The organism is Lelliottia sp. WB101 (genome assembly GCF_003051885.1).
GTDB lineage: Bacteria > Pseudomonadota > Gammaproteobacteria > Enterobacterales > Enterobacteriaceae > Enterobacter > Enterobacter nimipressuralis.
Genome location: NZ_CP028520.1, coordinates 2,759,265 through 2,874,607, shown reverse-complemented (window position 1 = coordinate 2,874,607; position 115,343 = coordinate 2,759,265). Strand labels below are relative to the sequence as shown.

Sequence of the window (115,343 nt, the reverse complement as noted above, 5' to 3'; positions counted from 1 at the left end):
ATCTGCGCCTGGTGGAAGACAGACGCAAACGTTTTCGTTTATACTGCGCGCAACTTTTTTAGGGGGGATATGATGACTCTTTTAGGAACTGCTTTGCGTCCATCCGCGACGCGCGTCATGCTGTTGGGTTCTGGCGAGCTGGGAAAAGAAGTGGCCATTGAGTGCCAGCGTCTCGGCATTGAAGTGATTGCCGTCGATCGTTATGCGGATGCACCGGCGATGCACGTCGCGCACCGCGCGCATGTCATCAATATGCTCGATGGCGACGCTCTTCGCGCGCTGATTGCACAGGAAAAGCCTGACTTTGTGGTCCCGGAAATCGAAGCGATTGCCACCGACACGCTTATCGCCCTTGAGCAGGAAGGTCAGCGTGTGGTGCCTTGTGCCCGCGCAGCCAAACTGACCATGAACCGCGAAGGCATTCGTCGACTGGCGGCCGAAGAGCTGGCGCTACCGACTTCCAGCTATCGTTTTGCCGATGGAAAAGCGGATTTCCTGCAAGCCGTCGAACAAATTGGCTACCCGTGCATCATTAAGCCGGTGATGAGCTCCTCCGGTAAAGGCCAGAGCTTTATCCGCGACGAAACCACGCTTGATAAGGCGTGGGACTATGCTCAACAGGGTGGCCGCGCGGGCGCCGGGCGCGTCATCGTCGAAGGCGTCGTGAAGTTTGATTTCGAAATCACCCTGCTGACAGTCAGCGCCGTTGACGGTGTCCACTTCTGTGATCCTATTGGCCATCGTCAGGAAGACGGCGATTACCGGGAATCCTGGCAGCCGCAGCAGATGAGCGCGCTGGCGCTGGAGCGCGCGCAGGAGATTGCCCGCAAAGTGGTGCTGGCGCTGGGCGGTTACGGTCTGTTTGGCGTGGAACTGTTCGTCTGCGGCGATGAGGTGATTTTCAGCGAAGTCTCTCCGCGTCCTCACGACACCGGAATGGTGACGCTGATATCCCAGGACCTCTCGGAGTTCGCCCTGCACGTTCGCGCGTTTCTGGGGCTGCCGGTGGGCGGAATTCGTCAGTATGGCCCGGCGGCCTCTGCGGTGATCTTGCCCCAGCTGACCAGCCAGAATGTCACGTTTGGTAATGTGGATGCCGCCGTCGGCGCGGGTCTGCAGCTGCGTCTGTTTGGTAAACCCGAAATCGACGGAACTCGTCGTCTGGGCGTGGCGTTAGCCACCGGCGATAGTGTGGAAACAGCGGTTGAGCGGGCGGTCAGTGCGGCGCAAGCCGTGAGTGTGAAAGCATAAAAAAAGCCGGGCAACGCGTGTTTGCCCGGCCAGTATTTTCGGTTTTGTCGGGCGGGTTCACACCCGCCTCTGCAAAAATTACTTCGCGCCTTCCACAGCTTCGCGCGCCAGCTTAGTAATGCGATCCCAGTCGCCCGCTTCCAGCGCATCGGCCGGAACCAGCCACGAACCACCGATACACAGCACGCTTTTCAGTGCCAGATAGTCACGGTAGTTCGCCGGAGAGATACCGCCAGTCGGGCAGAAACGCACCTGAGAGAAGGGACCTGCAATCGCCTGCAGAGCTTTGGTGCCGCCGTTAGCTTCAGCCGGGAAGAATTTGAACTCTTTCAGGCCGTAATCCATACCCAGCATCAGTTCAGACACGGTGCTGATACCCGGAATTAACGGAATGGTGCCTTCGGTTGCCGCTTTCAGCAGTGGCTCAGTCAGGCCTGGGCTGATTGCGAACTGTGCACCCGCTTCAGTCACTTCCGCCAGCTGCTGCGGGTTCAGCACGGTACCGGCACCGATAATCGCTTCCGGCACTTCTTTTGCGATAGCGCGGATCGCGTCTATCGCGCAGGCGGTACGCAGCGTTACTTCCAGCACACGAACTCCACCTGCAACCAGCGCTTTCGCCATTGGGACGGCGTGCTCCAGTTTGTTCACCACGATAACCGGCACTACCGGGCCAGTTGTCAGGATTGCTTCTGCACTTGTTTTCCAGTTTTTCATCAGTGTTTTTCTCTCGCCAGATCGATAATTCTTGTCGTCTTAAAACGTAATACAGGTTGCGCCCTGCTCAGCACCGGAGAGTTTCTCGCGCAGTGCACTGAACATTTCGCGCCCTGTTCCCACACGCGACGCGCTAAGGTCAGGAATATGCGGCTTACGGGCTTCCAGTTCGGCTTCATCCACCAGCAGGGTCAGCTCGCCTGTCTGGCCATTGACGCGGATGATATCGCCATCGCGTACTTTCGCCAGTAACCCACCGTCATAGGCTTCGGGGGTGACGTGAATCGCTGATGGCACTTTACCTGATGCGCCAGAGAGTCGTCCATCGGTGACCAACGCAATTTTGAAACAGCGGTCCAATAATACACCAAGTGGTGGCATAAGTTTATGTAATTCTGGCATGCCGTTCGCTTTTGGTCCCTGATGACGAACCACGACGACGCAGTCTTTGTCCAGCAGTCCAGCCTCGAACGCAGGCAGCACGTCGTGCTGGCTTTCAAAAATCACCGCTGGGGCTTCTACAATCTGGTTTTCAACAGGCACAGCGGAGGTTTTCATCACCGCGCGACCCAGGTTGCCGCTCAGCACTTTGGTGCCGCCGTGATGTGAGAATGGTTTCGCAAACGTGGCGATAACCTGTGCGTCGAGAGAACTCTGCGCGCCTTCGCGCCAGTCGAGCTGGCCGTCGTTCAGCCATGGCTCCAGGGTATAACGCTGCAGGCCAAAACCGGCTACGGTGTTGACGTCTTCATGCAGCAGACCGCCTTTCAGCAGCTCGCGGATAAGCACGGGCACACCGCCCGCCGCCTGGAAATGGTTGATATCCGCCGGGCCGTTCGGATAGAGACGCGCCATCAGCGGCACAATTTCAGACAGCTCAGAGAAATCATCCCAGTTAATCAGAATACCGGCCGCGCGTGCCATCGCCACCAGGTGCATGGTGTGGTTAGTTGAACCGCCGGTTGCCAGCAGGGCAACAATCCCGTTCACCACCACTTTTTCGTCCACCATTTTGCCAAGCGGCATCCACTCGTTGCCGTTACCGGTCAAACGCGTGACCTGACGCGCAGCGGCTTCGGTCAGCGCCTGGCGCAGCGGAGCATCTGGCTGTACGAAAGAGGAACCCGGAAGCTGCATGCCCATGAATTCCACCACCATCTGGTTGGTGTTGGCGGTGCCGTAGAAGGTACAGGTTCCCGCGGCGTGGTACGACGCGGCTTCGGCTTCCAGCAGCGCAATACGATCCACTTTTCCTTCGGCATACAGCTGGCGGATACGGACTTTTTCTTTATTTGGCAGACCGCTCGCCATTGGGCCTGACGGCACAAAAATCGCAGGCAGATGACCAAAGGAGAGCGCAGCCATCGCCAGGCCCGGGACAATTTTGTCACACACGCCGAGGTACAGGGCGCCGTCAAACATGTTATGGGACAGGCCTACGGCTGCAGACATGGCGATCACTTCGCGGCTCAGCAGAGAGAGTTCCATTCCATCCTGGCCCTGGGTTACGCCGTCGCACATGGCGGGCACGCCACCCGCCACCTGCCCGACCGCGTTAGCGCTGTGCAGCGCTTTGCGAATAATTTCCGGGTAGTGTTCGTACGGCTGGTGTGCGGAGAGCATGTCGTTGTAGGAGGTGATGATCGCAATATTGTTACGCAGCATGCTTTTCAGCGAGGCTTTATCGTCCGGCTGGCAGGCGGCGAAACCGTGGGCCAGGTTACCGCAGGCGAGCTGCGAACGATGTACCGTGTCGGTCTTCGCCTGCTGGATGCGGGCGAGGTAGGCAGAACGTGTCTCTTTTGAGCGCTCAACAATGCGTTGTGTTACGCGTAACAATACAGGATTCATAAAAGCTCCTCTAATTTATCTGTCCAGGCTCGGGAGTTAACAAGATGAATCGCTTGTATTAACAAGGCTGAAACGCTTGCAGTCCGTAGCTCGGGGGCAAAATCGCTTCAGCCAGTGTAATAAAAAAAGCTCCACGGGTGAATCCACGTGGAGCTTAAATGATTAAAAATTGTGCCACAATCTGTGTTAGATCATGTTACCGGTAAAATAACCCGTTTGGATTAGCTACTGGTTTACTCGAACTCGTTCCAGGAACGGCCGTCGCGGGTGATCATCGCCACGGACGCGACCGGTCCCCAGGTGCCTGCCTGATACGGTTTTGGCGCATCCTGATCGGCAGCCCAGGCTTCAGTAATGGAGTCGACCCACTTCCAGGCTTCTTCCACTTCGTCGCGGCGCACGAACAGCGCCTGAATCCCACGCATGGTTTCCAGCAGCAGACGCTCGTAAGCATCAGCCAGGTGCGTTTCGTTGAAGGTTTCGGAGTAGCTCAGATCCAGTTTGGTGGTTTGCAGGTTGTGTTTGTGATCCAGGCCCGGCACTTTATTCAGCACCTGAATATCCACGCCCTCGTCAGGCTGCAGACGGATAGTCAGCTTGTTCTGCGGCAGCTCCTGCCAGGACTCTTTAAACAGGTTCAGCTCCGGGTTCTTGAAATAGACCACAACTTCAGAGCATTTGGTCGGCAGACGTTTACCGGTGCGCAGATAGAACGGCACACCCGCCCAGCGCCAGTTGTCGATATCGACACGGATCGCCACGAAAGTCTCGGTGTTGCTGGACTTGTTCGCGCCCTCTTCTTCCAGATAGCCAGGGACTTTTTTGCCCTGCGCGAAACCGGAGGTGTACTGACCGCGGACAGTTTTCTCACGCACATTCGAGCGATCGATACGGCGCAGAGATTTCAGCACTTTCACTTTCTCGTCGCGAATGTTATCCGCTGAGAGGTCAGACGGCGGAGACATGGCGATCATGCAGAGAATTTGCAGCAGGTGGTTCTGGATCATGTCGCGCATCTGGCCGGCCTGGTCAAAGTAACCCCAGCGGCCTTCGATGCCCACTTCCTCGGCCACGGTAATTTCCACGTGATCGATGGTGCGGTTGTCCCAGTTGTTGGCAAACAGGGAGTTCGCAAAACGCAGCGCCAGCAGGTTCAGTACCGTCTCTTTACCGAGATAGTGGTCGATACGGTAGACCTGGCACTCTTCGAAGTATTCGCCCACCTGGTCGTTGATTTCACGAGAGGTCGCAAGCGAGGTACCCAGCGGCTTTTCCATCACTACGCGCGCCGGTTTGGCGTTGAGTTTGGCTTCGCCAAGGCCCTTACAGATGGCGCCGAAGGTGCTTGGCGGCATCGCGAAATAGTTAATGGTCACACGGTTTTTCTGGTCCAGCATCTCGCCGAGACGACCAAACGCAGAGGTGTCGTTAACATCCAGGTTGCAGAAATCAAGACGACCGCTCAGCGCATCCCACAAACTTTCATCAATTTTCTCTTTCATGAACGTTTCGAGCGCTTCACGCACCACTTTGGTGTAGCCGTCTTTATCCCAGTCAGCGCGGCCCACACCCAGAATGCGAGTGTCCGGGTGGATCTGGCCTGCTTTTTCCAGTTGATACAGGGAAGGCAGCAATTTACGGCGTGCAAGATCGCCTTTCGCGCCGAAAATGACCAGGTCACATGCCTGGGCTGTTTGCGTTACCGCCATGTCATTCTCCTCAGTTGGATATCCTGGTGCTTTTGCCAGAATATCGTTGTAATTTTATTACAATGCACTGTACTGCTTTTACGTCATTCCCGAAACCATTAGCGCTTAACGTCGCGTGCGATAACGCGATTTTTCGATGATTGCACGCTTCAGTGACAGCAATGACCACAAATTCGTTGATTCTTTGTGCCGCCGGGCCGTTGCCAAAACCCGACCGCGATCAAGTAATGAAAAAAAACAACAACATTTGCTGTTGTTCATTACCCTTCGACCCGGTCAGAGGGGTATATTCTTCCTAATTCGAATCACGATTTCATCAATTTATGAAATCGCTTCCACCCATGAGTGTCTTGTCATCATGAACATGCTGGAAAAAATCCAGTTTCAACTGGAACACCTTAGCAAATCCGAGCGTAAAGTGGCTGAAGTAATTCTCGCCTCGCCCACTCAGGCCATCCATTCCAGCATCGCCGCTCTGGCGCAGGAGTCGGGGGTCAGTGAACCTACCGTCAACCGGTTCTGTCGCAGTCTTGAGACGCGCGGTTTTCCCGATTTTAAACTGCATCTGGCCCAGAGTCTGGCAAACGGCACGCCCTATGTAAATCGTAATGTCGATGAAGATGACAGCGTAGAGGCCTATACCGGCAAAATTTTTGAATCGGCAATGGCGACGCTCGACCATGTGCGGCAATCGCTTGATAAAGCATCACTCAATCGCGCTGTCGATTTGCTCACCCAGGCGAAAAAAATCGCCTTCTTCGGGCTGGGCTCTTCCGCTGCGGTTGCCCACGATGCGATGAACAAATTTTTCCGTTTCAATGTTCCGGTCATCTACTCTGATGACATAGTGCTGCAACGCATGAGCTGTATGAATTGTAACGAAGATGACGTGGTAGTGCTGATCTCTCACACCGGTCGGACCAAAAGTCTGGTGGAACTGGCGCAGCTGGCGCGTGAAAACGATGCCATGGTGATTGCAATCACCACCGCTGGCACGCCGCTGGCGCGAGAATCAACGCTCGCTATCACGCTGGATGTGCCGGAAGATACCGACATGTATATGCCGATGGTGTCGCGGCTTGCGCAATTAACCGTCATCGACGTGCTGGCCACGGGTTTTACGCTGCGTCGTGGCGCGAAATTCAGAGATAACTTGAAGCGTGTCAAAGAAGCGCTCAAGGAATCGCGTTTTGATAAAGAATTGCTCATTAAGGGCGATGTACCCTAAATGTTGTTATAAGGTTGTTACTTTTTTCGGTATTCGGTAATTTCTACACAGCACCGAATCTATGTTCACGCAACACCAAAGTTGTTTCAGTCAACGGAGTATTACATGTCCAGAAGGCTTCGCAGAACCAAGATCGTTACCACCTTAGGTCCGGCTACTGACCGCGATAATAACCTCGAGAAAATTATCGCCGCGGGCGCCAACGTGGTACGCATGAACTTCTCTCACGGGACGCCAGAAGATCACAAATTACGTGCAGACAAGGTCCGTGAGATCGCGGCAAAACTGGGACGTCACGTGGCTATCCTCGGCGACCTGCAGGGTCCTAAGATCCGCGTCTCGACGTTTAAAGAAGGCAAAGTTTTCCTTAACATCGGTGATAAATTCCTCCTCGACGCCAACCTGGGTAAAGGCGAAGGCGATAAAGAGCGTGTGGGTATCGACTATAAAGGTCTGCCTGCTGACGTTGTAACGGGCGATATCCTGCTGCTTGATGATGGTCGCGTACAGCTGAAAGTGCTCGAAGTTCAGGGCATGAAAGTGTTCACCGAAGTGACCGTTGGCGGCCCGCTCTCCAACAATAAAGGCATCAATAAACTTGGCGGTGGCCTCTCCGCTGAAGCCCTGACCGAAAAAGACAAAGCCGACATCATCACTGCCGCGCAGATTGGCGTCGACTATCTGGCTGTCTCCTTCCCGCGCTGCGGCGAAGACCTGAACTACGCTCGCCGTCTGGCGCGTGATGCAGGCTGCGACGCGAGCATTGTCGCGAAAGTTGAGCGTGCAGAGGCCGTCTGCAGCCAGGAAGCGATGGACGATGTAATTCTCGCGTCTGATGTGGTGATGGTTGCCCGTGGCGATCTGGGCGTTGAAATCGGTGACCCGGAACTGGTCGGCATCCAGAAAGCGCTGATCCGTCGTGCACGTCAGCTGAACCGCTCCGTGATCACCGCGACTCAGATGATGGAGTCGATGATCACCAACCCAATGCCAACCCGTGCGGAAGTGATGGACGTGGCAAACGCCGTGCTGGACGGTACCGATGCGGTAATGCTCTCTGCTGAAACGGCAGCGGGCCAATATCCTGCTGAAACCGTCGCGGCGATGGCGCGCGTGTGTCTGGGCGCTGAGAAGATCCCAAGCATTAACGTCTCTAAACATCGTCTGGACATTCAGTTCGATAACGTGGAAGAAGCGATTTCCATGTCTGCCATGTATGCGGCGAACCACCTAAAAGGTGTCACCGCGATCATCACCATGACCGAATCTGGCCGCACCGCGCTGATGACATCCCGTATCAGCTCCGGCCTGCCAATCTTCGCTATGTCGCGTCATGAGCGCACTCTGAATCTGACTGCCCTGTACCGTGGCGTGACGCCGGTGTACTTCGACAGCACCAACGACGGCGTTGCTGCCGCCAACGATGCCGTCAATCTGCTGCGCGATAAAGGCTATCTGGTCTCTGGTGATATCGTGATTGTCACTCAGGGCGATGTAATGAGCACTATCGGCTCAACGAACACCACGCGTGTGATGACTGTCGAGTAACTGCATTTTCGCCATACTGTCGGGGGATTCGCTCCCGACAGTTTTTTCCTCTTCTTGCTCCGCCTGTTTTTCCCTCTTTTGATTAAAGCTAAAACCTACCCTTACGGCGACTGGTGAGAATGGAAAATCCTGAGCTACTGACGCAACAACGCGTACAGAAAGGCCCCCTCCTGCACGCGTAAAGCGAACGTTATCTGATGAGTAGCAAAAATTATCTCTTCGGGAACAACTCTTTTCGCTTATACGGCTCTTTCTCGCCGGGTTTGCGGGTTTTGAGCAGTTTCAGAATCCAGGTGTACTGCTCGGCATGCGGTCCGACGAGGATTTCGACCTCTTCGTTCATGCGGCGCGCGATAGTGTGATCGTCGGCGTCCAGCAGATCGTCCATTGGTGGACGTACTTCGATGGTCAGACGATGGGTTTTGCCATCGTAAATCGGAAACAGCGGAACCACGCGGGCGCGGCAGACTTTCATCAGGCGGCCAATCGCAGGTAGCGTTGCTTTGTAAGTCGCAAAGAAATCCACGAATTCACTGTGCTCGGCACCGTGGTCCTGATCCGGCAGGTAATAGCCCCAGTAGCCTTCGCGAACTGACTTAATAAAAGGTTTGATACCGTCGTTACGCGCATGCAGACGGCCACCAAAACGGCGGCGGACGGTGTTCCAGACGTAGTCGAAGATTTTATTGCCCTGATTATGGAACATGGCCGCCATCTTCTGGCCTTGCGACGCCATCAGCATTGCCGGAATATCCACACCCCAGCCGTGCGGCACGAGAAAAATGACTTTCTCGTTGTTGCGACGCATCTCATCGATAATCTCCAGCCCTTTCCAGTCCACGCGATTTTTGACCTTCTCTGGCCCGCGCAGCGCCAGCTCGCCCATCATCGCCATCGCCTGCGGTGCGGTGGTAAACATAGCGTCGATAATCGCTTCACGTTCCGCGTCGCTTTTTTCCGGAAAACAGTAGAACAGATTGATCTGCGCACGGCGGCGCGCACTTTTGCCGAGTCGTCCGGCAATCAGGCCAATTTTACCGAGGACAGGATCGCGAACGGATGCCGGAAGCAGCGCAAGGCCCGCAAATGCGTAGACACCCAGCCAGGCGCCCCAGTTACGCGGATGGCGAAAAGATTTCTCAAACTCGGGAATGTATTCACTGTTGTTTTTTTGGGTTTCCATGCGGGTTCCAGGGTCTGGTGAAGCAAAAAATAATCTTGAGATAGTGTAGCGAGGCAGAGTGTATCGCACAAAAGAAAAAGCCGGCGCATCTCTGCACCGGCTTTTAGATGATAAAAATCTAGTCGAAGCGCAGTTGCGGCATGACCTCTTTGACCTGGGCCAGATAATCGGTGCGATCTTTGCCGGTCAGACCTTCGGTACGCGGCAGTTTGGCCGTCAACGGGTTCACCGCCTGCTGGTTAATCCACACTTCATAGTGCAGATGCGGGCCGGTGGAGCGTCCGGTGTTGCCAGAGAGCGCAATGCGGTCGCCGCGTTTCACTTTCTGCCCCGGCTGGACCAGCAGCTTACGCAGGTGCATGTAGCGGGTGGTATAGGTGCGACCGTGACGAACGGCAACGTAGTACCCTGCCGCGCCGCTGCGTTTAGCAATCACCACTTCACCGTCACCGACAGAGAGCACTGGCGTACCCTGCGGCATCGCAAAGTCAACGCCACGGTGCGGTGCGACACGGCCAGTGACCGGGTTCAGACGACGCGGGTTAAAGTTGGATGAAACGCGGAACTGTTTCGCCGTCGGGAAGCGCAGGAACCCTTTCGCCAGGCCCGTACCGTTGCGGTCGTAGAACTTGCCGTCTTCCGCGCGGATGGCGTAGTAATCTTTGCCTTCGGAGCGCAAACGCACACCCATCAGTTGGCTTTGCTCACGCTTGCCGTCCAGCATTTCGCGGGACATCAGGATCGAGAATTCGTCGCCTTTTTTCAGTTTGCGGAAGTCCATCTGCCACTGCATGGCTTTGATCACAGAGCTGATTTCGCCGCTGGTCAATCCCGCGTCGCGCGCGCTGGCGACAAAGCTGGCGCCAACTTTGCCTTTAAGCACATTGTTAACCCAGTCGCCCTGCTGCATTTCGCTGGTCATCTTGAAACCGTTTTCGGTACGATCGTAGGTACGGGTTTCGCGACGGGAGACTTCCCAGGTCAGACGTTGCAAATCGCCATCGTTGGTAAGCGTCCAGGACAGCTGTTGACCAATCTTAAGGTTACGCAGCTCTTTGTCTGATGCGGCGAGCTGGCTGATATCGCCCATCTCAATACCGTACTGATTGAGCACGCTGCTCAGCGTATCGCCCGTGGAGACAACGTATTCGTGAATACCCGCCTCATTGGCGGTTTTGTCGTCCAGCTCATCCTGAGGAATCGCTTCGTCTTCCTGGGCGGCCTGATCGATAGGTTCACTGGCATCGGGCAGCAAGGAGCGAATTTCACTCTTTTCCAGTTCGATGGTTTTAATGATGGGGGCTGAATGTGGGTGATACACATAGGGCCGCCAGACGGCGACCGCTAAGGTAAGAACTGTAAGGGACCCCAGCATAACGCGATGGGGTCGAGGCAGATTATTAAATGCCAGGGCGACAGAGCGGGCTATCTGTTGCACGTGTTCACTTCCTCGTTAATCTCCTTTCAGGCAGCTCGAATACTGGTTCGCCAATTGGCTGAGGAACTGCGAATAACTCGCCTTGCTCAACTGAATATTGGTTCCAAGCGGGTCCAGGGTTCCCATGCGCACGGACGTTCCCCTGGCCACGGCTTCAACGACCGCTGGCCTGAACTGTGGCTCAGCAAAAACGCATGTCGCTTTTTGCTCAACCAACTGTGTTCTGATTTCATGTAAACGCTGCGCACCGGGTTGAATTTCCGGGTTGACGGTGAAGTGACCCAGCGGGGTCAGCCCGTAGTGTTTTTCATAGTAGCCATAGGCATCATGAAAAACGAAATACCCTTTACCTTTCAACGGTGCCAGCTCGTTACCTACCTGCTTATCGGTTGCGGCTAATTGTGCCTCAAAATCCTTCAGGTTGGCGTCTAGTTTGGCTCGACTTTGCGGCATAAGTTCCACTAATTTGTCATGGATTGCAACCGCTGAGAGCCGCGCTATCTCTGGCGAGAGCCAAAGATGCATGTTGTACTCGCCATGATGGTGATGGTCGTCACCTTTTTCGCTATTGGCATGGTCATGGTCACTTTCGTGCTCGTCGTCGTCAGCCCCTTTCATGAGCAGCGGTTTCACGCCTGCCAGTTCGGCAATGGTGACCTGTTTTTGCGGCGGAACTTTACTCGCGGATTTTTGCATGAACGCTTCCATCTCTGGACCGATCCAGACCACTAAGTCCGCGTTCTGTAAGCGTTTTACATCAGATGGGCGTAACGAATAGTCGTGCTCAGATGCCCCGTCAGGCAGTAAAACTTGGGTTTCTGTGACACCATCGGCGATAGCTGAGGCGATGAATCCCAGTGGTTTAAGCGAAGCGACAACGGCGGCGTTAACATCTTGTGCTGCTGAACCCCAAAGGCCAGCGGATAATGCTGCGAAAAGAAGCGTATTTTTATGTAACATAATGCAACTTATGATCGTATTGAATGCGTGGAATGTGATATTATAACATTCGTTGACTTCTGCAAGCTTAAATTGACATGACGAATTTAGTTTCTCTTGAAAATATCTCGGTATCTTTTGGTCAGCGCCGCGTCCTCTCTGACGTATCGCTGGTCCTCAAACCCGGCAAAATTTTAACGTTGCTCGGCCCAAACGGCGCGGGCAAATCGACGCTGGTTCGGGTGGTTCTCGGGCTGGTAGCACCTGATGCTGGCGTCATCAAGCGCGACGACAAGTTAAGAATCGGCTACGTCCCGCAAAAAATACATCTTGACGCCACGCTGCCCTTAACGGTAGGCCGTTTCCTGCGACTGCGTCCAGGCACGCGTAAAGACGATATCCTCCCCGCTCTAAAACGCGTTCAGGCAGGCCATCTGGTCGAAGCCCCTATGCAGAAACTTTCCGGGGGTGAAACCCAGCGCGTTCTGCTGGCACGCGCGTTGTTGAGTAAGCCACAGCTGCTGGTTCTCGATGAGCCAACTCAGGGTGTGGATGTGAACGGCCAGGTCGCCTTGTACGATCTCATCGATCAGTTGCGCCGTGAGCTGGACTGCGCCGTTCTGATGGTCTCGCATGACCTGCATCTGGTGATGGCGAAAACCGACGAAGTGCTGTGTCTGAATCACCATATCTGCTGCTCCGGCACGCCTGAAGTGGTGTCGATGCACCCGGAATTTATCTCTATGTTCGGCTCTCGTGGAGCAGAACAGCTGGGCATTTATCGCCACAACCATAATCATCGCCATGATTTACAGGGACGAATTGTCCTGCGTCGGGGAAATGGACACTCATGATTGAACTGTTATTACCCGGCTGGTTTGCCGGGGTTATGCTTGCCTGCGCCGCGGGTCCGCTGGGCTCTTTTGTCGTCTGGCGAAGAATGTCCTATTTTGGCGATACACTGGCGCACGCCTCCTTACTGGGCGTGGCCTTTGGCTTATTGCTCGACGTGAACCCGTTTTACGCAGTGATTGCCGTGACGCTGCTGCTTGCAGCTGGTCTGGTTTGGCTTGAGAAGCGCCCTCACCTCGCGGTAGATACGTTGCTCGGGATTATGGCGCATAGCGCGCTGTCGCTTGGCCTGGTGGTGGTGAGCCTGATGTCGAACATTCGCGTCGATTTAATGGCGTATCTGTTTGGCGATTTGCTGGCGGTGACGCCGGAAGACCTGATCTCTATCGCCATTGGCGTGGTGATCGTTCTCGGTATTTTGCTGTGGCAGTGGCGCAATCTGCTGGCGATGACCGTCAGCGCTGATTTGGCCTTTGTCGATGGCGTTAAACTGCAGCGCGTGAAGCTGTTGTTGATGCTGGTGACCGCGTTGACGATTGGGGTGGCGATGAAGTTTGTGGGTGCGCTGATTATCACCTCACTGCTGATTATCCCGGCCGCTACTGCACGCCGATTTGCCCGTACGCCTGAACAGATGGCGGGTGTGGCAGTAGTTGTCGGTATTATCGCCGTCACCGGCGGACTCACCTTCTCGGCGTTTTACGACACGCCTGCCGGCCCGTCGGTGGTGCTGTGTGCGGCGCTGATGTTTATCTTCAGTATGATGAAGAAACCAGCCAGCTGAACATTTCCCCGGTGGCGCGCTGCGCTTACCGGGGAAACATCAGAATCGTTCTAGGGCGAATCACGCCTGGCGCTATCCAGCACTTAACCCGGTCGCGTACTACGGCATTTCCGGTGGTGTTATCCCGAAGTGATTCCACGCTCGTACCGTCGCCATTCGCCCGCGCGGAGTGCGTTGCAAAAAGCCCTGCTGAATCAGATAGGGTTCCAGCACGTCCTCGATGGTTTCACGCTCTTCGCCAATCGCTGCGGCGAGGTTATCCAGCCCAACCGGCCCGCCAAAGAATTTATCCAGAATCGCGAGCAACAGCTTGCGGTCCATATAGTCAAACCCTTCAGCATCGACGTTAAGCATATCCAGCGCCTGCGAGGCGATATCCAGCGAAATGGTGCCATCGTGCTTCACTTCCGCAAAGTCACGCACACGGCGCAGCAGACGGTTAGCGATGCGTGGTGTACCGCGCGAACGCTTGGCCACTTCAAAGGCCCCCTCATCGCTCAATTCAAGCCCCATAAAGCGCGCGCTGCGGCCAACGATGTATTGCAGATCGGCCACCTGATAGAACTCGAGGCGCTGCACAATTCCGAAGCGATCGCGAAGGGGTGACGTGAGTGACCCGGCACGCGTAGTGGCGCCAATCAGGGTAAAGGGCGGCAGATCGATTTTAATCGAGCGCGCGGCTGGACCTTCGCCGATCATGATATCCAGCTGATAGTCTTCCATCGCCGGATAAAGCACCTCTTCCACTACCGGTGACAGACGGTGGATCTCATCGATAAACAGCACGTCGTGCGGCTCGAGGTTGGTCAGCATCGCCGCCAGATCGCCCGCTTTCTCCAGTACCGGGCCTGACGTGGTGCGCAGATTCACGCCCATTTCATTCGCCACGATATTGGCAAGCGTCGTTTTACCGAGACCAGGAGGGCCAAAAATCAGCAGATGATCGAGCGCATCCCCGCGCAGTTTCGCCGCCTGAATAAAAATTTCCATCTGTGAGCGAACCTGCGGCTGGCCGATGTATTCCTCCAGCAGTTTCGGGCGGATCGCACGATCCACCACATCCTCTGGAACATTGCTGGCTGCCGAAATCAGGCGGTCTGCTTCAATCATCCTCTACCTCACAATGCCGCGCGGAGCGCTTCACGAATCAGGGTTTCACTGCTGGCATCCGGTTTGGCGATTTTACTCACCATCCGGCTGGCTTCCTGTGGTTTATAGCCCAGCGCCACCAGCGCAGCCACCGCTTCTTGCTCTGCGTCGTCATCCGTCGGGCCGTTCGGTGACGTCAGCACCAGATCGGACGCCGGCGTAAACAGATCTCCGTGCAGCCCTTTAAAGCGGTCTTTCATTTCCACAATCAGACGTTCTGCAGTTTTTTTGCCGATGCCTGGCAGCTTGACCAGCGCAGCGGGATCTTCGCGCTCAACGGCATTCACAAACTGTTGCGCCGACATGCCGGACAGAATCGCCAGTGCAAGCTTAGGCCCCACGCCATTGGTTTTAATCAGCTCGCGGAACAGCATGCGTTCCTGCTTATTATTAAAGCCATACAGAAGCTGAGCATCTTCACGCACCACGAACTGGGTAAAGACAATCGCCTCTTTGCCGGACTCCGGAAGTTCATAGAAACAGGTCATCGGCATATGGACTTCATACCCCACGCCTCCCGCTTCCAGCAGAACTAACGGGGGTTGTTTTTCAATGATGATGCCTCTGAGTCTGCCAATCACATGATGCTCCTGCGTGAGATGCTAAATTAACTTCCGCCATCATAAAAAAAGGCTGGATGTTTATCCAGCCTGATTTGTGATTATCGTAATCGACCTCGCGCCAGATTGAGCCTCGATTCGCTCATCTGCATGGCGTTTTGGCTCACATGGCAGTGCGTTATCGCAATGGCCAGCGCATCGGCGGCATCCGCCTGTGGGTTTGCCGGGAGCTTAAGCAGGGTCCGCACCATGTGCTGTACCTGACTTTTCTCCGCGCTACCAATACCCACCACCGTCTGTTTAACCTGACGCGCGGCGTATTCGAACACCGGTAAATCCTGGTTCACCGCCGCGACAATCGCCACGCCACGTGCCTGGCCCAGTTTTAATGCCGAGTCAGCATTTTTCGCCATAAAGACCTGCTCGATAGCAAAAAAGTCGGGCTGAAACTGGGTAATGATTTCCGACACGCCTGCGTAAATTAATTTCAGACGCGACGGTAAATCATCAACTTTGGTGCGAATACAGCCGCTGCCCAGATAGGTCAACTGGCGACCCACCTGGCGGATAACGCCGTAACCGGTAATGCGTGAGCCGGGGTCTATACCGAGAATAATCGACATCACGCGTCTCCGGTTAGAGGTTCAAACGCGCTCATTAGAGCGTCGCTGCGACCTCATCAGAGATCTCACCGTTATGATAAACTTCCTGAACGTCATCGCAGTCTTCGAGCATGTCGATCAGACGTAGCAGTTTTGGTGCGGTTTCTGCATCCATGTCTGCTTTGGTCGACGGAATCATCGACACTTCAGCGTTGTCGGCTTTCAGACCGGCAGCTTCCAGCGCATCACGCACTGCGCCCATCTCTTCCCACGCGGTGTAAACGTCAATCGCACCGTCGTCGAAGGTCACAACGTCTTCAGCACCGGCTTCCAGTGCAGCTTCCATGATCGCGTCTTCGTCGCCCGCTTCGAAAGAGATCACCCCTTTCTTGCTGAACAGGTATGCCACGGAACCGTCAGTACCCAGGTTGCCACCGGTTTTGGTGAACGCATGGCGCACTTCAGCCACGGTACGGTTGCGGTTGTCGGACAGACACTCAACCATGACCGCAGTACCGCCAGGGCCGTAACCTTCATAAATGATGGTTTCCATGTTCGCGTCGTCATCGCCGCCCACGCCACGTGCGATTGCACGGTTCAGGGTGTCACGCGTCATGTTGTTTGACAGTGCTTTATCAATCGCTGCGCGCAGACGTGGGTTAGAACCCGCGTCGCCGCCGCCCAGACGGGCTGCAGTAACCAGCTCGCGAATGATTTTGGTGAAAATTTTACCGCGTTTGGCATCCTGTGCCGCTTTACGGTGTTTGGTGTTGGCCCACTTACTATGACCTGCCATAAAAATATCTCCAATAAACCGTCAATTCAGACGGCATGAATTACAAATTCTTCAATCGCCTGCCGGTTACTCCACGACTTGGTTAAGGCAGCCGCTTCGGCCGCATCAACCCAGCGGTAGGTCAAATGCTCGGTGAACTCGATCTGCCGTTCATGGGGGAGCGCAAGACAGAACCACGATTCCGTATTGCGCTCAATTCCCGGCGCATAGCGATGACGTAAATGGCTAAAAATTTCAAAATCCACCGTGCGCTGACAGTCCTTCAGGGTCAGTTGCTCCTGAGCAACATTAATGGTGACCTCTTCATTTACTTCGCGCGCGGCGGCCTGCGACGCGGTTTCTCCCTCTTCCAGACTGCCGGTAACCGACTGCCAGAAATCGGGATCGTCGCGACGCTGCAACATCAGCACCCGCTTCGTGTCTTCTGCATAAATGACAACCAGAACAGAAACGGGACGCTTATATGCCATATCAGTTTTTCTCTTCCTTTTTCACCACTTCGATACCCAGCTCAGACAGAGAGGCCGGGTTAGCAAAGCTTGGCGCTTCGGTCATCAGACACGCAGCGGCGGTGGTTTTCGGGAAGGCAATCACATCACGGATGTTATCAGTACCGGTCAGCAGCATGGTCAGACGATCCAGACCAAACGCCAGGCCCGCGTGCGGTGGAGTCCCGTACTTCAGGGCATCCAGCAGGAAGCCGAACTTCTCGCGCTGCTCTTGCTCGTTAATGCCCAGAATGCCGAATACGGTCTGCTGCATTTCGCCGCTGTGGATACGTACGGAACCGCCGCCCACTTCGTAGCCGTTAATCACCATATCGTAAGCGTTGGCCACTGCGTCTTCCGGTGCCGCATTCAGCTCGCTCGCCGTCATGTCTTTCGGTGCGGTGAACGGGTGGTGCATCGCCGTCAGGCCGCCTTCACCGTCATCTTCAAACATTGGGAAGTCGATCACCCACAGCGGAGCCCATTTGGCTTCGTCAGTCAGGTTCAGGTCTTTACCCAGTTTGAGACGCAGTGCGCCCAGCGCATCGGCCACCACTTTTTTGTTGTCTGCGCCGAAGAAGATCATGTCGCCATCCTGCGCGCCGGTGCGCTCAAGGATTGATTCTACGATCTCAGCATTCAGGAATTTCGCAACAGGGCTGGTGATGCCTTCGATGCCTTTCGCACGTTCGGTGACTTTAATATAAGCCAGGCCTTTCGCACCGTAGATTTTCACGAAATTGCCGTAGTCATCAATTTGTTTACGGCTGAGCTGTGCGCCGCCTGGAACACGCAGGGCAGCCACACGGCCTTTCGGATCGTTTGCCGGGCCAGAGAAGACCGCAAATTCAACCGCTTTCAGCAGGTCCGCGACGTCCACCAGCTCCATCGGGTTACGCAGGTCTGGTTTGTCAGAACCGTAGCGACGTTCTGCTTCTGCGAAGGTCATGATCGGGAACTCGCCCAGATCCACGCCCTTCACGTCCTGCCACAGACCACGAACCAGCGCTTCCATAATTTCGCGCACCTGAGGTGCGGTCATGAAGGAGGTCTCGACGTCGATCTGGGTAAATTCAGGCTGACGGTCAGCGCGCAGGTCTTCGTCGCGGAAGCATTTAACGATCTGATAGTAGCGATCGAAGCCAGACATCATCAGCAGCTGTTTGAAAAGCTGAGGAGACTGTGGCAGCGCGTAAAATTTGCCTTTATGTACGCGCGACGGAACCAGGTAATCGCGCGCACCTTCCGGCGTGGCTTTGGTCAGCATCGGGGTTTCGATATCGAGGAAACCGTGGTCGTCCATGAAACGACGCACCAGGCTTGTGATCTTGGCGCGGGTTTTCAGGCGCTGAGCCATTTCCGGGCGACGCAGATCCAGATAGCGATATTTCAGACGCGCTTCTTCAGTGTTGACGTGGTTGGAGTCAAGCGGCAGCGATTCTGAACGGTTGATGATAGTCAGGTCGGACGCCAGCACTTCAATGGCGCCCGTTGCCATATCGGCGTTGATATTTTTTTCGTCACGCGCACGCACGGTGCCGGTGACCTGGATGCAGAACTCATTACGCAGTTCGGAGGCCAGCTTTAACGCGTCCGCACGATCCGGATCGAAGAACACCTGCACGATGCCTTCACGGTCACGCAAATCGATGAAGATAAGGCTACCAAGATCACGACGGCGGTTGACCCAACCACACAGGGTCACCTGCTGTCCAACGTGGGACTGACGCAACTGCCCGCAATATTCTGTACGCATGAGATATCCCTTAATTTAGCCGCAGGCTAAATGTCGCCTGATTTACAGGCTACTATGTCGCAGCTTTCTGTATGTCACAACTGGATGAAAAAAGGCGGCTATTATACTGGAAATTCCGCCGTACGATAAGAGTGAAGCTTGCCAGACGCGCGATTGCTGCGCTCTTATTGCGCATTCTCACAAAAATTAACAAAATTGTCCGATCTGACCTGCCTTTATCATCGTAAGGTGTAACGGACGCTAATTTTTGACTGGAGTAACGATGTTAACACTTGATGCCACCAAAACCGCGCTTGTCGTGATCGATTTACAGGAAGGTATCCTGCCGTTCGCCGGTGGCCCGCACACCGCGGCAGATGTGGTCAGCCGCAGCGCCCGTCTTGCGGATAAATGTCGCGCCAGCGGATCGCCGGTGGTGATGGTGCGCGTTGGCTGGTCAGCCGACTTCGCCGAAGCGCTGAAACAGCCTGTGGATGCGACAGCCCCTGCCGCCGCGCTGCCTGCAAACTGGTGGACCTACCCTGAAACGCTTGGCAAACAGGATAGCGATATCGAAGTCACCAAACGCCAGTGGGGCGCATTTTACGGCACCGATCTGGAGTTGCAGCTACGCCGTCGCGGGATCGACACCATTATCCTGTGCGGTATTTCCACGAACATCGGCGTGGAATCCACCGCGCGTAACGCATGGGAACTGGGCTTTAACCTGGTCATTGCCGAAGACGCATGCAGTGCTGCTTCCGCGGATCAGCATCAAGGCAGCATGACCCATATCTTCCCGCGTATTGGTCGCGTGCGCAGCACCGACGAGATTTTACACGCGTTATGATCTATCTGGGTCTTCCCCAATGGTCGCACCCGAAATGGGTGCGCCTTGGCATTACCAGCCTTGAAGAGTATGCCCGCCATTTTAACTGCGTGGAGGGCAATACCACGCTGTACGCCCTGCCCCGTGCGGAAATCGTCGCGCGCTGGCGCGAGCAGACCACCGACGATTTCCGCTTTTGCTTTAAATTCCCGGCCACCATTTCTCACCAGGCAGCGCTGCGCCAGTGCGGGGATTTAACCGAAGAGTTTTTCGAGCGGATGTCGCTGCTGGACAACCGCATCGGTCAGTACTGGCTGCAACTCCCGGCCACCTTCGGCCCGCGCGATCTGCCTGCGCTGTGGCATTTTCTCGACGCTCTGCCGCGCGAATTCACCTACGGTGTGGAAGTCCGTCATCCGGAATTTTTCAGCAAGGGCGAGGCGGAAAAAGCCCTCAATCGTGGGCTGCATGCGCGCAGTGTGAATCGGGTGATCCTCGACAGCCGCCCTGTTCATAGCGCCGTCCCGCACAGCGAAGCCATAATCGATGCCCAGCGCAAAAAACCGAAAGTGCCGGTGCATGCGGTGGTCACGGCGAACAACCCGATGGTGCGGTTTATCGGCAGCGACAACATGCAGCAAAATCGCGAGATGTTCGCCGTGTGGCTGCAAACGTTGCCAAAGTGGGAGCAAACAACGACGCCCTATCTTTTCCTGCATACGCCGGATATCGCCCAGGCGCCTGAACTGGTCGATGTTCTTTGGCAAGCCTTGCTGGCTGCGGTTCCGTCCCTCGGCCCTGCGCCTTCTATCCCACAACAATCTTCTCTTTTCTGACATCAGCCCCTATCATAGAAGTGCCATCTGCCAAAAACAGGGAGTTTGTATGGTCAGCGCACTGTACGCGGTGTTAGGTGCATTATTACTGATTAAGTTTTCCTTTGATGTTGTGCGCCTGAGAATGCAGTACCGCGTCTCTTACGGTGACGGTGGGTTTTCAGAGTTACAAAGCGCCATCCGCATTCATGGTAATGCGGTGGAATATATCCCCATTGCACTGATCCTGCTGCTGTTGATGGAGATGGACGGCGCGGAAACCTGGATGGTTCACGTCTGCGGCTTGCTGCTGATTGCCGGACGCCTGATGCATTATTACGGTTTTCACCACCGCCTGTTCCGCTGGCGTCGTTCCGGCATGAGCGCAACCTGGTGTTCGCTTTTGCTGATGGTGCTGGCTAACCTTTGGTATATGCCGTGGGAGTTGGTTTTCTCTTTCCATTAGCGCACAATACGCCACTTTATTTTTCCCGGATTTTTACGTTATGTCTGATCGCGACACGCTTTTTTCCGCGCCTATCGCCAGTCTGGGCGACTGGACCTTTGATGAACGGGTAGCCGAAGTCTTCCCGGATATGATCCAGCGCTCTGTTCCAGGTTATTCCAATATTATCTCTATGATCGGCATGCTGGCTGAACGCTTCGTTCAACCCGGTACGCAGGTTTATGACCTGGGTTGTTCACTGGGCGCCGCGACGCTGTCCGTTCGCCGTAATGTGCATCATGAAGGCTGCAAAATCATTGCCGTCGATAACTCTCCCGCGATGGTGGAACGCTGCCGTCGTCATCTTGATGCCTATAAAGCGCCCACGCCCGTTGACGTCATTGAAGGCGATATCCGCGATATCGAGATCGAAAACGCCTCCATGGTGGTACTGAATTTTACCCTGCAGTTCCTGGTGCCCGAAGATCGCCAGTTGTTGCTGGACAAAATTTACAAGGGGCTGAATCCCGGCGGCGCGCTAGTGTTGTCGGAAAAATTCAGTTTTGAAGACGCAAAGGTCGGCGAGCTGCTGTTTAACATGCATCACGACTTTAAACGCGCTAACGGCTACAGCGAGCTGGAAATCAGTCAAAAGCGCAGCATGCTGGAAAACGTAATGCTCACCGACTCCGTCGAAGCACACAAAGCGCGCCTGCATAACGCCGGTTTTGAGCACAGCGAGCTGTGGTTCCAGTGCTTTAACTTTGGTTCCCTGGTGGCACTGAAAGGGGACAACGCATGATCGACTTCAGTAATTTTTATCAGCTTATCGCCAAAAACCATCTCTCCCACTGGCTGGAAACCCTGCCTGCACAGGTGGCCGCCTGGCAGCGTGACTCCCTGCACGGTCAGTTTAAGCAGTGGAGCAATGCCGTTGAGTTTTTGCCGGACATGACGCCCTACAAACTGGATCTGCTGCACAGCGTGACGGCTGAAAGCGTCGAGCCATTGAGCGAAGGCCAGCTGCTGCGTCTTGAAAAGCTGATGCGCAATCTGATGCCATGGCGTAAAGGACCGTTCTCCCTTTATGGTCTGAACATCAATACCGAATGGCGTTCTGACTGGAAGTGGGATCGCGTTCTGCCCCATCTGTCTGATTTGACCGGTCGCACTATTCTGGATGTGGGCTGCGGGAGTGGGTATCACCTGTGGCGCATGATTGGCGCGGGGGCACATCTGGCGGTCGGTATCGATCCGATGCAGCTGTTTCTGTGCCAGTTTGAAGCGGTGCGCAAATTGCTGGGCAACGATCAGCGCGCGCACGTTCTGCCGCTGGGCATTGAGCAACTCCCTGCCCTGAACGCGTTTGATACCGTCTTCTCGATGGGCGTGCTGTATCACCGCCGCTCGCCGCTGGAGCATCTGTGGCAGCTGAAAGATCAGCTGGTCAGCGGTGGCGAACTGGTGCTGGAGACGCTGGTAATCGAGGGTGACGAAAACGCAGTACTGGTGCCGGGCGATCGCTACGCTCAGATGCGTAACGTCTATTTCATTCCATCCGCGCTGGCGCTGAAGAACTGGCTGGCGAAGTGTGGCTTTGTCGATATCCGCATTGTGGATGTGTGCGTGACCTCCACCGAAGAGCAGCGTCGCACAGAATGGCTGACCACCGAGTCGCTGGCAGAATTCCTCGACCCGAACGACAGCAGCAAAACCATCGAAGGGTATCCCGCGCCGATGCGTGCAGTCTTGATCGCAACGAAGCCGTAATGTCCCTGGCGAAACAGGTGCACTACCTTTCCTCAAGACACAGTTCAAGGCCCGGCAGCGCCGCTGGGCTTAAAATATAAAAGTGAAAAAAAGGCCCCTGTTGAAATTGCAGGGGCCTGGTACAAGCAAGCATCATATTGGGCGACATGATGCGCGGTAAAAATCGTTGCTACACGTGAAACTGGTCAATCATGGATTTCATTACCGCAACCGACTCTCCATCTACGCTGTAGCGGGAGTACTCATCCGCTTCGGCATCTGTCGACATTGACAATCCTGTATTGCGATATCGCATAGGCGAAGGCGTCCACTTGCCTGCTGAGCTGTGAAGCTCTTCTACCCCTGCGTTTAAAAACGTTTTCAGATTGCTGGCTCTAACACCAGCACCTGCCATTATTATTGGAACACCGGAATGCCCTTTTAGTTCCATAATTAATTGCAGTCCTTTTTCCGCCGTTGATTGCTGGCCGGATGTCAGGATACGTGCAACGCCTAATTCTGCTAGATTTTCAAAAGCTTGAATGGGGTCTTTGCACATATCAAACGCGCGATGGAAAGTCACCGCCATCCCTTTTGCTGCCGCCATAATCTGTCGCATACGCGGCATATCGACATTTGCGTCTTCATCAAGCAAACCGATCACCAGACCTGGGAAACCCAGCTCGCGAACCCGGACGACGTCTTCCAGCATGGCGTCAAACTCACCCGCCGAATAACAAAAATCACCGCCGCGTGGGCGAATGATGGGGTGAACGGGGATCGTCACCGCCTCGCGAACGGACTTCAGCACACCGTATGACGGGGTTAATCCGCCCTCTTTCGGTGCCGCGCACAGTTCAACGCGATCAGCTCCGTTTTGTTGCGCAGTCACAGCACATTCCATGCTGTAACAACAGATCTCCAGTAGCGCCACACTTCCTCCTAAAATTCACGGTAATAGACCATCATGCCACGCCGCCAGAGGGCGGACTTAGCGTGAGTTCACACTCTTTTGCGGCTTACTCTTCGCTGGCGACAATTTGCTCGATCGTCCAGGGATGGAATTTCACCGTCACTTTGCCGTCGGTGACCGCCAGCGTCGGATTTGGCAGACGCTCGCGCTCCCCTTTAGGTGAGCTGGTTTTCACGAAAATTCCCGGCTGGCTCAGGCCATCGTCAGACAGCAGCGCCAGTGCGCGCGCATTCAGGGTTTCCGGATCGCCCGGCAGCACGATTTCGATGTGCTCCCAGCCCTCAATCGGATAACGTTTTTCGCCCGGCCAGGGTAATTCGACCACGCTGAACTGCCAGTGCGCCACGCAGACCGGCTGATGGAGTTTAAACAGACAAATGGGACGCCCGTTGATCACGTTTTCTGACAGCAGCTCACCGCACTGCTCAAATCCACGACGCCAGCGCTCCGCCGTCGCATTCTGATGGCAGCGCAGGGAAATGTGATCGGCGTCGAGCGGTGCAATATCCAGCCCCAGACGGGTGGCAAGTTCTGTGAACGCCTGGGTGAAACGCGGTAAATCTGCGGAAATATCATGCAGTTCATCATTGGAGTGCCAGTTCGTCATCAGCGGTTCTCTTTTCCTGTCGCAAAGCCGCTAATTTACTCTGTTGGATGCCTGCAACCAACCGCAGATTTCACGATTTTCCTGCTGCATGCTTATGCACTATTTCATCGCCTGTTTTCTGAGCGCTCTTCAGCCTGCGCAATGCTGACGCCAGAGGGCATTTGCAGTATACTCCGGCCCTAAATTCTCAAACTGGTGCGGGTTGCAACTCCCCCGCAGCAAAAAAGTAAGGTATCCAGGTGAATATTCAGGCTCTTCTCTCCGAAAAAGTCAGTCAGGCACTGATTGCCGCAGGTGCGCCTGCGGATTGCGAACCGCAGGTTCGTCAGTCAGCAAAAGTACAGTTTGGCGACTATCAGGCTAATGGCGTGATGGCAGTGGCTAAAAAACTGGGCATGCCGCCGCGACAACTCGCTGAGCTGGTACTGACTCATCTGGACCTCAACGGCATTGCCAACAAGGTTGAGATTGCAGGTCCAGGCTTTATCAACATTTTCCTCGATCCGGCCTTCCTCGCGGGTCACATTGACGCGGCGCTGAAATCTGACCGTCTGGGTGTGACTCAGCCGCAAGCGCAAACCATCGTTGTCGATTACTCTGCGCCAAACGTGGCAAAAGAGATGCACGTCGGTCACCTGCGCTCCACCATCATCGGCGATGCCGCTGTGCGCACCCTGGAGTTCCTGGGCCATAAAGTGATTCGCGCGAACCACGTTGGCGACTGGGGTACCCAGTTCGGAATGCTGATTGCCTATCTTGAAAAGCAGCAGCAGGAAAATGCGGGCGAAATGGCGCTGGCGGATCTGGAAGGTTTCTACCGTGAAGCCAAAAAACATTACGACGAAGATGAAGCCTTCGCCGAGCGCGCACGTAGCTATGTGGTGAAACTGCAGGGCGGCGACGCCTACTTCCGCGAAATGTGGCGCAAGCTGGTGGACATTACTATGTCCCAGAACCAGATCACCTATGACCGTCTGAACGTCACCCTGACCCGCGACGACGTGATGGGCGAAAGCCTTTATAACCCCATGCTGCCAGGCATCGTGGCCGATCTGAAAGCCAAAAATCTGGCGGTCGAGAGCGAAGGCGCAACGGTTGTGTTCCTTGATGAGTATAAAAACAAGGAAGGCGAACCGATGGGCGTGATCATCCAGAAAAAGGATGGCGGCTATCTCTACACCACGACGGATATCGCCTGTGCGAAATACCGTTACGAAACGCTGCATGCGGATCGCGTGCTGTACTACATCGATTCCCGTCAGCACCAGCACCTGATGCAGGCGTGGACCATCGTGCGTAAAGCCGGTTACGTGCCGGATTCGGTTCCGCTGGAACACCACATGTTCGGCATGATGCTGGGTAAAGACGGCAAGCCGTTCAAAACCCGCGCCGGGGGTACCGTTAAACTCTCCGATCTGCTGGATGAAGCGCTGGAACGCGCGCGCCGCCTGGTCGCCGAGAAGAACCCGGATATGCCAGCCGACGAGCTGGAAAAACTGGCGACTGCCGTCGGTATCGGCGCGGTGAAATACGCGGATCTGTCCAAAAACCGTACCACCGATTACATCTTCGACTGGGACAATATGCTGGCCTTCGAAGGCAACACAGCGCCATACATGCAGTATGCTTACACCCGCGTGCTGTCTGTGTTCCGTAAAGCCGACATTGATGAAAGCGCGCTGGCAAATGCTACCGTGGTGATCAATGAAGACCGCGAAGCGCAGCTGGCTGCCCGTCTGCTGCAGTTTGAAGAGACACTGGCGGTGGTTGCCCGTGAAGGCACGCCGCACGTCATGTGTGCGTATCTGTACGATCTGGCGGGCCTGTTCTCTGGCTTCTACGAGCACTGTCCTATCCTCTCCGCCGAAAGCGAAGCGATCCGCAACAGCCGTCTGAAACTGGCGCAACTGACCGCGAAGACGCTGAAGCTGGGGCTGGATACCCTCGGGATCGAAACCGTAGAGCGTATGTAATACAGAAACAAAAAACCCGGCAATTGCCGGGTTTTTTATTATCAGAAATATTTACGCAAATACTCCGTCAGACACAAAATCGCCATCGCCTGACCGTACGGCATCGAGGTCAGCGGGATCTGGCGATAAAACTCCAGATCGCTGCCCATCCCCGTGCCAAACGACGTTTGCAGCAACTCCCCTTCCGGCGAAATATTGTTCACAATTCCCCGAATCGCTTTCTCCGCCACTTCAGCGTATTCCGCGCCAACGTAACGCTTGCGCACCGCTTTCAGGATCCCGTAGGCAAAACCTGCCGTGGCGGATGCTTCCAGATACGACTCGGGATCGTCGAGCAGCGTATGCCACAGGCCGCTCTCATCCTGACATTTTGCCAGCGCGGCGATTTGCGCATTCAGAACCTGCACCAGATAACGGCGCACCGCGTTGTTCTCCGGCAAATCCACCAGCTCAAGGAAGTCAGGGATGACAATCGTCAGCCAGCTGTTTCCGCGCGCCCAGCGGGCTTTGGCAAAATTGTGCTGCCCGTCGTAGTTCCAGCCGTGGAACCACAGCCCGGTTTCGCGATCCATCAGGTTCTGAACGTGCAGCAGGAACTGATACACCGCCTCTTCCACATACTCCGGGCGATTGAGCAATTTGCCTATTTTCGCCAGCGGCAGGACGGTCATCATCAGCGTGTCGTCCCACATTTGCTGATGATTCTCTTCCGCCAGGGTGATGTGCTGCATGCCGCCGTGCGCCGTGCGCGGCATGTCGTTCATCGCCCACTCTGCCCAGCTCTCGAGCCATGGCAAATAGGTGGCGTTTTGCGTCTCCTCAAAGCGGTACGCCAGAGTCAGGAACGGGGCCATCGTATTGACGTTTTTGGTGGTCGCGCCTTCGGCAAAGCGGTCGGCAAACCAGCCGTCGATGATGTCACGCATGTGGCTGTCACCGGTCTGGCAGTAATACTGCCAGATGCCGTATAAGCCCACGCCGTGCGTCCACTCCCATCCCGCCCAGCCTTTGGTGTCGATCACGCGCCCGTCGTCCAGCCGCAGCAAAAATTCGCCGGTTTTATCGTGGATGTTCACCAGATTGTGCGTCACCTTTTCAATCAGTGATTTCAGTTCATCCCTGGCAATAAAATGCTCAGGCTGACGCAGTAACGGGCTATGTTTGACAGGCCAAACCTTCATAATCTTAACCTCTGTGATATGTCGAATTCAGTACCGCGCGATCCTTCAAGGAAGGTGCCGCCGGTTTATTGCGATTCAGATAACCAATGTTGTTGTTGCCCCACAAGGATTCGTACGGCATCCCGGCCAGCAGCTCAACGGTGGCGCGGGCCTGCGGGGTCGCCGTTTCCGGCATCGCGTGTCCGGACTCGCGCATTTTGGCGGTCTCTTCACGCAGGGTGCTGTGAGTTTCCAGGTTCAGTTTAAAGCGCAGGGAGACCAGGAAACCGCAGGCCAGCACCAGAATGGTGCCCACACTCAGGATCATCAGAATGGTATGGCTCACTTCCGCTGGCTGGGTTTTCTGGCCGCTGACAAAGCCGGACATCTGCATCACAATCCCCACCAGCATGATGGCTCCGGCCTGCGAGGCTTTACGCGTCAGGGTCATAATCCCGGCGAAAATCCCTTCGCGGCGCTGGCCGGTGATCACTTCATCCACGTCAGCAATATAGGTGTAGATATTCCACGGAACGTAGTTGATGCCCCCGCGACCCAAACCTGCCACAGCAGAGATCAGCAGCAACAGCGAATAGACGTCGCTCAGTCCGGCGTAATAGAGCACCGCGTAAGAGATAGAAGCCAGACCAAACAGCACGACCACCATGCGGTACGATGGGGCCGGTCCAAAGCGGATGCAGAGCGGGATCATGGCGATTACAGCGATGAACTGGAAGATGGCCATGGTGCCCAGCAAGTTCGACGCCATCGATGCTTCCTGCATCAGCACAAATACCACGTAATAGGTGAACACTGCGTTGAAGACGTCCTGCGCGATATAGCCGCCCAGATACATCCCCAGATGCTGGCGGAAAATTTTCACTCGCAGCGTTGAGCTTAACTCGACAAACAGACGGTTCAGGCTCTGGCTCAGATTGAGTTTTTTCTTCTCTTCTTCTGCGCGCAGTGCCGCTTCAGACCACTCTTCACGCGGGCGCTCCCAGGTAAAGATCCAGACGAAAGTCAGCATCATTGCGCACAGCACGGAGAAGACCAGGCTCGCGTAGAAGAAGGAGATCGCGTTGTCTTTACCGAAGTGAGTCAGCAGGATACCCGGCAGGAAAGAGGCCAGAATCGCCGACATCTGCGCCATAGAGATACGCGCGCCGGAGAATTTCGTTTTCTGTTTGAAATCGTCCGTCATTTCCGGGACTAAGGTTTCGTAAGGCACCAGAATCATGGTGTACACGATATCGAAGATCAGATAGGTGACCAGGTAATACCAGAAGCCCATATCCCCTACCCACATCATCGAGTAGCTGAAAACGCAGGGAATACCGAGCAGGATAAAGAACTTACGGCGGCCAAAGCGTTTGCCGAGCCAGGTGGTACCAAAGTTATCGGTCAGGAAGCCCATTAACGGGCTGACCACCGCGTCCAGCACCCTGGCGGCCGCAAAAATAAAAGTCGCCTCAATCGGCGAGAGCCCACAGAACGTCGTATAAAAATATAACAGCCAGGCCGCCGTCAGCGCGGTTGTGCCTGCCCCAAGAAAATCGCCTGACCCGTAGGCGAGGTAATTTGCGAGTCCAATTTTACGTGTTTTCATTGCCGTCAACCCTTTGAATGTTGGGAGACTCCCTGTATGCAAACCTCGTCCGGGAGTTTTTACACGGCTACAGTAAAAGTATCGTTCTATTGATACCTTTCTGTTTCTGCCACTGCCTGAGAGCGAATGGCAATAATGCAAAGAGATTCCGTACGCGTGTCACTGATTTATAAAACAGCGTTTCTCTTGCATCAAAAGGCGGGGTCATTTTTTGGGAGCCAGCCGTCAGTTTCTACTGACGGCTGGTGAAAAGGCAGGCAATTAGCGGTAATTCACAATCACTTCGTTACTTTGAACTTTAAGTGCGGGGATCAGACGTCCTCCGCCCGGGACTTCCCAGACAAAACGCAGCGGCTCAACGGCAGGCACCCCATTGAAGGCGTGCGTGGTGCCACTTTCACCGTCCAGTTCAGTGCAGCGCGTCTGCGAGCACAGGCGTACGCGCAGGCCCGCAGGCGTCGGGCCAATCAGCTGATAACGCCAGACCACCAGCGTCATCAGCCCGGAGGCCGGTTCTGAGGCGGAAAGCGGTCGCGAGGAGGCCGATACCCCGCGATTGCTCAGGGTGATACCAATACTGCTCGCCTGCCAGGTACCTTCCCCGGCGGCCTGAGCCAGCATCGGGAACAGTAAAATCCACAGCCAGTAACGCATTATTTGCCTCCGATGGTCGCCGTCATACGAATATGACGGTTATCCGATAGTTCCAGATTCGACAGTACCACCAGATGCGTCAGACTGCGTCGCAGGAAGCGAGAGAGCAGCGGACGCAGCGCGTGATTCACCAGCAGAACCGGCGGAGCGCCAAGCATCTCCTGACGCGCCAGTGCCTCTTGCGTTTGCGCCAGCAGACGATCTGCCAGACCCGGCTCCAGGCCGCCACCGCCCTGCAACGCCTGCAGCAGCAGACGCTCAAGCGGCGTGTCGAGACCAATCACCTGCACTTCGCCGGAACCAGGGAACCACAGCTGGGTGATGGCACGGCCCAGCGCCACACGCACCACGGCGGTGAGTTCGTGCGGATCGCTCTGCAGCGGCGCATGTTCCGCAAGAGTTTCCAGAATGGTGCGCATATCGCGGATCGGCACTTTTTCGTCGAGCAGATTTTGCAGCACTTTGTGCAGCGTGGTTAACGTCACCACGCCCGGCACCAGATCTTCTGTCAGCTTCGGCATCTCCTGGGTGACGCGGTCGAGCAACTGCTGCGCTTCCTGACGGCCAAACAGCTCCGCCGAGAACTGCCCAATCAGGTGGTTCAGGTGTGTCGCCACGACGGTACTGGCTTCCACCACCGTATAGCCCTGGATCTGCGCCTGCTCTTTCAGCGCACTTTCAATCCAGATTGCCGCCAGGCCAAAGGCCGGATCGATGGTCTGTTCGCCCGGCAGCGTACCCGCCGCTGTGCCTGGGTTAATCGCCAGCCAGCGCCCCGGATAGGCATCGCCGCTACCAATCTCCACGCCTTTCATTAAGATGCGATAGCGCGCAGGCGGCAGATCCATATTGTCGCGGATGTGCACCACCGGCGGCAGGAAGCCCATATCCTGGGCGAATTTTTTACGGATACTGCGGATACGGCCCAGCAGCTCGCCGTCCTGCTGGAAATCAACCATCGGGATCAGGCGATAGCCCACTTCCATCCCGAGGGAATCTTCCAGCTGGACGTCGTTCCAGGTGGCTTCCACCGACTGGTTATTTTCCGGCATTTTGACCGGTACCGGTTCAGCTGCCGGTTTGGTGTCGCGTCCACGCAGCCACCAGGCAAGCCCCAGCAGAGCCGCGGTAAACAGCAGGAAAACAAAGTTAGGCATGCCCGGGACAAGGCCCAGCAGGCCCAGTACCGCCGCAGAGAGCATCAGCACATTCGGGTTAGTGAACAGCTGGCTGACCATCTGCTGACCGACGTCTTCGTCGGTGCTTACACGGGTCACGATCACACCCGCCGCGGTTGAGATCACCAGCGCCGGGATCTGCGCCACCAGACCGTCACCGATCGTCAGCAGCGTATAGCTTTCCGCCGCATGGCCCATATCCATGCCATGCTGGAGTACACCCACCAGCAGACCGCCGACGATGTTAATCACCATAATCAGGATCCCGGCGATGGCATCCCCGCGCACGAATTTACTCGCACCGTCCATCGAACCGTAGAAGTCCGCTTCCTGAGTAACATCGGAACGGCGCTTTTTCGCTTCATCTTCGCCAATCAGCCCGGCGTTGAGATCGGCGTCAATCGCCATCTGTTTGCCCGGCATCCCGTCGAGAACAAAACGGGCGCCGACTTCAGCGATACGGCCCGCACCTTTGGTGATAACCATGAAGTTAATGATAACGAGGATAACGAACACCACGATACCGATAGCAAAGTTGCCGCCGACGAGGAAGTGACCAAAGGCCTCAACCACTTTACCCGCCGCTGCACCGCCCGTATGCCCTTCCATCAGAATGATACGCGTTGACGCCACGTTCAGCGCCAGGCGCAGCAAGGTGGTGAACAGCAGAATGGTCGGGAACGCCGCAAACTCAAGGGTACGCTGGGTGAACATCGCCACCAGCAGCACCATAATCGAGAGTGCAATGTTGAATGTGAAAAGCAGGTCGAGGATAAATGCTGGCAACGGCAGCACCATCATCGACAAAATTAGCAGGATGAGAATCGGCCCGGCAAGGATCTGCCATTGCGTCGATTTCATGTTGCTGGGCAGGCGCAACATTGCCACCAGATTAGCCATCAGTGTCCTTCTCGTTCATAAAATCCAGTGCCTCAGGCACCGGCAGATTTTCAGGTTTCACAGGTCGTTGACCGCCTGCCAAACGCCAGCGTTTCAGCTGCCAGACCCAGGCCAGCACTTCCGCCACAGCGGCGTAGAGCTGACCAGGAATTTGCTGTCCAATTTCAGCATGACGATACAGAGCACGCGCCAGCGGCGGGGCTTCCAGGACCGGCACGCGGTGTTCAGCGCCAATTTCACGGATGCGCAGGGCGATAAGTCCCGCCCCTTTCGCCACCACTTTTGGCGCACTCATTTTGTTTTCGTCGTACTTCAGCGCCACGGAGTAGTGGGTCGGGTTAGTGACGATCACGTCCGCTTTCGGAACATCTTCCATCATGCGACGACGCGCAGCCGCGCGCTGCATCTGACGAATACGCCCCTTCACATGCGGGTCGCCTTCCATCTGTTTGTATTCGTCACGAAGATCCTGCCGCGACATACGTAATTTTTTGATATGGCTGTAAATCTGGAAGAAGACGTCAAATCCCACCATCGGAATAATGCTGAGCACCACCAGCACCGCGCACAGCCCGACCAGATTCATGGCGTTGCTCATGGCCGTCAAAGGGGATTCGCTGATCAGGCGCATCATATCGGGCCAGTGGTGCCAGAGGTAAAACCCGGCGGTGCTCCCCATCAGAACGGATTTCAGAATTGCTTTGAGCAGCTCCGCCCCCGTCTGCGCCGAGAACATTTTGGCTATGCCGGGGAACGGATTGAGTTTGGAAAATTTGGGCTGCAGGGACTTCGTGCTGAACACCAGGCCGCCCAGCATAACGGGCGAGACCAGGGCCACAATCACCACTCCGGTAATCAACGGCAACAGCGCGATCATCGCGTCTTTAATCAGCAGAATGATTTGGCTGAGGATCAGGTTGGGATCATTCACCATACTGTGGTCGAAACGCAGCCCGGCCGAGAGCATCCCCGCCAGTCTGCGGGCAAACGACTCCCCACCCATCCAGATAATGCATACACCTACGATTAAAATCAGCAGGGATGTCAGCTCTCGGGATCGGGGGATTTGCCCTTCCTCACGCGCTTTGTCTAGTCGGTGGGGTGTGGGGGCTTCTGTTTTGTCGTCGCTGTCTTCTGCCACAGTGCGCGCTCTCTGCCCATTTCGTCACGCGTATCATGCCAGAGCACATCCAACTCAATGGACGGAAAAGCCTGTATAACTTGCCGTTTTTAGCCTGTTTAACGGCCAAAACTCACGAAGCTTAAAAATTTTGTGTCTAATTTTAGACTTTTCAGCGCACGGTTAATGTGGTTTATAAAATGAAATAAACGTCTTTCGTGTTGTTTAAACCCGTCTTGCAAACGCTTTACATCGATTAACCACAAAACACTCATAACACCAAAATAACAATAAATATCAACACGTTTATAATGGTTATCATGCTTAACATTATTAATTTTAGAATTATTTAAAAACACAAATTTATGAATACTTTACAGTCAAGTCCGAATAAATTACCCTATATAATATCAATTAAGCCATACTTCCGTCCGAAGCAAATACCTTTTATACTGGCCTGTGAAATAACGTTATTTATTAAGTTCACTTTCACCAGTAATCTCAACATGGAATTTATTGTTAAGGACGTTCTGATTATGAACCTCAGGTACCCTATTATTTTTGGCGCATTGATGGCGCTGACTTCAGTAAGTACATTCGCTGCAGAAATGAATGCAGGAAAGATTCATTTCACAGGGGAAATTATTGAGCCAAGTTGTATCATTGACGGCGATGATGGTACAGACAGTACCGTTCCCCTGGGCACCTATACCACGACTTTATTTACAGAACCCGGTGTTGAGTCAACATTAACTCCCTTCAATATCACACTGAAAGATTGCCCGTTGAAAAGTGATGGTCTTCCGTCTATTCAACTGACATTTAGCGGTGCCACATCCCTCACAGGAAAAAAAGACCTACTAGATGTCAGCAAAATAACGACAGCGGGGGCAACAGCCGCTACAGGTGTAGGTATCGCTGTGAGCCTTGATGGCGCGGATACCGACCTTATAACAATGGACGGAGCGGAAGATCAGGTGTATATCGAACTTCCTACCAAAACCACTGACACAATAACAGCCAGTTTTAATGCACGTTATATATCGTTTGCTAAACCGGTCACTGCCGGCCCTGCCGATGCGGATATGACGGTTAATATTATTTATCGTTAATCGCCCGGCCCGCCCATTCCTGACATCAATACTTCCGCAAAGAAGTATATTCTCGAATGGGCGTTTATAAGAAACCCCTTATCCACCACATACTTCTGAGCCATTATTTTTAGACCAGGACAAATATTACGCATGCGTATTTATCCGCTAATTCTATTACTGACACCTGTTATATTCTCTTCATTCAGCCATGCGGCAGGCATCCAGGTTGGGCGTACGAGGATCGTCTACGAAGCAGGAAAAAAAGAAATTTCACTCCCCCTGACAAATAGAGAAACTGAACTTCCCTGGTTGATTCAATCCTGGACCGATACGGGAAACGGTAAAACCCGCGGGCCTTTTATCGTCACGCCGCCGTTATTTCGTCTTGAACCCCAGAGAGAACAAAGTCTGAGGATCGCCTGGAACGGCACTGCATTACCCGAGAACATAGAATCGTTGTTTTATATGAACGTTCGTACCATTCCTGCCACCGCGGCGGAGGATGACGATAAGAACGTGTTACGCCTGATCTACAAAACGCGTATCAAGCTATTTTGGCGTCCAAAAGGGCTGAAAGGCGACCCTGATGAAACCTGCAAAAACCTGCGTTTTTCCCGTCACGGCAAGCAGCTGACGGTGACCAACGAGGGGGCTTTTCACATCACCTTTGACAACCTGAAACTGGGAAACGCAACGCTTGAGAAAGCCGATATGGTCACGCCTCAGTCGAGCGTAGCGATCCCCGTGCCTGAGAGTGCAGTAGGCAGCCAGGTCAGTTGGCGATGCATCACCGATTACGGCAACGCTTCCGCCAAATACATTGCGACCCTGGGTCAGGGATAGGAACCGCCATGGCCAAAGGACTCGCTTCTATTTCCAGGCGGCGTGCCTGGCGCATAAATGCGCTCGTACGTTGCCTTGGCGGCGTGGCGTTGATGCTTTCATCCGCCGCACATACCCGAGAGTACCATTTTTCACCTTCCGCCCTGGAAGGCGATCAGCTGCCGCAGCAGGATATCGACCTGTCACTCTTTTCACACTCGAACACCCAACTGCCCGGCATTTACCCTTCCCGCATTCTGCTCAACGATCTGCGTGTGGGCGACGCCAGTATTACTTATCTTGGCGGCAAAAGGGGTGAACTGGTGGCGCAACTGACCCCTGATATGCTGCGAAAATGGGGCGTCGATATTGATAAGTTTCCGGCGCTGACGGTTGTGGATGCGTCGTCTGCGCTTCCTAAGCCTTTAGGAGATTACATTCCGCAGGCCTCGGCGACGTTCGACTTTTCCGCCATGACGCTGCATCTGAGCATTCCGCAGGCCGCCATTGCGGCTAATGGCAGAGACTACATCGCCCCTTCCCGCTGGGATGATGGCGTGCCGGTGGCGTTCACGGATTACGCGTTTTCCGGCTCGCAAAATCAGGACAGCGACAAAAACACGGCCAGCAACCAGTACCTCAATATGCGCAGCGGCGCGAACCTGGGCGGCTGGCGCGTGCGCAACTATTCCACCTGGAGCAAAACCGACGACGACAACAGCTGGGACACGGTTAACACCTTCGTGCAGCACGATCTGGATGCTCTGAAAGCACAGTTTACGGGCGGCGAAAGCAGCACCCAGGGCGAGGTATTTGACAGTCTGCAGTATCGCGGCGTTAACGTCGCGTCGGATGAAGAGATGCTGCCCTACAGCCAGCGCGGCTTCGCCCCGGTTATCCGCGGTATCGCCAGCTCCAATGCCGAAGTGTCGGTGCGCCAGAACGGTTATCTGATCTATCAGCAGAATGTCGCCCCCGGCGCGTTTGAAATCAACGACCTCTACTCCACAACCAACAGCGGCGATCTTGATGTCACCGTCAAAGAGGCCGATGGCACCGAGCATCACTTCACCCTGCCCTACTCCAGCATTGCCGTCATGCAGCGACCTGGACATCTAAAATATGAATTCACCGCCGCACGCTATCGCGCCGACAGCGGGAGCGATCAGAATGAACCGCTGTTTGTGCAGGGAAGCGCGATCTATGGTGTGAACAACAGCATGACGCTGTTTGGCGGTGTTACGGCGTCAGAGGACTATCAGGCGGTCAATACCGGTGTAGGGATTGCGCTGGGAGGTTTCGGTACGGTGTCGGCGGATGTGACGACGGCGAAAACCCAGCTCGATAATCATACCGAGCGTTCCGGGCAGTCATACCGCCTGCTCTACTCAGGCAAAATTGATACCACCGACACCAACTTCACCCTCGCCAGTTATCGCTACTCAACCAGCGGCTACTACAGCTTTGCCGACGCCAACCTGAAATACGATCAGCATGAAAACGATCTGCTCTTCCAGTACAACAAACGTAACCGCATTCAGGCCAGCATCAGCCAGAATATTGCTGGCGTCAGTTTTTATCTCAATGGTTATCAGCAGGACTACTGGCAGACGTCCCAGAAAGAGCGCAGCCTCTCAGCGGGTCTCAATACCGTGGTGGATAGTATCAGCATTCACCTGGCCTATACCTACAGCATAACTGAGGAAGACGAGAGCGATCAGATGGTCTCCCTTGGCTTTAGCGTCCCGCTGAGCAAATGGCTGCCGCGCGCCTGGAGCAGCTACAATCTGAGCAACAGCAAGCACGGATACACGCGTCAAAACATCGGGCTGAACGGGACGCTGCTGGATGATGAACGTCTGAACTATTCGCTGCAGCAAAGTCATTCCAACCATGACGGCGATGACACCAGCAGCCTGTACGGCAGCTATCGCTCGCAGTACGCCAATCTGAACGCCGGCTATTACACCTCATCCGATAAATCGCAGCAGTTGAGCTACGGTATGAGCGGTGCGGTGGTCGCCCACCCTCATGGAATTACCCTGGCTCAGCCGCTGGGTAGCCAGTTTGCCATCGTCAATGCCAACCATGCTTCTGGCGTGCGTTTCCAGAACCAGCGCGGTATTCAGACTGACTGGCAGGGAAATGCCGTGATCCCGTCACTCACCCCTTATCAGGAAAACAGCATCCGCGTCGATACCACCAGCCTGCCGGAGGATGTCGACACCAGCGAAACCGCCGTCACGGTCATTCCCTCGCGCAACGCTGCCGTAACAGCAAGCTTTGATGCCCATGTCGGCTATCGCGCGCTGATTACCCTCACGCGCCCCAATGGCAGCACAGTGCCTTTTGCCGCCATCGCCACCGCCGTGTCACCGGTTATCAGCGGCATTGTCGATGATACGGGCACCGTTTATCTCGCCGGGGTCTCGGACACCGTTCAGTTGAATGTGAAATGGGGTGAGGGTGCGGATCAGCAATGCACGGCCAGCGTCCCGATTAGCACGGCAGGAGCCACGTCCAACCCGGCGAGTATCCGCTCCGTCAGCGCGCTTTGTAAGCAGGAAGAAAAACATGTTAATTAATGCCAAATCCCTCTGGGTACTGCTGTGCCTGTTCGCCCCTGTCACCACGCAGGCTGCGACCATTTTGCGGGACTGTTTTGTCCCTCAGGATTATCACGTTGCTTATGACGGCGATCTCAACGCCAGCGACAATAAAGCGGGTCTGGATGTGGATATTCCCGACCACCTGGTCGGGGAAAGTACGGTCATGGAAGCCAACTGTGATTGCCCAAAAAACATGAGTGATTCGACGACGATTTATGAATTAACTCTGGCAGGCAGTCCGCTTTCGCAGGGCACGAGTGGCTATGGTGCTCTCACTGACAAACTGGATATTGACGTAAAGGGGTATGCCGATGCGATCAATTCTCCCGACGGTTCCGGCCTGGCTGGGCTTAATATTAACGAGTACCCCACGCCTCAGAGCTCGATGTCAAAAATAATAGAAAATATCAAAACTACAGAAGGCAACGCCAGCGTCTGCAGCGAGAGCACGCGTCCAGAGGATTCCGCTCCGGTTAAACGCCAGTTCCGCTGGAACGTTATCGGCGTGATATTTCACGTCAAAAAGCCGATTCTTGGCAAAGAGATCATCCCCCCTACCGCTGTGGTGCAAAACTATGCCTGTCTCTATTTTGGCTCCGGGGGATGTGATGCCAGCAGTGCCCAGCAGGTGTCCACTATCTGGCTCAGTGGCTCACTCTCCGCCCCCCTCAGTTGCACCATCAATGAAGGCAGCACCATTGAGGTGGAGCTGGGCAATATTGTCAGTAAGCAGTTTCGGGCAAAAGGTCAGCCGCCGATGAACTATGCGTTGAAAAATGTAGATATCACCTATCACTGCGACGATAACGCCGTTGGCAACGACGATCGCATCAGAATGACCCTCAGCGCCGATCAGGGGGTGCTCGACAGTAGCGATCCGCTGATCGCGAAAATGCTCAACCGCGATGACGTCGGCGTCAGGGTCTTCACGGACGACAACAAAGACGTCCAGCTCGACGGCAGCTACGCGTTTCCGGTGACGATGGATGAGCAGGGTAATGGGTCAGTGAAGATCAAAGCCGCACCGGTAAGCACCACTAATGCCACGCCGGCACCCGGTAAATTTGAAGGGAACGTTACGGTAAAAATGGATCTGCGCTGAGTGATTCTCAGGCTGCCGCTGCAGCCTGAGAAAAACCGTCGCGATTAGAAGCCGAGACTGTCCAGCAGATCGTCCACCTGATCCTGGCTTGCGACAACGCCCGCCTTGGAAGTGTCGAGCTGCGGGCCATTGAGCAGACTTTCATTCTCACGTTTCGGACGCGCAGCAGGCTCTGGCATGTTTTCCAGCAGAACCATCAGCAGCTGACGTTCGATTTCCTGAATCACATCCATCATGCGCTTGATAACCTGACCTGTCAGGTCCTGGAAATCCTGCGCCATCATGATGTCCAGCAGCTGCGCGTTGGTGAAGCTGGTGTGTCCAGGGACATCACCCAGATACTGGCGTGTATCCGTGACCAGCTCGCGGGCATCGGCCAGTTCGATTGGATTCTCGAACCACTCATCCCAGCGTTTGCTCAGGGCTTTTGCGCCCTTTTCCATCTCATCCTGATGCGGTTGAGAGGCTTCCACGCTGTTCAGGGCGCGCTCTGCTGCCTGTGCGGTCATCTGCACAACGTAGTCCAGACGATCGCGCGCATCGGGAATCGCTTCCGCCGCTTCGGCAATCGCCTGGTCGAGTCCCAGCTCACGCAGGCTGTCGCGCAGCATACGCGTCAGGCTGCCGATGCGGGCAATAATCTCGTTGGCTGAATGCTCTTCAACCGGTTTCATAGCAGGTTGCATCATCACCAGCACCTCACATGCCGAGTTTCTCGAAGATCTTGCCGAGCTTCTCTTCCAGAGTCGCCGCCGTAAATGGTTTCACCACATAACCGCTTGCGCCCGCCTGTGCTGCCGCAATAATGTTCTCTTTCTTCGCTTCTGCAGTCACCATCAGAACCGGAAGAGAGGACATATTGCCATCAGCGCGAATTGTTTTGAGCAGCTCCAGACCATCCATGTTAGGCATGTTCCAGTCAGAGATAACAAAACCAAAGCCACCGGCCTGCAGTTTGTTCAGGGCATCAACGCCATCTTCTGCTTCTTCAACGTTATTAAAACCCAGCTCTTTCAGCAGGTTGCGTACGATACGACGCATGGTGGAAAAGTCATCCACAACCAGAAATCTGAGCTCTTTGTCCGCCATAAAAAACTACTCCTCATTAAATACGTATTGCCTGTCCGGCACTGATTTTCGCCAGCATTTGCTGGCTAACCTGGCTAAGATCGACCACTTCGCTCACGCCACCCATATTGATGGCCTCGCGCGGCATGCCGAACACCACACAACTTGCTTCATTCTGCGCAATCGTCCAGGCGCCAGCCTGGTGCATTGCGAGCATTCCGGCGGCCCCGTCGTTACCCATCCCCGTCAGGATCACCCCAACGGCGTTGCGCCCCGCGTGTTTCGCCACCGAATGAAACAGCACATCCACTGACGGACGGTGCCGGTTAACCGGCGGACCGTCATGAATTTTGATTTGATAGTTCGCGCCACTGCGCGCCAGCTCCATATGCTTATCACCTGGCGCGATATAGGCATGCCCCGGCAGGACGCGTTCGCCGTCCTCTGCCTCTTTCACGCTAATCTGACACAGCTTGTTCAGACGTTCGGCGAATGAGCGGGTAAAGCCCGGCGGCATATGCTGAGTAATAAGAATACCTGGGCTTGAGAGCGGCAATGGCTGGAGTACATGGCGAATTGCCTCTGTTCCTCCCGTTGAGGCCCCAATCACCAGCAGTTTTTCCGAACTGAGCAGCGGCCCGGCTTTGAGCGTGGCAGGCACGCCTGCGGGTTTATGCGCCGCCAGCTTCGCCCGTGACGCGGTGCGGATCTTCTCGGCGATCATCTCACTGTAAGCGAGCATCCCCTCGCGAATGCCCAGCTGCGGTTTGGTGACAAAATCCACCGCCCCCAGCTCCAGCGCACGCAGGGTAATCTCTGACCCTTTACCGGTCAGCGAGGAGACCATCACCACTGGCATAGGGCGCAGGCGCATTAATTTCTCAAGGAAATCAATACCGTCCATGCGCGGCATCTCCACGTCCAGCGTCAGCACATCGGGGTTAAATTTTTTGATTAAATCCCGCGCGACCAGGGGATCCGGGGCTGTCGCCACCATTTCCATGTCGCTATGACTATTGATAATTTCAGTCATGATCTGGCGCATCAACGCGGAATCATCGACAGACAACACCCTGATCTTACTCATGCTTTTTCCTTACTCAGCGCATAAACCGTCTGCCCGCGCAGCACAAATTCGCGGGCCAGGTTGCTGAAGTTCTCCGAATGCCCGGCAAACAGTAAGCCGTCAGGCTTAAGCAGCGGAGCAAAACGGCGCAGAATCTCCTGCTGCGTCGTTTTATCAAAATAAATCATCACGTTACGGCAAAAAATCGCATCAAAAGGACCCGGCACGTTGTACTGCTTATCGAGCAGATTCACCGGAGCAAATTCCACGCAATTTGCCAGCTCCTGGCGCACGCGCACCAACCCTTCGTGCGGGCCTGTCCCGCGCATGAAGTACCGCTGTAGCTGTTGAGGCGACAGGGTTTTCAGTTCGTCCTGCCGATAGACGCCGTTGCGTGCTTTCTCCAGCACTTCGGTGTCGATGTCGCTGGCGTAGACCTTCCAGCGACCGGGCGCCATGCCCAGCGTATCGGCAAGGGTAATCGCCAGCGAATACGGCTCCTCCCCGGTCGATGCCGCTGCGCTCCAGACGCGGTATTCCCCGCTACGACGGCGGGCATGTTCCGCCAGCACCGGGAAGTGGTGACCTTCACGGAAAAACGCTGTCAGGTTAGTGGTCAGGGAGTTGATAAACGCCTGCCACTCTGCGCTGTTGGGATTGGCTTCCAGCATGCCCAGATATCGGCCAAAATCATCCAGCTCCAGCGTGCGTAAGCGCCGGACTAACCGGTTGTAGACCATGTCTCGCTTATGATCGGCAAGCACAATCCCCGCACGCTGGTAAATCAACTGACATATCCGACGAAAATGCGCGTCGGACAGCGCGAGGCGCTGGGTCATTTGCTGCAATAATGACGATTGCCCCGAGGGGTTTGGTGAGGTCATAGCGCCTTCTTAATTCACTTTCAGGATACAACTGGCACGGCCTGCGACCGCCCGACTTCTGCTACTGTTTCGACTTGCTCTTTCACGTTAAAAACTGCCACCAGGCTGGTCAAATGATCGGCCTGACTGGCGAGCTGGTCAGTAGCGGCAGCCGCTTCTTCAACAAGAGAAGCGTTCTGTTGCGTTACCTGATCCATCTGCGTGACAGCCTGAGCAACCTGCTCAATGCCGCGACGCTGTTCGTCTGAGGCGGAAGCAATTTCGCCCATAATGTCGTTCACACGCGTTACGGAAGTGACAATCTCCGTCATGGTGTGAGCGGCGGTATCAACCAGCTCCGATCCCTGCTGTACGCGGGAAACGGACTCTTCAATCAACACCTTAATCTCTTTCGCGGCGTTGGCGCTGCGGCTGGCGAGATTACGCACCTCACCCGCCACGACGGCAAATCCACGCCCCTGCTCACCGGCCCGTGCCGCTTCGACCGCGGCGTTCAGCGCCAGAATGTTCGTCTGGAACGCGATACCGTCAATCACGCTGATAATGTCGCCAATTTTCTGCGAACTGGTGGCGATTTGCTGCATCGTGGTGGCGACGTTAGAGGCCTGATCGCCCCCCTTTTTCGCCGTCAGCGCAGCCTGTTTTGCCAGGTCCGACGCCTGACGGGCGTTGTCGGCGTTCTGGCTGACGGTCGCCGTTAACTGTTCCATGCTGGCCGCCGTTTGCGCCAGAGAGGCCGCCTGCTGTTCGGTGCGCGACGACAAATCATTGTTCCCGGCCGCGATTTCAGAAATCCCGGTGTGCATGGCATAACTGCCCTGACGCACATCGGTCACCGTTTCACGCAGCGAGCCTTGCATCGCTTTCAGGCTGGCAAAAATGGCGGAAATTTCGTTTTTTCCGAACACCGCCACCGGACGCGCCAGGTTGCCTTTAGCGATACTGTCAAAGTGGCTGCTAATGATTGCCAGCGGCAATACGATCATCTTGCGCGACCAGAGCAACGCCCCGCCGGTCAACAGGGCCGCCAGAATCACCATGGTGGCGAAAACCACGCCCGACATGTGGTAGCTGGCCCGGCTGTCGCTGCTCGCCTCTTCGACGAACAGATTGTTATCCTGCTGCCAGGCGTTAAAACCTTTATCAAACGCGGCCTGCGACTCTTGCACCGGCGCGGTTAGAAAGTCTGACAGCTGGTTGTTCTCAAGCCAGGTCGCCTGATGATCCAGATCGCTGTGCCACTGGGCATAGCCCTTCTGCATTTCGGCTTTCAGCGCTTTCCCTTTATCGCTGACCGCTTCCTGCGCGCTGAAGGCTTTAAACTGCGCGTCGGCCTGCTTGAGGCTGTCCCGCGCGGTAGACATCAGCGCTTTGATATCGTCTGGCGGGTAGCTCAATGCCGTTAATGTGCCCGCTTTGTTCAGCGCAGTGCTGGCCTGCAGAAGCACTGCGCGCGTTTGTGCAAGCGTGGAACGCTGCTGATTACTCGTCTCAACTTCCTGTAAGTTCTGATAGCCATCGCGAAAAGCCCAGAAAGACAATCCATTACTGCCAACCTGCAACACACCGCAAAGGATCAGAATCAAAAACAGTGTGGTCGAGATACGAATACGATTTAACATCCACGCTCCCATCAAGCGGCCAGCAGCCGCGGTTAACTATCAGTCAAAATGTTTCCCAGTTTTCTTCTTTTCCGGCTGCCGACGCACGAGCGTGTTTCACCCTTGCGGCAGGCGCGGTCCCGGCAGGTGCTGCCCTGGACGCCACCGTATTTTGAGGTGTAGAGGTAAGGCGAAACGCCGAGACGGCCATCTTCAGACGGCTCGCCTGGTCTTCCAGCGCAGCGGCCGCCGCAGCGGACTCCTGCACCAGCGCGGCGTTTTGTTGTGTCACACGATCCATTTCCGAGACCGCCAGCGCCACCTGGTCAATCCCACGGCTTTGTTCATCGGATGCCGAAGCGATCTCCGCCATGATGTCAGTGACGCGCGTAACTGCGTTGACGATGTCGGTCATGGTTTCCCCGGCGCTCTCTACCAGCACCGAGCCGGTATCGACGCGCGCCACGGAATCTTCAATCAGGGATTTAATCTCTTTTGCCGCGTTGGCACTGCGGCTCGCCAGGTTGCGCACTTCACCGGCCACCACCGCAAATCCGCGCCCCTGCTCGCCCGCTCGTGCGGCTTCGACAGCGGCGTTGAGGGCCAGGATATTTGTCTGGAAGGCAATTCCGTCGATCACGCTGATAATATCGGCGATTTTTTTCGAGCTACCGGCAATTTCGTGCATGGTTTTCACCACACCATCGACCACCTTGCCGCCGCGCTGGGCAGTTTCGGAGGCGCTTTCAGCCAGATGTGCCGCCTGACGGGCGTTATCGGCGTTTTGCTTCACGGTAGCGGTCAGCTCTTCCATGCTGGCGGCGGTCTCTTCAAGCGCAGAGGCCTGCTCTTCGGTACGCGAGGAGAGATCGTTGTTACCCATGGCGATTTCGCTGGTACCGGTGTAAATCGCGTCCGAACCCTGACGGACATTCGTCACCGTATCGGTCAGAGAGCGCTGCATGTGATCCACGCTGCTCGCCAGCTCGGTGATTTCGTTACGACCGGAGATCACCAGCGTTTTTGTCAGATCGCCGCTGGCAATCTCACGAATGTGACCAATCACCCGGCCCAGCGGATTCAGCAGAATCGCGCGAATGCCGTACCAGACACCCACCAGCACGATCACCAGCGCCAGCGCGAGGATCGCCATTTGCCATTTGGCAAAGCGGTAGTCGTCCTTACTTTCGTTAAAGGCGGTGTGATACTGCTCGCTGCTGGCCGAGGCGTATTCCCCCAGCGCTTTACCGAGGGCATTTTGCATCCCCTGCGTCGGCTGGGCGAAATAGGCGTCCATGTTTCCGCTCTCAAGGAACTGGATAAGCTCCGTCAGCCCGGCCGCATAGGCGGTGTATTTTTCGTCAATGTTCTCGCTCACCTCTACCATCGAAGGCAGCGGCGTAATCTTTTTGAAGGCGTCGTAATGTTTTGCGGCGTCAGCCAGGGTGGCGCGGGCGTTTTTCAACAGATCCGTTTTCGCGCTGCTTTGCTGGTTGTTCGGATCCATCATCATGCGCGCAGAAGAACGGCTCAGGTTGATGCGCGTTTGCAGCATCAAATCCCAGGTCGACGTCAGTTCACTTTGCTGGAGGCGTAAGTCGTTCGAAACAGCAAAGCTCTGCTGATTATTTTTTAAGGATGAGAAAAACAGCCCACCGGAAATAAGCTGAAGAAGTGCGAAAATGACCAGCACCATCATCAGCATTGTGACAACGCGGATACGGTTCAACATACAACACCTTCTCTAAGATTTATTAACGGTGTTATCGGCAAAGGCTGAGGGAACTTTACATTTGCGAAAGGGAAAAGCGTCAATTCAGAATGCGACGTCGACGATCAACGTGTCGTTATAGGTTCCGGCGGGGGGCGTAGTCTGGCTGGTCAGCACTTTGGCGGTGTAGTTATAGGTACGCAAAAGCCCGTCAGCGCTCAGCAGCGATGAGGTGGCGCTGGTCCAGCGCTCGGTGCCGCTGCCTCCCCAGCGGTTGGTGGTCGCCTCTTTATAGATGTCGTAGCTCATGTAGTTGCTGCCGCTCACCATCCGGCGCACGCCGTTGAGGGCGTTCGCCCCATTGTTGATGCCGATGGTATAGACGCTGCCCTTGGTGCAGGTGACAGCAATGGCCTGCGAGACGGTGGGGAAATTTTGCACCAGCGGCGCGCTGTTAAAGTTGACGTTGGGCGTGGTCATCGCACTACAGTTATTGGTGACGTTCATGTTCAGCGTAATGCTGGTCGTCGCCGTACCGGTTTGTGGCGTGAGGCATAAACCCACGGCCCCCACGGAGCAGACGTTGTAGTTGATGCTAAAGGTCAGCACCACCTGATAAGGCCCCGCCGTCACGTTTTGCCCCGCCACCGTGCGAAAATAGAGCGGAATATTGTACTGCTTGGCACCCAGCAGATTTAACAGCGTACTGCCACTCCAGGTGTAGGCTTTGGCGATCTGCACTTCGCTACTGCCGGAACAGCCCGACAGCCCGCACAGCCGCGTGGGGATGACGTCGGTGATGGCCGCATTGTCCGTGCGTTTCATTGTCGCGCGGCTATTGGCCGAGACGGTCGCCGCCGTGTAGTTCAGGGTGACCGAGTCATTGGTGAGTAAATTCAGGATCGCATCGCAGCTCACCACCAGCGTGCCGGTGGTTTCAACTTCGCCCGTTCCGCTGAGGGCAAACGAAGTCACGCTGCCAAACGAGGCGTTGACGGTGCTGACGGTACAGGCCGCCCAGCTGCCGCCCGAGAGCATCAGGAACACCAGGGCGATCAGCAGACGTTTCACGGGGCCTCCCGGCAGGTCAGCGGCCCGAAAGTTTGCAGTTTATGCTCCGGATTGGCGCCCACCGTCAGCGTGGCGTAGCAACGTTTCCCCTCCGGCAAAATCACTTCCAGCGGGTTCACATCGGTCAGATTTTCCAGCCAGGCGATACCGTCATAGCCGACCACCGCCGTGCTGCGCGAAGCGCGCCGCACCTGGCTGCCAACGGGAATCGCCAGCCCCTGCGGATCGTGCAAAATCACGCTCGCCACCCGCTCCTGCTCCATCGGGAAATCCACCAGAAAACCGCTATGACGGCGAATCGCCACCCGGCGCTCCGTCTCCTTAAGCCGCGTATCGGCGGGCAGATTCAGGGTATTGATGCTGTAACTCGCCGGGTAGTAGGCCGAGACGCCGCTCACCAGCAAGTAGCCATTGCGGTTGGTTTTACCGACCGGCTGGTTTTCATAATTGACCGGTACGTCCGGGTGACCATCGGTGCTGATCACCACAAAGGCATCGTTGATTTTGTTGGCCGCAAACAGCTCGTTGTCCATCAGCACGATGGACCCCATCGCCTCGCCCCACCAGGTCATCATGTCCTGTTCGCCGTAACCGCCGCCCTGCACTTCGATATTGTTGTTGCGCCAGCCCAGCGTCCCTTGCTGGTAGTTGCGTGATTTTGACTGATTAGCCCACGCCATGTTCCAGCTCAGCCCGCCGTCGGACGGCATCGAGTGGTTGTAGTTTATGCGCTGGGTGCTGCCGGAATCCGGCGTGTTTTCTAGGGTAACGGCGGCGCTGTCGCGTTCGCCAATCGGAATTTGCAGGGACATTGCCACCGTCCAGTCGCCGCGCTGTTGATCGCGGCTGGCGGCGAGATAGATACTGCTGCTTCCCCACAGGTTGCGGCTCCATGACAGATTCAGCAGCTCAGTTTTTTGGCTATCAAAACTCTCGACGCCAATCCACGCCGCGCCGATATTGCCGTACTCCCCGAGATTAAAGGTCAGGGAATATTGATCCGTGTTGCGACTGAGGCTGGCGATCGGCTGGTCGTGTTCATCATAGATCGTGGGCTGATCGTAGAGCGCAAGGTTGCCGTAGCCGCGATCGCGTCGGGAGTGCTGCGTCGCCAGACTGAACGCGCTGGTACTGTACTGATAGCCCCAGTTAATCTGCCCGCCATCGTCTCCGCGCATCCGGCTGTGGGTATACGAGGAGTTCACCACTCCGTAGCGCCCCAGTTTCACCACGGTTCCCGCGCCGCCCAGCGCCAGCTCCTCGGCGGCCTCGCCATGCCCTTCCAGCGTCAGCCAGTCGGTTAAGCCATAACGATAGGAGCCGCTGCCCGCCGCCGGGCCGTAGTCGAAATTATCAATACCGTAGTTGCGGCGCAGGCTGCCAAGAGTCACCGCCCCGTCGCTCAGCCCCTGTTTGAGCAGATCGCTGGTGACATAAAACGGCATCGTGGTGCTGACCTGACGCCCGAGCGCATCGGTGGTGATCAACACGGCGTCCCCTGCGCCATTGATGTAGGGCAGATTGGTGAGGGTGAACGGGCCAGGCTGGAGCTGCGTGGAGCCGGAACGGTAGCCGTTGATAAACAGATCCACGGAGGTCGGTACCGCCGCTTCACCGGAAAACTCCGGCAGCGGCCAGGTGACGAGATCCGGGCGCAGGGAGAAGTCGCGTCCGTAGCTGATCCCGCCCATGCGCACGCTGCTGCTCCAGCTCAGGGCATCGCTGATCACATCTCCGACCGTCCAGGTCGTGGCGTCGTCTTCGTTGGTGATCATCACCGTGGTGTCGTAACGTACATACCCTTCCTGCTGGCCCGTGTCACCGGCAAAACTTTTGCGGGTATACCCCGTTGAGGAGAGCGAGCCGTTTTCATTGAAATAGCGGAACTCATGCCAGAGTGACGCCTGGCCGCCAATATGCTCCGTGTGGTTGGTGTAGAGATCGTAATTGAGCAGCGCCCCTTTGCCGTACTGCGGTTTGCTTTGGGTCGGCTGCCCGCTAAAGGGGGTAACGCGGGCCGATATCCAGTCGCGGGGAACATTAAGCAGCAGGCGCTGGGCGGCGCTGTCATATTCAACGCGCACCTTTGAGAGACGGGAGAGATCGACCTCACCGTTGGGCACCTGCTCCGGCGGCAAACCCGCGCGCAGCAGATCCGCACTGGAGATAAAAAAGGTCCCGTTGCGCTGCGTGACGGGGACCACCAGTCCAGTGTCATAGTGGTTGATCACCACCGAGAGCTGAAACACTGCTTCGCTATTTATCGCCTGCGCATCTGGCGGGGGCGGTAAACTGTCATCGCCAGATTCGGCCCAGGCGCTGGTCGAGACACAAAGCAGGATAATCATCGCCGGTTTCAGTGGACGGGCGCCGACTGCCATTGCGTATTCCCGGCATTAATTTGCGCACTCATCTGGCTTGCCTGATGCACGCCCGCCGGAAGCGGCCAGCTGCGGGTGCTGTCCGGGAGAACATAGCCGAGCAGACCGTCAGCGATGGTGCGTTTATCCAGCACCACCTGGCTTAAACGGACGTGAACGTCCCCCTGATTACGCACCTGCAGCGCGGGTTTTCCTCCTTCCTGAATAATCTTCCAGCTCAGATTTTGCGTATCGGCCAGCGCGTGATGCGCCCCCTCTTTTATTGTTGGGATGCCTTGTCCGTAAACGAACAGCGGAATGGAGTAGCGCATCTGGATTTTCAGGCCAATTTCAGGCTGAGATTTGTCAGCAGGCTGGGGAATTTCATCGACGATTATGCGGTAGGCTTGTTCAACGCCCATCGGAACGTTGCCCTGTTTGATCAGGCGTATCAGCTGCTTGCCGTCTTTGCCAATGGTCACAATCGGCGGGCTGGCAACCACATCCTGCTGAGCGGTGTAGCGCTCAAATCCGTTCTCCTGTTTCCAGCGCATAATTCGCACCTGCATGGTGGTGGCGCTGTTCCCCTGATTCTGGATCCACAGCTCGGTGGCTTTGGTGTCGGCCGAAAGCCAGGGGTCAATCGGCCAGAGCAGAATGGTCGCCGCCGCATTGGCCCGTCCCGACATCATGGCCAGCATCGCCCACATCCCCAGTACGCCGTAGCGAATCATTGGTGCCTTCATTGCCCTTCTCCCTGTTTCACCATGACAACGTCACGGTGAGTTGATCTGAATAGGTTCCGGCAGGGCTAAACCCTGTCAAAAGCGCCACACCAAACAGCGGCAGCGCAATATTGTTGCTATTGGTATAGGTCACCGGCACCGCCTGATTGACCCCGATCTCACTGTTTGCCGCCAGCGAACTGCTGCTGTACAGCCGGTAGGCCACCATTTCCGTGCCGCTGGCGCGCTGCATTCGGCGCACGGAAGAATAATGTTGCCCGCCGTCAATACTCATACTCAGCGCGACATTCGGTGTGCAGGCGATCGACAAAGATCCGTTCGGCACAAAACTGGTGCTGACCTGCCCGGTGGCGACGCCCGATCGCGTACCGAAGTTGAGGGTACCGAGCACCCCACCGGTGCCTGTCGTCACCGAGCAGCCGGGCGTTATCGTCGCCGACACCTGAAACGACTGCGAGGTGACCGCGTGCCCCGTTCCCGCCGTCACTAACCCGGCGCAGAGAGCAAAAAAAAGGCGCAGTTTTCCCTCTGCGATTTTTCGCAGACGTGCGATGACTTCGGTCATTTCCGGCGCTTAAACTAGTAGGTCACACTAACGTTAATAGTGTCCGTATAGGTTCCCGGTACCACGGTGACGCTGTTTCCGCCCCCGGTGATGCGGCCATACAGGGTGTAACTGTCGACGCCGCCTGCGGTGGAAGCCACCGGGAGCGGTGCGTTGTTGGCAATGATGTTATTAAATCCGCTGTCGCTAAACAGGCTATAGGCCACACCCTGCGCGGTGTTGGCGGTATTCACCAGGTAACGTGCGGGCGTGCCCGGCGTACCGACGACAGTACCTGGCGCGGTGGAGTTAGTGTTTCCGGTGATCGCCACCGTATAACTGGCGGTCGTACACTGGATGGTGAAGGTATTCCCGCCGCTGGCCCCCGCAAGCTGGGTAGTCAGAGTAGAGAAGGTTGCGGGATGCGTCCCGAAGTCGAGGCTACCGAAATTAATACCGTTTTGCGTCGGAGAGCCGTTGATCAGGCAACCGTTGGTTAGCGTCAGGGTAGCGCCGATGGTTCCGCTACTGGTCACCGCTATCGCCTGATGTGCCGCTAACGCCAGCATGCCGCCCGTACAGATCAGAAGGAGTTTACTTTTCATTTACAGCCCTCCAGGAAGTGTGCCCTTCGTTTTTTCGTATTTTATTGAGAGCACTCAATCCGTTAGCAGCACTTAACCTTCCCAATGAGCACTCATTGTGAATTTAGTTTATGGATCGGGGTTCAACCACCTGCTCCGCTTCGCCTCATGCCTTTGCGGTATTGACACTTTATTTTTATATAAAACAGATAGTTATTACTTTCCGGGCAGGTTTAAAAGTGGGCATCAGGAGGATATATTCATAATACTGTGATTTAGGTCACAATATATCGGTCACATATAGATAACAAAATCAATAAAACTTAAAAAATAGTTGTATCTGTATCCGCTTTACTTCAATTTATGCGATGAATGTATTTGTGCGCTGAAATTAAAAAATTATATGACTCAGCGCATTGATGAAACTTAAGCGCATAACAGAGGGTCTTTTTTCGTGGCAAGTGCAAACAAACTCACGCTGTTCATCGTGATTTTCATGCTGGCGGGTATTCTTTCAGGGGCAGCCATTCACGAGTACGCGTCTGCCGACGCGATCGCGACCTGGGCAGACAACATCACACTCCTCACCGATATTTTCCTCCGACTGATCAAAATGGTTATCGCGCCGCTGGTGTTTAGTACGCTGACGGTGGGCATTATGAAGCTTGGCGAAACCTCCACCATTGGCCGCGTGGGCGGTAAAGCGATGGTGTGGTTTATCAGCTCCTCCGTGCTGTCGATTCTGGTCGGCTTGTTTATTGTCACTCTCGAACAGCCGGGTACGGGCCTGAACCTGGCGATCCCCGCCGGTTCTGTCGACACCGGGCTGGCAGTGAGCGGGATGTCACTGAAGGGCTTTTTGTCGCACACCATTCCGACCAGTATTGTCGGGGCGATGGCGAATAATGAAATTCTGCAAATCGTCGTTTTCTCGATGTTCTTTGGCATCGGCGGCGCGTCTCTGGGCGAGAAGTTCAATGCCCCACTCGTCGCTGCGCTGGATGTGGTGTCTCACATCATGCTGAAAGTCACGGGCTATGTGATGTACGTTGCGCCGCTGGCGATTTTCGCGGCCATCTCGTCAGTCATCGCTACTCAGGGGCTGGGGATTTTGCTCAACTACGCTTCCTTTATCGGCGGATATTATGTGGCGATTATGCTCACCTGCCTGGTGCTGCTGGCGGTGGGATACATGGTGCTGAAAAAAGAGGTTTTCCGCCTGGTCAGCATGCTGAAAGATCCAGTGCTGGTCGCGTTTACCACCAGCAGCTCCGAAGCGGCCTACCCGAAAACCCTGGAGCAGCTCACCCGCTTCGGCTGTTCCCGCAATATCGTCTCCTTCGTTCTGCCGATTGGTTACTCCTTTAACCTGGTCGGCTCGATGGTGTACTGCTCCTTTGCGTCGATGTTTATCGCGCAGGCTTACAATATTCATCTGAGTTTCGCCGAAGTCACCGTTCTGATGCTGACGCTGATGCTGGCTTCCAAGGGTATCGCAGGCGTGCCTCGTTCCGCGCTGGTGGTATTAGCCGCGACCATCCCAAGCTTCAACATTCCTGTCGCAGGGATCTTGCTGCTGATGGGGATCGACCATTTCCTCGATATGGGACGTTCAGCAATTAATGTGCTGGGCAACGGAATTGCAACGGCGATGCTGGCGCAAAACGAAGGGCTGCTGGAAGAAGAGCCGGAACTCATTGAGCAGGAAGCGTAAGAGGTAAAAAAGCCGGGTAGCGCTAACGCTCACCCGGCTTTCTCTGTTAATGCCATTCTCTGCCGGGTCTCCCCGGCATCACATCACGCCACGTGACTCGCCGCGATATCCAGCAGGGCCATCTCGTCGCTGTTCAGCAGTTTCTCGATGTTCACCAGAATCAGCATACGGTCGCCCAGCGCGCCCAGACCGGTCAGGTATTCGGTGGACAGGGTTACCGCGAATTCCGGTGCCGGGCGGATCTGGTCGGCGGTCAGCGACAGCACGTCAGAAACGCCATCGACCACGATACCCACTACGCGCTGGCCCAGGTTCAGGACGATTACCACAGTGTTGTCGTTATACTCCACGTCACCCTGGCTAAACTTCACGCGCAGATCGACGATAGGGACAATAACACCACGCAGGTTGGTCACACCTTTGATAAAGGAAGGTGTGTTGGCAATGCGAGTCACCTGATCGTAGCCGCGAATCTCCTGCACTTTAAGAATATCGATGCCGTACTCTTCATCGCCTAAAGTGAAAACCAGGAATTCCTGCCCTGATGGCTCGCCGGCCAGTTTCGTTACATTACTCATACCGGTCATGTTTATACCTTCTTAACTAATCAGGCGGCTGTGTACGCCACACGTTGTTCACGATTTAAACCCTGAAGCGCCGACACATCGACGATCAGTGCGACGCTGCCATCGCCAAGGATGGTGGCAGCTGAAATTCCTGGCACTTTGCGGTAGTTGCTTTCGAGGTTTTTCACCACCACCTGGTGCTGACCAATCAGCTGATCGACCAGCAGCGCATAGCGGCGCCCCGCGCTTTGCAGAATAACCACGATGCCCTGAGTCGCTTCGGTCTTCGCGCCGTCGACTTCAAACACTTTCCACAGTTCCACCAGCGGCAGATACTCGCCACGCACTTCCAGCACGCGCTCGCCACCGGCCAGCGGATGCAGATCTTCATCACGCGGCTGCAGGGATTCCATCACCGCATTCAGCGGAAGAATAAATACTTCGTCGGCGACCTTCACGGACATCCCGTCGAGGATCGCCAGCGTCAGTGGCAGCAAGATACGGATAGTGGTACCTGAACCTTGCTTAGACTTGATCTCAACGTGGCCGCCCATCTCCTGGATGTTACGTTTCACCACGTCCATACCCACGCCACGGCCCGACACATCAGTCACCTGCTCGGCAGTCGAGAAGCCCGGGGCGAAGATCAGCATGCCGACTTCTTCATCGGTCATGTTCTCGTTCACCTGCATGCCCTGCGAAAGAGCTTTCGCCAGAATACGCTCGCGGTTCAGGCCTGCGCCGTCATCGGTGACTTCAATGCAGATGTTGCCGCCCTGATGTTCTGCGGACAGAATCAGGTTACCGACCGGGGATTTCCCTGCCGCAATACGGTTTTCCGGGGATTCAATGCCGTGATCGAGGCTGTTACGCACCAGGTGCGTTAACGGATCGATAATGCGCTCAATCAGGCTCTTATCCAGCTCGGTTGAACTCCCCAGCTGGGTCAGTTCAATCTGTTTGTTGAGCTTGCTCGCCAGGTCGCGGACCAGACGCGGGAAGCGGCTGAAGACGTACTCCATCGGCATCATACGGATGGACATCACCGATTCCTGCAGATCGCGGGCGTTACGTTGTAACTGACCCATGCTGGTAATCAGATCGCCGTGGGTCACCGGGTCCAGTTCGTTCGAACGTTGCGCCAGCATGGACTGGGTAATCACCAGTTCGCCCACCAGGTTAATCAGCTGATCAACCTTCTCTACCGCCACGCGGATACTGGTGGATTCACTGCTGCGGGCCGCCGGTTTTTCACGTTCAGCGCGGTTCGGCGCAGCCGATTCGCCGGGAACGGCTTTCAGCACGGGCGTCGGGGCAACCACCGCTGGCACGCTCACGTCAGGCGCTGCCACCACTTCCGCGACCTCAACGGGGGCTTCTGCAGCCGCCGTTTCAGTTTCAAAGGTGATCTGGTCGGCTTCAATCACGAAGCACAGCACCGCGACGATATCATCCTGACCGATACCGCCATCGATGGTAGCTGCCAGGCTGTCCGGGCCTTTAACGATGTTGCTCAGGGTCGCCAGGTTACCCAGCTCTTCTTCCAGCAGGTTCACTTCACTCTCTTTCAGACGAGAGAGCACCACGCGCAGCTTTGCTTCGGCTGCAGGCGGGGTCGCGTCTTCTGACGCCAGTGCATCAACCACGCTTAATTTTGCCGCGCTGACCGCAGGTGCAGCGACTTCGCCCTTCGCTTCCAGAGCTAACTGGCGCAGAGCGTTGCAGATGTATTCAAAGCTTGCAGCATCTGGCTCTTGCGAGCTTTTATAGGCGTCGAGCTGTTCCTGCATAATATCTTTGGTTTCCAAAAACAGGTTAATAATGTCGGTGTTGAGCTGCATCTCACCGCGACGAGCTTCATCCAGCAGGTTCTCCATTAAATGGGTAGTTTCCTGCAAAATGGTAAAACCAAATGTTCCGGCGCCACCTTTAATGGAATGTGCCGCACGGAAAATGGCATTGAGCTGTTCTGAATCCGGTGCCTCAGGCACTAAATCCAGCAGATGCTGCTCCATGTCCGCCAACAACTCGTCGGCTTCATCAAAAAACGTCTGGTAAAAATCGCTAATATCCATGCTCACGCTATCACCTCGGATTGGCTGGTGGCGATGTTGGAACGGCAGCCGAAGGCACTGCCCCTGGCTGTTTTAAATCATCCAGTGACTCATTCTGGCTTTCGGCGTTTTCGTGCAGAATGGTCTGCTCCGCCTGCTGATTGAGCACTAAAAGACTGATACGACGGTTGATGGCATCGTCCGGGCCGCGGTCGGTCACCCGCATGGTGGCGGCCATTCCGACGACGCGCAGGACTTTGCCCTCATCAAGCCCACCCACCACCAGCTCGCGACGCGAGGCGTTGGCACGATCGGCAGAAAGCTCCCAGTTGCTGTATCCCTTTTCGCCGTTGGCATACGGGAAATCATCCGTATGGCCAGAGAGACTGATGCGGTTCGGAATACCGTTCAGCACCGGCGCAATACCGCGCAAAATATCGCGCATGTAAGGCTCAACGTCCGCGCTGCCGGTTTTGAACATTGGGCGGTTCTGGCTATCAATAATCTGGATGCGTAACCCTTCCTGCACCAGATCGATTTTCAAATGTGGACGCAGCGCGCGCAGTTTCGGGTCAGCTTCGATGAGCTGGTCGAGGTCGCCACGCAGTTTTTTCAACCGCGCCTGCTCCATGCGCTTTTTCAGCTCGTCGATATTCGGCTCTTTCTTCACTTCACCCTTTTGCTGGGTGTAATCATCACCCCCGCCAGGGATTGGGCTGTCGCTGTTCGCAATTCGCTGCCCGCCCGTAACCGCCGTCGCCAGCGGCGTTCTGAAATACTCCGCGATCTGAATCAGCTCTTTCGGGCTGGAGATGGAAATCAGCCACATCACCAGGAAAAACGCCATCATTGCGGTCATAAAGTCCGCGTAAGCGATTTTCCACGAGCCATGGGAACCGCCCCCATGGCCTTTGTGTTTGCGCTTTTTAACTATGACGATGGGATGGGACTGATTTTTCATGCGTCCTCAGTCGTCGTCTGTTGGTTAGGGTTCTTCACAGCGCGGACGTGTTCTTCAAGCTCGACAAACGATGGACGCTCGCTGGAGTACAGGGTTTTACGCCCGAATTCCACCGCGATTGGCGGTGCGTAGCCGTTCAGGTTTGACAGCAGGGTGATCTTCACGCACTGCATCATCTTGGTAGTTTCCGCACTCTTCTGGCGTAGCACGCTTGCCAGCGGCGAGATAAAACCGTAGGCGAGAAGAATACCGAGGAATGTCCCAACCATTGCGTGGGCAATCAGTGCCCCCAGCTCTGCGGCCGGACGGTCGGCGGAGGCCAGTGCGTGTACCACGCCCATCACCGCCGCGACGATACCAAATGCCGGCAGTGAATCCCCCACCAGCGCCAGGGCGTTAGCCGGCACTTCGGATTCGCTTTCGTGAGTTTCGATCTCTTCGTCCATCAGCGCTTCGATCTCGAAGGTGTTCATGTTGCCGCTGATGATGAGTCGAAGATAATCGACGATAAAATCCAGCATCATCGCGTCAGCGAGAATACGTGGATAGCTGGCGAAAATTTCGCTCTCTTTCGGGTTCTCAATATCACGTTCCAACGAGAACATGCCCTGTTGACGCGACTTTGCCATCAGACGATAGAGCAGCGCCAGCAGGTCCATATACATGCTTTTGGTGTATTTTGAACGACGAAACAGTAATGGGAGCGCTTTGAGCGTTCCTTTAATCGATTTACCGTTGTTGCCAACGATAAAAGCACCTACCCCTGCGCCGCCGATAATAATCAGTTCAGCCGGTTGATAGAGTGCTCCCAGGTGCCCGCCGGTCATCATATAACCGCCGAAAACTGTACCGATAACAACCAGGTAACCTAATAAGATAAGCACGACATCATCCTTCCGCTAGAGACCATGACAGGATGTTGAGTTCGAAGGCGTTACCGGAATGCGGGGTAAAAAAAAGCAGCGGTAATTTCTTACCGCTGCTGGAATCTTTCCCACACGTTCGGGTTAAACAGCTTGTTCGATCTGTTCATCCAGCAGTTGTGGATTAATATCGGCAGCTTCCGGGGAAAGTTTACGTCTTTTTACCGCACGGGACGGCGGCTGGCATAAACTGCAGGCGAAGCTACCTACTGGCTGATGAGCATGGGTGATAAAGTTGCCGTCGCAGCAGTTACAGCGCGACAATTGCAGCAATCCACTCTCAACGAAGCGCACCAGCGTCCATGCGCGGGTCAGCGCCAAAAGTGGCCCCTCTTCCGGCTGCGGACATTGTTCAAGGTAGAGTTTATAGGCTTTGATGACAGCATCTACGCCAGTGCACAAGCCAGTTTTCAAGAGAAACTGCCAGGCATTGCAAAACATCGATGCGTGGATGTTTTGCTCCCAGGTCATAAACCAGTCCGTTGAAAAGGGCAGCATCCCTTTCGGAGGCGGGCTACCGCGTAATTCTTTATACAGTTTGATAAGTCGACCGCGGCTCAGCTGAGTCTCGCTTTCCAGCATTTGTAAGCGAGCACCCAACGTGATCAGTTCCATTGCCAACTGAATGTCGCGAGCTTCCTGAACAATGCTTTTTTCGCTCATCATTAAGCCCTTTTCTTGCGGGCCACGTCGTCAGGCTGGCTGATTTCGGTGAGAAGGCGGGTTGAAAGCAAAATCCCGGTGTGGATCTGTTGCAGATCGTCAACGCGTGAATCCTGAGTCAGACGCGTAATGGTCTGATGACTGTCGAAGCGGAACTGACATACCAGCTGATTGGTTTCCGCCAGTTTGACCATCTGAGGGAGAGTTAATCCACCGAGCGTTGTTGCCATTTCTTCGCTGATACCCAGGCGGAACATGGCGGACGGTTTGTCCTGACTAATCAAACGCTGTGCAAGTAATAAGTATGACAAATTGATGTCATAGACGTGTTTAAGCATCTCGGATGTATGCATTTTTCCCATCCAGAATAACCAACTATAATTTTTTATGCGGTAAGACCGCACCCCGTGATGTCGCCGAGAAAACCCCGGTAAAAAAAAAGAAAAGGCGAAAATGCATAGTCGAATTAAGGTTAAACTGGATAAAACGCGCGGTTTTTAAATGGTGATCCCTGACCATTGCGTCTTATCATTACTTACAAATAACTAAGATTTTTCCTAATTCGAGGCAACTCTACTCGTCCGTTTTCCCACATACAATGCAGCCCCGCCCAAATTTTAAAAAAAATGTGATCTGCGTCACAAAAATTGAGCGATAAACAGGGATTAATCCATCAGCGCGACTTGTAAGTTGGTTGTTTTTTAGCCAAGTGAGGCTCTTTTCTATTCTGAATGGACGAATACTCATGCAGTGGCTTATCCGACCAGCTCACTCCTCGCCAGAGAGCATTATCCTTAATGATCTTTTGCTTAACATATTAAGCTATAGTCAGTAACACATCATTAATTTCATTTAAAATCATGAAGTTATAAAATTAAAAAATGTAACAAATTTCCGTTCGTGACGATAACTTGCTGGTCAAAAACGGCGGATATCTGATGACGGGTTCAATATTAAAAGGGGGATGTTTTGGTTAAGTAACACTTTTACGTTGATAAGCTCGGTTATGACACTATTCGTTTTATAAGAATAATTAATGAATAATTATGATAAGCGTCACACCAATGTCGTATTGCCCTCTTGCGAAGCGGTACGAATCGCGCTAATGGTGATGAATCCTCTGTCTCTGGACATCAAAGGAGTGAGCGATGAGTTACTCACACATTCTGGTATGCGTTGCTGTTACCCCGGAAAGCCATCAGCTGCTGGCGCGAGCGGTCTCGATCGCCCGCCCGCTCAATGCGCGGATTAGTTTGGTTACGCTGGCGGCCGAGCCGGAAATGTATAACCAGCTGGCAGCACCGATGCTGGAAGATATTCGTGGGCTGTTGCAGGAAGAGACGCAGCAGTTTTTGCAGGAGCTGGAGGATAAAGCCCAGTATCCTATCGCGCGGACCTTTATCGCCACCGGCGAACTGAGCGAACATATTCTGGATATTTGCCGCAAAGAGCAGGCCGATTTGGTGATCTGCGGTAACCATAACCACAGCTTCTTCTCACGCGCCGCCTGCTCCGCCAAAGCAATTGTCAGCTCAAGTCAGGTGGACGTGCTGCTGGTTCCCCTCGGCAACTGATGCCGCCGAGGGGGACTCGTTAAGCCAGTTTAGGGAAGGTTGCGACCTTTTTTTGCAGATTGCTCTCCCGGCTTCGGGGGGTGATCCGCTCAAGATCGCGAATAAAATGCTCCTGCCAGTGATTAATATCGTTCTCGCGAATCACTTTCATCATCTCCGCATGGCGCGAGATACGCTCAGTCAGCGGCATGGTCAGCGCCCTGTCGAGGGCATTTGCCACATCATCGCTGTCGTAGGGATTGACGATCAGCGCCGAAGTCAGCTCGTTAGCCGCCCCCGCAAACTGTGAAAGCACCAGCACGCCAGGGTCTTTCGGGTCCTGCGCGGCGACATACTCTTTTGCCACCAGGTTCATCCCGTCGCGCAGAGGCGTCACTAGCCCCACTTCCGCATAGCGGAACACTTTCATCAGAATTTTGCGCTCAAAATGCTGGTTGAGATAATAAAGCGGTGTCCAGCCCAGTTGCCCGTAACGACCGTTGATGCGCCCGGCCTCGGTTTCCAGCTGATGCCGGATATCCTGATAGGCCTGCACCTCACCACGTGAGGTCGGGGCAATCTGCGTATAACGGATTTTACCGTGATGCTGCGGGAATTTTTCCAGCAGTCTCTCATAGGCCTGGAAGCGTTCTGGCAGCCCTTTCGAGTAATCCAGACGCTCCACGGAGAAGATGTTTTTGACGTTTTTCAGCTCGCTTTTGAGCTGCGCCAGTTTCGGCGGCAGCGGGCCAGAGGCATCAGCGGCGATTTCATCAGGCTCAATACCGATAGGATAGACTTCGGTCTCGAAAGTCTTGCCCCACGCGGTATGAGACTTGCCGCTGCGGGTGGTCACGCGCGTTTTACCGGAGACGCTATCGAGAAACGCCACGCGGTCGTTTTCCGTCTGGAAGCCAAGTAGATCGTAATCGCACAGCCCTTCCAGCAGCTCTTCATGCGGGGGCAACGCGGTGAAAATCTCCGGCGTCGGGAACGGGATATGCAGGAAGAAGCCGATCCGGTTATTCACCCCACGTTTGCGCAGCTCGCTGGCGAACGGAATCAGGTGATAATCGTGGATCCATAAAATATCGTCTTCCTCGATTAACGGCAGCAGTTTATCCGCCAGCAGCGCATTGACACGGGTGTACCCTTCCCACGAATCGCGCTCGAATTTAACCAGGTCCAGACGATAGTGAAACGCTGGCCACAGCACGGCGTTAGAGAACTGCGAGTAATACTCTTCGTAGTCCTTCTCACCCAGATTAAACGATGCCCACGTGATGTTGCCCCGTGTCACCTTTTTTAGCGGCTGGTCTTCATTACCGACGTCACCGCTCCAGCCAAACCACAAACCGCCAGCTGTTTTTAAGGCACCCAAAATCCCTACCGCCAGACCACCCGCGCTGGATTTTTTATCGTCCGGTGGCGCAATTCGGTTAGAGACTACGACTAAGCGACCCATCATGTTTTCTCCTGTTGTTATGCGCTATTTTTTCTTCTTGTTGCTGGTTAGCGACTTCGGTGACCCATTGCCAGACGCTGGCGACATTCGCCAGTCGCCATTCGGCGCAGGTTTCACCCTGTCCGACTTTAATTGATACCCCTCCGGCCTGATTGACGGCGCTAAAACCGCTTTCGTCCGTCAGGTCGTCGCCGATAAACACCGGCGTTCTGCCCGCAAAAGGCGCCTCGGTCATGAAGGCCTTGATCGCCTCTCCTTTATTAATGCCCCTCGGTTTTATTTCCACCACACATTTCCCCGGCTGCAGTGCAAGCTGAGGGTGTGCCGCGACGATGGAGGTTGCCAGCGCCGTGATGGCAGCTTCGTGCTGCGGCCCCTGACGATAGTGCAGCGCAAAGGCCATCCCTTTCGCTTCCAGCTCCGTTCCCGGCAGATGCTCGAGCGCCGCGGTCAGTTGTACCGTGAGCGACTGAATCAGTGAATCGGGAAGAGAGACGATATGCGCATTGCCATGGATGTCGCGGCGCTCCGCTCCGTGCACACCGGCAAGCGGAAAGCGGTAAGGCCTGGCAAGCTGATCCAGCTCGGCCATTGAGCGCCCTGATATCAATGCCAGTGCCCCATGATTGATGCTGGAGAGCTGATGTAACACCCGGAGAATATCGGCAGGTATCACCACCTGATCGGGGTGCGGTTTGATGTCGGCGAGAGTCCCGTCGAGATCGAAAAAGAATGCGAATTCTCCGGTCAGTGCAGGCGGTACGTTTAACGAGTCTGCCACCCTTATCCTCCTTACGGTTTTCGAGATGTCAGACATTTAACATCTCAGTAGCCATGTAAGTATAGACAGTGTGACGCTGCTCGCCATTTAGCAAACCGCCTGCCAGCATTGCTGGCAGGCGACAGGGAGGTAGGACTAGACTTAAAAGTTGCGCCAGATTTTGCTCAAACGGTGCGCTTCGCTTTTTGCTTGTAACGGTCGAAGATCACTGCTGCCAGCAGGATTAGGCCACGTACGACGTACTGCGAGAAGGGGGAAATATTCAGCAGGTTCATGGCGTTCTCAACGGTGCCGAGGATAAGGATACCGGCCACCACATATGAGATTTTTCCGATGCCGCCTTTTAGCGAAACCCCACCCAATACGCAGGCAGAAATCACAATCAGCTCATAACCAATCGAGGTCATCGGCTGGCCGCTGGTCATACGCGAAGCCAGAATAATCCCCGCCGCCGCCGACACCAGACCGGAGAGCACAAAGATAATAATTTTGGTACGCACCACCGGGACACCAGCCAGGCGCGCAGCCTCTTCATTCCCGCCGATCGCCAGCGTATTGCGGCCAAAGGTGGTTCTGTTGAGCAGGAAGCCAAATATAATCAGACAGCCCACCGTCAGCCAGATAGGCGCAGGCAGACCCAGCCAGTTGGCGTAGCCGAGGGTAAAGAAGCGCTCGTCTTCAATCCCCACCGCTTTCCCGTCAGAGATAATATAGGCCAGGCCGCGCACAATTTGCATGGTGGCAAGCGTGGTGATCAGGGCGTTGATCTTCAGGCGGGCAATGACAAAACCATTCACCAGCCCGCTGAGCACACCCAGCATCAGCCCGGCAAAAACCCCTATCCACAGGCTTTCCGTCAGGTTGATCACCACCGCCGCCGTCACACCTGCACAGGCGATGACCGACGCAACGGAGAGGTCGAAATCGCCGGACGCCAGACAGAACAGCATTCCGCAGGCGACCATACCGGACATGGAGATCGCCAGCCCCAGCCCTTTCATGTTGACGAAACTGGCGAAATTCGGCACGAAGATCGCACAGCCCAGGAACAGGACGGCAAAGACCACCAGCATCCCGTATTGATCCCAGATGCGCCCCAGGCTAAAAGCCGATTTCGGTGCGCGAGAGGTAGTTACAGAGGACATCATTCACTCCTTGCTCAGGCGACAGCCTGGCTGACTTTAGGCATGGCGAGGCTCAACGCCTGTTGTTCATTCGCCTGTTCATGTAGCAATTCACCGGCGATATCCCCTTCGCGCATCACGATGATGCGGTCGGCAACGCCCAGCACTTCGGGCAGATCGCTGGAGGCGAACAACACCGCCACGCCGCGTTTTGCCAGCTCATAGATGACGTTATAGATTTCGTGCTTCGCCCCGACGTCGATGCCGCGCGTCGGTTCATCCAGCAAAATGACTTTCATCTCTTCCGACAGCCAGCGGCCCAGAATGGCCTTTTGCTGGTTCCCGCCGGAAAGATTCATGATGAGCTGTTCAGCACCGGGGGTTTTAATATTCAGGGAGCGAATATGGTAATCGGCGTTAATGTTTTCCCAGCTGTCGTTGATCAGGCATCCGGCACGAATGAATTTTCGGCGTGCCGAAATGTTAATGTTGTCGCGCACGGAGTGGACCGGAATAATCCCGTCGGCTTTACGATCTTCCGGACAGAGCATCATCCCCGCGCGGATCGCGTGAGCCGGTTTCTGGATATCCACCGGCTGGCCGTCGATATACACCTGGCCTGCGGTGATCCGCGTGCCGCCGAACAGCCCTTTCATCAGCTCGCTGCGCCCTGCCCCCACCAGCCCGAACAGACCGACGATTTCGCCGCTGCGCACCGACAGGGAGATTGGCGTACGCACGCCTGGTGCTTTGACGCTCTCCAGACGCAAACGCTCGGCAGCGTATTCTCGCGGCTGCCAGTGATAGATATCCCCCAGCTCACGTCCGACCATCGCCTGCACCAGCTGGTCATGATTGACCTGCTGCATATCGGTGAAGGTGCGCACGTAGCGGCCATCTTTAAACACGGTGATGGCGTCGCTAAGGGCAAAAATCTCTTCCATACGGTGCGAAACATACAAAATGATGCGCCCTTCTTTGCGCAGCTCGCGGATCACCCGAAACAGGTTGTCGATCTCGCGCGCCGAGAGCGAACTTGTCGGCTCATCGAAGGCGATAATTTTTGCGTTGCGCGCGAGCGCCTTGGCAATTTCCACCATCTGCCACTGGCCAATCGACAGATATTTCAGCGGCGTTTGCGGATCGATATCCAGCCCGAGATGCTGCAGCTGTAGTCCGGCTTCATAATTGAGGAGCGAGCGATTGACGATCCCGCTCTTGTGAGGCAATTGTCCCAGATAGATGTTTTCCGCCACCGTCATTTCAGGTACCAGATGTAGCTCCTGATAAATGATAGCGACGCCAGCATTCAGCGCCGCCGTGGTATCGGCAAACACCATCTCTTCGCCGCGAATCGACAGCGTGCCGGTCGTCGGGGCGTAGTTTCCGCTGAGGATTTTTAACAGCGTGGATTTCCCTGCGCCATTCTCCCCCATCAGGGCGTGGACCTGACCGGGATAGCAGTCAAAACTGATATCGGTCAGCGCGTTTACACCGGGGAACGTTTTCCCGATGCCGCGAAAAGAGAGATACGGGTCAGACTGTTGCATAACGTCTCCGTGATTCGAGTAGTGTACGTCTGGCCCCTCCGCATCGAGGGGCGCAATCACAACAAATTACTTACCGCCCAGCCCTTTTTTCGCCAGTTCCTCTTTGAAGTTGTCGCGGGTGATCAGCACCACATCCGTCACCTCGGTGAACTTCGGAGGCTCAGCGTCTTTCGTCACCCAGTTGTAGAGCATTTCACTGGATTTATAGCCATGCACATCCGGGCTTGGCAGTAGCGAGCCGTAGAAGCCGGTCGCCTGCGCTTTAGACAGCTCGCTCACCGCATCCACGCCGTTAATGCCGACACCGATGACATCCGCCGCTTTAAAGCCCTGGCCTTCCGTCGCGCGCACGCCGCCCAGCACGGTGTTGTCGTTCATGCCGACCACCAGCCAGTGTTTAACTTCAGGGTGCTGCACCAGCATGGAGTTTGCGGCGTCGAAGGCGCCTGGAATATCGTTCGATTTCGTCGGGACTTTATAGATCTGTTTTTCCGGGAACCCGGCCGCTTTCAGCGCGTCCATCGAACCGGACGTGCGGCGACGCGCGGTATCGAGTTCATCTGCGGTAATCGCCATAACGGCTGTTTCTTTCACATCCCAGCCGCGTTTTTGCATCTCTTTATAAAGTTCCTGGCCCTGACGCTCACCGATTTTGGTGGCCGCCATCATCACCAGCGGAACGGTATCCATCGGTTTGCCTTTGGCGTTGACGAACTGATCGTCAACCGCAATCACCTTCATGCCGTAACCCCGCGCTTTTGCCACAATGGCCGAACCGAGTTTCGGATCTGGCGTACAAATGACAAAACCTTTCGCGCCGCTGGCCGCCAGGCTGTCGATGGCGTTCAACGTTTTTTCACCATCGGGTACGGCAATTTTGATGACATCAAAGCCGAGATCTTTCCCGGCTTTATCCGCAAATTTCCACTCGGTCTGGAACCAGGGTTCTTCAGGCTGTTTCACCAGAAAACCGAGCTTTAAATTCTCTGCCATAGCGGATTGTGACATAACGGCAGCCAGGCCGATGGCCGCCAGCGTTTTAGTAAATTTGTGCATGGTTAACTCCAGCATTAGCATTCTTTTATGTAGGGTATAGTGTCGTGCTTTTTATTTAATCGGACGTAAAACAAGGTATTAGCGCTCACCCTTGAATAAGTGATGGTGCTGGAGATAGTTTTAGCGGGAAATTAATCATCCATAAGAGAGCGGCATCACACCGCAGAATTACAGTAATTGCGTACATATATTCAGCGATAAATGACATAAAAAAGGCGGGTATTGTCGGACAAATTGGAGGGGATTAAGCAGAATTATCCATAAGGTCAGCTAAGACGCCCCTGTAATACGGACGCCGTAGCGTCCGCGTAAGAATTTACCAGGCGTAGTAAATATGATCCGCGTGATCGCGAACCGGCGCTTCGTCTCCCAGTAAACGGGCGGCCAGGGTCAGGGCAAAATCAAACGCGTGGCCGAGGCCTTTGCCGCTGAGGAGATTCTGATCCTCTACTACCGGCGCATCGACGTATTCCCCGTCGTTGACCGTTTCCCATAAATCGCCTGAGCAGACATAGCGACGCCCTTTCAGCAGGCCGTTGCCGCCCAACACGCGCGCCGCGGCAGAGCAGATTGGGCAGATCAATTTGCCCGCGTCGTCATGTGCCTTAACAAAACGAACCACTTCCTGGCTGGCAGCCAGATTCACGCTACCCTGCGGCCCGCCCGGCAGTACCACTGCGTCGTACAGCGTATCGGCGCGCTCGGTGAGCGTGCTGTCTGCCACCATCGGGATGTTGTGATAACTCACCACCGCGCGCGACTCCGCGCAGGCCAGCGTTTCGACGTCAATGTGCATACGACGCAAGATATCAATCGTGATAATTGCTTCCGCTTCTTCAAATCCTGGTGCCAACAATACCGCCACTCTGGCCATTTTGATCCTCAAAAATGAAATAGATAAAACATCGTTTCATTTTACAAGAAGTCATCCGTCAAACCTGTGCGTGGATCACAGTTCATTCTTTTTACAAATTACGGGCATTATTCCTAATTGCATGACGGGAAATGAAAAGTGGGTCACATAACGACGGTACAGAACGGCTTTATTCTGTTGTTAATCATCCCTCCTCTAAATAAGGATATTATAATGACAACTTCAGGAATGATTCAGAAACTCAACACCCAGATGAACCTCGAGTTCAACGCCTCCAATCTCTATTTGCAGTTGAGCGACTGGTGTTCAGAGCACAGCCTCAACGGAACCGCCACCTTTCTACGCACCCAGGCGCAATGCAATATCACCCACATGATGCGGGTCTTTGACTATATGAAACAGGCCGGGGCTAACCCGATTGTCAAAGCGCGTGTGATCTCCGATGACGCCTGTTCATCGCTGGAAGAGATATTCCAGAAAACCCTCGACGAGTACGAGCAGCGCTGTACCATGCTGAAAACGCTCGCCGGAGAAGCTAAAGCGCTGAATGATGACACCACGCTCGATTTCTTGCGTGATATGAGAAAAGAACAGCAGCAGGATGGGCTATTGCTGAAAACCATTCTGGATGAGGTGCGCAGTGCGAAGCGTGCCGGGTTGTGTATGACGCAGACTGACCAGCACCTGCTTAATCTGGTGAACTGTCAGCGCCACTGATGCCCGGCTAGTTATCCACAATTGTTAAATAATAGTTACCAAGTAACTGCTTTTATTGAAATTTAACAAATCAGATCTGGCTCCCAGCCAATAACCTTACAAAGTGAAATGATTTATTTCATTTCACTTTGATTGACGAGGGAGCTTCATGATCACCATCGAGTTTATTGTCATTATCCTCTGCCTGCTGGTAGGAACGCGGTTCGGCGGGATGGGCCTTGGGCTGATAAGCGGTATCGGTCTTTTCATTTTAAGCTTTGTGTTTGGACTCCAGCCCGGTAAACCGCCGGTGGACGTCATGCTGACGATCCTTGCCGTGATCGGCTGCGCGGCGACCCTGCAGACCGCGGGTGGCCTGAATGTCATGATGCAGTTTGCCGAGCGCCTGCTGAGAAAACATCCGCAGCACATCACCCTCCTCGCTCCCTTTACCACCTGGATGCTGACGTTTCTCTGCGGGACCGGCCATGTGGTGTACACCATGTTTCCGATTATCGCCGACATCGCGCTGAAAAAAGGCATTCGCCCGGAACGCCCAATGGCCGTTGCTTCTGTTGCCTCGCAGATGGCGATTACGGCGTCCCCGGTCTCTGTTGCCGTGGTATCACTGGTGTCAATTATTGGCGCCCAGCACGGTATCGGCCAGGCGTGGGGGATCCTCGAGATTCTGGCCGTCTCCGTACCCGCTTCGCTGTTTGGGGTGATGATTGCCGCACTCTGGAGCCTGCGTCGCGGAAAGGATCTGGCTGACGACGCGGAATTCCAGGAAAAACTCAGCGACCCGAAACAGCGCGAATTTATCTATGGCAGCACCGAGACGCTGATGAACCAGCGCTTTCCGAAACAGGCGTACTGGTCGACGTGGATTTTCTTCGCCGGCATTGCTGTCGTGGTGCTGCTGGGGGCGTTGCCCGAGCTGCGCCCTGCCTTTGAAATCAAAGGCAAAATGACAGCGCTTTCCATGAATCTCGTCATCCAGATGATGATGCTGATTGCCGGTGCCGTGATGCTGATTGCCTGTAAGGTTAACGCCTCTGCCATTTCGAACGGTGCGGTGTTTAAGGCCGGGATGGTGGCGATTTTCTCGGTCTTCGGGGTTGCGTGGATGAGCGATACCTTCTTCCAGGCGCACCTCGACGAGCTGAAAATGGCGCTCGAAGGGGTAGTAAAAAGCCATCCGTGGACTTACGCCATCGTGTTGTTCCTGGTCTCCAAACTGGTAAACAGCCAGGCCGCAGCACTGACCGCCGTCGCACCGATGGGCCTGATGCTGGGCATTGAGCCAAAAATGCTGATTGCTTTCTTCCCGGCCTCCTACGGTTACTTCGTGCTGCCCACCTACCCGAGCGACCTGGCCTGTATCGGTTTCGACCGCTCCGGTACCACCCGAATTGGCAAATTCATCATCAACCACAGCTTTATTCTGCCGGGGCTTATCGGCGTCAGCTGTGCCTGTGCCGCCAGCTATCTGCTGGTGCAGACCTTCTTCTGAACGTCAAAAGGGCGACATTGCTGTCGCCCTTTCGCATAAACTTGTTTCTAAATTCAAAACATCGGTTTATTTTAGTGTGACTCACCCTGCGGTGTGAACTTGAGTTCGATAAGCGCGATGGCTTTTTGAATGGCGCGAAGCGTAACAGGGTCCGCCGCAGCAGGATGGCTGGTGAAATCGATGTTTTTCAGTTGGGTGGACATTTTTTCACGCACTTCAATCGGCGCGATAATGTCTAACACATCCAGGATTTGTTTGATGACCAACTGGCATGCGACGACGTCAGATACCAGTTCCTGATCGGCGCTCAGATTTTGAGACATAGGAAGCTCCTTACATAAAGAGCGCCATAGTAGCAAAACGATAGCCCTTTCATCTTCCCTCTCGTCGAGCGCAGGCATAAAAAAACCTGCCGAAGCAGGTTTTTTTCATCAGAACATTGCGCCTGGCGGTACGTCTTTAAACGTATTGCAGTAGTTAGCCCACATGCTTTTCAGGATTTTGCGCAGTTTCATTTGATGCTCCGGTAATGTGTTATGCAGGTGTTATTGTCTATGCGCATATAATATGACCAGCGTCACAAAAATCAATGATTATGTGACGCAAATCACGGTTACAAAATCAGCAATGCTGCGGGATTGTTACAAAAATCCATGACAAATCCGCAGCTTAGAAATCGATAAGTTCCAGTAAATTTTTATAAATTTTTTTGATATGGCAGGGTAACGATGACTGACAACATCACCGGGAAGGAGAGCCGCGGGCTGTCGCCAGCGGCACTGCTGGTTGCCGGGGCATTCTTTATGGAGTTTCTCGACGGAACCGTGATTGCCACCGCGCTTCCCGATATGGCGAAAAGCTTTGGCGTACAGGCCGTGGATTTGAATATCGGCATCAGCGCCTACCTGATTACGCTGGCAGTCTTAATCCCCGCCAGCGGCTGGATTGCCGACCGCTTTGGCGCACGCAAAGTGTTTGCCGTGGCGCTGGCGATCTTTACCCTCGCCTCCGTCTTTTGCGGGCTATCCACCACGGTGGATCAGTTTGTCGCCATGCGCGTGCTGCAGGGCATGGGCGGTGCCCTGATGGTCCCGGTCGGGCGGCTGGCGGTCTTGCGCACCACGCCTAAACATCAGTTGATCACCGCTATCGCCACCCTCACCTGGCCCGCGCTGGTGGCACCCATTATCGGGCCGCCCCTCGGCGGCTTTATTACCAGCTACGCCGACTGGCGCTGGATCTTCTTTATTAATGTGCCCCTTGGGATCGTGGCGATTATTCTGGCGCTGCGGATTATTCCCGATCTGCACGACGATGAACGTCGTCCCTTCGATACGCCGGGCTTTATCGCCACCACGATTGCGATGGTGAGCCTGGTGTATGCCATGGAGTCGATGGGGGCGCAGCATTCACAAGGCTTACTCACCCTGGGGCTTTTGGTTGTGGGGGCGGTCACGCTTATCTACGCCCTGCGCCATTTTCAGCGCGCCCAGTGGCCGATGATTCGCCTCGACGCCATGCAGGTTCCGACGTTTCGTGTAACGATGTACGGCGGCTCACTGTTTCGCGCCTCCATAAGCGCGGTTCCTTTCCTGCTCCCCCTGATGTTCCAGGTAGGCTTTGGGATGGATGCTTTTCACTCTGGTCTGCTGGTGCTGGCAGTATTTGTCGGTAACCTGACGATTAAACCTGCCACCACGCCACTGATCCGTCGCCTGGGTTTCCGAAAACTGCTGCTGATAAATGGAGCGCTAAACGTATTGTCCCTGCTGGCCTGCGCGTTTATCTCACCGCAGACGCCGATCTGGCTGATTATGTTGATCCTTTATCTGGGCGGGGTGTTCCGTTCGATTCAGTTTACGGCGGTCAGTACGCTGGCCTTTGCGGATGTGCCATCGGCACAAATGAGCTACGCCAATACGCTGTTTTCCACGGCGACGCAGCTGGCGGTCGGGCTTGGGATCACTCTCGGGGCGATTGGAATCCGGATTGGCGAGAAAATGGGCGATTTGCTGAACATGGCAAGCGTGCCGGGGATCAGCTTTCGTCTGGCCTTTGTCGCCATCGCGCTGATTTGCCTGGTGGGGATGGTGGATACTCTGCGGTTGACGAAAGATGCGGGGAGCGCGGTGTCGAACAAGGCATAAAAAAAGCCAGCATGGCTGGCTTTTTATTCAGGTAGTAGTTTAGCCTACGATACCGCGAACAAATGCTTCGATCTCTTTGTCCTGGCAGTTTTCGAAGAAGCACTGCTGGAAGCGCTGACCGGAAACGGCGGTTTTGACCAGCTCAGGATCGATTGCACGCAGGGTATCCAGATAGTTCTCTTTCACTACGGCGGCTTTCACCTGGTTCAGAATACCGGCGTTACGCACCTGTGGCTCTTTACGCTCTGGCGGATACCCTTCGCCTTTGCGGCCAGTAAACGCTTTTTCAAAGATAAAGCGCACGTTCAGCTCAGCACCCCAGCCGAAGCCTTTGGCGAATGGCAGAGAGAGCGCGTTACCGTTGTTGATCTGGGCAAACAGGAACGCATCTGCCGGGTCGATACAGTAACCGCAAATCACGCCCGGGTGGATGTTCAGCGACATCAGCGCGCCCTGGCCTGTCCCGCAACCGGTGACCACAAAGTCCACCGCCTTAGAATTTAACAGGATGCTGGCCATGATACCCAGGTGGATGTAAGTCAGATGGTGATCGTTCTCGTCACTCATCCCGACGTTGTAGACCGGGAAAACTTTCTCATCAACGACGGTTTTCAATTCGTTGAGGATAGTGGCGTTTTTGCCAGCCTGGCTGTTTTCCATCATCAGTGCAATTTTCATTCTTCATCTCCTGAATACGTTGCGGGTGTTGCCGCCAAAGATAGCGAATCCAGACAACCTTACTATCTAACAAACGCACTTTCAAATTAACTGAAAAAATGTTTTAAAAAACGAAAGCCGCTTCACATAATCAGGCAATAGAGAAGAAATGAGATGCGGTTGCTCAATGTTCAGAAATACCTGCTCTCCAATCCAGCCGTTGGCTACACTGCTTTTGAAAGACAGTAAAAAAACCTTTGGGGAACACCCGTCCTGTGAGGAGCTGCCGGCCGCCTCGCATCCCTTTTGTGGATATTTTCCTGGGCCAGCGCCATTTTTGCCCCGTGCCGCCAGCATCACTGGGGTTTTGCATAATCTTCGACAGGCTCTCCCACCAAATCATGTCGTTGAAAAGAGAGAGGGAAATTCGTCCGGCTATTCGCGGCATTGACCGTTCTGGCAGGCGGTAAAATAGCGTGTTTACATTGAATCAGAGCGAAATATGAAGAGATTATTCGTTGCCGGTTTATTTCTGCTCCTTGCGGGCTGCACGGTCACTCGTCAGGCGCAGGTGAGTAGCGCCGATGCGCCAGGCGGCGTTGTGCGACTGGATTACGGTCAGGCGATTTTCCAGAATGCCCGTTACGATGACTATGTCACCAACGGGACGGCCACGCGCGAGTGCCAGAGCATGGGCTTTGCGACCGCCTCTTTCTATGGTCAGCCGATAAAAACCTGCAGCCTGTTCAGCGGGTCAGTTTGCCTCAACCAGACCGTCACTATCCAGTACAAATGCATGGGCTATGCGGTAAATCCCGCAGCGACGCAAACCTGGTAATATTAATAGTGCTGCCAGTTTTCCACTGGCAGTCTATTTAATACGAAGCGAAACCATTCTCATTAATATATAAACAACTGCCAATGCGTTTTATTCCCATTCGTATTTTGAATAATTAATCTTTTATTTTACCTTTTGCAAATAATTAAATAACAAATTATAGTGACGCCCTGACTGACTAATAAAAAATTCCATGGAGCTGCACTATGCTGAAAACTGAAATGATCGATAAGCTCAACGAACAAATGAACCTCGAGCTTTTTTCATCCCTGCTTTATCAACAAATGAGTGCCTGGTGCAGCTACCACAGCTTTGAAGGTGCGGCCGCGTTTCTGCGTCGCCACGCCCAGGAAGAGATGACGCATATGCAGCGTCTGTTCGATTATCTCGCTGACACCGGCAGCCTGCCACGCATTAATCCAGTGGCGTCGCCGTTCGCTGAGTATGCGTCACTGGACGAACTGTTCCGTGCCACTTACGAACACGAGCAGCTGATCACCCAGAAAATTAACGAACTGACTCACGCGGCGATGATTGGCCAGGATTATCCGACCTTTAATTTCCTGCAGTGGTATGTTGCAGAACAGCACGAAGAAGAGAAACTGTTTAAATCCGTACTCGATAAATTATCGCTGGCGGGTAAATCAGGCGAAGGTTTGTACTTTATTGATAAAGAGCTGTCGACTCTCGACACGCAGAAATAAAGTTTCGGGAGCCTTCTGGCTCCCCTTTTTTTAATGGCGACAGATTTTACTTACGTGCGTTGAAAACCCCTCGTCTGCCGGAATAAATTTCCCCCGCGCCGCCAGAAATGCCACCAGCTCCGCCGCCGTCATATTCTCTGCCGAGCAAGTATGAAAGCGCGCATTATTGCCAAAGTGGGAATCAATTGCCTGAACCAGGCTTTGCTCCGTGTACTGCTCACCCGACTCAATCATCATATTGAGCACATCATGTCCGTGAATCGATGTCATAACCCCTCCAAATCAAAGCCACAGACTAAACAGGTATGCGCCCTGCTGCCTTGCGCTGGCACAGGTTTGTAACTGTAAAAATATGATTACACCGGTTGTAACGGTGATTTGACGAGTAACGACTTTTGTCTTACTCTGCGCCGCAGATTAGGTTGCGATTAGCGGTTGTGGTAGAGGAAAGCGTGAAGAACAGAACTCTGGGAAGTATTTTTATCGTCGCTGGCACGACGATTGGCGCAGGAATGCTGGCGATGCCCTTGGCCGCTGCGGGCGTCGGATTTAGCGTCACGCTGGTGCTTCTGGCCTGCCTGTGGGCGCTGATGTGTTATACCGCATTACTGCTGCTTGAAGTTTATCAGCACGTTCCAGCCGATACGGGCCTTGGCTCGCTGGCCGCCCGCTATCTTGGCCGCTACGGTCAGTGGATTACGGGTTTTAGCATGATGTTCCTGATGTATGCCCTGACAGCGGCCTACATGAGCGGCGCAGGCGAGCTGATCGCGTCAAGCGTCAACCACTGGTTTGGCTCTGCTATTTCTCCGGCGACCGGCGTGATCTTCTTTACGCTGATTGGCGGGGGCGTGGTGTGCGTGGGAACGTCGCTGGTCGATCTGTTTAACCGCTTTCTCTTCAGCGCCAAGATTGTTTTCCTGGTGGTGATGCTGGCACTGCTGGCTCCGCACGTTCACAAAGTGAATTTGCTCACCCTCCCACTGCAACAGGGGCTGGCGCTTTCTGCTATTCCGGTGATTTTCACCTCGTTCGGCTTCCACGGCAGCGTGCCGAGTATCGTCAGCTACATGAATGGCGATATTCGTAAACTGCGCCGCGTGTTCATTATCGGCAGCGCGATCCCCCTCATTGCCTATATCTTCTGGCAACTGGTGACTCTGGGCAGCATTGATTCGTCAACGTTTATTGGCTTAATAGCCGATCATTCAGGTCTGAACGGATTCTTGCAGGCGCTGCGTGAAGTGGTGGCTTCGCCGCACGTTGAGCTGGCAGTGCATCTGTTTGCCGATCTGGCGCTGGCGACCTCTTTCCTCGGCGTAGCCCTCGGGTTGTTCGACTATCTGGCGGATCTGTTCCAGCGCAAACGCTCCGTCAGCGGACGCATTCAGACGGGCCTGATTACCTTCCTTCCGCCGCTGGCCTTCGCACTGTTCTATCCGCGTGGGTTTGTGATGGCGCTGGGCTACGCGGGTGTGGCATTGGCCGTGCTGGCTCTGTTGCTCCCTTCCCTGCTGGCGTGGAAAAGCCGTCAGCAACACCCTGATTCGGGTTACCGGGTGTGGGGCGGAAAACCGCTGTTAGGGCTGGTGTTTACCTGCGGGATTGTGGTGATTCTGGTGCAGTTTTCGATTGCAGCGGGGCTGTTGCCGGAGGTGGGATAAACCGACGAGCTACAATCACCCGGCGGTATTAAAAAGGGCTCATTGCGAGCCCTTTTTTATTAATGCAAACAGCAGCTTTTAAATTTCTTCCCGCTACCGCACGGGCACGGATCGTTGCGCCCTACTTTGGTTCCGTTGACGATCGGCTTTTTGGCCTCCGGCTGCTGTGGATTCGCCAGCCAGTAGTTATATAGACGAATCGCAGCCGGACGGATGCTGTCCACGCTCGCCTGATACTCTTCTTCCGTCATGGCTTCAACGCGATCGACGTTCTCTTGCGAACCATGCAGAGCGATCACCGCCAGATCGGGTTTCAGCTCTTCCGGCAAGGTAGACCAGTCGGTCAGAGCCATTCCACGCATGTAGCCGTAACACCACTCTTCCACCACGGTATAGGAGGTCCCCTCGACATCGTTCTCGCCAAAAACTGGCTCGAACTGGTCGGGATAGTCGCTCAGGCGCTCGGCGATGTCGTTCATATGCTTAAAGCAGAGATCGATAAAACGGTGCATTTCACGATCGTTTTTCCAGCGCGGTATGTGTTTTTCACCGCCCCAGATCGCCACCAGCCAGGTGTCGGGTTCCACCACAAGAGGACCGGACAGCACTGCGGTTAGCATGCCGTCGAGTTCGGAAACGTCAAGCACAGACGCATCGTCATGACCGTGAGAGATTAATGTCTCTTCCAGCCACTCCATTTCGTTTTCATTTAATGGGCCTTCAGTCATTACTGATACTCCTGAAAAAAAGAAAAGGAGCTTACCACACTTCGGGCGAGGACTCTTTAAATGCCGGTGCCTGGCGGGTAGAACACTGAGTCAGGAAGTGCGTTATGCACTTTGTGAGATGCAGGGTTTGAGCACAACATGCCAGACTCTGACCTCAAAATGCTGCGGTGAAATTATCCGGTCAAAATAACGTCCCCAATAAAATTGCCGACGAATATTATTCCTGCGCATTAAAGAATGAAGGATGGGTAATTGAAGCAAAGGGTATTTGTTTAGAGGTTATAAATTACCCATACTAAACTAGCATTTAATCAATGCTTAAATATTCGTTTTTTCGGGGTTCTAACCAGGGAAGGTCCTTTATTTCTTTACTGCATTCTTTATGCTCAAACCTTCCCCTCTCTTAAAGCATGTTTTAGCACTGAGTCGTACAAGGATTTATTTCTCATGCTGTATATCTCCGGGCATATTTCGGCTCCCCATCCAGAATGGAAATAGTTAAAACGTTGATAACATCCGCATGAGATTTAGAAGCATTAAGGAAAATAGGGGCAAGTAAGAAGCGTGAAGATGGCGAGGGACAAAAACAAAAAAACCACCCGAGGGTGGTTTCACGACACTGCTTATTGCTTTGATTATTCTTAGCTTTCCCATGGTACCCGGAGCGAGACTTGAACTCGCACAGCGCGAACGCCGAGGGATTTTAAATCCCTTGTGTCTACCGATTCCACCATCCGGGCTCGGGAAGAAATTGGAGGCGCGTTCCGGAGTCGAACCGGACTAGACGGATTTGCAATCCGCTACATAACCGCTTTGCTAACGCGCCGTAAATCTGTTGTCTTTCGACCAGCACCCGCAACTGCCGATGCTTTTAATTTGGAGCGGGAAACGAGACTCGAACTCGCGACCCCGACCTTGGCAAGGTCGTGCTCTACCAACTGAGCTATTCCCGCATGTCACCAAGTCATTTGTAATCACTTGATTTCATTATCGTCCGGCTGACTGTGCCGCCGTTCGATGCGTTGCATTCTACTTATATGACGATGTGAGTCAACGTTATTTTTGCATCCCAGGATCGTTTGCTGAAAATTGCGCCGAAACGATCACTGTTCAAGCAAATCGCCGCGTGCAGCGTTCAGATACTGCAGCATTGACCACAGCGTCAGCACCGCTGCAACCCACAGCAGGCCGATACCCGCCCACTCGACCCACGCGTTAGGACGCCACAGCATCCACACCAGCGATGCCATCTGCGCGGTAGTTTTCACTTTACCAATCCAGGAGACCGCCACGCTGCTGCGTTTACCCAGCTCAGCCATCCACTCGCGCAGGGCGGAGATGATGATCTCACGGGCGATCATGGTCGCCGCAGGTAACGTCACCCACCAGGTGTGGTAATGCTCTGCCACCAACACCATCGCAATGGCAACCATCACCTTATCGGCAACCGGATCGAGGAACGCACCGAACCGCGTGCTTTGATTCCAGCGACGGGCCAGATAGCCGTCAAACCAGTCCGTCACCGCAGCCACCAGGAAGATCAGCGCACATGCGAAAGGAGCCCACGTGAAAGGCATGTAAAAAGCCAACACAAAGAAGGGGATAAGGACGACGCGAAAAAGCGTGAGCAACGTAGGGATGTTAAATCGCATAGTGACGGTAACTGTCTGTTGTCAGTAAAATTTAGCTCTATGTTGCTACAGAGCCCTCAATGTTTCAACGAGTAGTAGATCTTTTCTGCCAGCCCTTGCGAAATACCCGGCACTTTTGCAATTTCCTCCACGCTGGCGTTGAGTAATCCTTGCAATCCGCCCATGTACTTCAACAACATCTGTCGACGTTTTGGCCCGACGCCCTCGATTGTCTCAAGCGTACTGGTGTTTTTCACCTTAGCGCGTTTTTTACGGTGTCCGCCGATGGCATGATCGTGCGACTCATCACGAATATGCTGGATCACATGCAGCGCAGGGGAATCCGGCGGCAGACTGAAGCCCTCACCTTCCGGTTCGAAGAAGAGTGTTTCCAGACCGGCCTTACGATCGGTCCCTTTTGCCACACCGAGCAGTAAAGGATGATGTTTATCCCACGGCACATCGAGCTCAGCGAAAACGGCTTTCGCCTGGCCCAGCTGCCCTTTCCCGCCGTCGATCAAAATGACATCCGGGATTTTGGCCTCTTCAATGGCTTTACCATAGCGACGGCGGAGCACCTGATTCATCGCCGCATAGTCATCGCCCGGCGTAATCCCGGTGATGTTGTAGCGACGATATTCCGCGCGCACCGGCCCGTTGGCATCGAACACCACGCAGGAGGCGACGGTTTGCTCACCCATTGTATGGCTGATGTCGAAACACTCCATTCGCTTCACTTCCGGCAGTTTCAGCAGCGTAGCCAACGCCGCCAGGCGCTGGTGAACGGTCGATTGCTGAGAAAGCTTCGTCGTCAACGCCGTCGCGGCGTTGGTCCGCGCCAGCTTCAGATAGCGCGCGCGATCGCCGCGCGGTTTGGTCTGAACGTTAACGCGACGCCCTGCCAGCTCGGAAAGGGAGTCCGCCAGCAGGGTTTTATCATCAAGATTAAAATCGAGCAGGATCTCCGATGGCAACGTGCGCATCTGGCTGCCCTGCAAATAGAACTGACCGACGAAGGTTTCAACTACTTCACCCAGCTCAGTACCGCCCGGCACTTTCGGGAAATAGCTGCGGCTGCCCAGAACTTTGCCCTGACGAATGAACAGAACATGGACGCAGGCCAGCCCGGCATCAAAGGAAACACCAATGACGTCCAAATCGTCGCCGGTATTCGACACAAACTGTTTTTCCGTGACGCGTCGCACCGCCTGAATTTGATCGCGGATACGCGCGGCTTCTTCAAACGCCAGCGCCTGGCTGGCTTTTTCCATTCGTGCAATCAGCTGCGTTAAGACCTGATCGTCTTTACCCGCCAGGAATAGACGCACATATTCAACCTGTTGCGCGTACTCCTCTTCGCTGACCAGCCCCGCCACGCATGGGCCGAGACAGCGGCCAATCTGGTATTGCAGACAGGGGCGGGAGCGGTTGCGATAGACGCTGTTTTCGCACTGGCGAACCGGAAAAATTTTCTGCAGCAACGCCAGGGTTTCACGCACGGCGTACCCGTTAGGGAAAGGACCGAAATACTCCCCTTTCGCATGTTTCGCCCCGCGATGCATGGCCAGACGCGGATGGGTGTCGCTGCTGAGGAAAATGAACGGGTATGACTTATCATCGCGCAGCAATACGTTATAGCGCGGCTGATAGAGCTTAATGTAGTTATGTTCGAGCAGCAGAGCTTCCGTTTCCGTGTGCGTCACGGTGACGTCGATCTGCTGAATCAGCGCCACCAGCGCTTCCGTCTTACGGGAGGCCAGATTGGTGCGGAAATAACTGGAAAGACGTTTTTTAAGGTCTTTGGCTTTGCCAACATAGATAACCGTACCGCCAGCGTCATACATTCGATATACGCCAGGCTGGCTGGTTACGGTTTTCAGGAAAGATTTTGAATCGAACACATTACTCACTGACTTGTTAGGGTCTCTGCATTACACAGACCATGACGAATGGCCAGGTGAGTGAGTTCGACATCGCCGTGAATGTTCAGTTTACTGAACATACGGTAGCGGTAGCTGTTCACCGTTTTCGGACTGAGATTCAGCTGCTCAGAAATCTCATTCACCTTTTGGCCTTTGGTGATCATCAGCATAATCTGCAATTCACGCTCAGACAAACTGGCAAATGGCGATCCGGTTTTTTCCGGTTCAATCTGACTTAACGCCATCTGTTGAGCGATATCCGACGCGATATAGCGCTGGCCGGCGAACACTGAACGAATAGCATTAACCACTTCCTGTGGTGCAGCGCCTTTGGTGAGATAGCCTGCGGCCCCGGCCTGCATCACTTTCGCGGGCAGCGGGTTCTCCGTGTGGACGGTCAGCATGATGACTTTGGTGTCCACGTAAGCACGCGCGATTTTACGCGTGGCTTCAAGGCCGCCAATACCAGGCATGTTCATGTCCATCAGGACTACATCGGCTGAGTGGGTACGGCACCATTTCACGGCGTCTTCGCCGCAGCAAACTTCACCGGCGACTTTAATACCCTTTATATCTTCAAGTATGCGTCGTATCCCTGCGCGCACGAGTTCGTGGTCATCAACAAGTAGAACGTTGATCAAAGGAATGTCTCCAGAAATAGGGATAACGCTACTGACTACTAATTTGGCTTATATTAACGGTTTTCTGCCCAAGTTTAAAACGCTAAAAAGCATGTCATTCGATTTCGTTCTCGTTTTTGGAAATTAGCCTGTACAGCAAGTGGAAAGAGAATCGGATTTAAAAAGTCAAATACCGTTATTTTTAAGCCGCTGTATTCAAAAAGTTACAAAAAGATCGCCCCTCTGCGCCAGGAAAGTACGGCTCTTATATTTTTGTAACAATAATTAACAGCAAGAGAACGGGCTATAAACAATTTAGGCTGGTTAAAACATTATAGTGATTACACTTAAAACGTGTTTACTTAAATAAACAAAGAGCACAATTGAACAAAAAATAACCACTGCTTTTTTTCCTCTCTCTTGTGGTATACTCCGCCGCCATAACTTTCATCGTCGCGCTCAAGCGCCGTTTTGTAATGAGGAATAACAATGAGCACACCTGAATTCGCCACCGCCGAAAATAACCAAGAACTGGCGCAGGAAGTATCCTGTCTGAAAGCACTGCTGGCACTTATGCTGCAGGCGATGGGCCAGGCTGACGCGGGCCGTGTGATCATTAAGATGGAAAAGCAGATCGCCCAGATGGAAGATCAGGGCCAGGCAGATGTATTTGCCGATACGGTTAAGCAAATTAAACAGGCTTACCGCCAGTAAAAAAAGAACGGCTGAACGCATTGCATTCAGCCGTTTTCGTGTCTGGCACGCAGAACAACTAAAGTGTGGTCAGATGAATCCCGTTGCCGCCGCGTAGCAGGCAATCTGCGTCTTATTCGGCGCATTGAATTTCTTCTGCATATTCTTCTGATGGAAGTTCACCGTATTCTCTGAGATCGACAAAATAATCGCGATTTCAGCCGACGTTTTCCCCTCAGCCGTCCACTTCAGAATTTCCTTCTCGCGCTTGCTGAATTTCATCTCTGGTGGCATCACCATGTCATGCTCAAAGCGCAGCAACGACGTCAATGCCATTTGCACTAACATTTGCAGACGCAGCTCTATTTCATCGCTGTCCATCATTTTGCCAAACTGACTGGCGCGAGAAACGGAGAGAAAACCGAGCGCGTGATTAGGCAGCATCAGACACTGCGTAATTCCCCTGCGAATACCGTGGTCGCGCGCGCCGTCCCATAGCGGCTGTGCCTCAGAAAATAACGCATCCGTCCAGGGAAGGTGTCCCTGAATGAAATTCTCCCGCTTTAATACCGGGTCAATGGCGAAATAATTTTCTGACTGATATTGCGACATCCATTCAGCCGGATAGCTCGAATGAACCGTAATTTTAGGGCGCGTAAACGGAACCGGATGGCGAACACAGAGTGAGTAATAATCGAATTCAAGATCCTGTGTTTGTTGCTGAAGTTCCTGATAAACCTCGTCCGCCGTCCCCATTTGCTGGAATCGCAGGAAGCAATTCCGTCGCCAGGTGAAAAAGTCTGTATCCCTCATACTTACTGAATGAAGCCCCTGAAAAGATAATCATTATTATGGTGAATATAACCTAACACATAAATCTTATTTATATGTATAAAATATCGACCCAAGTGAGAATAACTTTCATGTTCCTCACTTTCAGTGTCGATAAATAGAATATAAGCATCTATAAACAGGTAAATCTGGAGAATAATTTGCTCCAGAACATCCTTCTGGAGCAAATCAGTCAGGAGAATCTCTACCGCGTCAGGAACTTTTCCAGGAACTGACGGGTGCGAGGTTGTTGGGGATGCGTAAACAATTCTTTTGCGGGGCCCTGTTCGACAATGCGACCCTGGTCCATGAAAATCGCCCTGTCAGCCACATCTCTGGCAAAACTCATCTCGTGGGTGACGATCACCAGCGTGCGTTTCTCCTGCGCCAGCTGGCGAATGGTGTTCAGCACCTCGCCCACCAGCTCCGGATCCAGCGCAGAAGTCGGTTCATCAAAGAGGATCACGTCCGGGCGCATCGCCAGCGCACGGGCAATGGCCACACGCTGCTGCTGCCCGCCCGACAGACGGCGTGGATAACTGGTCTCCTTCCCGGAAAGCCCGACTTTCGCCAGCAGCTCCCGCCCACGGGCAATGGCCTCTTCTTTCGGTTCACCTTTTACGATGACCGGCCCCTCAATAATGTTCTCCAGCACCGTGCGATGCGGAAACAGATTAAAGCTCTGGAATACAAAGCCTACATGCTGGCGAAGACGGCGAATCAGCCCTTTTTGCGGCCCGAGAGACTTACCGGTATCGATAGTAATATCACCGACCCGAATAGTGCCCCCTTCCGGGTGCTCCAGCAAATTTATGCTGCGCAGCAGCGTGGTTTTACCCGAGCCGCTCGGCCCGATAATCGCGACCACTTCGCCCTCTTGCACCTCCAGGTCGATACCGTGCAGTACGGTCTGTCCGTGGAATTTTTTGACCAGGTTTTTGACGTCGATAGCACTCATTTCGGATCTCGCTCCTGGCGGTTAAGCTGATTTTCAAAATAGTTTTGCAGTGCGGAAAGCACCGTCGCCATGATCCAGTAAATCAGCGACGCCGCCAGATACATGGTGAAAACTTCCAGCGTGCGCGAGGTGATAAGCTGCGCCTGACGGAACAGCTCCGGCACCTGGATTGTCGCCGCAAGGGACGTGTCTTTGACCAGGCTAATAAAGCTGTTGCTGAGCGGAGGAAGCGCCACGCGCGCAGCCTGCGGCAGGATCGCGCGACGCAGTGTCTGCCACGGCGTCATCCCGATACTGGCCGCCGCTTCCCATTGGCCCTTATCGATGGAGGAGATCGCCGCGCGCAGCGTTTCAGAGGTGTACGCCGCGGTATTCAGCGACAAACCAATCATCGCCGCCGGGATCGGGTCCAGCTCAATGCCGAACTGCGGCAGACCGTAGTAGATCATGAAAAGCTGGGCGATCAGCGGCGTACCGCGAAACACGGAGATGTAAAAACGTGCCAGCCAGCGTACCGGCAGGATCGACGACATTCGCATCAACGCGAGGATAAAGCCCAGCACCAGCCCAAAGAACATCCCTCCGAGACTGAGCTGCAGCGTAAACACCGCCCCTTTCAGCAGGTACGGCAATGAATCAATAACCAGTTGAATACTTTCTTGCATTATTATTTTCGACCCGTGATTCAAACGTGAGGATGATAAGCAAACAGCGCGGGCGCTCCGCCGGTATGAACAAACAGAATCGGCCCTTCATCCTTAAAGCGCTTCTGGGTAATGCCGTCGATAAGCCCGGCCATCGCTTTACCCGTGTAAACCGGATCTAACAGGATGCCTTCCAGACGCGCCAGCAGTTTTATCGCTTCCAGCCCTTCTTCGTTTGGCGTGCCATAGCCTGGCGCAAAATAGTCATCCCACAGCAAAATATCGGCTTTCGCCTGCACGTCGAGCTGCTGCGCAACTGCCTGCTGTAGGGTGACGACTTTCGGCTTCTGATCCGCGATGCTGCGGGAGACGGTCACCCCGATAAGTTCGACATCCGGCATGAGCTGCTCCAGCCCGACCGCCAGCCCGGCATGCGTCCCGGCGCTACCGGATGCCACCACCACAGAGGAGAGGCTCACCGCCCCTTCGCACTGCTGGGCAATTTCCAGCGCGCTTTCCACATAGCCCAGCGCACCCAGGGCATTAGATCCGCCGACCGGGATCACATACGGACGAAAACCCTGCGCTTCAACGCGGGTTGCCATTTCTTCCAGCTGAGCCGCCGGATCCGTTAAGGCATCGCACATTTCGATCTGCACGTTGAACAGATCCAGCAGCAGACGGTTGCCGTTCGTGAGATAGTTTTCCGCCCGCGTCCCGATGGGATTTTCCAGCAACGCCACGCAGTTCAGCCCCAGTTTCGCCGCCACTGCCGCCGTCTGGCGCACGTGGTTAGACTGAATGGCACCGGCGGTGATCAGTGTATCCGCTCCCTCACGTAGCGCATCCGCCGCGAGAAACTCCAGCTTACGCAGCTTGTTCCCGCCCATCGCCATAGGGGTCACGTCGTCACGTTTAATAAAGATATCGCGCCCTAAATAGTCAGAAAAACGCGGTAAGTACTCCAGTGGCGTTGGCGCGCCGATAAACTCGAGGCGCGGAAAACGCGTTAAATTTTGCAGTGACATGGATCCTCCGGTAACGCTGTTTTTGTTTATTATTTTTATTATGCACGCTGAAGTGCCAGAAATGAAAAAGGCGCTTTTAAAAGCGCCTTTTTTTCAGGGAAAGACTTATTTGGTGACGTCTGCCCCGAACCACTTCTCGGAGAGCGCCTTGAGGCTGCCGTCTTTCTGCATCTCGGCAATAGCACCGTCGACAGCTTTCACCAGGTCCTCGTTACCTTTGCGGATCGCCACACCGGCTTCCTGACGCGAGAACGCGTCACCGGCTACGGCCAGGGTATCGTTGGTTTTCTTCACCAGATCCAGCGCGGCCAGACGGTCAACCAGAATGGCATCGATACGGCCAACGCGCAGATCCTGGTATTTGGTCGGGTCATCATCATAGGTGCGAATATCCACGCCCTGTACGTTCTGGCGCAGCCACTCTTCATAGTTGGTGCCCAGACCGACGCCCACTTTTTTACCTTTCAGATCGGCGGCCGATTTAATCGTGCCTTCGTTGCCTTTCTTCACCAGCGCCTGAATACCGGAGACGGTGTACGGCGTAGAGAAATCATACTTCTTCTTACGCTCATCAGAGATGGTGACCTGGTTGATGACCACGTCGATACGTTTAGAGTCCAGCGACGCCAGCATACCGTCCCATTTGGTCGGTTTCAGGGACGCTTTCACACCCAGATGCTTCGCCAGCTCTTCAGCAAACTCAACTTCAAAACCGGTCAGTTTGCCATCATCACCCTGGAAGCTGAACGGCGGATACGTCCCTTCCAGTCCCACCAGCAGCGTGCCGCGCTCTTTCACTTTATTCAGCAGATTTTCAGCGGCGAACGTTTTTACGCTCATCCCTGCGACCAGCGCCACAGCCATGACGCCCATCAGTGCCTGACGACCCAGAAGTGCTAATTTCATAGTTACCCCGATATAGTGGTTTTTTGAGTAGTGTAGGGATTTCGTTTATAACGTCAAACACGAGTCCGCTACATCTTATTCAATTTTAATATATATCAGAAGTTGTCCCGGCGTAGACTTTCTGCTTAATCACACCTGGCATTTGCGCTTTATATTGCGCGTACTTACGCAGGGCGATGCGGTAGTTGTTGGTGCTGGTAGCCGGCAGCCACGGCTCCAGATTTTCATCCAGATAGCCGGTTTTCAGCAGATCGCGGGAGATGTTTTGCACCGTCAGGTGCTGGCCCAGACGACGCAGACGAACCACGTATTCGCGCACGGTTCCGTGGCTCATCTCGGTTTGCTCAAACAGGAATTGTTTAAAGCCGATGATGTCAAAAAAGTCGCTTTGCTCTTTGCAATGCAGATCGCCACAGAACCGACATAGGGCCACCCACTCCTGCTGCTCTTCCTGCCACGCGGATTCATCCATCAGGGTGTCGAGGCGTGATATCGCGATCTTATTCACGATTTCGCCGCGACGTACCAGCGTGATACGGTCAAGTAACTTATTGCAATGGGCGCAATGCGTCTGACTGTGTTTAAAGTCTTTTAGGTAGCGGCTTAAAGGCCGTCTTTTAGATTGCTGCACCGTCATGATAACTCCTGGTTGTCAATACGTTGTGCGGCACTTTTCGGGCGATACATCGCCTATAACTTACCCAGTTTGGTTCGTAAGCGTTTAATGGCCTGGCTATGCAATTGGCTCACCCGAGACTCCCCTACTTCCAGAACCGCGCCGATCTCCTTCAGATTCAGCTCTTCCTGGTAATAAAGGGTTAACACCAGCTGTTCGCGTTCCGGTAAAGCTTCAATAGCTTCCATTACGCGATGGCGTAAATTACTTTCCAGTAAATGGTGTAACGGGTTTTCATTCTGATTTTCATCAGTCACCAGCTCGATGCTATCGCCATGCTCTTCACGCCACTCATCATAAGAGAAGAGCTGGCTGTTATTGGTATCAAGCAACATCTGGCGATAATCAGCCACAGCAATGCCAAGCCGCTCCGCCACTTCGGTTTCCGTCGCGTTGCGTCCCAGTTCCTGCTCAAGCTGTCCTATAGCATGTGCCACTTCGCGGGCATTGCGGCGAACACTTCGCGGCACCCAGTCACGGCTGCGCAGTTCGTCCAGCATCGCACCACGAATACGCTGTACTGCGTAAGTCGTAAATGCCGTTCCTTGCAGAGCGTCGTATCGGTCTACTGCATTCAGTAACCCGATTCCGCCCGCCTGTAACAGGTCGTCCAGTTCCACACTCGCCGGCAATCGCACCTGGAGGCGCAATGCTTCGTGACGCACCAGCGGGACATAACGCTGCCACAGCGAGTGTTTATCCATTACACCTTCAGCGGTATAGAGTGAATTCACGATAAACAGCCCTGCGTTAATTGAGTTATCGGCATTATTATCCGATTCTGGAGGGGTTTTAATCGGATGAATAGTGGGTGAAATGAGGGGTTATTTAGACAAATGGGTTTATTCACTTTGCCGCGTCATATTCTGCTTTTGAGGCAGGCCGCGCCCTGGACGAAGGCTGGTGCAAAATATGACGCGTATAATTTAGTCAACCGTCTGATTTGTTATGCATTAATTGCTAATTCACCCAGGTTAACATTTTTTTCGTTTACATCGTCAGAACATTTAGACCGACTTATACGTTTCAGTGCCGCAATAATTCTCCCCTGCTCTTCGTCAGTGAGATCGGGGAAGATCGGCAAGCACAGGATTTTTTCCGCAATTTGATTTGCCACCGGCAATTCGTCAGGCCCTGCCGACGGTAAATGACGGTACATTGAGAAAGAACTTATTAGAGGATAAAAATAGCGTCTCGCATAAATATCCTCTTCCTTAAGCATTTCATAGAGTTCGTCACGAGTGAGTGGAAATGCTTCTTCCACCAGCAGCGGGAAGTACGCATAGTTCCACTCATACTCCCCGGTAAATTCATAGCAGGACAGACCGGGTGCCGATGGCAACTCACGCATATAGCGCTGATAAATTTGCTCTCTTGCCAGCAGGGCGCGGTCAATATGCTTTAACTGAAGCAGACCAAAGGCGGCATTCACTTCGCTCATTTTGGCGTTAATGCCCGGTGCAACCACTTTGGTTTCACCTGCAAACCCAAAGTTTTTAAGATAATCAATGCGTTGTTTTGTTTTCAAATCGTGGGAGATGATCGCCCCGCCTTCAAAGGTGTTAAACACTTTCGTCGCATGGAAACTCAGCACGGATAAATCGCCGTTATTCAGCACACTTCCGTCACTATTTTTAACACCAAAAGCATGCGCTGCGTCATAAATGACTCTAAGGCCATAAATATCGGCGATTTGCTGTATTTTATCGACCTCACAGGGAATACCGTAACAATGAACCGGTAAAATTGCCGTGGTCTGAGGTGTGATCAGCGCCTCTATTTTATCCGGGTCAATGTTAAATGTTAAAGGATCGATATCGGCGAAAACGGGCGTGAGCCCATTCCATAATAGTGTGTGCGACGTTGCCACGAAGGAATAGGGTGTGGTTATCACCTCGCCCGTCACGCGTAATGCCTGCAGCGCAGTCAATAAAGCCAGCGTACCATTGGAAAACAAACTGACATACTTAACGCCGAGATAACTCGCCAGGGATGTCTCCAGCTCCTGGTGGAAACTCCCTCCATTTGTGAGCGTTCTGCTGGACCACATTTTTTCCAGGTAGGGTACGAACTCCTCCAGGGGAGGCAGCAGAGGACTTGTCACAAATATTTTGTTGTTCATTTCTGGCGTCGCATATAAGTCATGAAATGAATATCTTATAAGGCAGCAACAGGAACGATCGTTCGAACACACGCCAATTTGTATTCTAATTACCCGTCCAAAAGGTCCAATAGGGTAAAAAGACTCCAAAACGCCCTGCTGTTTCCGTCATGGAGAGCGGTACAGCATCGCTAAAATGAGCAAAACTCCCAGTGCGGGAACTCATCATCGCTGACAATCCTGACTCATCTCAACATTTTGGCCTCTCAGGGAATTACGGCCCCCGCATTAGAAACGCGCATATCTCATCGAAGAAATGATAATCACAACGAGAAATAATATGTCTCAGCATGAATTAGTCAGCATTCTCATCCCGGCTTACAAAGCCGATTTTTTCGAACAGGCTCTGCAAAGCGCCATTGAACAAGACTGGCCGAACATTGAAATTATCGTCTGTGATGACAGTGATAATGACGCTATCCGAGTGACGTGCGCGAAAGCATCGCCACACCTAAAGAAGCCCATTATTTATCATAAAAATGCCGATCGCTTACTGGAGATGGGGAACGTTCTTCACTGCTTGAGTCATGCAAAAGGGAAATACATCAAATTTTTGTATGACGATGATCTTATTGCTCCAAACTGTATCTCGCGCTTAGTGAAAGCACTGGAGGATAATAAGAACTGTGTATTAGCCTCTTCACGCCGTACGCGTATTGATGAGTCTGGAAATATCTTACCTGACATTGTCGCAACGGCATTCCCTTTCAGTGGTGATACGCTCCTCAACGGAAATGACCTCATCTCTTTCCTCTGCGATTACCAGGTTAATTTTATTGGTGAGCCGAGTGTTTTCCTCTGTTATCGCGACGATCTGCTGGCTTTAGGCGACCAGTTATTTAATATCGATCATGAAGAGATGCCCTATTTTGCCGATGTCGCATTGATGATCAAACTATTCCGCAAAGGCGATCTTGCCTTCATCAGCGAACCGCTTTCCTCATTTAGAATTTCGGCGGGCCAAACCAGCCAGATGGCAAAATCGCAGCAGGAACAGGTCGCCAGAACGTATTCCTTGATGCCGCAGCTCATTAAAAAACTGGGGTGGTACAAGGGGTCGAAAGAGGAGAATCAGCACGTTTTGATTGCCGCGACGTCTTCGCCTGAAGAGTGGCATCAGGTGAATCTTGTGCAGGCACTACGCCAGGCGATGCATAACAGCGCGCTGGATTACCAGAGCACACAAATTGCTCAGTGGCTTGAGAGCAGAACGTTACTTCCGCAGCACAGAGAACTGGCCTCCACGTACCAGGCATCACGAGCGGTTGGCCAGTCACTTTGTATCTTGATCCGTGACACGGGACGAGCCGATGCTCTGGATCGGACCCTGGAAAGCGTGGCAGCCTGGCAGGGTTTTGGGCTGACAGTCCACCCTGTTGTGGTCGGCAATATGGTTTCTCAAAGCCGCTTCCCGGCGACCGCCATAGACGCCACCGTGTTTAACACCGTTGCCCGTATCAATGATTATCTCGATACCAGCCCACACGACTGGGTTATGGTGCTTGACGCAGGCGAACAGCTGCTGGCCAGCGGATTGTTATCCTTCGATTTGGCCCTTGAGGGGGCTTCAGGCTGTGATGCTGTTTATTGCGATGAAGTGAATTTCGACGGCAGCCGAATCACCAGTACCACCCTGCGCCCGGACTTTAACCTCGATTTGCTGCTCAGCAACCCCTCTGAAATGGCGCGCCACTGGATCTTTAAACGCACCACGCTACTCTCCCTCGGTGGCTTTAATAAGACGTACCGTCAGGCATGGCAATTTGACTATATCGTGCGCCTGATCGAGCAAAAAGGGATTCAGTTTGCGGGACATATTCCTGAACCTTTGGTCGTGGCTCATAGCCAGCTCAACGTCGCTATTGAGGAAGAAAAAAATATACTGCGTCATCATCTTATTCAACGCGGTTATTCTCAGGGGGAGGTAGAATCCCCGCGACCAGGCATTTACGCATTACGTTATCACCACGACCAGCAGCCGCTGGTCTCTATTATTATCCCGACCAAAGATCAATTACCGGTGCTGGTTCACTGCGTCACTACGCTTTTGGAAAAAACGCGATATCCGAATTATGAAGTGCTGATCGTCGATAACAACAGCGAGACACCCGAAGCGCTTGAATGGCTCAACGGTATTTCCACTATTGATCCACAGCGTATTCGCGTTTTACGTTACCCGCATCCGTTTAACTACTCCGCAATCAATAACATGGCCGCTCGTGAGGCGCGTGGGGAGTATCTGGTATTGCTGAATAACGACACCGGGGTAATTGAGAATAACTGGCTGGATCATCTGCTCAATCATGGATTACGCCCAGAAGTGGGCATTACCGGCGCTAAATTGTTATATCCAACCGGGAATATTCAGCATGCGGGCGTAGTAATGGGGTTGCGCGGCCCGGCGGACCATCCGTTTATTGACAGCAGCAGCGAAAAATCCGGTTATATGAACCGTCTGCACTGCGATCAAAACTACAACGTGGTAACAGCCGCTTGCCTTCTGGTGCGAAAATCGGTTTACGAGCAGGTCGGTGGATTGGACGAGGATCAGTTCCGCGTCTCCTACAACGATGTTGATTTCTGTCTGAAGGTGCGTGAAGCGGGCTATCTGACCGTCTGGACACCTTATTCCATCGTGATGCATGAGGGCAGTGTCAGCCAGAAATCCGTGGACAAAGCGACTCAGGAGAAAAAGCGTCAGCGATTTACGGGTGAGCAAGATGCCATGTATCAGAAATGGCTACCGGTGATTGCCAACGATCCGGCTTACAACCCTAATTTATCCCTGAATAACACCGGTTTTCAGCTGCAGGTCGATGCGCCGGGAACCTGGAAACCCTTGCACTGGAATCCACTGCCGACACTCCTTGCGATCACCGCCGATCGGACGCATCACCATCAGCGACACTTCCTCGATCGGCTGACGTCACTCCACGATCAAGCCATCGCTGAGACGTTGCTCCCCTTCGTTCCGCCTTCAATCGGTGAAATGGCGCGCATCTCCCCTGCAAGTCTGATCTTGCAGGAAACGATCACACCCGCAGCGCAGGAATGGCTGGCGCGCCTGCGTAAAGCGACATCTCAGTTCACCGTCTTTACGCTGGATAATTATCTGCCTGCCCTACCGGCAAAATCCCTTCTGCGTGACACGTTGCCTGCGGAAATCACGGCGACCCTGCAGGCAACTCTGCGTCATACGGATCGCCTGATTGTCAGTTCAGCAATGCTGGCAGAAACCTGTGCATCATGGCATCACGACGTTCGTTTCAACGAGCCTCGTGTATCGTCTGCACAGTGGGGGAATCTGGTGATTGAACGCAGATATGGTCACAAGCCACGCGTTGGCTGGGTATGCGATGGCGAAAATAGTGCGGATCTTGAAATCATTCATAAAGTCATCGTGCAATTGTCTGACCGGGTGGAATGGGTTCTGATGGGATACTGCCCGCCGTCGCTGAGATCTCATGTTTCTGAATATCACGCAGCCGTGAATGTGGAACACTACCCGCAAAAGCTGGCGTCCTTGAATCTTGATCTGGTTCTTGAACCGCTAGCGGATAATCAGTACAACCGCCATCGCAGCGTCATTCGTTTGCTGGAGTTCGGCGCATGCGGTTATCCGGTCATTTGCAGTGATAATGTCAGTATGCGTAATGAGTATCTTGTGACTCGCGTGAAAAACACCACGAATGCCTGGCTTGAGGCGATCTCAGCCTACCTGGAGGACCCGCAGGCACGCGAGAATGCCGGAGATGGGTTAAGGGATCAGGTTCAACGCAAGGGAATGTTGCGGCGAGATGATTTGGAAACGTTCTTGGGTGACTGGCTACCCTGACGCTTAAACAAAAGGCACCCTTACGGGTGCCTTTTTTGTTACTTCCGATCCCTCAACCAGGCTTTACGCCAGTCATCAAGCCCCTGACCACGCAGATACCAGTCTCGATGAATAGCTTCACGCAGTGCATCCCCCTGGGAGGCCAGGTACTGCGTATCATTGATGTGCGCCCGAATCGCGCTCATCCAGTTTTTAAAGCGGTTTTCTACCAGCGTCACGGGCAGACCGCAGCGATACGGCACTAAATCAGTGGCAATAATCGGTACGCCGCAGGTGCCAATCTCCAGAAGCCTCAGGTTGCTCTTACACTCATTGAAGTGGTTCACTTCAAGAGGTACCAGTGCCAAATCCAGATTCAGGCTCGACAGTTTTTCTGGATACATTTCGAATGGCACACCGGGGTGGAACTCACAGCGGACATGCTTAGGTTTCATGCCCATAAACACCCACTCCACCTCATTCTCCAGCGCTTTAATGATCGGCAACAGGATCTCCAGATCGCCCGCATGCGAACTTCCTCCCGCCCAACCTACGCGGATCTTCTTGCCAGTGCCGCGCTGACTTTGCAAATGTCCCCACTGGTCTGGCGCCAGACGGTTTTGCGCAATACGAATATCAGAGTGGAAACGGCTATACGCTTCTGCCAGCGGTTCCGTCGACACCACAACCCAGTCGGCATTGTCCATTATTTTGCGCAGGCTCTTGACCTTGTGCTGCGGGAACTTGCTGTTATTGCCATTTTTCATTGGCAGGTTCAGGAGGTAATCATCATATTCAACGACGATTTTCGCACCAGAGAGACTGCGCATCTGCTGCATCACATCCGGGAAACGACTTCCCGTAGGAAGCTCGAGCAGCACCACATCCGGCTGGAGTTGCGCCACTTCCATTAGCCCAGGTACGGAATTTATCAGCCCTCCTTCGAGCAGCGTATGACGTTCCATGGCCTTGAACGGTTGTAACACGCGATGGTGTCCATTGCCCTGCCAGTTAATATGATGCGCGAGCACCACAGGTAATGGACGACCCGGCAGCGGTTCGTGGAAACGCGCCGTGCTCTCACTCAGGGTGAAAGGTGCTCCTGATTTTTGCAGCAGCGTATGGTACGACGGATCGGCCAGTAATCGTTGACCCCACTCCTGATTGAGCCTTGCGTAATCGCCTCCTAACGGGCGCTCCTGAACGTGGAACTTCTGGCTGAGTAAACGGGTGGCCCCACCCATATGTTTGACTCGGGCATAAGGCGTCCAGACATTAAGATATCCCAGAGACTGCGCGCGTAAACAGAGATCCACGTCCGCAAAATAGAGCGGGAATTTCTCTTCTGTGAAGCCATTGAGCGCGAAAAACACCTCTTTTCTCACCATCATGCAGGAGGCGCTCACGGCACTCAGGTTGTGCGGCGTTTTGAGGTAGTTTTCAAAACCAGCGCTCTCGCCTTCAGCGCCCTCAAAAGCGACCCCAACCCCCTGCTGAACACCGGCGAGATACCCCCCGTGCTGTACGCGACCATCCGCATATTCCAGACGCGCACCGACCATCGCGATTTCCGGGCGCAGGGCATGTTCAACCATGGCATCCAGCCAGTCGCCATCAATAATTTCACAGTCGTTATTGAGGAAAACCAGGATCTCGCCGCGTGCATACTGCGAAGCCAGATTGTTGATTTGTGCAAAGTTAAACGGCGCATCGTGACGCAGAATCCGAACTTGATCGAGACCCAGCCGTTCAAGCTGCTGGAGGAAATCGCACGCATCCGCGTCCACAGACTGATTGTCGACAATTAGCAGTTCATAATGCGCGTAGCGGGTTTTCTCCATCAGGCTTTCAATGCACCGACGCAGCAAGGCTACGTGGTCGCGCGTCGGGATGATTACCGAGATCAAGGGCTTCTCCACCCACTGATAGCGAATGCGCGCAACGGAAGTTTCCCCCTCCTCAACGATGGCTGCAACGCCCAGACGCGCAAGATGCTCTGTGACAATCTGCTTGTGCTCAGCCATGACTCTCGCAGCGTTTTGCCATGTTTTAGGCAACCGATCCGTTGAGACCAGGACTTCAGCCACCCTGTCAATTGCACCCGGTCCCGCCGCTTCAACAAAGCGCCAGACCAGATCAACCAACGCCATCTCCTGAAAACGCCCCTGAATTCCGCCCACCTGCAGCGCGGCCTCACGGTTGATAAGCCAGGTTTGCCCTGTATAAGGCGTAGCCCGCAGAAGATCGATATTGGTGCCCGGACGAAGCGTCAGGCGCGGCTCTTCATTGGGCGAGACCATCATCTCATCGCAATAAAGGGCTAACGCAGTCTGGTTTTTAACGCGATGGGCCGCAAAGTGAAGCAGCGCATCGTCAATCAGAGTAAAACCGGCGGGGATCACCAGCAGTGCGTCGGCGTCTCGCTCACTCAACAGTGAATTCAGGCCTTCCGCCTCATCAATGACGTCCACACTCAAGGCCGGAAGAGATTGCGCTGACAGAGAGGCCATGGTTCGCTCGCAGGCCTGTGCATCCCCATCGCGTGAAATCACCACCACGCCGAGACGTGCAGCTGCCGGAACATCACCGGATATAGCCAAAAGCGCTTCCCGGCGGGCCGGGCTGATTTTCCGGTCTTCCAGCCAGCGGCTGATAGAGTATTTCAGAGACTGATGCGCGAGGAGAGCTTTTCTGTGCAAGGTCAGGGCATAAGATGATTTTTCATCTAATACGGGTGATTTTACGGCCAGGGGCTGCGCAAAAATGCGCCCCATCACCGCTTCAACGCCCCACTTTTGCGCACATTGCGCGCGGTTGTCTCGCGCCCAGCGTGCCGCTGACGGATAGCCCGTTTGCAGCAGTGACAGCCATTCATCACTGTCCGGGCAGTTGCGCAGTGACATACCGCTAAAATGGTTATGCTCATGCGCGGCCATGTTATCGGCGTTAAGGTAATCATCCACATAGCCATTTACGGCCAAGAAGAGCGGGATACCCAGTGCCAGCGTTTTGGTAGCCAAAGACTCATTGCCAATAACCGCGTCATACTGCGATAACCACTCGGGTTCAACGAGGTTTAGCTGCTGTTTCTCATCCAGCCAGTGCAGCGTGATCCCCTTATCCGCTGCCTTTTGCTGAAGTTCATACACCTCTGCAGTCATTTCAGGCGCCACGTACAAGGCCTGCTTTAATTCGGGCGGGCGCGTTGCGTTCGGGTAGTCAATAAAACGTGCGGGAACGAGCCAGGGCATTAGCGCCAGCTGATCTTCAAGGATCCCGGTCAGTTTGAGCTGTTCGCAGGTCAGTTCGGAGAGGCCCAAGGTCAGAGAGGCCAACTCATTCTCAAGCTGCACACCGTAGGGAATATAGAGATCGTTATAATCGCTGAAATGGCGGAAGACCAGCGGGCCGCTCAGACGCTGCGCCTGCAGCCCGGCCATCAGCTTCTGGCTAAAGAAGCCGCGCCAGATAATGATTCTGTCATAAGCCAGATCAATGTCACCCTCGTCTTCGGTAATGACACGAAAGCGCCCTGTCGCGTTCAGCTCATCGAGCTTGCTCTTCATTGCCTTGCCGGCGGATTGTGTGCACAGATCAATTCGAGCGCCTTGTGACAACCAGAAATCGACCAGGTCGAGAACCTCAACGGTATAGGGGGTATAAGCGTCGAATTTATCAACACTGAGTAAGTAACTTTGCATCCTGGTTCCTTTTTATGCCTGCACGTCACAACGTTCAGAAGACAGAAATGAAAACAGGTTATTGTGCGTGACCGGAGGGAATGTGAGGCGAAAAACAGCTGGCAGAAAAGCGGCTATCTCTTTCGATTGCAAAAAAAAAGGCATCCGAAGATGCCTTTGAATCGCGTCTGAAAATTAACGCAGCAGGGACAGCATGGTCTGCGGAACCTGGTTGGCCTGAGCCAGAACAGAAGAGCCAGCCTGTTGCAGGATCTGCGAACGAGACATGTTGGACACTTCAGTCGCGTAATCAGAATCCTGAATACGGCTACGCGCAGCAGACAGGTTGTTTACGGTGTTGTTCAGGTTGGTGATAGTGGACTCGAAACGGTTCTGAGACGCACCCAGCAGGCTACGCTGGTTATCAACAGATTTGATTGCCGCATCGATGTCTGCCAGCGGGCTACCATCGGTAGTACCACCAGAAGTGACGGTACCGCTCAGTACGTCGAAACCTTCAGCAGAAGTGGTACGGGCATTGCCGTTCACCATGCCGCCAGTTGCGCCAGTCGCGCCTGCGGTGCTGAACAGGTTGTAGCTGTCAGAGCTGCTCAGGGTGATAGCGATAGTTTCGTTATCTTTAGAGCCAACCTGGAAGCTGTAGCTGCTTGAACCGGTACCGGTGTTCAGCACTTTGATGCCGTTGAAGTCAGTCTGCTGAGTAACACGGTTAACTTCTTCCATACGCTGGTTAACTTCAGCCTGGATGGAGTCGATGTCAGATGCAGAGTTAGAGCTGTTCTGTGCCTGAACGGTCAGGTCACGGATACGCTGCAAGTTGTTGTTGATTTCGCCCAGCGCGCCTTCAGCGGTCTGCGCCAGGGAGATACCGTCGTTGGCGTTACGTGCAGCAACACCCAGGCCGTTGATGTTAGAGGTGAAACGGTTCGCGATTGCCTGACCAGCGGCATCGTCTTTTGCGCTGTTGATGCGCAGACCAGAAGACAGACGCTCGATTGCGGTACCCAGAGAAGACTGAGATTTGCTCAGGTTGTTCTGAGTCGTCAGCGACAGGGTGTTAGTATTAATCACAGCCATGGTAAGTATCCTTCAAAGTGAGTCATGGGTTTGGCATGCCGCCAGTGGCTTCATCGCCTACATAAACATTATCGACAACAGGTTTTTAAACTTTAGAGATTTTAAAAATATTTAATGCTTGTTGATTGATTCTAAAAGAAAAAAGCGCCGACAAGCGGCGCTTTTTTTGCATCAATAAGGGTATTAACGCAGCAGAGACAGCATGGTCTGCGGAACCTGGTTGGCCTGGGCCAGAACAGAAGAGCCAGCCTGTTGCAGGATCTGCGCACGAGACATGTTGGACACTTCCGTTGCGTAATCAGAATCCTGAATACGGCTGCGTGCAGCGGACAGGTTGTTTACGGTGTTGTTCAGGTTGGTGATGGTAGACTCGAAACGGTTCTGAGATGCACCCAGCAGGCTGCGCTGGTTATCAACAGATTTGATTGCCGCATCGATGTCTGCCAGCGGGCTACCATCTACCGCACCGGAAGCGTCAACAGTGCCGCTCAGTACGTCAAAGCCTTCAGCTTTGGTGGTACGCGCCGTTCCGTTAATTGTCTGACCAGAGGTATCAAAGGTTGCGCCAGTGGCGTTGTACAGGTTGAAGCTGTCAGAGCTGGTCAGGTTGATAGCGATAGTTTCGTTATCTTTAGAGCCTACCTGGAAGCTGTAGCTGCTTGAACCGGTACCGGTGTTCAGCACTTTGATGCCGTTGAAGTCGGTCTGCGTGGTAACGCGGTTGATTTCTTCCATACGCTGGTTAACTTCAGCCTGGATGGAGTCGATGTCAGATGCAGAGTTAGAGCTGTTCTGTGCCTGAACGGTCAGGTCACGGATACGCTGCAAGTTGTTGTTGATCTCGCCCAGCGCGCCTTCAGCGGTCTGTGCCAGAGAGATACCGTCGTTGGCGTTACGTGCAGCAACACCCAGACCGTTGATGTTAGAGGTGAAACGGTTAGCAATCGCCTGACCTGCAGCATCGTCTTTTGCGCTGTTGATGCGCAGACCAGAAGACAGACGCTCAATCGCAGTCCCTAAAGAAGACTGTGATTTGCTCAGGTTGTTTTGAGTCATCAGAGAAAGGGTGTTGGTATTAATCACAGCCATGGTAAGTATCCTTCAAAATTGAGTCATGTGCTTGGCATAGTGCCAACGGCTTCATCGCCTGTATAAAGATTATCGACACCACATTTTTAAACTTTAGGTTTTAAAACTATTTATTGTTTTTGATTTGATTCTAAAAGAAAAAAGCGCCGACAAGCGGCGCTTTTTTTGCATCAATAAGGGTATTAACGCAGCAGGGACAGCATGGTCTGCGGAACCTGGTTGGCCTGGGCCAGAACAGAAGAGCCAGCCTGTTGCAGGATCTGCGAACGAGACATGTTGGACACTTCCGTTGCGTAATCAGAATCCTGAATACGGCTACGCGCTGCAGACAGGTTGTTTACGGTGTTGTTCAGGTTGGTGATGGTGGACTCGAAACGGTTCTGAGACGCACCCAGCAGGCTGCGCTGGTTATCAACAGATTTGATTGCCGCATCGATGTCTGCCAGTGGGCCGCCATCTACGCCACCGGTAGAGTTCACTGTACCGCTCAGCACGTCAAAGCCTTCAGCTTTGGTGGTACGTGCAGTACCGTTAATTGTCTGACCAGAGGTATCAAAGGTTGCGCCAGTGGCGTTGTACAGGTTGAAGCTGTCAGAGCTGGTCAGGTTGATAGCGATAGTTTCGTTATCTTTAGAGCCTACCTGGAAGCTGTAGCTGCTTGAACCGGTACCGGTGTTCAGCACTTTGATGCCGTTGAAGTCGGTCTGCGTGGTAACGCGGTTGATTTCTTCCATACGCTGGTTAACTTCAGCCTGGATGGAGTCGATGTCAGATGCAGAGTTAGAGCTGTTCTGCGCCTGAACGGTCAGGTCACGGATACGCTGCAAGTTGTTGTTGATCTCGCCCAGCGCGCCTTCAGCGGTCTGTGCCAGAGAAATACCGTCGTTGGCGTTACGTGCAGCAACACCCAGACCGTTGATGTTAGAAGTGAAACGGTTAGCAATCGCCTGACCCGCAGCATCGTCTTTTGCGCTGTTGATACGCAGGCCGGAGGACAGACGCTCAATGGCGGTGCCCAGAGATGACTGGGATTTGCTCAGGTTGTTCTGAGTCATCAGAGAAAGGGTGTTAGTATTAATAACAGCCATAGTGTATTCCTTTGAATTAGTTGTCAGATTTAGGCGTCTGCCTACGGCTTTCTCGCCGTCAATGTGATTATCGACACCGCTTTCTCAACCTTTAGAAAAAAGATCATTTTTTTAAAGGCGCAAACTACCCATTATTTGCCTCCTTTATTTGCGCATTGTTTTTTTAAATTAACGCTAATCTTTTTTGCGTTTCTGCCGATAGACCATCCAGTGATTGTCTCAATAAAGGATGAAGTGTTATGGCAAGTATCAGTTCGCTCGGCGCAGGTACCAATCTGGGACTCAGTACGTTGTATGACAATTTACAGACTGCTGAGCAGACCAAACTGACACCGATTACTACGCAGCAAACCTCTTATAAAGCAAAACTCACTGCGTGGAACGTGGTTCAGGCTTCGTTAACCAAATTACAGACGGCTTCTGACGCGTTAAAAAATACCTCGGCTATTGCTCAGGCAAAGGTGTCCACCACCAACTCGGCATTTAGCGCCACGCTTTCCACTAGCGCAACAGCGGGCACTTATTCAGTTGAAGTCAGTTCTTTAGCCGCTTCACAATCCTTGCTCAGCCCGAAAGTGGCCAGCAAAGATACCGATCTTGGCGACAGCAGCATGAGTTCGCGCACGATCACGATCACTCAGCCGGGCCAGAAAGATCCGCTGACCGTCACACTGGCTAGCGATAAAACCAGCCTTTCTGATGTGCGTGACGCGATTAACGCCAAACAGGGCAGCGTGACCGCCAGTATTATTAAAGCAGACGACAACAGCTATTATCTGGCACTGACGTCTCGTGATAGCGGTACGACGAATAAAATGACCGTCACCACGGATGACGCTGAACTGGCTAAATTCGTGAGCTACGATCCGGCAGGATCAAGCAATGTCATGACCGAGCAGGTTGCGGCTTCCGATGCGGTCGTAAAAATTAACGGGATTGAAATTACCCGTAGCAGCAACACCATTACCGATGCGCCAGAAGGCGTAACGCTGAACCTGACCAAAACCAATAAAGGCAGCCCAGAAACGCTGACGGTGGTGAAAGATAACCAGCCGATGCTCGACGCGGTTCAGGCCTTTGTGGACGCGTATAACTCGCTACAAACCACCATTGGTAACCAGACAAAATATACCAAGGTTGATCAGGGTAATGGCGCGCAGGACACCAGCAACGGCGATCTGTTGGGCGATGGTACGCTGCGCAGTATTCAGACTCAGCTGCGTTCAAAACTCTCTGCGCCTCAGGGTAGCGGCGATTTAGCCACTCTGTCTCAGCTGGGGATTACGCAGGACATCACCGGTAAATTGACCGTTGATAGCACCAAGCTGAATAAAGCGCTCACCGAGAAATCGGCCGATGTGATTTCGTTCCTGTCGGGTGATGGCAAGACGACGGGCTTCGCGACCGAAACCAGCAACTTGCTGAAAAGTATTTTAGGTACCGACGGTTCCGTTAAAAACGCCACCGACGGCATTAACAAAACGTTGAAACAGCTTTCGGATCAATACGATCGCGTCAACGACCAAATTACCGCCACCATGGCACGTTATAAAACGCAATTTACCAGCTTGAGCCAGCTTGTTTCTCAGATGGATTCCACCGGTAGCTATCTGACTCAACAGTTCAACGCCATGAACAGTTAATCAATGATGAGTTGAGGTTTTACCATGTATACAAAATCGGGGATTCAGGCATATGCCCAGGTTGGCGTGGAGAGCGCCGTCCTGAGCGCCAGCCCGCATCAGTTAGTGGTACTCCTTTTTGATGGCGCATTAAGCGCCATGAAAAAAGCCATGATACTGATTGAGCAAGGGGATATTCCCGGTAAAGGGCAGGCGCTGAGCAAAGCAATTAATATTATCAGTAACGGTTTGCAGTCCGGGATCAACCATGAAGTTGGCGGAGAACTGGCGACAAACCTTGATAGTCTTTACGACTATATGACAAGGCGCCTTTTACAGGCCAATCTTCATAATGACATTAATGCCATCAATGAAGTGGTGGAGTTACTGAATAACATCGCTGACGCCTGGAAAGAGATAGGCCCACATTCTCAAAACGTGCGGGACAATTACTAATGGATGCCAATCTCGGGTTGCTCCAGCATTATCAGCAGTTGTTAGCCACCAGCACCGCGATGCTGGTGCTGACAAAATCTGGGCGTTGGGATGAACTTATTGCTTACGAAGTCGATTACCTTTCGGCCGTAGAAAAACTTACCCGTTACCAGGATGCAAGCGAAATTGCGCCCCAGCTTCAGGCACAAATTCGCCCTATTCTGAAACAGATCCTCAGCAATGAGGTGGAACTCAAAGCGTTATTGCATCAGCGTATGGAAGAGTTAAAAGCTCTGGTTGGGCAAACCTCCCGACAACATAATCTTAATGCGACCTATGGACGTCTATCAGGCAATATCCTTTTCCCCAACGATCTCTAGATTGACGGTGGCCCTGGCGGGTGAATGAAATTTCGTATTTCACCCGCTAATTCTTTTCTTCTCGACCATACTCTCTGTGTCCTCATTCTGGAGCACGGAAGATGAAAAACCCCACTCTATTACAATGTTTTCACTGGTATTACCCCACAGGCGGTGAGCTGTGGCAGGAAGTCACTGCACTGGCGCCCAATCTCAACGAGATTGGCATCAACATGATTTGGCTGCCTCCGGCTTACAAAGGTGCATCGGGCGGGTATTCCGTCGGATATGACTCTTACGATCTTTTCGATCTCGGTGAGTTTGACCAGAAAGGGTCCGTCGCCACCAAGTACGGTGATAAAGCCCAGCTGCTCGAAGCCATCAATGCTTTAAAAAGCAATGAGATCGCGGTGTTGCTGGACGTGGTGGTGAACCACAAAATGGGCGCGGATGAGAAAGAGCCTATCCGCGTGCATCGTGTGAACGAGCAGGATCGCACCCAGATTGACGATGAAATCATCGAATGCGAAGCCTGGACCCGCTACACCTTCCCCGTTCGTGCCGGGCAGTATTCCGAGTTTATCTGGGACTACAAATGCTTCAGCGGTATCGACCATATCGAAAACCCCAACGAGGACAGCATCTTTAAGATCGTCAATGATTACACCGGCGAAGGCTGGAACGATCAGGTCGATGATGAGATGGGGAATTTCGATTATCTGATGGGCGAAAACATCGACTTCCGCAATCACGCCGTCACGGAAGAGATAAAATACTGGGCGCGCTGGGTGATGGAACAAACCCAATGCGACGGTTTTCGGCTCGACGCGGTGAAACACATTCCGGCCTGGTTCTATAAAGAGTGGATCGAACACGTCCAGGAAGTGGCCCCCAAACCGCTGTTTATCGTGGCTGAATACTGGTCCCACGAAGTCGACAAACTGCAGCACTATATCGATCAGGTGGAGGGCAAAACCATGCTGTTCGACGCCCCGCTGCAGATGAAATTTCATGAAGCGTCCCGCCAGGGCCGCGACTATGACATGAGCCAGATCTTCACCGGCACGCTGGTTGAAGCCGACCCGTTCCATGCCGTCACGCTTGTGGCCAACCATGACACTCAGCCGTTGCAGGCGCTTGAAGCGCCGGTCGAAGCCTGGTTTAAACCGCTGGCCTACGCGCTGATTTTACTGCGCGAAAACGGCGTTCCGAGCGTGTTCTATCCGGATCTGTTCGGGGCGAGCTACGACGATACCGGCGGCGACGGCGAAACCTACCACATCGACATGCCGGTAATCGAACAGCTTCACGAGCTGATCCTGGCCCGCCAGCGTTTCGCCCACGGCGTGCAGACATTGTGGTTCGATCATCCTAACTGCATTGCGTTCAGCCGCAGCGGGACGGATGAGGATCCGGGCTGCGTCGTGGTGCTCTCCAACGGAGACGACGGCGAAAAAGTGATTAATCTTGGGGATAATTACGGCAACAAGAACTGGAAAGATTTCCTCGGCAATCGCGAAGAGACGATCACCACCAGCGCCGAGGGCGAAGGGACATTCACCTGCAATGGCGGCAGCGTAAGTATCTGGGTGATGGAGGATGTGCTGTAACGGGGATGGTTTGCCGGGTGGCGCGCTCGCTTACCCGGCAAACACTCACTTCACCTGGCTCTCAAGCGGATTTTTGGTCAGGTAATCTGCACACTCTACCGTTGGACGTGCGACGCGCTGCAACTCCATTCCATCATATTCCAGCGTGTTGCCATCGCGTTCGAGTGGATAGATATCCAGCTTGCTGGTGACGTTGTAATAATCATCTGAACGCAGCATGATTTTACCCGGCACCGCAATCACGCGCTGCCACTGTCGGCAATCGAGGGTATCGCCCTGCTCTGTCACCACCAGCGTGGCGATCGCTTCCGGACTCACCATTTTGCTCTGCGGCCCTTTGGTCTGCCAGTAGCCCGCCAGATCTGAGGGAACAGGATGCTTAATCACGTCCTGATAATTATCGACCTGCACACATCCCGTTAATGCCAGCAACGCGCCAGCCATGATCATTTTTTTCATCATCTTTCCTGCCTGCGAAGAAAAAAAGATTGTGGCATTAAAGGCATGATGTCGCCAGACTTTCTGCTCACTGAAGTCGTGTCACCTGGGTAAATGCGCAATCAACGATGAACCCTCCCACCTGCTCATGCGATTGTTTGATTCCCTAAGCGGTTATGCTCAGACTGACAATTTTTACCTGCCACCGAATACCCACTGGAGAACTTCATCTTGCGCCAAAATCCCTTCGATCCTGGCTACTACAATGAGAATGAACTTAAGGACTTCGGCATCGGCTCTGTAGGAAAAAACGTCCTCATTGCAAAAAACTGCACCCTCATTGGATTAGAAAATATCTGCATTGGCGATAATGTTCGCATCGACGGTTTCAGCACCATTATCGCCGCCGACCCCGGCTTTTTACACATCGGTTCCTGGGTGCATATCGGAGGTTACAGCGCGATTTTCGCGGGCGCAGGGGTAACGTTGCAGGACTTTAGTGGGCTATCCCAGGGCGTTAAAATCTACACCACCAGCGACAATTATGATGGCTCCGTGATGACCAACCCCACTGTCCCGCAGGAGTTTACCGGTGTCATACGCGCGCCCGTTCAGATCGGTAAACATGCCATTGTTGGTTCGCAAACTATTATTTTGCCTGGGGTTACGCTCGGCGAGGGTTGCGCAGTGGGTGCAAATTCACTGGTCTCTAAAAATGCGGAGGCATGGTCAGTCTATTTTGGATCACCCGCCAGACGTCTGAAAAAACGAAAAATGACACTGCTTGAACTCGAAGAGAAACTTAGAGAAAAGACTTAAGGGTCTCTCTCGGCAGGTTGATTTGCTGCTTTACAGGCTCAGCACTGCGATGCAACCGCCCAAAGGGCTATATTTGATTAACTGACAATATCCACAAGTTTGCTACCGACAGGTGATATATCACCAGTAGATAAAATGAATGCGGTTATTGGACGTTACCAGGGTGTGCATTATTGCACTCTCTTCTTACTGGCATGGGAAGATAGACATATTTACCCCGCCCATGCCCAACATTTGGATCTGATGAAATTAAGAAGACGTACTTAACAGGTTAAAAACCTATACCTGCATCGACATGACTTCCTGATAAGCCGAAACCAGCTTATTACGCACCTGAATACCCATCTGCAAAGAGACCGATGATTTTTGCAAATCGGTCATCACGTCGTTCAGCGCCACACCCGGTTCGCCGAGGGAGAACTTCTCTGCCTGCGCGCGTGCCGCGTTTTGCGTGTCGCTGATGCGATCGAGAGCGGCGTGCAGTTGCCCTGCAAAGCTGACCGTCGATTGTGTGTCCGTAACGTCCTGATTACGGGCTGTCATCGCCGTTGCCTGCAGCTGGCTGATCACCCCTTCAATGCCTTGTATTGCCATGACTCTCCCCTGGATGGTTTTTTACGGGGTCAAGACTAGCACCTTGTCAATGAGATAATGGCGGTAAATAGCGTTAAAAAACCAGGTTATTTGACGAATAGAAAATCCCGAATCATCAAATAATGGCAGGGCCATCAATATGGACCTTTTGTCGTGTTTGCCGACCCGGGAGTCAGTTTTGTTTCACTACACGAATAACGTTATCCACAACGAGCCACGAGGTGCGCTATGACTGCGACAGCATCGGCAGCACCGCAAAATAAATCGCTCGAGTGGATGAACCGCCTGCGCGCGAACCCTAAAATCCCATTGATCGTGGCAGGCGCTGCCGCTATTGCGATTCTCGTGGCGATGGTCCTGTGGGCGAAAAGCCCGGACTATCGCACCCTTTATAGTAACCTGTCCGATCAGGACGGCGGGGCTATCGTCACCCAACTGACCCAGATGAACATCCCTTATCGCTTCGCCGATAACGGCGGTGCGCTGGAAGTTCCTGCGGACAAAGTCCACGAACTGCGTTTACGTCTGGCCCAGCAAGGTCTGCCGAAAGGTGGCGCCGTCGGTTTCGAACTGCTGGATCAGGAAAAGTTCGGTATCAGCCAGTTCAGCGAGCAGATCAACTACCAGCGTGCGCTGGAAGGTGAACTGGCCCGCACCATCGAAACGCTCGGCCCGGTCAAAACGGCCCGTGTACACCTGGCGATGCCAAAACCGTCCCTCTTCGTGCGCGAGCAAAAATCGCCCACCGCCTCGGTAACTGCCACTCTCGAACCCGGCCGTGCGCTGGACGAAGGGCAGATCAGCGCCATTACCCATCTGGTCTCCAGCGCCGTAGCTGGTCTGCCGCCGGGTAACGTGACCGTGGTCGATCAGGGTGGCCATCTGCTGACCCAGTCCAATACCAGCAGCCGTGACCTGAACGATGCTCAGCTGAAGTATGCAACCGACGTGGAAGGCCGCGTCCAGCGCCGTATCGAAGCGATACTCGGTCCTATCGTTGGCACCGGCAACGTCCACGCGCAGGTTACTGCACAGATCGATTTTGCCAATAAAGAGCAGACGGAAGAGCAGTACAGCCCGAACGGCGATGCGGCTCAGGCGGTGATGCGTTCCCGTCAGCTGAACACCACCGAGCAGATCGGCGGCCAGAATCCGGGCGGCGTACCGGGTGCGCTCTCGAATACCCCTGCCCCGGCTAACGCGGCGCCAATTTCGACGCCTCCGGCAAATCAGCAGAACGGTCAGCAGAATAATGCACAGCAGACCACCTCGACGGCGGCCAGCACGGGTCCACGTAACTCCAGCCGTAACGAGACCACTAACTACGAAGTCGACCGTACCATTCGCCATACCAAAATGAACGTCGGCGATGTACAGCGTCTCTCCGTTGCCGTGGTGGTGAACTACAAAACGCTGCCGGACGGAAAACCGCTGCCGCTGACCACCGATCAGATGAAGCAGATCGAAGACCTGACCCGCGAAGCCATGGGCTACTCCGAGAAACGCGGTGACACCCTGAACGTAGTGAACTCTCCGTTCACGGCGACCGACGAAACGGGTGGCGAGCTGCCATTCTGGCAACAGCAGTCGTTTATCGATCAGCTGATGTCTGCAGGCCGCTGGTTACTGGTACTGATTGTGGCGTGGCTGCTGTGGCGTAAAGGTATTCGTCCACAGCTCAACCGTCGCGCAGAGCAGCTGAAAGCCGCACAAGAAAGCATGAATTCGCGTCAGGAAACGGAAGATGCCGTTGAAGTTCGCCTGAGCAAAGACGAGCAGATGCAGCAACGCCGTGCCAACCAGCGCATGGGCGCTGAAGTCATGAGCCAGCGTATTCGCGAAATGTCCGATAACGATCCACGCGTCGTCGCGCTGGTGATTCGCCAGTGGATGGGTAACGAAGATGAGTAATCTAAGCGGTAAAGATAAAAGCGTCATCCTGCTGATGACAATCGGTGAAGACCGTGCGGCAGAGGTGTTCAAACACCTCTCCCAGCGTGAAGTGCAGTTGCTCAGTGCGGCGATGGCGAACGTACGTCAGATCTCTAACAAACAGCTGACCGAAGTGCTGGCGGAGTTTGAGCAGGAAGCAGAACAGTTTGCTGCCCTCAACGTCAACGCCAACGACTACCTGCGTTCCGTCCTGGTCAAAGCCCTGGGCGAGGAGCGTGCTGCCAGCCTGCTGGAAGACATTCTCGAGACGCGCGATACCGCCAGCGGCATCGAAACGCTCAACTTTATGGAGCCACAGAGCGCCGCCGACCTGATTCGCGACGAGCACCCGCAGATTATTGCCACCATTCTGGTCCACCTCAAACGGGGTCAGGCGGCAGATATTCTGGCCCTGTTCGACGAGCGTCTGCGTCACGACGTGATGCTGCGTATCGCCACCTTCGGGGGTGTCCAGCCAGCCGCGCTGGCGGAACTGACCGAAGTGCTGAACAGCCTGCTCGACGGCCAGAACCTCAAGCGCAGCAAAATGGGCGGCGTGAGAACTGCAGCGGAAATCATCAACCTGATGAAAACCCAGCAGGAAGAAGCCGTTATTACCGCCGTTCGCGAATTCGACGGCGAGCTGGCACAGAAAATTATCGACGAGATGTTCCTGTTCGAAAACCTGGTCGAGGTCGACGATCGCAGCGTTCAGCGCCTGCTCCAGGAAGTGGATTCCGAATCCCTGCTTATCGCCCTCAAAGGTGCCGAGCAGCCGCTGCGCGAGAAATTCCTGCGCAACATGTCCCAGCGTGCGGCGGATATCCTGCGCGACGACCTTGCCAACCGTGGCCCGGTTCGTCTGTCTCAGGTGGAAAACGAGCAGAAAGCGATCCTGCTTATCGTTCGTCGTCTGGCCGAAACCGGCGAGATGGTGATTGGCAGCGGAGACGATGCGTATGTCTAAGGAGCTGCCGTGGAAGCGCTGGACTCCTGACGATCTGGCCCCTCCGATGACGGAGTTTATGCCCGCGCTGGCCCCTTCCCTCACGGAAGAGCCAGACGAAGAGGCGCCAGAGCTGAGCGAAGAAGAGCAGCGTGCGCAGATGCTGGCGCAGCTGCAAATGCAGGCGCATGAGCAAGGCTATAACGCCGGTCTGAGCGAAGGTCGCCATCAGGGCCACCAGCAAGGCTATGAAGAAGGCAAAGCACAGGGCCTGGAGCAAGGTCTTGAGCAGTCTCGCCAGCAGCAGGCGCCGATCCATGCCCGGATGCAGCAGCTGGTTAGCGAATTTCAGAACACCCTCGACGCGCTGGATAGCGTGATCGCCTCGCGCCTGATGCAGATGGCGCTGGAAGCGGCACGTCAGGTTATCGGGCATACGCCGGTGGTGGATAACTCGGCGCTGATAAAACAGATCCAGGGTCTGCTCCAGCAAGAGCCGCTGTTCAGCGGTAAACCTCAGCTGCGCGTACACCCTGACGATCTCCAGCGGGTCGAAGAGATGCTGGGCGCGACGCTGAGCCTGCACGGCTGGCGTCTGCGCGGCGATCCGTCGCTACATCACGGCGGCTGCAAAGTCTCTGCCGACGAAGGCGATCTGGATGCCAGCGTCGCCACGCGCTGGCAGGAACTGTGCCGCTTGGCTGCACCGGGAGTTGTCTGATGACCGCCCGTCTCACGCGCTGGCTCAACACGCTCGACAATTTTGAAACGAAGATGGCGCAACTGCCATCGGTTCGTCGTTACGGGCGTCTGACCCGCGCAACCGGGCTGGTGCTGGAAGCCACCGGCTTGCAGTTGCCTCTCGGCGCGACCTGCGTGATTGAACGTCAGGACGCCAATGAAACGCGCGAAGTGGAAAGCGAAGTCGTCGGTTTTAATGGCCAGCGACTGTTTTTGATGCCGCTGGAAGAGGTGGAAGGCATTCTGCCCGGCGCGCGCGTCTACGCGAAAAATAATGCCGGCGACGGGCTGCACAGCGGCAAGCAATTGCCGCTCGGTCCGGCGCTGTTAGGCCGTGTCCTCGACGGCGCAGGTAAACCACTCGACGGCCTGCCCGCCCCGGATACCACCGAAACCGGTGCGCTGATCACCCAGCCGTTTAACCCGCTGCAACGTACCGCCATTGAACACGTGCTGGATACGGGCGTGCGCCCGATCAACGCCCTGCTCACGGTTGGTCGCGGCCAGCGTATGGGCCTGTTCGCCGGTTCCGGCGTCGGTAAATCGGTGCTGCTCGGGATGATGGCGCGCTACACCCAGGCCGACGTGATTGTCGTCGGGCTGATTGGCGAGCGTGGCCGCGAAGTAAAAGATTTTATCGAGAACATTCTCGGTGCTGAAGGCCGCGCACGTTCCGTGGTCATCGCCGCACCGGCAGATGTCTCCCCGCTGCTGCGTATGCAGGGCGCGGCGTACGCCACCCGTATTGCCGAGGATTTCCGCGATCGCGGCCAGCATGTGCTGCTGATTATGGACTCCCTCACCCGCTACGCGATGGCGCAGCGTGAGATCGCGCTGGCGATCGGCGAACCACCGGCGACCAAAGGCTATCCGCCTTCGGTGTTTGCCAAACTGCCTGCGCTGGTTGAACGCGCGGGTAACGGCATTAGCGGCGGCGGCTCGGTGACGGCGTTTTACACGGTTCTGACCGAAGGCGACGACCAGCAGGACCCGATTGCCGACTCGGCGCGTGCGATCCTCGACGGTCACATCGTGCTCTCGCGTCGTCTGGCCGAAGCGGGCCACTATCCGGCGATTGATATTGAAGCGTCGATCAGCCGTGCGATGACCGCGCTGATTAGCGAAAAACATTACGCCCGCGTGCGTAACTTTAAACAACTGCTCTCAAGCTTCCAGCGCAACCGCGATCTGGTGAGCGTGGGGGCATATGCCAAAGGCAGCGACCCGATGCTGGACAAGGCGATTACGCTTTGGCCGCAACTGGAAGCGTTCTTGCAACAAGGTATTTTTGAACGCGCCGACTGGGAAGACTCAATCCAGGCTCTGGAACTGATATTCCCGCAGGTGTAACACAGGTGGAGGGCGAAGATCATGGCGCAAAACAGCGCATTAGCTACGCTAAAAGATCTGGCTGAAAAAGAAGTTGATGATGCCGCACTGCAGCTTGGCGCAATGCGACGCGGATATCAGCAGGCTGAAGAACAGTTGACGATGTTAATCGACTATCAGCATGAATATCGCACCAACCTCAATACCGATATGACACAGGGCATTGGCAGCCAGCGCTGGATTAACTATCAGCAGTTTATTCAGACGCTGGAAAAGGCGATCGAGCAGCATCGCCAGCAGTTGTCCCAGTGGGACCAGAAAGTCGATAAGGCACTGAATTTCTGGCGAGAGAAAAAGCAGCGGCTCCAGGCCTGGACTACGTTACAGGACCGACAAACCGCCGCCACCCTGCTTGCCGAGAACCGCCTTGATCAGAAAAAAATGGATGAGTTTGCCCAGCGCGCATCAACGAGGAAACCGGAATGATCACACTGCAACAACTGCTGATGACCGACACTGACCTGTCCGGCGGTACGCAGACTGGAAAAGGCGCAGAAGGCGCGCAAGATTTTCTCTCCCTGCTGGCGGGTGCGTTAAGCGACACCGCCGGCCAGGGCAAAGACGCGCCCATTACGCTAGCGTCCCTGAAAGCCGCCACCAGCAAGCTGTCGAAAGAGGCGATCCTCAAGGACGGCGATAGCGCTCTCCAGACAAAACTCGCCACTCTGCTGGCACGTCAGGATCAGCTCGTGGCCGATGACACGGCGCAGGAGGTCCCTCTGCAAACGCTGGTGTCCGGGTTAATTCCTGCCACCCACGGCGATGCACTGAAAGCGCTGACGGCGAACGCGAACGCGCAAAAAGATGACCTCAAAACAGATCTGAACGACGAAGAGCTGGCCGGGCTGAGTGCGCTGATGGCGATGTTACCGCATCAGCAAACGGCGACGGCGGCCGTTGCCCAGGCAGTTGAGACCCATACAGTGGCAACGCAGCCGACGGCGGCACAGCCTGCTTCAGGACGCGGTTCACTGATGGATGTCGCTGATTTTTCGCTTCGCGGTAAAACTCAGGCAAACAGCGCCGATGCGGACAGCACCCCTCTTCCAGCCAGCGCGCAGCCGTTAACACCGGCAGCCGCAGCCTCTGCCGCGAAGCAGGAAGTCGCGAGTGCCGGTTCGGCGACGGCGCCAACCTCAACGCTTGCGCCAATTCTCGCCAGCAATATTACCGCCCCGCCTGCCGCAGCCGCCGCTCCCGCGCCGGTTATCAGCCAGCCGCTGGGGACACACGAATGGCAGCAGGCCGTCAGTCAGCACGTCACGCTGTTCACGAAACAGGGTCAGCAAAGCGCTGAACTGCGCCTGCATCCAGAAGATCTGGGACAAGTGCAAATTTCGCTTAAACTTGAAGATAACCAGGCACAGTTGCAGATGGTTTCAGCCCACAGCAACGTGCGTGCGGCGCTGGAAGCAGCGCTGCCTATGCTGCGCACGCAGCTGGCGGAGAACGGTATTCAGCTGTCGCAAAGCAACATCAGCAGCGAGAGCTTTGCCGGTCAGCAGCAGTCCTCTTCCCAGCAGCAACAGCAGGCTTCGCGCTCTGGTCAGCAGGGTGGATTTAACGACGACAACGATGAATTGCTGGTCACGCCTGCTGCACTGCAGTCCGCAGCACGTGGAAATGGCGCCGTAGACATCTTTGCCTAAACGCCAGAGGTAACGTGATTATCCCCGTCTTTTCCACGCTTTGACCAAAGCAGGACACGGGATAATCACTGTATTAGCTGTACCGAAACAGGATGCTCGAATCAGATGACTGACTCCGCTATCACCAAAAAAAGCAAGCGCTCCATCTGGGTCCCGCTGCTGGTGTTAATTACGCTCGCCGCTTGTGCGACCGCTGGCTATAGTTACTGGCGTTCACAGCAGGCGCCGTCAGCCGCTGCCGTTGCCGAACCCCCGCCGCCTCCGGCCCCGGTCTTTTTCGCACTGGATACGTTCACCGTTAACCTCGGTGATGCGGATCGCGTGCTGTACGTCGGCATTACCCTGCGCCTGAAAGATGACGCAACTCGCACCCGTCTGAGCGAATACCTGCCAGAAGTGCGCAGCCGCCTGTTACTGCTTTTCTCTCGTCAGGACGCCTCCGGGCTTGCCACCGATGACGGGAAGCAAAAGCTGGTCGAGGCCATCAAACAAACGCTGGCAGCGCCACTGGTAGCAGGTCAACCTAAGCAGGAAGTCACTGACGTTCTGTACACAGCATTTATCCTGCGGTAAAGACATGGGCGATAGTATTCTTTCTCAAGCGGAAATCGATGCGCTGCTCAATGGCGACAGCGATAAGAGTGATGAACCAATACCGGGACTGGGCGGCGAACCTGATATTCGCCCCTATGACCCGAATACCCAGCGTCGCGTGGTGCGCGAGCGCCTGCAGGCGCTGGAGATCATCAACGAACGTTTTGCGCGTCAGTTCCGTATGGGGCTGTTTAACCTGTTGCGTCGTAGCCCGGACATCACCGTCGGGGCGATTCGCATTCAGCCGTATCATGAGTTTGCCCGCAACCTGCCGGTGCCAACCAACCTTAACCTTATCCACCTGAAACCACTGCGTGGCACCGGGCTGTTCGTGTTTTCACCGAGCCTGGTCTTTATCGCGGTGGATAACCTGTTTGGTGGTGACGGTCGTTTCCCAACGAAGGTCGAAGGGCGCGAATTTACCCATACCGAGCAGCGTGTCATTAACCGCATGCTGAAGCTGGCGCTGGAATCCTACAGCGACGCATGGAAAGCGATTAACCCGCTAGAAGTGGAGTACGTGCGTTCGGAGATGCAGGTCAAATTCACCAACATCACCACGTCGCCGAACGATATCGTCGTCAATACGCCGTTCCACGTCGAAATCGGCAACCTGACCGGCGAATTTAATATTTGTCTGCCCTTCAGCATGATTGAACCTCTGCGTGAAGTGCTGGTAAACCCACCGCTGGAAAACTCGCGCAATGAAGATCAGAACTGGCGCGAGAATCTGGTGCGTCAGGTTCAGCACTCACAGCTTGAACTGGTGGCGAGCTTTGCGGATATCCCGCTGCGCCTGTCCCAGATCCTGAAATTACAACCCGGCGACGTTCTGCCGATAGAAAAACCCGACCGCATAATTGCCCATGTGGATGGCGTACCGGTATTGACCAGTCAGTACGGCACCGTTAACGGTCAATACGCGCTACGCGTTGAGCACTTGATCAATCCGATATTGAATTCGCTGAATGAGGAACAGCCCAAATGAGTGACATAAACAATCCGTCCGATGAAAACAGCGGAGCACTGGACGATCTGTGGGCTGATGCGTTAAACGAGCAACAGGCAACCCCGAGCAAAAGCGCGGCGGACGCGGTCTTTCAGCAGATAGGCGGCGGCGACGTCAGCGGTACGCTGCAGGATATCGATCTGATTATGGATATCCCGGTCAAGCTGACCGTGGAGCTGGGCCGTAGCCGTATGACCATCAAAGAGCTGCTGCGCCTGACGCAGGGTTCCGTGGTGGCGCTGGAAGGGCTTGCCGGTGAGCCGCTGGATATTCTGATCAACGGCTATCTGATTGCACAGGGCGAAGTGGTGGTGGTAGCCGATAAATACGGCGTGCGTATCACCGACATCATCACCCCATCCGAACGTATGCGTCGTCTGAGCCGTTAAGCATGAAAACTCAGGCAACGGTATCACAGCCCTCTGCGGTTCCCGGCTCGCCGCTGCTCCAGGTGAGCGGCGCGCTGTTCGGTATTATTGCCTTTATTTTGATCGTCGCGTGGCTGGCTAAACGTTTTGGCCTGGCGGGTAAAACCGCCCACGCGCGCGGTCTTAAAGTGAGCGCCAGTACGTCGCTCGGCCCACGCGAGCGCGTGGTGATCGTTGAAGTAGAAGATGCGCGCCTGGTATTGGGCGTGACGGCATCACAAATTACTGTGCTGCATAAACTGCCTCCTGCGCCGGAAACGGTGCCAGAGAACGCAGAGAGTCCAGCGGATTTTCAGTCCGTTATGAAGAGTTTGCTTAAGCGTTCCGGGAGATCCTGATGCGCCGTTTGTTGTCCCTTACGCTGGCAGGCATCGCCCTGTTTACTCCCGCGGTCTATGCCCAATTACCCGGTCTGATTTCGACCCCCATTGCCGGTGGTGGTCAAAGCTGGTCCCTGCCGGTTCAGACGCTGGTGTTTATCACCGCCCTGACCTTTATCCCGGCCGTTCTACTGATGATGACCAGCTTCACCCGTATCATCATCGTCTTTGGTTTGCTGCGAAATGCGCTGGGTACGCCCTCCGCGCCGCCGAACCAGGTGCTGCTCGGATTAGCCCTGTTTCTGACCTTTTTTATTATGTCGCCGGTGATCGACAAGATATACGCCGACGCCTATCAGCCGTTCAGTGAAGACAAAATTTCCATGCAGGTGGCGCTCGAAAAAGGCGCTCAGCCGCTGCGAGAATTTATGCTGCGCCAGACCCGTGAAGCGGATTTAGCGTTGTTTGCTCGCCTGGCGAACACCGGCCCGATTCAGGGACCTGAAGCGGTGCCAATGCGCATTCTGCTGCCGGCTTACGTGACCAGCGAGCTGAAAACCGCGTTCCAGATTGGCTTCACCATTTTTATCCCGTTCCTGATTATCGACCTGGTGATCGCCAGCGTGCTGATGGCGCTCGGGATGATGATGGTGCCCCCGCCACCATTGCCCTGCCCTTTAAGATCATGCTCTTTGTGCTGGTCGACGGCTGGCAACTGCTGGTCGGATCGCTGGCGCAGAGTTTCTACAGTTGAGGCACGCCGAATGACACCCGAATCGGTCATGATGATGGGCACGGAGGCGATGAAAGTCGCCATTTCCGTGGCCGCCCCTCTGCTGCTGGTGGCGCTGGTCACCGGTCTGGTCATCAGTATTTTGCAGGCCGCGACGCAAATTAACGAAATGACACTTTCCTTCATCCCGAAGATCATCGCGGTTTTCGTGGCGATTATCATCGCCGGGCCGTGGATGTTAAACCTGTTGCTCGACTACATGCGCAACCTGTTTACCAACCTGCCGTACATCATCGGCTGATCGGCTGAATGCTACATTTCACCAGCGACCAGTTTATACAGTGGCTCGGACTCTATTTCTGGCCGCTGCTGCGCGTGATGGCACTGATCATGACCGCCCCTGTGCTGAGCGAAAAATCGATCCCAAAGCGCGTCAAAATTGGGCTGGGGATGCTGATTACCTTTGTGATTGCCCCTAATCTGCCGCCGGTCAATGTCGCGATTTTCTCCCCGCAGGCCGTCTGGCTTGCGCTACAGCAGGTGCTGATTGGCGTGGCGATTGGCTTTACCATGCAGCTGGCGTTTGCGGCCATCCGTACCGCCGGTGAGCTGATCGGCCTGCAGATGGGTCTGTCCTTCGCCACGTTCATTGACCCGGGTAGCCACCTCAACATGCCAGTGCTGGCGCGTATCATCGATATGCTGGCGCTGCTGCTGTTCTTAACCTTCAATGGCCACCTGTGGCTGATTTCGATGCTGGTGGATACCTTCCACACGCTGCCGATCGGCGGAAACCCGGTGAACAGCAATGCGTTTATGGCGCTGGTCCGTGCGGCCGGGCTGATTTTCCTCAACGGCCTGATGCTGGCGCTGCCGGTCATTACGCTTCTCCTGACCGTTAACCTCGCGCTCGGGTTACTGAACCGTATGGCGCCGCAGCTGTCGGTATTTGTCATTGGCTTCCCGATCACTTTAACCGTCGGCCTGATATTGATGGGCTTGTTAATGCCACTTATCGCCCCCTTCTGTGAACATTTATTTGGCGAACTGTTTAATCTTCTGGCCGATATTGTTCACGAGCTACCCAAGAATATTAATCCTTGATGTTTATATTGTCTCTCTAAGGATATTCTTAAAATAAAACATGAAAAACATCTACCAGGATATATCTGGTGCGGTTTATTTGTTTTTATGCCCTTCACATTACTCAACATTTACTTTACTTTAAGATGATTCCTGGCAAATTATACGTAACTTTACGGGATAGTGAGTTCGCCTGAAAGTCTTTGTATTGCTCACAGGTTTATACCTTTTATTCCATCCCGTATGGCTGTTTATGAGCTCTCAGGCAGATGGTGAATTATCGTTACGCATTGAGTGAGGGTATGCCATGTCAACGATCATTATGGATTTATGCAGTTACACCCGGCTAGGGCTAACCGGGTATCTGACCAGCAGAGGGGTTAAAAAGCGAGACATCAACGATGTTCATGATGTTGGCGAACTTGCAGCCGCTTGTGATACTTACAAGCCTGGCGTGGTGTTTATTAATGAGGACTGTTTCATTCACGATCCAGCCAACAGTCAGCACATTAAGCAGATCATTAATCAACATCCTAAAACCCTGTTTATTGTTTTTATGGCCATTGCAAATATCCATTTCGATGAATATTTGCTAGTGCGTAAAAACCTATTAATCAGTTCTAAATCAATTAAGCCCGAGTCGCTGGATGACATTTTGGGTGATTATTTGAATAAAGAGACAAAGAGTGTAGCTGAGTTTAACTTACCCACGTTATCATTAAGCCGTACTGAATCGAGTATGCTGAGAATGTGGATGGCGGGACAGGGCACAATTCAAATCTCTGACCAGATGAATATCAAAGCAAAAACGGTATCGTCACATAAGGGTAATATTAAAAGGAAAATAAAAACGCATAATAAACAGGTCATCTATCATGTTGTTCGTCTGACAGATAATGTGACTAACGGTATTTTTGTCAATATGCGCTAATAATTTCACTCTTCACACATATCAATCTCTGGCCTGGCCAGAGATTTTTCGTTTTGGGCCGGGCGAGTTCTCCTCACCCGACACCGTCTTACTCAGATTCTGCTTTTTCCACAAAGATCCCGTCAGAGTGGCCAATCTCGTTAAAGAACCAGATGCCGAGCGGGTAATCTTCCAGCGACACCAGATACATGATGCCTTCGTTGAACTGTTCCACTGCCAGTACTACGCCTGGGCGGCGCGGTCCGCCGTCCGTCTTGACGGTGACCCGATCGTTGACCTTCATAAAATCCTCCTGTGGTTTTGAGCCAGTGTAGAACAAAACGCAGCAACTGGCAGCGGTTGCAAGAGTGAATGGCGCTTTTGTGGGCAGTCTATACTTAACGCTGGGAACGGCGAAATGAGGTATGAAGAATGAAGACCGCGAAAGAGTACAGCGACACGGCGAAACGTGAGGTGAACGTCGATGTCGATGCCCTGCTGGCCGCGATTAACGAAATCAGTGAGAGCGAAGTGAAGCGTGCGGAAGATGATCCTACG

109 protein-coding genes and 3 tRNA genes (1 of these 112 only partly in view) are annotated in these 115,343 nt (G+C 54.2%); 44 read left to right on the top strand and 68 right to left on the bottom strand.

What is annotated here, in order from left to right:
• Positions 1-72 precede the first annotated feature (72 nt).
• Positions 73-1,251 carry a formate-dependent phosphoribosylglycinamide formyltransferase gene (gene purT, locus DAI21_RS13760; RefSeq protein WP_107704253.1) on the top strand — a complete coding sequence of 393 codons (1,179 nt, stop codon included), beginning with the start codon at positions 73-75 and terminating at the stop codon, positions 1,249-1,251.
• 78 nt (positions 1,252-1,329) lie between these two features.
• On the opposite strand, the gene kdgA is transcribed toward purT, so the two are convergent.
• The 3 genes from kdgA to zwf form a co-directional block, all read right to left on the bottom strand.
• Entirely contained in the window at positions 1,330-1,968 is a 639-nt protein-coding gene (kdgA, locus tag DAI21_RS13755; RefSeq protein ID WP_107703364.1) for a bifunctional 4-hydroxy-2-oxoglutarate aldolase/2-dehydro-3-deoxy-phosphogluconate aldolase, read from the bottom strand.
• 39 nt (positions 1,969-2,007) lie between these two features.
• Complete coding sequence (gene edd, locus DAI21_RS13750) at positions 2,008-3,819, bottom strand: phosphogluconate dehydratase (RefSeq protein ID WP_100779788.1); 1,812 nt, start codon at positions 3,817-3,819, stop codon at positions 2,008-2,010.
• A 233-nt stretch (positions 3,820-4,052) separates the two neighbouring features.
• Positions 4,053-5,528: a glucose-6-phosphate dehydrogenase gene (gene zwf, locus DAI21_RS13745; protein WP_100779787.1), complete on the bottom strand. Its 1,476-nt coding sequence runs from the start codon at positions 5,526-5,528 to the stop codon at positions 4,053-4,055.
• Between the two features lie 358 nt (positions 5,529-5,886).
• On the opposite strand from zwf, the gene DAI21_RS13740 reads away from it, so the two are divergent.
• Both DAI21_RS13740 and pyk read left to right on the top strand, forming a co-directional pair.
• The gene (locus tag DAI21_RS13740) at positions 5,887-6,756 is read left to right on the top strand and encodes a MurR/RpiR family transcriptional regulator (RefSeq protein WP_100779786.1); all 870 of its coding nucleotides are present in this window, start codon (positions 5,887-5,889) and stop codon (positions 6,754-6,756) included.
• A gap of 105 nt (positions 6,757-6,861) precedes the next feature.
• Positions 6,862-8,304, top strand: a complete 1,443-nt coding sequence (pyk, locus tag DAI21_RS13735) for a pyruvate kinase (protein ID WP_100779785.1) — start codon at positions 6,862-6,864, stop codon at positions 8,302-8,304.
• Between the two features lie 211 nt (positions 8,305-8,515).
• Here pyk and lpxM read toward each other — a convergent pair whose 3' ends face one another.
• From lpxM to znuA, 3 genes are all read right to left on the bottom strand, one after another.
• Positions 8,516-9,487, bottom strand: a complete 972-nt coding sequence (lpxM, locus tag DAI21_RS13730; protein ID WP_107703363.1) for a lauroyl-Kdo(2)-lipid IV(A) myristoyltransferase — start codon at positions 9,485-9,487, stop codon at positions 8,516-8,518.
• Positions 9,488-9,605: 118 nt separating this feature from the next.
• Positions 9,606-10,925 (bottom strand): murein DD-endopeptidase MepM, encoded by a 1,320-nt coding sequence (mepM, locus tag DAI21_RS13725; RefSeq protein ID WP_100779783.1) that lies wholly within the window; start codon positions 10,923-10,925, stop codon positions 9,606-9,608.
• Positions 10,926-10,940: 15 nt separating this feature from the next.
• Positions 10,941-11,885, bottom strand: coding sequence for a zinc ABC transporter substrate-binding protein ZnuA (gene znuA / locus DAI21_RS13720; RefSeq protein WP_146003463.1), 945 nt, complete (start codon positions 11,883-11,885; stop codon positions 10,941-10,943).
• A 77-nt stretch (positions 11,886-11,962) separates the two neighbouring features.
• Here znuA and znuC point away from each other — a divergent pair, with 77 nt between their 5' ends.
• Positions 11,963-12,718 carry a zinc ABC transporter ATP-binding protein ZnuC gene (gene znuC, locus DAI21_RS13715; protein WP_100779781.1) on the top strand — a complete coding sequence of 252 codons (756 nt, stop codon included), beginning with the start codon at positions 11,963-11,965 and terminating at the stop codon, positions 12,716-12,718.
• On the top strand, positions 12,715-13,500 hold the full coding sequence (znuB, locus tag DAI21_RS13710; RefSeq protein ID WP_102103984.1) for a zinc ABC transporter permease subunit ZnuB: 786 nt from the start codon (positions 12,715-12,717) through the stop codon (positions 13,498-13,500). Before znuC ends, znuB begins: the two co-directional genes overlap by 4 nt.
• A 99-nt stretch (positions 13,501-13,599) precedes the next feature.
• Here znuB and ruvB read toward each other — a convergent pair whose 3' ends face one another.
• The 6 genes from ruvB to aspS all read right to left on the bottom strand — a co-directional run bounded on the left by ruvB (position 13,600) and on the right by aspS (position 18,851).
• On the bottom strand, positions 13,600-14,610 hold the full coding sequence (gene ruvB / locus DAI21_RS13705) for a Holliday junction branch migration DNA helicase RuvB (protein WP_100779779.1): 1,011 nt from the start codon (positions 14,608-14,610) through the stop codon (positions 13,600-13,602).
• A gap of 8 nt (positions 14,611-14,618) precedes the next feature.
• Entirely contained in the window at positions 14,619-15,230 is a 612-nt protein-coding gene (gene ruvA, locus DAI21_RS13700) for a Holliday junction branch migration protein RuvA (protein ID WP_102103985.1), read from the bottom strand.
• Between the two features lie 80 nt (positions 15,231-15,310).
• On the bottom strand, positions 15,311-15,832 hold the full coding sequence (gene ruvC, locus DAI21_RS13695) for a crossover junction endodeoxyribonuclease RuvC (RefSeq protein ID WP_015964021.1): 522 nt from the start codon (positions 15,830-15,832) through the stop codon (positions 15,311-15,313).
• 34 nt (positions 15,833-15,866) lie between these two features.
• Positions 15,867-16,607 (bottom strand): YebC/PmpR family DNA-binding transcriptional regulator, encoded by a 741-nt coding sequence (locus tag DAI21_RS13690; protein ID WP_100779777.1) that lies wholly within the window; start codon positions 16,605-16,607, stop codon positions 15,867-15,869.
• Positions 16,608-16,633: 26 nt separating this feature from the next.
• Positions 16,634-17,077: a dihydroneopterin triphosphate diphosphatase gene (nudB, locus tag DAI21_RS13685; RefSeq protein WP_100779776.1), complete on the bottom strand. Its 444-nt coding sequence runs from the start codon at positions 17,075-17,077 to the stop codon at positions 16,634-16,636.
• A gap of 1 nt (position 17,078) precedes the next feature.
• Positions 17,079-18,851, bottom strand: a complete 1,773-nt coding sequence (gene aspS, locus DAI21_RS13680) for an aspartate--tRNA ligase (protein ID WP_107703362.1) — start codon at positions 18,849-18,851, stop codon at positions 17,079-17,081.
• A gap of 262 nt (positions 18,852-19,113) precedes the next feature.
• Between aspS and DAI21_RS13675 the strand changes: the two genes are divergently transcribed.
• The 5 genes from DAI21_RS13675 to cmoB are packed head-to-tail and all read left to right on the top strand — an operon-like array spanning position 19,114 to position 22,689.
• Positions 19,114-19,680 (top strand): hydrolase, encoded by a 567-nt coding sequence (locus DAI21_RS13675; protein WP_102103986.1) that lies wholly within the window; start codon positions 19,114-19,116, stop codon positions 19,678-19,680.
• Entirely contained in the window at positions 19,677-20,495 is an 819-nt protein-coding gene (locus DAI21_RS13670) for a DUF72 domain-containing protein (RefSeq protein WP_107703361.1), read from the top strand. Before DAI21_RS13675 ends, DAI21_RS13670 begins: the two co-directional genes overlap by 4 nt.
• 49 nt (positions 20,496-20,544) lie before the next feature.
• Complete coding sequence (locus DAI21_RS13665; protein ID WP_100779772.1) at positions 20,545-20,940, top strand: MAPEG family protein; 396 nt, start codon at positions 20,545-20,547, stop codon at positions 20,938-20,940.
• Between the two features lie 40 nt (positions 20,941-20,980).
• Positions 20,981-21,721 carry a carboxy-S-adenosyl-L-methionine synthase CmoA gene (cmoA, locus tag DAI21_RS13660; RefSeq protein ID WP_100779771.1) on the top strand — a complete coding sequence of 247 codons (741 nt, stop codon included), beginning with the start codon at positions 20,981-20,983 and terminating at the stop codon, positions 21,719-21,721.
• Complete coding sequence (cmoB, locus tag DAI21_RS13655; protein ID WP_107703360.1) at positions 21,718-22,689, top strand: tRNA 5-methoxyuridine(34)/uridine 5-oxyacetic acid(34) synthase CmoB; 972 nt, start codon at positions 21,718-21,720, stop codon at positions 22,687-22,689. Before cmoA ends, cmoB begins: the two co-directional genes overlap by 4 nt.
• Before the next feature lie 169 nt (positions 22,690-22,858).
• Here cmoB and cutC read toward each other — a convergent pair whose 3' ends face one another.
• A complete protein-coding gene (gene cutC, locus DAI21_RS13650; protein ID WP_107703359.1) occupies positions 22,859-23,602 on the bottom strand; it encodes a copper homeostasis protein CutC in 744 nt (247 codons plus the stop codon).
• Positions 23,603-23,687: 85 nt separating this feature from the next.
• The gene (locus DAI21_RS13645) at positions 23,688-24,248 is read right to left on the bottom strand and encodes a VOC family protein (RefSeq protein WP_107703358.1); all 561 of its coding nucleotides are present in this window, start codon (positions 24,246-24,248) and stop codon (positions 23,688-23,690) included.
• 239 nt (positions 24,249-24,487) lie between these two features.
• Between DAI21_RS13645 and argS the strand changes: the two genes are divergently transcribed.
• Entirely contained in the window at positions 24,488-26,221 is a 1,734-nt protein-coding gene (gene argS, locus DAI21_RS13640; protein ID WP_100779767.1) for an arginine--tRNA ligase, read from the top strand.
• Positions 26,222-26,262: 41 nt separating this feature from the next.
• On the opposite strand, the gene DAI21_RS13635 is transcribed toward argS, so the two are convergent.
• From DAI21_RS13635 to flhB, 5 genes are all read right to left on the bottom strand, one after another.
• Complete coding sequence (locus DAI21_RS13635) at positions 26,263-27,402, bottom strand: glycoside hydrolase family 105 protein (RefSeq protein ID WP_107703357.1); 1,140 nt, start codon at positions 27,400-27,402, stop codon at positions 26,263-26,265.
• A 4-nt stretch (positions 27,403-27,406) separates the two neighbouring features.
• The gene (locus tag DAI21_RS13630; protein ID WP_100779765.1) at positions 27,407-28,990 is read right to left on the bottom strand and encodes an MFS transporter; all 1,584 of its coding nucleotides are present in this window, start codon (positions 28,988-28,990) and stop codon (positions 27,407-27,409) included.
• Positions 28,991-29,251: 261 nt separating this feature from the next.
• Complete coding sequence (locus DAI21_RS13625) at positions 29,252-29,644, bottom strand: flagellar protein FlhE (RefSeq protein ID WP_102103992.1); 393 nt, start codon at positions 29,642-29,644, stop codon at positions 29,252-29,254.
• Complete coding sequence (flhA, locus tag DAI21_RS13620; RefSeq protein ID WP_107703356.1) at positions 29,644-31,722, bottom strand: flagellar biosynthesis protein FlhA; 2,079 nt, start codon at positions 31,720-31,722, stop codon at positions 29,644-29,646. Before flhA ends, DAI21_RS13625 begins: the two co-directional genes overlap by 1 nt.
• Complete coding sequence (gene flhB / locus DAI21_RS13615) at positions 31,715-32,863, bottom strand: flagellar biosynthesis protein FlhB (RefSeq protein ID WP_100779762.1); 1,149 nt, start codon at positions 32,861-32,863, stop codon at positions 31,715-31,717. The genes flhA and flhB overlap by 8 nt, the downstream gene beginning before the upstream one ends.
• A gap of 485 nt (positions 32,864-33,348) precedes the next feature.
• Between flhB and DAI21_RS13610 the strand changes: the two genes are divergently transcribed.
• From DAI21_RS13610 to DAI21_RS13595, 4 genes are all read left to right on the top strand, one after another.
• Entirely contained in the window at positions 33,349-33,954 is a 606-nt protein-coding gene (locus tag DAI21_RS13610) for a fimbrial protein (RefSeq protein ID WP_234419478.1), read from the top strand.
• Between the two features lie 132 nt (positions 33,955-34,086).
• Positions 34,087-34,779, top strand: a complete 693-nt coding sequence (locus tag DAI21_RS13605; RefSeq protein ID WP_107703355.1) for a molecular chaperone — start codon at positions 34,087-34,089, stop codon at positions 34,777-34,779.
• An 8-nt stretch (positions 34,780-34,787) separates the two neighbouring features.
• Entirely contained in the window at positions 34,788-37,343 is a 2,556-nt protein-coding gene (locus tag DAI21_RS13600) for a fimbria/pilus outer membrane usher protein (protein ID WP_107703354.1), read from the top strand.
• Complete coding sequence (locus tag DAI21_RS13595; protein WP_107703353.1) at positions 37,333-38,469, top strand: fimbrial protein; 1,137 nt, start codon at positions 37,333-37,335, stop codon at positions 38,467-38,469. Before DAI21_RS13600 ends, DAI21_RS13595 begins: the two co-directional genes overlap by 11 nt.
• A 44-nt stretch (positions 38,470-38,513) precedes the next feature.
• Here DAI21_RS13595 and cheZ read toward each other — a convergent pair whose 3' ends face one another.
• From cheZ to DAI21_RS13540, 11 genes are all read right to left on the bottom strand, one after another.
• The gene (gene cheZ / locus DAI21_RS13590; RefSeq protein ID WP_100780859.1) at positions 38,514-39,158 is read right to left on the bottom strand and encodes a protein phosphatase CheZ; all 645 of its coding nucleotides are present in this window, start codon (positions 39,156-39,158) and stop codon (positions 38,514-38,516) included.
• A 10-nt stretch (positions 39,159-39,168) separates the two neighbouring features.
• Positions 39,169-39,558 (bottom strand): chemotaxis response regulator CheY, encoded by a 390-nt coding sequence (gene cheY / locus DAI21_RS13585; RefSeq protein ID WP_095282410.1) that lies wholly within the window; start codon positions 39,556-39,558, stop codon positions 39,169-39,171.
• A gap of 16 nt (positions 39,559-39,574) precedes the next feature.
• On the bottom strand, positions 39,575-40,624 hold the full coding sequence (locus DAI21_RS13580; protein WP_100779757.1) for a chemotaxis response regulator protein-glutamate methylesterase: 1,050 nt from the start codon (positions 40,622-40,624) through the stop codon (positions 39,575-39,577).
• Positions 40,621-41,487, bottom strand: coding sequence for a protein-glutamate O-methyltransferase CheR (gene cheR / locus DAI21_RS13575; RefSeq protein WP_100779756.1), 867 nt, complete (start codon positions 41,485-41,487; stop codon positions 40,621-40,623). Before cheR ends, DAI21_RS13580 begins: the two co-directional genes overlap by 4 nt.
• 20 nt (positions 41,488-41,507) lie before the next feature.
• Complete coding sequence (gene tap, locus DAI21_RS13570) at positions 41,508-43,109, bottom strand: methyl-accepting chemotaxis protein IV (protein ID WP_107703352.1); 1,602 nt, start codon at positions 43,107-43,109, stop codon at positions 41,508-41,510.
• Between the two features lie 43 nt (positions 43,110-43,152).
• On the bottom strand, positions 43,153-44,820 hold the full coding sequence (gene tar, locus DAI21_RS13565) for a methyl-accepting chemotaxis protein II (protein WP_107703351.1): 1,668 nt from the start codon (positions 44,818-44,820) through the stop codon (positions 43,153-43,155).
• A gap of 84 nt (positions 44,821-44,904) precedes the next feature.
• The gene (locus DAI21_RS13560) at positions 44,905-45,837 is read right to left on the bottom strand and encodes a spore coat U domain-containing protein (RefSeq protein ID WP_228483588.1); all 933 of its coding nucleotides are present in this window, start codon (positions 45,835-45,837) and stop codon (positions 44,905-44,907) included.
• Positions 45,838-45,866: 29 nt separating this feature from the next.
• The gene (locus tag DAI21_RS13555) at positions 45,867-48,251 is read right to left on the bottom strand and encodes a fimbria/pilus outer membrane usher protein (RefSeq protein ID WP_107703349.1); all 2,385 of its coding nucleotides are present in this window, start codon (positions 48,249-48,251) and stop codon (positions 45,867-45,869) included.
• Positions 48,227-48,976, bottom strand: a complete 750-nt coding sequence (locus tag DAI21_RS13550) for a molecular chaperone (protein ID WP_107703348.1) — start codon at positions 48,974-48,976, stop codon at positions 48,227-48,229. The genes DAI21_RS13555 and DAI21_RS13550 overlap by 25 nt, the downstream gene beginning before the upstream one ends.
• A gap of 16 nt (positions 48,977-48,992) precedes the next feature.
• A complete protein-coding gene (locus DAI21_RS13545; protein ID WP_107703347.1) occupies positions 48,993-49,541 on the bottom strand; it encodes a spore coat U domain-containing protein in 549 nt (182 codons plus the stop codon).
• Between the two features lie 14 nt (positions 49,542-49,555).
• A complete protein-coding gene (locus DAI21_RS13540) occupies positions 49,556-50,125 on the bottom strand; it encodes a spore coat protein U domain-containing protein (RefSeq protein ID WP_100779749.1) in 570 nt (189 codons plus the stop codon).
• 433 nt (positions 50,126-50,558) lie between these two features.
• Between DAI21_RS13540 and DAI21_RS13535 the strand changes: the two genes are divergently transcribed.
• Entirely contained in the window at positions 50,559-51,818 is a 1,260-nt protein-coding gene (locus tag DAI21_RS13535; protein WP_107703346.1) for a dicarboxylate/amino acid:cation symporter, read from the top strand.
• A gap of 83 nt (positions 51,819-51,901) precedes the next feature.
• Here the strand turns inward: DAI21_RS13535 and cheW are convergent, their stop codons facing one another.
• The 6 genes from cheW to flhD all read right to left on the bottom strand — a co-directional run bounded on the left by cheW (position 51,902) and on the right by flhD (position 57,338).
• Positions 51,902-52,405: a chemotaxis protein CheW gene (cheW, locus tag DAI21_RS13530; protein WP_095282421.1), complete on the bottom strand. Its 504-nt coding sequence runs from the start codon at positions 52,403-52,405 to the stop codon at positions 51,902-51,904.
• 20 nt (positions 52,406-52,425) lie between these two features.
• Positions 52,426-54,465, bottom strand: coding sequence for a chemotaxis protein CheA (gene cheA, locus DAI21_RS13525; protein WP_102104000.1), 2,040 nt, complete (start codon positions 54,463-54,465; stop codon positions 52,426-52,428).
• Positions 54,466-54,469: 4 nt separating this feature from the next.
• Positions 54,470-55,399, bottom strand: a complete 930-nt coding sequence (gene motB, locus DAI21_RS13520; protein WP_100779746.1) for a flagellar motor protein MotB — start codon at positions 55,397-55,399, stop codon at positions 54,470-54,472.
• Positions 55,396-56,283, bottom strand: coding sequence for a flagellar motor stator protein MotA (gene motA, locus DAI21_RS13515; RefSeq protein ID WP_100779745.1), 888 nt, complete (start codon positions 56,281-56,283; stop codon positions 55,396-55,398). Before motA ends, motB begins: the two co-directional genes overlap by 4 nt.
• Before the next feature lie 123 nt (positions 56,284-56,406).
• Positions 56,407-56,985: a flagellar transcriptional regulator FlhC gene (gene flhC / locus DAI21_RS13510; protein ID WP_107704251.1), complete on the bottom strand. Its 579-nt coding sequence runs from the start codon at positions 56,983-56,985 to the stop codon at positions 56,407-56,409.
• 2 nt (positions 56,986-56,987) lie between these two features.
• The gene (flhD, locus tag DAI21_RS13505; protein WP_181826511.1) at positions 56,988-57,338 is read right to left on the bottom strand and encodes a flagellar transcriptional regulator FlhD; all 351 of its coding nucleotides are present in this window, start codon (positions 57,336-57,338) and stop codon (positions 56,988-56,990) included.
• 795 nt (positions 57,339-58,133) lie between these two features.
• Between flhD and uspC the strand changes: the two genes are divergently transcribed.
• Positions 58,134-58,559 carry a universal stress protein UspC gene (gene uspC / locus DAI21_RS13500; protein WP_100779743.1) on the top strand — a complete coding sequence of 142 codons (426 nt, stop codon included), beginning with the start codon at positions 58,134-58,136 and terminating at the stop codon, positions 58,557-58,559.
• A 19-nt stretch (positions 58,560-58,578) separates the two neighbouring features.
• On the opposite strand, the gene otsA is transcribed toward uspC, so the two are convergent.
• From otsA to DAI21_RS13465, 6 genes are all read right to left on the bottom strand, one after another.
• Positions 58,579-60,003: an alpha,alpha-trehalose-phosphate synthase gene (gene otsA / locus DAI21_RS13495; RefSeq protein WP_102104142.1), complete on the bottom strand. Its 1,425-nt coding sequence runs from the start codon at positions 60,001-60,003 to the stop codon at positions 58,579-58,581.
• Positions 59,978-60,784: a trehalose-phosphatase gene (otsB, locus tag DAI21_RS13490; protein WP_102104002.1), complete on the bottom strand. Its 807-nt coding sequence runs from the start codon at positions 60,782-60,784 to the stop codon at positions 59,978-59,980. The genes otsA and otsB overlap by 26 nt, the downstream gene beginning before the upstream one ends.
• 164 nt (positions 60,785-60,948) lie before the next feature.
• The gene (gene araH / locus DAI21_RS13485) at positions 60,949-61,932 is read right to left on the bottom strand and encodes an L-arabinose ABC transporter permease AraH (RefSeq protein WP_181826512.1); all 984 of its coding nucleotides are present in this window, start codon (positions 61,930-61,932) and stop codon (positions 60,949-60,951) included.
• 11 nt (positions 61,933-61,943) lie between these two features.
• Entirely contained in the window at positions 61,944-63,458 is a 1,515-nt protein-coding gene (gene araG, locus DAI21_RS13480) for an L-arabinose ABC transporter ATP-binding protein AraG (RefSeq protein WP_107703345.1), read from the bottom strand.
• Between the two features lie 66 nt (positions 63,459-63,524).
• Positions 63,525-64,514, bottom strand: a complete 990-nt coding sequence (araF, locus tag DAI21_RS13475; RefSeq protein WP_100780856.1) for an arabinose ABC transporter substrate-binding protein AraF — start codon at positions 64,512-64,514, stop codon at positions 63,525-63,527.
• A gap of 316 nt (positions 64,515-64,830) precedes the next feature.
• Entirely contained in the window at positions 64,831-65,388 is a 558-nt protein-coding gene (locus DAI21_RS13465) for a DJ-1 family glyoxalase III (protein WP_107703344.1), read from the bottom strand.
• Positions 65,389-65,601: 213 nt separating this feature from the next.
• Here DAI21_RS13465 and DAI21_RS13460 point away from each other — a divergent pair, with 213 nt between their 5' ends.
• Positions 65,602-66,105: a non-heme ferritin-like protein gene (locus DAI21_RS13460; protein ID WP_107703343.1), complete on the top strand. Its 504-nt coding sequence runs from the start codon at positions 65,602-65,604 to the stop codon at positions 66,103-66,105.
• Between the two features lie 148 nt (positions 66,106-66,253).
• Entirely contained in the window at positions 66,254-67,597 is a 1,344-nt protein-coding gene (locus DAI21_RS13455; RefSeq protein ID WP_102104005.1) for an anaerobic C4-dicarboxylate transporter, read from the top strand.
• Positions 67,598-67,668: 71 nt separating this feature from the next.
• On the opposite strand, the gene DAI21_RS13450 is transcribed toward DAI21_RS13455, so the two are convergent.
• A complete protein-coding gene (locus DAI21_RS13450) occupies positions 67,669-67,920 on the bottom strand; it encodes a DUF2766 family protein (protein ID WP_015959482.1) in 252 nt (83 codons plus the stop codon).
• 108 nt (positions 67,921-68,028) lie between these two features.
• On the bottom strand, positions 68,029-68,112 hold the full coding sequence (gene azuC / locus DAI21_RS13445; protein ID WP_014832437.1) for a stress response protein AzuC: 84 nt from the start codon (positions 68,110-68,112) through the stop codon (positions 68,029-68,031).
• A gap of 213 nt (positions 68,113-68,325) precedes the next feature.
• Here azuC and DAI21_RS13440 point away from each other — a divergent pair, with 213 nt between their 5' ends.
• On the top strand, positions 68,326-69,744 hold the full coding sequence (locus DAI21_RS13440; protein ID WP_107703342.1) for an MFS transporter: 1,419 nt from the start codon (positions 68,326-68,328) through the stop codon (positions 69,742-69,744).
• A 39-nt stretch (positions 69,745-69,783) separates the two neighbouring features.
• On the opposite strand, the gene DAI21_RS13435 is transcribed toward DAI21_RS13440, so the two are convergent.
• Complete coding sequence (locus tag DAI21_RS13435; protein ID WP_107703341.1) at positions 69,784-70,422, bottom strand: RpiB/LacA/LacB family sugar-phosphate isomerase; 639 nt, start codon at positions 70,420-70,422, stop codon at positions 69,784-69,786.
• Between the two features lie 481 nt (positions 70,423-70,903).
• Here DAI21_RS13435 and yecR point away from each other — a divergent pair, with 481 nt between their 5' ends.
• Positions 70,904-71,239 carry a YecR family lipoprotein gene (gene yecR, locus DAI21_RS13425; protein WP_107703339.1) on the top strand — a complete coding sequence of 112 codons (336 nt, stop codon included), beginning with the start codon at positions 70,904-70,906 and terminating at the stop codon, positions 71,237-71,239.
• A gap of 206 nt (positions 71,240-71,445) precedes the next feature.
• Positions 71,446-71,943: a non-heme ferritin gene (gene ftnA, locus DAI21_RS13420; protein ID WP_100779734.1), complete on the top strand. Its 498-nt coding sequence runs from the start codon at positions 71,446-71,448 to the stop codon at positions 71,941-71,943.
• A 30-nt stretch (positions 71,944-71,973) separates the two neighbouring features.
• Here ftnA and DAI21_RS13415 read toward each other — a convergent pair whose 3' ends face one another.
• Entirely contained in the window at positions 71,974-72,213 is a 240-nt protein-coding gene (locus DAI21_RS13415; protein WP_107703338.1) for a YecH family metal-binding protein, read from the bottom strand.
• Between the two features lie 182 nt (positions 72,214-72,395).
• Here DAI21_RS13415 and tyrP point away from each other — a divergent pair, with 182 nt between their 5' ends.
• Positions 72,396-73,607 carry a tyrosine transporter TyrP gene (gene tyrP / locus DAI21_RS13410; RefSeq protein WP_107703337.1) on the top strand — a complete coding sequence of 404 codons (1,212 nt, stop codon included), beginning with the start codon at positions 72,396-72,398 and terminating at the stop codon, positions 73,605-73,607.
• 59 nt (positions 73,608-73,666) lie between these two features.
• Here tyrP and DAI21_RS13405 read toward each other — a convergent pair whose 3' ends face one another.
• The 7 genes from DAI21_RS13405 to uvrY all read right to left on the bottom strand — a co-directional run bounded on the left by DAI21_RS13405 (position 73,667) and on the right by uvrY (position 78,529).
• Entirely contained in the window at positions 73,667-74,335 is a 669-nt protein-coding gene (locus DAI21_RS13405) for a YecA family protein (RefSeq protein WP_107703336.1), read from the bottom strand.
• A 653-nt stretch (positions 74,336-74,988) separates the two neighbouring features.
• Positions 74,989-75,075, bottom strand: a tRNA-Leu gene (locus tag DAI21_RS13400).
• Between the two features lie 12 nt (positions 75,076-75,087).
• Positions 75,088-75,161, bottom strand: a tRNA-Cys gene (locus DAI21_RS13395).
• Positions 75,162-75,212: 51 nt separating this feature from the next.
• A tRNA-Gly gene (locus DAI21_RS13390) sits at positions 75,213-75,288 on the bottom strand.
• A 150-nt stretch (positions 75,289-75,438) separates the two neighbouring features.
• Complete coding sequence (pgsA, locus tag DAI21_RS13385) at positions 75,439-75,987, bottom strand: CDP-diacylglycerol--glycerol-3-phosphate 3-phosphatidyltransferase (RefSeq protein ID WP_100779730.1); 549 nt, start codon at positions 75,985-75,987, stop codon at positions 75,439-75,441.
• Positions 75,988-76,043: 56 nt separating this feature from the next.
• Complete coding sequence (gene uvrC / locus DAI21_RS13380) at positions 76,044-77,876, bottom strand: excinuclease ABC subunit UvrC (protein WP_102104010.1); 1,833 nt, start codon at positions 77,874-77,876, stop codon at positions 76,044-76,046.
• Positions 77,873-78,529, bottom strand: a complete 657-nt coding sequence (uvrY, locus tag DAI21_RS13375; RefSeq protein ID WP_100779728.1) for a UvrY/SirA/GacA family response regulator transcription factor — start codon at positions 78,527-78,529, stop codon at positions 77,873-77,875. Before uvrY ends, uvrC begins: the two co-directional genes overlap by 4 nt.
• 468 nt (positions 78,530-78,997) lie before the next feature.
• On the opposite strand from uvrY, the gene DAI21_RS13370 reads away from it, so the two are divergent.
• Entirely contained in the window at positions 78,998-79,222 is a 225-nt protein-coding gene (locus DAI21_RS13370; protein ID WP_100779727.1) for a DUF2594 family protein, read from the top strand.
• Positions 79,223-79,291: 69 nt separating this feature from the next.
• On the opposite strand, the gene sdiA is transcribed toward DAI21_RS13370, so the two are convergent.
• From sdiA to DAI21_RS13325, 8 genes are all read right to left on the bottom strand, one after another.
• Positions 79,292-80,014, bottom strand: a complete 723-nt coding sequence (gene sdiA / locus DAI21_RS13365) for a transcriptional regulator SdiA (RefSeq protein ID WP_107703335.1) — start codon at positions 80,012-80,014, stop codon at positions 79,292-79,294.
• Positions 80,015-80,237: 223 nt separating this feature from the next.
• Positions 80,238-80,990 carry an L-cystine ABC transporter ATP-binding protein TcyN gene (gene tcyN, locus DAI21_RS13355; RefSeq protein ID WP_107703333.1) on the bottom strand — a complete coding sequence of 251 codons (753 nt, stop codon included), beginning with the start codon at positions 80,988-80,990 and terminating at the stop codon, positions 80,238-80,240.
• Complete coding sequence (tcyL, locus tag DAI21_RS13350; protein ID WP_100779725.1) at positions 80,987-81,655, bottom strand: cystine ABC transporter permease; 669 nt, start codon at positions 81,653-81,655, stop codon at positions 80,987-80,989. The genes tcyN and tcyL overlap by 4 nt, the downstream gene beginning before the upstream one ends.
• Before the next feature lie 20 nt (positions 81,656-81,675).
• The gene (gene dcyD / locus DAI21_RS13345; RefSeq protein ID WP_107703332.1) at positions 81,676-82,662 is read right to left on the bottom strand and encodes a D-cysteine desulfhydrase; all 987 of its coding nucleotides are present in this window, start codon (positions 82,660-82,662) and stop codon (positions 81,676-81,678) included.
• 105 nt (positions 82,663-82,767) lie between these two features.
• A complete protein-coding gene (gene tcyJ, locus DAI21_RS13340; protein WP_100779723.1) occupies positions 82,768-83,568 on the bottom strand; it encodes a cystine ABC transporter substrate-binding protein in 801 nt (266 codons plus the stop codon).
• Positions 83,569-83,653: 85 nt separating this feature from the next.
• On the bottom strand, positions 83,654-84,205 hold the full coding sequence (fliZ, locus tag DAI21_RS13335; protein ID WP_100779722.1) for a flagella biosynthesis regulatory protein FliZ: 552 nt from the start codon (positions 84,203-84,205) through the stop codon (positions 83,654-83,656).
• Positions 84,206-84,258: 53 nt separating this feature from the next.
• Positions 84,259-84,978 carry an RNA polymerase sigma factor FliA gene (gene fliA / locus DAI21_RS13330; RefSeq protein WP_100779721.1) on the bottom strand — a complete coding sequence of 240 codons (720 nt, stop codon included), beginning with the start codon at positions 84,976-84,978 and terminating at the stop codon, positions 84,259-84,261.
• A 212-nt stretch (positions 84,979-85,190) separates the two neighbouring features.
• The gene (locus tag DAI21_RS13325) at positions 85,191-86,366 is read right to left on the bottom strand and encodes a DegT/DnrJ/EryC1/StrS aminotransferase family protein (protein ID WP_107703331.1); all 1,176 of its coding nucleotides are present in this window, start codon (positions 86,364-86,366) and stop codon (positions 85,191-85,193) included.
• 319 nt (positions 86,367-86,685) lie between these two features.
• Here DAI21_RS13325 and DAI21_RS13320 point away from each other — a divergent pair, with 319 nt between their 5' ends.
• Positions 86,686-90,240, top strand: coding sequence for a glycosyltransferase (locus tag DAI21_RS13320; RefSeq protein ID WP_159075418.1), 3,555 nt, complete (start codon positions 86,686-86,688; stop codon positions 90,238-90,240).
• A 38-nt stretch (positions 90,241-90,278) separates the two neighbouring features.
• On the opposite strand, the gene DAI21_RS13315 is transcribed toward DAI21_RS13320, so the two are convergent.
• The 4 genes from DAI21_RS13315 to DAI21_RS13300 form a co-directional block, all read right to left on the bottom strand.
• The gene (locus tag DAI21_RS13315; RefSeq protein WP_107703329.1) at positions 90,279-93,920 is read right to left on the bottom strand and encodes a glycosyltransferase; all 3,642 of its coding nucleotides are present in this window, start codon (positions 93,918-93,920) and stop codon (positions 90,279-90,281) included.
• A 174-nt stretch (positions 93,921-94,094) separates the two neighbouring features.
• Positions 94,095-94,997, bottom strand: a complete 903-nt coding sequence (locus tag DAI21_RS13310) for a flagellin (protein WP_102104017.1) — start codon at positions 94,995-94,997, stop codon at positions 94,095-94,097.
• 183 nt (positions 94,998-95,180) lie between these two features.
• Positions 95,181-96,086, bottom strand: a complete 906-nt coding sequence (locus DAI21_RS13305) for a flagellin (protein WP_102104018.1) — start codon at positions 96,084-96,086, stop codon at positions 95,181-95,183.
• A 182-nt stretch (positions 96,087-96,268) separates the two neighbouring features.
• Complete coding sequence (locus DAI21_RS13300; RefSeq protein WP_102104019.1) at positions 96,269-97,174, bottom strand: flagellin; 906 nt, start codon at positions 97,172-97,174, stop codon at positions 96,269-96,271.
• 239 nt (positions 97,175-97,413) lie between these two features.
• Here DAI21_RS13300 and fliD point away from each other — a divergent pair, with 239 nt between their 5' ends.
• From fliD to amyA, 4 genes are all read left to right on the top strand, one after another.
• A complete protein-coding gene (fliD, locus tag DAI21_RS13295) occupies positions 97,414-98,817 on the top strand; it encodes a flagellar filament capping protein FliD (RefSeq protein WP_102104020.1) in 1,404 nt (467 codons plus the stop codon).
• Between the two features lie 24 nt (positions 98,818-98,841).
• On the top strand, positions 98,842-99,252 hold the full coding sequence (gene fliS / locus DAI21_RS13290) for a flagellar export chaperone FliS (protein WP_102104021.1): 411 nt from the start codon (positions 98,842-98,844) through the stop codon (positions 99,250-99,252).
• Positions 99,252-99,611, top strand: coding sequence for a flagella biosynthesis regulatory protein FliT (fliT, locus tag DAI21_RS13285; protein WP_102104022.1), 360 nt, complete (start codon positions 99,252-99,254; stop codon positions 99,609-99,611). The genes fliS and fliT overlap by 1 nt, the downstream gene beginning before the upstream one ends.
• 101 nt (positions 99,612-99,712) lie before the next feature.
• Entirely contained in the window at positions 99,713-101,200 is a 1,488-nt protein-coding gene (amyA, locus tag DAI21_RS13280; RefSeq protein WP_107703328.1) for an alpha-amylase, read from the top strand.
• Between the two features lie 45 nt (positions 101,201-101,245).
• Here amyA and yedD read toward each other — a convergent pair whose 3' ends face one another.
• Positions 101,246-101,659 (bottom strand): lipoprotein YedD, encoded by a 414-nt coding sequence (yedD, locus tag DAI21_RS13275; protein WP_107703327.1) that lies wholly within the window; start codon positions 101,657-101,659, stop codon positions 101,246-101,248.
• Between the two features lie 210 nt (positions 101,660-101,869).
• Here yedD and DAI21_RS13270 point away from each other — a divergent pair, with 210 nt between their 5' ends.
• Entirely contained in the window at positions 101,870-102,457 is a 588-nt protein-coding gene (locus DAI21_RS13270) for a DapH/DapD/GlmU-related protein (RefSeq protein ID WP_107703326.1), read from the top strand.
• Positions 102,458-102,736: 279 nt separating this feature from the next.
• Here the strand turns inward: DAI21_RS13270 and fliE are convergent, their stop codons facing one another.
• The gene (gene fliE / locus DAI21_RS13265) at positions 102,737-103,051 is read right to left on the bottom strand and encodes a flagellar hook-basal body complex protein FliE (RefSeq protein WP_107703325.1); all 315 of its coding nucleotides are present in this window, start codon (positions 103,049-103,051) and stop codon (positions 102,737-102,739) included.
• Positions 103,052-103,279: 228 nt separating this feature from the next.
• On the opposite strand from fliE, the gene fliF reads away from it, so the two are divergent.
• From fliF to rcsA, 13 genes are all read left to right on the top strand, one after another.
• On the top strand, positions 103,280-104,962 hold the full coding sequence (gene fliF, locus DAI21_RS13260; RefSeq protein WP_100779699.1) for a flagellar basal-body MS-ring/collar protein FliF: 1,683 nt from the start codon (positions 103,280-103,282) through the stop codon (positions 104,960-104,962).
• Positions 104,955-105,950 (top strand): flagellar motor switch protein FliG, encoded by a 996-nt coding sequence (gene fliG, locus DAI21_RS13255; protein ID WP_100779698.1) that lies wholly within the window; start codon positions 104,955-104,957, stop codon positions 105,948-105,950. Before fliF ends, fliG begins: the two co-directional genes overlap by 8 nt.
• Complete coding sequence (fliH, locus tag DAI21_RS13250) at positions 105,943-106,650, top strand: flagellar assembly protein FliH (protein ID WP_100779697.1); 708 nt, start codon at positions 105,943-105,945, stop codon at positions 106,648-106,650. Before fliG ends, fliH begins: the two co-directional genes overlap by 8 nt.
• Positions 106,650-108,020, top strand: coding sequence for a flagellar protein export ATPase FliI (gene fliI, locus DAI21_RS13245; protein ID WP_100779696.1), 1,371 nt, complete (start codon positions 106,650-106,652; stop codon positions 108,018-108,020). Before fliH ends, fliI begins: the two co-directional genes overlap by 1 nt.
• Before the next feature lie 21 nt (positions 108,021-108,041).
• Positions 108,042-108,485 (top strand): flagellar export protein FliJ, encoded by a 444-nt coding sequence (gene fliJ / locus DAI21_RS13240; protein WP_100779695.1) that lies wholly within the window; start codon positions 108,042-108,044, stop codon positions 108,483-108,485.
• The gene (fliK, locus tag DAI21_RS13235; protein ID WP_107703324.1) at positions 108,482-109,708 is read left to right on the top strand and encodes a flagellar hook length control protein FliK; all 1,227 of its coding nucleotides are present in this window, start codon (positions 108,482-108,484) and stop codon (positions 109,706-109,708) included. Before fliJ ends, fliK begins: the two co-directional genes overlap by 4 nt.
• A 105-nt stretch (positions 109,709-109,813) precedes the next feature.
• Positions 109,814-110,281, top strand: a complete 468-nt coding sequence (gene fliL, locus DAI21_RS13230) for a flagellar basal body-associated protein FliL (protein WP_100779693.1) — start codon at positions 109,814-109,816, stop codon at positions 110,279-110,281.
• 4 nt (positions 110,282-110,285) lie between these two features.
• Positions 110,286-111,290 carry a flagellar motor switch protein FliM gene (fliM, locus tag DAI21_RS13225; RefSeq protein ID WP_107703323.1) on the top strand — a complete coding sequence of 335 codons (1,005 nt, stop codon included), beginning with the start codon at positions 110,286-110,288 and terminating at the stop codon, positions 111,288-111,290.
• Complete coding sequence (gene fliN, locus DAI21_RS13220; protein WP_100779691.1) at positions 111,287-111,700, top strand: flagellar motor switch protein FliN; 414 nt, start codon at positions 111,287-111,289, stop codon at positions 111,698-111,700. Before fliM ends, fliN begins: the two co-directional genes overlap by 4 nt.
• A gap of 2 nt (positions 111,701-111,702) precedes the next feature.
• Positions 111,703-112,077, top strand: coding sequence for a flagellar biosynthetic protein FliO (gene fliO, locus DAI21_RS13215; protein ID WP_107703322.1), 375 nt, complete (start codon positions 111,703-111,705; stop codon positions 112,075-112,077).
• The gene (fliP, locus tag DAI21_RS13210; RefSeq protein WP_370447031.1) at positions 112,077-113,093 is read left to right on the top strand and encodes a flagellar type III secretion system pore protein FliP; all 1,017 of its coding nucleotides are present in this window, start codon (positions 112,077-112,079) and stop codon (positions 113,091-113,093) included. The genes fliO and fliP overlap by 1 nt, the downstream gene beginning before the upstream one ends.
• A gap of 8 nt (positions 113,094-113,101) precedes the next feature.
• Positions 113,102-113,896 carry a flagellar biosynthetic protein FliR gene (gene fliR / locus DAI21_RS13200; protein ID WP_100779688.1) on the top strand — a complete coding sequence of 265 codons (795 nt, stop codon included), beginning with the start codon at positions 113,102-113,104 and terminating at the stop codon, positions 113,894-113,896.
• 286 nt (positions 113,897-114,182) lie between these two features.
• Complete coding sequence (rcsA, locus tag DAI21_RS13195; protein WP_100779687.1) at positions 114,183-114,806, top strand: transcriptional regulator RcsA; 624 nt, start codon at positions 114,183-114,185, stop codon at positions 114,804-114,806.
• 88 nt (positions 114,807-114,894) lie between these two features.
• Here the strand turns inward: rcsA and dsrB are convergent, their stop codons facing one another.
• Positions 114,895-115,089 carry a protein DsrB gene (dsrB, locus tag DAI21_RS13190; protein ID WP_181826524.1) on the bottom strand — a complete coding sequence of 65 codons (195 nt, stop codon included), beginning with the start codon at positions 115,087-115,089 and terminating at the stop codon, positions 114,895-114,897.
• A gap of 128 nt (positions 115,090-115,217) precedes the next feature.
• Between dsrB and yodD the strand changes: the two genes are divergently transcribed.
• On the top strand, positions 115,218-115,343 hold the 5' portion of the coding sequence (gene yodD, locus DAI21_RS13185; protein ID WP_100779685.1) for a YodD family peroxide/acid resistance protein. 102 nt of this gene lie beyond the right edge of the window; the window shows 126 of its 228 coding nt (coding positions 1-126); it begins with the start codon at positions 115,218-115,220; its stop codon lies beyond the right edge, outside the window.

Bases quoted from the DNA above. Each gene is read 5' to 3' on its own strand.
- DAI21_RS13675 (WP_102103986.1), top strand. From the start codon at position 19,114: ATGTTAACACTTGATGCCACCAAAACCGCGCTTGTCGTGATCGATTTA.
- DAI21_RS13540 (WP_100779749.1), bottom strand. From the start codon at position 50,125: ATGAAAAGTAAACTCCTTCTGATCTGTACGGGCGGCATGCTGGCGTTA.
- zwf (WP_100779787.1), bottom strand. From the start codon at position 5,528: ATGGCGGTAACGCAAACAGCCCAGGCATGTGACCTGGTCATTTTCGGC.
- ruvC (WP_015964021.1), bottom strand. From the start codon at position 15,832: ATGTCGATTATTCTCGGTATAGACCCCGGCTCACGCATTACCGGTTAC.
- DAI21_RS13740 (WP_100779786.1), top strand. From the start codon at position 5,887: ATGAACATGCTGGAAAAAATCCAGTTTCAACTGGAACACCTTAGCAAA.
- tcyL (WP_100779725.1), bottom strand. From the start codon at position 81,655: ATGCAAGAAAGTATTCAACTGGTTATTGATTCATTGCCGTACCTGCTG.
- znuA (WP_146003463.1), bottom strand. From the start codon at position 11,885: ATGTTACATAAAAATACGCTTCTTTTCGCAGCATTATCCGCTGGCCTT.
- DAI21_RS13435 (WP_107703341.1), bottom strand. From the start codon at position 70,422: ATGAAAATTGCACTGATGATGGAAAACAGCCAGGCTGGCAAAAACGCC.
- araG (WP_107703345.1), bottom strand. From the start codon at position 63,458: ATGCAACAGTCTGACCCGTATCTCTCTTTTCGCGGCATCGGGAAAACG.
- DAI21_RS13300 (WP_102104019.1), bottom strand. From the start codon at position 97,174: ATGGCTGTTATTAATACTAACACCCTTTCTCTGATGACTCAGAACAAC.
- fliI (WP_100779696.1), top strand. From the start codon at position 106,650: ATGACCGCCCGTCTCACGCGCTGGCTCAACACGCTCGACAATTTTGAA.
- DAI21_RS13310 (WP_102104017.1), bottom strand. From the start codon at position 94,997: ATGGCTGTGATTAATACTAACACCCTGTCGCTGACGACTCAGAACAAC.
- lpxM (WP_107703363.1), bottom strand. From the start codon at position 9,487: ATGGAAACCCAAAAAAACAACAGTGAATACATTCCCGAGTTTGAGAAA.
- DAI21_RS13600 (WP_107703354.1), top strand. From the start codon at position 34,788: ATGGCCAAAGGACTCGCTTCTATTTCCAGGCGGCGTGCCTGGCGCATA.
- pgsA (WP_100779730.1), bottom strand. From the start codon at position 75,987: ATGCGATTTAACATCCCTACGTTGCTCACGCTTTTTCGCGTCGTCCTT.
- fliN (WP_100779691.1), top strand. From the start codon at position 111,287: ATGAGTGACATAAACAATCCGTCCGATGAAAACAGCGGAGCACTGGAC.
- znuC (WP_100779781.1), top strand. From the start codon at position 11,963: ATGACGAATTTAGTTTCTCTTGAAAATATCTCGGTATCTTTTGGTCAG.
- amyA (WP_107703328.1), top strand. From the start codon at position 99,713: ATGAAAAACCCCACTCTATTACAATGTTTTCACTGGTATTACCCCACA.
- cheY (WP_095282410.1), bottom strand. From the start codon at position 39,558: ATGGCGGACAAAGAGCTCAGATTTCTGGTTGTGGATGACTTTTCCACC.
- cmoA (WP_100779771.1), top strand. From the start codon at position 20,981: ATGTCTGATCGCGACACGCTTTTTTCCGCGCCTATCGCCAGTCTGGGC.
- DAI21_RS13610 (WP_234419478.1), top strand. From the start codon at position 33,349: ATGGAATTTATTGTTAAGGACGTTCTGATTATGAACCTCAGGTACCCT.
- DAI21_RS13560 (WP_228483588.1), bottom strand. From the start codon at position 45,837: ATGCTCTCGGGCGGCAGCTGGGCGGCCTGTACCGTCAGCACCGTCAAC.
- DAI21_RS13315 (WP_107703329.1), bottom strand. From the start codon at position 93,920: ATGCAAAGTTACTTACTCAGTGTTGATAAATTCGACGCTTATACCCCC.
- kdgA (WP_107703364.1), bottom strand. From the start codon at position 1,968: ATGAAAAACTGGAAAACAAGTGCAGAAGCAATCCTGACAACTGGCCCG.
- DAI21_RS13455 (WP_102104005.1), top strand. From the start codon at position 66,254: ATGATCACCATCGAGTTTATTGTCATTATCCTCTGCCTGCTGGTAGGA.
- cmoB (WP_107703360.1), top strand. From the start codon at position 21,718: ATGATCGACTTCAGTAATTTTTATCAGCTTATCGCCAAAAACCATCTC.
- DAI21_RS13370 (WP_100779727.1), top strand. From the start codon at position 78,998: ATGAGCACACCTGAATTCGCCACCGCCGAAAATAACCAAGAACTGGCG.
- tar (WP_107703351.1), bottom strand. From the start codon at position 44,820: ATGTTGAACCGTATCCGCGTTGTCACAATGCTGATGATGGTGCTGGTC.
- DAI21_RS13440 (WP_107703342.1), top strand. From the start codon at position 68,326: ATGACTGACAACATCACCGGGAAGGAGAGCCGCGGGCTGTCGCCAGCG.
- DAI21_RS13320 (WP_159075418.1), top strand. From the start codon at position 86,686: ATGTCTCAGCATGAATTAGTCAGCATTCTCATCCCGGCTTACAAAGCC.
- tcyJ (WP_100779723.1), bottom strand. From the start codon at position 83,568: ATGAAATTAGCACTTCTGGGTCGTCAGGCACTGATGGGCGTCATGGCT.
- fliO (WP_107703322.1), top strand. From the start codon at position 111,703: ATGAAAACTCAGGCAACGGTATCACAGCCCTCTGCGGTTCCCGGCTCG.
- rcsA (WP_100779687.1), top strand. From the start codon at position 114,183: ATGTCAACGATCATTATGGATTTATGCAGTTACACCCGGCTAGGGCTA.
- ruvB (WP_100779779.1), bottom strand. From the start codon at position 14,610: ATGATTGAAGCAGACCGCCTGATTTCGGCAGCCAGCAATGTTCCAGAG.
- fliE (WP_107703325.1), bottom strand. From the start codon at position 103,051: ATGGCAATACAAGGCATTGAAGGGGTGATCAGCCAGCTGCAGGCAACG.
- DAI21_RS13460 (WP_107703343.1), top strand. From the start codon at position 65,602: ATGACAACTTCAGGAATGATTCAGAAACTCAACACCCAGATGAACCTC.
- yecR (WP_107703339.1), top strand. From the start codon at position 70,904: ATGAAGAGATTATTCGTTGCCGGTTTATTTCTGCTCCTTGCGGGCTGC.
- yedD (WP_107703327.1), bottom strand. From the start codon at position 101,659: ATGAAAAAAATGATCATGGCTGGCGCGTTGCTGGCATTAACGGGATGT.
- DAI21_RS13625 (WP_102103992.1), bottom strand. From the start codon at position 29,644: ATGCGTTACTGGCTGTGGATTTTACTGTTCCCGATGCTGGCTCAGGCC.
- DAI21_RS13550 (WP_107703348.1), bottom strand. From the start codon at position 48,976: ATGAAGGCACCAATGATTCGCTACGGCGTACTGGGGATGTGGGCGATG.
- edd (WP_100779788.1), bottom strand. From the start codon at position 3,819: ATGAATCCTGTATTGTTACGCGTAACACAACGCATTGTTGAGCGCTCA.
- DAI21_RS13690 (WP_100779777.1), bottom strand. From the start codon at position 16,607: ATGGCAGGTCATAGTAAGTGGGCCAACACCAAACACCGTAAAGCGGCA.
- DAI21_RS13555 (WP_107703349.1), bottom strand. From the start codon at position 48,251: ATGGCAGTCGGCGCCCGTCCACTGAAACCGGCGATGATTATCCTGCTT.
- fliS (WP_102104021.1), top strand. From the start codon at position 98,842: ATGTATACAAAATCGGGGATTCAGGCATATGCCCAGGTTGGCGTGGAG.
- motB (WP_100779746.1), bottom strand. From the start codon at position 55,399: ATGAAAAATCAGTCCCATCCCATCGTCATAGTTAAAAAGCGCAAACAC.
- araH (WP_181826512.1), bottom strand. From the start codon at position 61,932: ATGATGTCCTCTGTAACTACCTCTCGCGCACCGAAATCGGCTTTTAGC.
- tap (WP_107703352.1), bottom strand. From the start codon at position 43,109: ATGTTAAATCGTATTCGTATCTCGACCACACTGTTTTTGATTCTGATC.
- cheR (WP_100779756.1), bottom strand. From the start codon at position 41,487: ATGACCTCACCAAACCCCTCGGGGCAATCGTCATTATTGCAGCAAATG.
- cheZ (WP_100780859.1), bottom strand. From the start codon at position 39,158: ATGATGCAACCTGCTATGAAACCGGTTGAAGAGCATTCAGCCAACGAG.
- DAI21_RS13580 (WP_100779757.1), bottom strand. From the start codon at position 40,624: ATGAGTAAGATCAGGGTGTTGTCTGTCGATGATTCCGCGTTGATGCGC.
- fliT (WP_102104022.1), top strand. From the start codon at position 99,252: ATGGATGCCAATCTCGGGTTGCTCCAGCATTATCAGCAGTTGTTAGCC.
- sdiA (WP_107703335.1), bottom strand. From the start codon at position 80,014: ATGAGGGATACAGACTTTTTCACCTGGCGACGGAATTGCTTCCTGCGA.
- znuB (WP_102103984.1), top strand. From the start codon at position 12,715: ATGATTGAACTGTTATTACCCGGCTGGTTTGCCGGGGTTATGCTTGCC.
- fliK (WP_107703324.1), top strand. From the start codon at position 108,482: ATGATCACACTGCAACAACTGCTGATGACCGACACTGACCTGTCCGGC.
- DAI21_RS13635 (WP_107703357.1), bottom strand. From the start codon at position 27,402: ATGAAGGTTTGGCCTGTCAAACATAGCCCGTTACTGCGTCAGCCTGAG.
- DAI21_RS13450 (WP_015959482.1), bottom strand. From the start codon at position 67,920: ATGTCTCAAAATCTGAGCGCCGATCAGGAACTGGTATCTGACGTCGTC.
- fliL (WP_100779693.1), top strand. From the start codon at position 109,814: ATGACTGACTCCGCTATCACCAAAAAAAGCAAGCGCTCCATCTGGGTC.
- fliM (WP_107703323.1), top strand. From the start codon at position 110,286: ATGGGCGATAGTATTCTTTCTCAAGCGGAAATCGATGCGCTGCTCAAT.
- DAI21_RS13665 (WP_100779772.1), top strand. From the start codon at position 20,545: ATGGTCAGCGCACTGTACGCGGTGTTAGGTGCATTATTACTGATTAAG.
- nudB (WP_100779776.1), bottom strand. From the start codon at position 17,077: ATGGCATATAAGCGTCCCGTTTCTGTTCTGGTTGTCATTTATGCAGAA.
- azuC (WP_014832437.1), bottom strand. From the start codon at position 68,112: ATGAAACTGCGCAAAATCCTGAAAAGCATGTGGGCTAACTACTGCAAT.
- DAI21_RS13630 (WP_100779765.1), bottom strand. From the start codon at position 28,990: ATGAAAACACGTAAAATTGGACTCGCAAATTACCTCGCCTACGGGTCA.
- aspS (WP_107703362.1), bottom strand. From the start codon at position 18,851: ATGCGTACAGAATATTGCGGGCAGTTGCGTCAGTCCCACGTTGGACAG.
- ftnA (WP_100779734.1), top strand. From the start codon at position 71,446: ATGCTGAAAACTGAAATGATCGATAAGCTCAACGAACAAATGAACCTC.
- uspC (WP_100779743.1), top strand. From the start codon at position 58,134: ATGAGTTACTCACACATTCTGGTATGCGTTGCTGTTACCCCGGAAAGC.
- DAI21_RS13605 (WP_107703355.1), top strand. From the start codon at position 34,087: ATGCGTATTTATCCGCTAATTCTATTACTGACACCTGTTATATTCTCT.
- otsA (WP_102104142.1), bottom strand. From the start codon at position 60,003: ATGGGTCGCTTAGTCGTAGTCTCTAACCGAATTGCGCCACCGGACGAT.
- fliG (WP_100779698.1), top strand. From the start codon at position 104,955: ATGAGTAATCTAAGCGGTAAAGATAAAAGCGTCATCCTGCTGATGACA.
- flhD (WP_181826511.1), bottom strand. From the start codon at position 57,338: ATGCATACATCCGAGATGCTTAAACACGTCTATGACATCAATTTGTCA.
- pyk (WP_100779785.1), top strand. From the start codon at position 6,862: ATGTCCAGAAGGCTTCGCAGAACCAAGATCGTTACCACCTTAGGTCCG.
- DAI21_RS13595 (WP_107703353.1), top strand. From the start codon at position 37,333: ATGTTAATTAATGCCAAATCCCTCTGGGTACTGCTGTGCCTGTTCGCC.
- purT (WP_107704253.1), top strand. From the start codon at position 73: ATGACTCTTTTAGGAACTGCTTTGCGTCCATCCGCGACGCGCGTCATG.
- tcyN (WP_107703333.1), bottom strand. From the start codon at position 80,990: ATGAGTGCTATCGACGTCAAAAACCTGGTCAAAAAATTCCACGGACAG.
- flhA (WP_107703356.1), bottom strand. From the start codon at position 31,722: ATGGCTAATCTGGTGGCAATGTTGCGCCTGCCCAGCAACATGAAATCG.
- araF (WP_100780856.1), bottom strand. From the start codon at position 64,514: ATGCACAAATTTACTAAAACGCTGGCGGCCATCGGCCTGGCTGCCGTT.
- DAI21_RS13415 (WP_107703338.1), bottom strand. From the start codon at position 72,213: ATGACATCGATTCACGGACATGATGTGCTCAATATGATGATTGAGTCG.
- DAI21_RS13305 (WP_102104018.1), bottom strand. From the start codon at position 96,086: ATGGCTGTGATTAATACCAACACCCTTTCTCTGATGACTCAAAACAAC.
- DAI21_RS13545 (WP_107703347.1), bottom strand. From the start codon at position 49,541: ATGACCGAAGTCATCGCACGTCTGCGAAAAATCGCAGAGGGAAAACTG.
- fliP (WP_370447031.1), top strand. From the start codon at position 112,077: ATGCGCCGTTTGTTGTCCCTTACGCTGGCAGGCATCGCCCTGTTTACT.
- DAI21_RS13325 (WP_107703331.1), bottom strand. From the start codon at position 86,366: ATGAACAACAAAATATTTGTGACAAGTCCTCTGCTGCCTCCCCTGGAG.
- fliF (WP_100779699.1), top strand. From the start codon at position 103,280: ATGACTGCGACAGCATCGGCAGCACCGCAAAATAAATCGCTCGAGTGG.
- fliD (WP_102104020.1), top strand. From the start codon at position 97,414: ATGGCAAGTATCAGTTCGCTCGGCGCAGGTACCAATCTGGGACTCAGT.
- dcyD (WP_107703332.1), bottom strand. From the start codon at position 82,662: ATGTCACTGCAAAATTTAACGCGTTTTCCGCGCCTCGAGTTTATCGGC.
- DAI21_RS13645 (WP_107703358.1), bottom strand. From the start codon at position 24,248: ATGACGAACTGGCACTCCAATGATGAACTGCATGATATTTCCGCAGAT.
- cheW (WP_095282421.1), bottom strand. From the start codon at position 52,405: ATGACCGGTATGAGTAATGTAACGAAACTGGCCGGCGAGCCATCAGGG.
- fliR (WP_100779688.1), top strand. From the start codon at position 113,102: ATGCTACATTTCACCAGCGACCAGTTTATACAGTGGCTCGGACTCTAT.
- DAI21_RS13405 (WP_107703336.1), bottom strand. From the start codon at position 74,335: ATGACTGAAGGCCCATTAAATGAAAACGAAATGGAGTGGCTGGAAGAG.
- fliZ (WP_100779722.1), bottom strand. From the start codon at position 84,205: ATGACGGTGCAGCAATCTAAAAGACGGCCTTTAAGCCGCTACCTAAAA.
- fliH (WP_100779697.1), top strand. From the start codon at position 105,943: ATGTCTAAGGAGCTGCCGTGGAAGCGCTGGACTCCTGACGATCTGGCC.
- DAI21_RS13670 (WP_107703361.1), top strand. From the start codon at position 19,677: ATGATCTATCTGGGTCTTCCCCAATGGTCGCACCCGAAATGGGTGCGC.
- dsrB (WP_181826524.1), bottom strand. From the start codon at position 115,089: ATGAAGGTCAACGATCGGGTCACCGTCAAGACGGACGGCGGACCGCGC.
- DAI21_RS13465 (WP_107703344.1), bottom strand. From the start codon at position 65,388: ATGGCCAGAGTGGCGGTATTGTTGGCACCAGGATTTGAAGAAGCGGAA.
- flhC (WP_107704251.1), bottom strand. From the start codon at position 56,985: ATGAGCGAAAAAAGCATTGTTCAGGAAGCTCGCGACATTCAGTTGGCA.
- fliJ (WP_100779695.1), top strand. From the start codon at position 108,042: ATGGCGCAAAACAGCGCATTAGCTACGCTAAAAGATCTGGCTGAAAAA.